This window comes from Streptomyces sp. NPDC050423 (assembly GCF_040655445.1).
GTDB lineage: Bacteria > Actinomycetota > Actinomycetes > Streptomycetales > Streptomycetaceae > Streptomyces.
Genome location: NZ_JBFAJY010000037.1, coordinates 1 through 84,808, shown reverse-complemented (window position 1 = coordinate 84,808; position 84,808 = coordinate 1). Strand labels below are relative to the sequence as shown.

77 protein-coding genes, 1 tRNA gene and 1 pseudogene are annotated in these 84,808 nt (G+C 71.1%); 41 read left to right on the top strand and 38 right to left on the bottom strand.

The genetic code is table 11. From position 1 onward, the window contains the following. Window positions 1-136: 136 nt before the first annotated feature. The 4 genes from ppk2 to AB0I52_RS25160 are packed head-to-tail and all read right to left on the bottom strand — an operon-like array spanning window position 137 to window position 3,470. The gene (ppk2, locus tag AB0I52_RS25175; protein ID WP_363076146.1) at window positions 137-1,099 is read right to left on the bottom strand and encodes a polyphosphate kinase 2; all 963 of its coding nucleotides are present in this window, start codon (window positions 1,097-1,099) and stop codon (window positions 137-139) included. Next, window positions 1,065-2,036 (bottom strand): DMT family transporter, encoded by a 972-nt coding sequence (locus AB0I52_RS25170; RefSeq protein WP_363076144.1) that lies wholly within the window; start codon window positions 2,034-2,036, stop codon window positions 1,065-1,067. Before AB0I52_RS25170 ends, ppk2 begins: the two co-directional genes overlap by 35 nt. Window positions 2,037-2,069: 33 nt before the next feature. Beyond that, on the bottom strand, window positions 2,070-2,780 hold the full coding sequence (locus AB0I52_RS25165) for a winged helix-turn-helix domain-containing protein (RefSeq protein ID WP_363076142.1): 711 nt from the start codon (window positions 2,778-2,780) through the stop codon (window positions 2,070-2,072). A gap of 15 nt (window positions 2,781-2,795) precedes the next feature. Next, the gene (locus AB0I52_RS25160) at window positions 2,796-3,470 is read right to left on the bottom strand and encodes a TetR/AcrR family transcriptional regulator C-terminal domain-containing protein (protein ID WP_363076140.1); all 675 of its coding nucleotides are present in this window, start codon (window positions 3,468-3,470) and stop codon (window positions 2,796-2,798) included. A 63-nt stretch (window positions 3,471-3,533) separates the two neighbouring features. Between AB0I52_RS25160 and AB0I52_RS25155 the strand changes: the two genes are divergently transcribed. From AB0I52_RS25155 to AB0I52_RS25145, 3 genes are all read left to right on the top strand, one after another. Continuing rightward, window positions 3,534-4,685: an acyl-CoA dehydrogenase family protein gene (locus AB0I52_RS25155; RefSeq protein WP_363076138.1), complete on the top strand. Its 1,152-nt coding sequence runs from the start codon at window positions 3,534-3,536 to the stop codon at window positions 4,683-4,685. A 97-nt stretch (window positions 4,686-4,782) separates the two neighbouring features. Further along, complete coding sequence (locus tag AB0I52_RS25150) at window positions 4,783-5,073, top strand: YiaA/YiaB family inner membrane protein (protein WP_362956435.1); 291 nt, start codon at window positions 4,783-4,785, stop codon at window positions 5,071-5,073. A gap of 83 nt (window positions 5,074-5,156) precedes the next feature. Next, entirely contained in the window at window positions 5,157-5,780 is a 624-nt protein-coding gene (locus AB0I52_RS25145) for a TetR/AcrR family transcriptional regulator (protein WP_363076136.1), read from the top strand. Window positions 5,781-5,802: 22 nt separating this feature from the next. Here the strand turns inward: AB0I52_RS25145 and AB0I52_RS25140 are convergent, their stop codons facing one another. Beyond that, the gene (locus tag AB0I52_RS25140; protein WP_362956430.1) at window positions 5,803-6,264 is read right to left on the bottom strand and encodes a MaoC family dehydratase; all 462 of its coding nucleotides are present in this window, start codon (window positions 6,262-6,264) and stop codon (window positions 5,803-5,805) included. Between the two features lie 144 nt (window positions 6,265-6,408). On the opposite strand from AB0I52_RS25140, the gene soxR reads away from it, so the two are divergent. Continuing rightward, window positions 6,409-6,891 (top strand): redox-sensitive transcriptional activator SoxR, encoded by a 483-nt coding sequence (soxR, locus tag AB0I52_RS25135; RefSeq protein ID WP_363076134.1) that lies wholly within the window; start codon window positions 6,409-6,411, stop codon window positions 6,889-6,891. Between the two features lie 78 nt (window positions 6,892-6,969). On the opposite strand, the gene AB0I52_RS25130 is transcribed toward soxR, so the two are convergent. Continuing rightward, complete coding sequence (locus AB0I52_RS25130) at window positions 6,970-7,581, bottom strand: hypothetical protein (RefSeq protein ID WP_363076132.1); 612 nt, start codon at window positions 7,579-7,581, stop codon at window positions 6,970-6,972. A 230-nt stretch (window positions 7,582-7,811) separates the two neighbouring features. Here AB0I52_RS25130 and AB0I52_RS25125 point away from each other — a divergent pair, with 230 nt between their 5' ends. Next, window positions 7,812-10,676: a penicillin acylase family protein gene (locus AB0I52_RS25125; RefSeq protein WP_363076130.1), complete on the top strand. Its 2,865-nt coding sequence runs from the start codon at window positions 7,812-7,814 to the stop codon at window positions 10,674-10,676. A gap of 264 nt (window positions 10,677-10,940) precedes the next feature. Here AB0I52_RS25125 and AB0I52_RS25120 read toward each other — a convergent pair whose 3' ends face one another. Then, a complete protein-coding gene (locus tag AB0I52_RS25120; protein ID WP_363076128.1) occupies window positions 10,941-12,227 on the bottom strand; it encodes a DUF1343 domain-containing protein in 1,287 nt (428 codons plus the stop codon). Window positions 12,228-12,411: 184 nt separating this feature from the next. On the opposite strand from AB0I52_RS25120, the gene AB0I52_RS25115 reads away from it, so the two are divergent. Genes AB0I52_RS25115 through AB0I52_RS25105 form a run of 3 tightly spaced genes read left to right on the top strand, consistent with a single transcriptional unit; the run spans window position 12,412 to window position 15,469 of the window. Next, entirely contained in the window at window positions 12,412-13,176 is a 765-nt protein-coding gene (locus AB0I52_RS25115) for an SDR family oxidoreductase (protein WP_362956417.1), read from the top strand. Beyond that, complete coding sequence (locus AB0I52_RS25110) at window positions 13,173-14,831, top strand: AMP-binding protein (protein WP_363076126.1); 1,659 nt, start codon at window positions 13,173-13,175, stop codon at window positions 14,829-14,831. Before AB0I52_RS25115 ends, AB0I52_RS25110 begins: the two co-directional genes overlap by 4 nt. A gap of 44 nt (window positions 14,832-14,875) precedes the next feature. Then, entirely contained in the window at window positions 14,876-15,469 is a 594-nt protein-coding gene (locus tag AB0I52_RS25105; protein WP_363076124.1) for a TetR/AcrR family transcriptional regulator, read from the top strand. Between the two features lie 78 nt (window positions 15,470-15,547). On the opposite strand, the gene AB0I52_RS25100 is transcribed toward AB0I52_RS25105, so the two are convergent. Beyond that, the gene (locus tag AB0I52_RS25100) at window positions 15,548-16,426 is read right to left on the bottom strand and encodes a LysR family transcriptional regulator (protein WP_363076122.1); all 879 of its coding nucleotides are present in this window, start codon (window positions 16,424-16,426) and stop codon (window positions 15,548-15,550) included. 74 nt (window positions 16,427-16,500) lie between these two features. Here AB0I52_RS25100 and AB0I52_RS25095 point away from each other — a divergent pair, with 74 nt between their 5' ends. Next, complete coding sequence (locus AB0I52_RS25095) at window positions 16,501-16,665, top strand: hypothetical protein (protein WP_363076120.1); 165 nt, start codon at window positions 16,501-16,503, stop codon at window positions 16,663-16,665. A 48-nt stretch (window positions 16,666-16,713) separates the two neighbouring features. Here AB0I52_RS25095 and AB0I52_RS25090 read toward each other — a convergent pair whose 3' ends face one another. Further along, entirely contained in the window at window positions 16,714-17,928 is a 1,215-nt protein-coding gene (locus AB0I52_RS25090) for an acyl-CoA dehydrogenase family protein (RefSeq protein WP_363076118.1), read from the bottom strand. 7 nt (window positions 17,929-17,935) lie between these two features. Beyond that, window positions 17,936-18,964: a phosphotransferase family protein gene (locus tag AB0I52_RS25085; RefSeq protein WP_363076116.1), complete on the bottom strand. Its 1,029-nt coding sequence runs from the start codon at window positions 18,962-18,964 to the stop codon at window positions 17,936-17,938. Window positions 18,965-19,119: 155 nt separating this feature from the next. Here AB0I52_RS25085 and AB0I52_RS25080 point away from each other — a divergent pair, with 155 nt between their 5' ends. Both AB0I52_RS25080 and AB0I52_RS25075 read left to right on the top strand, forming a co-directional pair. Then, window positions 19,120-20,409 (top strand): glucarate dehydratase family protein, encoded by a 1,290-nt coding sequence (locus tag AB0I52_RS25080; RefSeq protein WP_363076114.1) that lies wholly within the window; start codon window positions 19,120-19,122, stop codon window positions 20,407-20,409. 74 nt (window positions 20,410-20,483) lie between these two features. Continuing rightward, window positions 20,484-21,419: an NADP-dependent oxidoreductase gene (locus AB0I52_RS25075; protein WP_363076112.1), complete on the top strand. Its 936-nt coding sequence runs from the start codon at window positions 20,484-20,486 to the stop codon at window positions 21,417-21,419. Window positions 21,420-21,471: 52 nt separating this feature from the next. Here AB0I52_RS25075 and AB0I52_RS25070 read toward each other — a convergent pair whose 3' ends face one another. The 6 genes from AB0I52_RS25070 to AB0I52_RS25045 form a co-directional block, all read right to left on the bottom strand. Next, complete coding sequence (locus AB0I52_RS25070) at window positions 21,472-21,783, bottom strand: DUF202 domain-containing protein (protein WP_363076110.1); 312 nt, start codon at window positions 21,781-21,783, stop codon at window positions 21,472-21,474. Continuing rightward, a complete protein-coding gene (locus AB0I52_RS25065) occupies window positions 21,780-22,175 on the bottom strand; it encodes a DUF202 domain-containing protein (protein WP_363076108.1) in 396 nt (131 codons plus the stop codon). The genes AB0I52_RS25070 and AB0I52_RS25065 overlap by 4 nt, the downstream gene beginning before the upstream one ends. A gap of 43 nt (window positions 22,176-22,218) precedes the next feature. Beyond that, window positions 22,219-22,731, bottom strand: a complete 513-nt coding sequence (locus AB0I52_RS25060; protein ID WP_363076106.1) for an NUDIX domain-containing protein — start codon at window positions 22,729-22,731, stop codon at window positions 22,219-22,221. A 33-nt stretch (window positions 22,732-22,764) separates the two neighbouring features. Continuing rightward, a complete protein-coding gene (locus tag AB0I52_RS25055; RefSeq protein ID WP_363076104.1) occupies window positions 22,765-23,538 on the bottom strand; it encodes a glucose 1-dehydrogenase in 774 nt (257 codons plus the stop codon). A 28-nt stretch (window positions 23,539-23,566) separates the two neighbouring features. Continuing rightward, window positions 23,567-24,196, bottom strand: coding sequence for a TetR family transcriptional regulator (locus AB0I52_RS25050; protein WP_363076102.1), 630 nt, complete (start codon window positions 24,194-24,196; stop codon window positions 23,567-23,569). 90 nt (window positions 24,197-24,286) lie between these two features. After that, window positions 24,287-25,180 (bottom strand): DMT family transporter, encoded by an 894-nt coding sequence (locus AB0I52_RS25045; RefSeq protein ID WP_363076100.1) that lies wholly within the window; start codon window positions 25,178-25,180, stop codon window positions 24,287-24,289. 220 nt (window positions 25,181-25,400) lie between these two features. On the opposite strand from AB0I52_RS25045, the gene AB0I52_RS25040 reads away from it, so the two are divergent. After that, window positions 25,401-27,056: an FAD-binding dehydrogenase gene (locus AB0I52_RS25040; RefSeq protein WP_363076098.1), complete on the top strand. Its 1,656-nt coding sequence runs from the start codon at window positions 25,401-25,403 to the stop codon at window positions 27,054-27,056. Window positions 27,057-27,149: 93 nt separating this feature from the next. Further along, window positions 27,150-28,388 carry an aromatic acid exporter family protein gene (locus tag AB0I52_RS25035; RefSeq protein ID WP_363076096.1) on the top strand — a complete coding sequence of 413 codons (1,239 nt, stop codon included), beginning with the start codon at window positions 27,150-27,152 and terminating at the stop codon, window positions 28,386-28,388. A 48-nt stretch (window positions 28,389-28,436) separates the two neighbouring features. Here the strand turns inward: AB0I52_RS25035 and AB0I52_RS25030 are convergent, their stop codons facing one another. After that, a complete protein-coding gene (locus AB0I52_RS25030; RefSeq protein WP_363076094.1) occupies window positions 28,437-28,868 on the bottom strand; it encodes an ASCH domain-containing protein in 432 nt (143 codons plus the stop codon). A gap of 110 nt (window positions 28,869-28,978) precedes the next feature. On the opposite strand from AB0I52_RS25030, the gene AB0I52_RS25025 reads away from it, so the two are divergent. Both AB0I52_RS25025 and AB0I52_RS25020 read left to right on the top strand, forming a co-directional pair. Then, complete coding sequence (locus AB0I52_RS25025; protein WP_363076092.1) at window positions 28,979-29,743, top strand: molybdopterin-dependent oxidoreductase; 765 nt, start codon at window positions 28,979-28,981, stop codon at window positions 29,741-29,743. Then, window positions 29,685-30,374, top strand: coding sequence for a cytochrome b/b6 domain-containing protein (locus AB0I52_RS25020; protein WP_363076090.1), 690 nt, complete (start codon window positions 29,685-29,687; stop codon window positions 30,372-30,374). The genes AB0I52_RS25025 and AB0I52_RS25020 overlap by 59 nt, the downstream gene beginning before the upstream one ends. Window positions 30,375-30,380: 6 nt before the next feature. On the opposite strand, the gene AB0I52_RS25015 is transcribed toward AB0I52_RS25020, so the two are convergent. Next, window positions 30,381-31,778 carry a gluconate:H+ symporter gene (locus AB0I52_RS25015; protein WP_363076088.1) on the bottom strand — a complete coding sequence of 466 codons (1,398 nt, stop codon included), beginning with the start codon at window positions 31,776-31,778 and terminating at the stop codon, window positions 30,381-30,383. Between the two features lie 11 nt (window positions 31,779-31,789). Further along, on the bottom strand, window positions 31,790-32,299 hold the full coding sequence (locus AB0I52_RS25010) for a gluconokinase (RefSeq protein WP_363076086.1): 510 nt from the start codon (window positions 32,297-32,299) through the stop codon (window positions 31,790-31,792). Window positions 32,300-32,442: 143 nt separating this feature from the next. Between AB0I52_RS25010 and AB0I52_RS25005 the strand changes: the two genes are divergently transcribed. Next, window positions 32,443-33,144, top strand: coding sequence for an FCD domain-containing protein (locus tag AB0I52_RS25005; RefSeq protein ID WP_363076084.1), 702 nt, complete (start codon window positions 32,443-32,445; stop codon window positions 33,142-33,144). A 52-nt stretch (window positions 33,145-33,196) separates the two neighbouring features. On the opposite strand, the gene phsA is transcribed toward AB0I52_RS25005, so the two are convergent. After that, the gene (gene phsA, locus AB0I52_RS25000; RefSeq protein WP_363076150.1) at window positions 33,197-35,023 is read right to left on the bottom strand and encodes an O-aminophenol oxidase PhsA; all 1,827 of its coding nucleotides are present in this window, start codon (window positions 35,021-35,023) and stop codon (window positions 33,197-33,199) included. 328 nt (window positions 35,024-35,351) lie between these two features. Here phsA and AB0I52_RS24995 point away from each other — a divergent pair, with 328 nt between their 5' ends. Next, window positions 35,352-36,437: an S-(hydroxymethyl)mycothiol dehydrogenase gene (locus tag AB0I52_RS24995; protein WP_363076082.1), complete on the top strand. Its 1,086-nt coding sequence runs from the start codon at window positions 35,352-35,354 to the stop codon at window positions 36,435-36,437. Beyond that, window positions 36,437-37,066: an MBL fold metallo-hydrolase gene (locus AB0I52_RS24990; RefSeq protein ID WP_363076080.1), complete on the top strand. Its 630-nt coding sequence runs from the start codon at window positions 36,437-36,439 to the stop codon at window positions 37,064-37,066. Before AB0I52_RS24995 ends, AB0I52_RS24990 begins: the two co-directional genes overlap by 1 nt. A gap of 21 nt (window positions 37,067-37,087) precedes the next feature. Here the strand turns inward: AB0I52_RS24990 and AB0I52_RS24985 are convergent, their stop codons facing one another. The 3 genes from AB0I52_RS24985 to AB0I52_RS24975 form a co-directional block, all read right to left on the bottom strand. Continuing rightward, on the bottom strand, window positions 37,088-38,023 hold the full coding sequence (locus AB0I52_RS24985) for a pseudouridine synthase (RefSeq protein WP_363076078.1): 936 nt from the start codon (window positions 38,021-38,023) through the stop codon (window positions 37,088-37,090). A 94-nt stretch (window positions 38,024-38,117) separates the two neighbouring features. After that, entirely contained in the window at window positions 38,118-39,359 is a 1,242-nt protein-coding gene (locus AB0I52_RS24980) for a hypothetical protein (RefSeq protein ID WP_363076076.1), read from the bottom strand. Next, the gene (locus tag AB0I52_RS24975) at window positions 39,356-40,423 is read right to left on the bottom strand and encodes a hypothetical protein (protein WP_363076074.1); all 1,068 of its coding nucleotides are present in this window, start codon (window positions 40,421-40,423) and stop codon (window positions 39,356-39,358) included. Before AB0I52_RS24975 ends, AB0I52_RS24980 begins: the two co-directional genes overlap by 4 nt. 417 nt (window positions 40,424-40,840) lie before the next feature. On the opposite strand from AB0I52_RS24975, the gene AB0I52_RS24970 reads away from it, so the two are divergent. After that, complete coding sequence (locus AB0I52_RS24970) at window positions 40,841-41,575, top strand: dienelactone hydrolase family protein (protein WP_363076072.1); 735 nt, start codon at window positions 40,841-40,843, stop codon at window positions 41,573-41,575. 39 nt (window positions 41,576-41,614) lie between these two features. Here the strand turns inward: AB0I52_RS24970 and AB0I52_RS24965 are convergent, their stop codons facing one another. Then, window positions 41,615-42,307 carry a TetR/AcrR family transcriptional regulator C-terminal domain-containing protein gene (locus tag AB0I52_RS24965; protein ID WP_363076070.1) on the bottom strand — a complete coding sequence of 231 codons (693 nt, stop codon included), beginning with the start codon at window positions 42,305-42,307 and terminating at the stop codon, window positions 41,615-41,617. A gap of 54 nt (window positions 42,308-42,361) precedes the next feature. Here AB0I52_RS24965 and AB0I52_RS24960 point away from each other — a divergent pair, with 54 nt between their 5' ends. Continuing rightward, window positions 42,362-43,486 (top strand): NAD(P)/FAD-dependent oxidoreductase, encoded by a 1,125-nt coding sequence (locus AB0I52_RS24960; protein ID WP_363076068.1) that lies wholly within the window; start codon window positions 42,362-42,364, stop codon window positions 43,484-43,486. Window positions 43,487-43,553: 67 nt separating this feature from the next. Here AB0I52_RS24960 and AB0I52_RS24955 read toward each other — a convergent pair. Further along, window positions 43,554-43,641: transfer RNA gene (locus AB0I52_RS24955), tRNA-Leu, on the bottom strand. A gap of 183 nt (window positions 43,642-43,824) precedes the next feature. Between AB0I52_RS24955 and AB0I52_RS24950 the strand changes: the two genes are divergently transcribed. The 3 genes from AB0I52_RS24950 to AB0I52_RS24940 all read left to right on the top strand — a co-directional run bounded on the left by AB0I52_RS24950 (window position 43,825) and on the right by AB0I52_RS24940 (window position 46,468). Further along, on the top strand, window positions 43,825-45,159 hold the full coding sequence (locus tag AB0I52_RS24950) for a M20/M25/M40 family metallo-hydrolase (protein WP_363076066.1): 1,335 nt from the start codon (window positions 43,825-43,827) through the stop codon (window positions 45,157-45,159). A 142-nt stretch (window positions 45,160-45,301) separates the two neighbouring features. After that, window positions 45,302-45,535 carry a chaplin ChpH gene (gene chpH, locus AB0I52_RS24945; protein WP_136328227.1) on the top strand — a complete coding sequence of 78 codons (234 nt, stop codon included), beginning with the start codon at window positions 45,302-45,304 and terminating at the stop codon, window positions 45,533-45,535. Between the two features lie 138 nt (window positions 45,536-45,673). Then, window positions 45,674-46,468 carry a chaplin gene (locus tag AB0I52_RS24940; protein WP_363076064.1) on the top strand — a complete coding sequence of 265 codons (795 nt, stop codon included), beginning with the start codon at window positions 45,674-45,676 and terminating at the stop codon, window positions 46,466-46,468. Window positions 46,469-46,535: 67 nt separating this feature from the next. Here AB0I52_RS24940 and AB0I52_RS24935 read toward each other — a convergent pair whose 3' ends face one another. Next, a complete protein-coding gene (locus tag AB0I52_RS24935; protein WP_250970632.1) occupies window positions 46,536-46,724 on the bottom strand; it encodes a DUF5703 family protein in 189 nt (62 codons plus the stop codon). A gap of 47 nt (window positions 46,725-46,771) precedes the next feature. Between AB0I52_RS24935 and AB0I52_RS24930 the strand changes: the two genes are divergently transcribed. Continuing rightward, window positions 46,772-47,431 (top strand): hypothetical protein, encoded by a 660-nt coding sequence (locus AB0I52_RS24930; RefSeq protein WP_363076062.1) that lies wholly within the window; start codon window positions 46,772-46,774, stop codon window positions 47,429-47,431. 101 nt (window positions 47,432-47,532) lie between these two features. Here the strand turns inward: AB0I52_RS24930 and AB0I52_RS24925 are convergent, their stop codons facing one another. Beyond that, on the bottom strand, window positions 47,533-49,779 hold the full coding sequence (locus tag AB0I52_RS24925; RefSeq protein WP_363076060.1) for an ATP-dependent RecD-like DNA helicase: 2,247 nt from the start codon (window positions 49,777-49,779) through the stop codon (window positions 47,533-47,535). Then, the gene (locus AB0I52_RS24920) at window positions 49,776-50,759 is read right to left on the bottom strand and encodes an aldo/keto reductase (protein WP_363076058.1); all 984 of its coding nucleotides are present in this window, start codon (window positions 50,757-50,759) and stop codon (window positions 49,776-49,778) included. The genes AB0I52_RS24925 and AB0I52_RS24920 overlap by 4 nt, the downstream gene beginning before the upstream one ends. Window positions 50,760-50,900: 141 nt before the next feature. Here AB0I52_RS24920 and AB0I52_RS24915 point away from each other — a divergent pair, with 141 nt between their 5' ends. Both AB0I52_RS24915 and AB0I52_RS24910 read left to right on the top strand, forming a co-directional pair. Next, window positions 50,901-51,950 carry an LLM class F420-dependent oxidoreductase gene (locus AB0I52_RS24915; protein WP_363076056.1) on the top strand — a complete coding sequence of 350 codons (1,050 nt, stop codon included), beginning with the start codon at window positions 50,901-50,903 and terminating at the stop codon, window positions 51,948-51,950. Between the two features lie 267 nt (window positions 51,951-52,217). Next, window positions 52,218-53,006 (top strand): ferritin-like domain-containing protein, encoded by a 789-nt coding sequence (locus AB0I52_RS24910; protein WP_363076054.1) that lies wholly within the window; start codon window positions 52,218-52,220, stop codon window positions 53,004-53,006. A gap of 37 nt (window positions 53,007-53,043) precedes the next feature. On the opposite strand, the gene corA is transcribed toward AB0I52_RS24910, so the two are convergent. Further along, window positions 53,044-54,039 carry a magnesium/cobalt transporter CorA gene (gene corA, locus AB0I52_RS24905; RefSeq protein WP_363076052.1) on the bottom strand — a complete coding sequence of 332 codons (996 nt, stop codon included), beginning with the start codon at window positions 54,037-54,039 and terminating at the stop codon, window positions 53,044-53,046. A 59-nt stretch (window positions 54,040-54,098) separates the two neighbouring features. On the opposite strand from corA, the gene AB0I52_RS24900 reads away from it, so the two are divergent. From AB0I52_RS24900 to AB0I52_RS24880, 5 genes are all read left to right on the top strand, one after another. Further along, window positions 54,099-54,809, top strand: coding sequence for a histidine phosphatase family protein (locus tag AB0I52_RS24900; RefSeq protein WP_363076050.1), 711 nt, complete (start codon window positions 54,099-54,101; stop codon window positions 54,807-54,809). A gap of 105 nt (window positions 54,810-54,914) precedes the next feature. Then, window positions 54,915-55,505, top strand: coding sequence for a DUF3090 domain-containing protein (locus tag AB0I52_RS24895; RefSeq protein ID WP_123528141.1), 591 nt, complete (start codon window positions 54,915-54,917; stop codon window positions 55,503-55,505). Further along, a complete protein-coding gene (locus AB0I52_RS24890; RefSeq protein ID WP_363076048.1) occupies window positions 55,469-56,308 on the top strand; it encodes an SCO1664 family protein in 840 nt (279 codons plus the stop codon). Before AB0I52_RS24895 ends, AB0I52_RS24890 begins: the two co-directional genes overlap by 37 nt. 166 nt (window positions 56,309-56,474) lie before the next feature. Beyond that, window positions 56,475-57,704 carry a cysteine--1-D-myo-inosityl 2-amino-2-deoxy-alpha-D-glucopyranoside ligase gene (gene mshC, locus AB0I52_RS24885; protein ID WP_363076046.1) on the top strand — a complete coding sequence of 410 codons (1,230 nt, stop codon included), beginning with the start codon at window positions 56,475-56,477 and terminating at the stop codon, window positions 57,702-57,704. 109 nt (window positions 57,705-57,813) lie between these two features. Next, the gene (locus tag AB0I52_RS24880; protein WP_363076044.1) at window positions 57,814-60,858 is read left to right on the top strand and encodes an NPCBM/NEW2 domain-containing protein; all 3,045 of its coding nucleotides are present in this window, start codon (window positions 57,814-57,816) and stop codon (window positions 60,856-60,858) included. A 60-nt stretch (window positions 60,859-60,918) separates the two neighbouring features. On the opposite strand, the gene AB0I52_RS24875 is transcribed toward AB0I52_RS24880, so the two are convergent. Beyond that, entirely contained in the window at window positions 60,919-62,064 is a 1,146-nt protein-coding gene (locus AB0I52_RS24875; protein WP_363076042.1) for a PAC2 family protein, read from the bottom strand. 257 nt (window positions 62,065-62,321) lie between these two features. Between AB0I52_RS24875 and AB0I52_RS24870 the strand changes: the two genes are divergently transcribed. The 5 genes from AB0I52_RS24870 (at window position 62,322) to AB0I52_RS24850 (ending at window position 68,165) form a co-directional block, all read left to right on the top strand. Then, a complete protein-coding gene (locus AB0I52_RS24870) occupies window positions 62,322-63,659 on the top strand; it encodes an L-fuconate dehydratase (RefSeq protein WP_363076040.1) in 1,338 nt (445 codons plus the stop codon). Then, a complete protein-coding gene (locus AB0I52_RS24865) occupies window positions 63,656-64,435 on the top strand; it encodes an SDR family oxidoreductase (protein ID WP_363076038.1) in 780 nt (259 codons plus the stop codon). The genes AB0I52_RS24870 and AB0I52_RS24865 overlap by 4 nt, the downstream gene beginning before the upstream one ends. Before the next feature lie 117 nt (window positions 64,436-64,552). After that, window positions 64,553-65,593 (top strand): sugar ABC transporter substrate-binding protein, encoded by a 1,041-nt coding sequence (locus AB0I52_RS24860; RefSeq protein WP_363076036.1) that lies wholly within the window; start codon window positions 64,553-64,555, stop codon window positions 65,591-65,593. A gap of 2 nt (window positions 65,594-65,595) precedes the next feature. Continuing rightward, entirely contained in the window at window positions 65,596-67,116 is a 1,521-nt protein-coding gene (locus AB0I52_RS24855; RefSeq protein ID WP_363076034.1) for a sugar ABC transporter ATP-binding protein, read from the top strand. Further along, window positions 67,113-68,165: an ABC transporter permease gene (locus tag AB0I52_RS24850; protein WP_363076032.1), complete on the top strand. Its 1,053-nt coding sequence runs from the start codon at window positions 67,113-67,115 to the stop codon at window positions 68,163-68,165. The genes AB0I52_RS24855 and AB0I52_RS24850 overlap by 4 nt, the downstream gene beginning before the upstream one ends. A gap of 100 nt (window positions 68,166-68,265) precedes the next feature. Here AB0I52_RS24850 and AB0I52_RS24845 read toward each other — a convergent pair whose 3' ends face one another. The 5 genes from AB0I52_RS24845 to AB0I52_RS24825 all read right to left on the bottom strand — a co-directional run bounded on the left by AB0I52_RS24845 (window position 68,266) and on the right by AB0I52_RS24825 (window position 74,213). After that, window positions 68,266-68,937: a FadR/GntR family transcriptional regulator gene (locus tag AB0I52_RS24845; protein ID WP_363076030.1), complete on the bottom strand. Its 672-nt coding sequence runs from the start codon at window positions 68,935-68,937 to the stop codon at window positions 68,266-68,268. 208 nt (window positions 68,938-69,145) lie between these two features. Next, a complete protein-coding gene (locus AB0I52_RS24840) occupies window positions 69,146-70,759 on the bottom strand; it encodes a glycerol-3-phosphate dehydrogenase/oxidase (protein ID WP_363076028.1) in 1,614 nt (537 codons plus the stop codon). A gap of 5 nt (window positions 70,760-70,764) precedes the next feature. Beyond that, window positions 70,765-72,315 (bottom strand): glycerol kinase GlpK, encoded by a 1,551-nt coding sequence (gene glpK / locus AB0I52_RS24835; protein WP_363076026.1) that lies wholly within the window; start codon window positions 72,313-72,315, stop codon window positions 70,765-70,767. Between the two features lie 58 nt (window positions 72,316-72,373). After that, window positions 72,374-73,165, bottom strand: a complete 792-nt coding sequence (locus tag AB0I52_RS24830) for an MIP/aquaporin family protein (protein WP_363076024.1) — start codon at window positions 73,163-73,165, stop codon at window positions 72,374-72,376. A gap of 283 nt (window positions 73,166-73,448) precedes the next feature. Further along, on the bottom strand, window positions 73,449-74,213 hold the full coding sequence (locus tag AB0I52_RS24825; protein WP_363076022.1) for an IclR family transcriptional regulator: 765 nt from the start codon (window positions 74,211-74,213) through the stop codon (window positions 73,449-73,451). A 240-nt stretch (window positions 74,214-74,453) separates the two neighbouring features. Between AB0I52_RS24825 and metH the strand changes: the two genes are divergently transcribed. The 3 genes from metH to AB0I52_RS24810 all read left to right on the top strand — a co-directional run bounded on the left by metH (window position 74,454) and on the right by AB0I52_RS24810 (window position 80,764). After that, window positions 74,454-77,966 carry a methionine synthase gene (gene metH / locus AB0I52_RS24820; RefSeq protein WP_363076020.1) on the top strand — a complete coding sequence of 1,171 codons (3,513 nt, stop codon included), beginning with the start codon at window positions 74,454-74,456 and terminating at the stop codon, window positions 77,964-77,966. A gap of 120 nt (window positions 77,967-78,086) precedes the next feature. After that, window positions 78,087-78,788: an HAD family phosphatase gene (locus AB0I52_RS24815; protein ID WP_363076018.1), complete on the top strand. Its 702-nt coding sequence runs from the start codon at window positions 78,087-78,089 to the stop codon at window positions 78,786-78,788. 377 nt (window positions 78,789-79,165) lie between these two features. Next, a complete protein-coding gene (locus AB0I52_RS24810) occupies window positions 79,166-80,764 on the top strand; it encodes an ABC transporter substrate-binding protein (protein WP_363076016.1) in 1,599 nt (532 codons plus the stop codon). Between the two features lie 67 nt (window positions 80,765-80,831). On the opposite strand, the gene AB0I52_RS24805 is transcribed toward AB0I52_RS24810, so the two are convergent. Both AB0I52_RS24805 and AB0I52_RS24800 read right to left on the bottom strand, forming a co-directional pair. After that, window positions 80,832-81,503 carry a response regulator transcription factor gene (locus tag AB0I52_RS24805; RefSeq protein WP_363030406.1) on the bottom strand — a complete coding sequence of 224 codons (672 nt, stop codon included), beginning with the start codon at window positions 81,501-81,503 and terminating at the stop codon, window positions 80,832-80,834. Window positions 81,504-81,512: 9 nt separating this feature from the next. Continuing rightward, window positions 81,513-82,358 carry a PD-(D/E)XK nuclease family protein gene (locus AB0I52_RS24800; protein ID WP_363076014.1) on the bottom strand — a complete coding sequence of 282 codons (846 nt, stop codon included), beginning with the start codon at window positions 82,356-82,358 and terminating at the stop codon, window positions 81,513-81,515. Window positions 82,359-82,529: 171 nt separating this feature from the next. Here AB0I52_RS24800 and AB0I52_RS24795 point away from each other — a divergent pair, with 171 nt between their 5' ends. Continuing rightward, the gene (locus AB0I52_RS24795) at window positions 82,530-83,780 is read left to right on the top strand and encodes a site-2 protease family protein (RefSeq protein WP_363076148.1); all 1,251 of its coding nucleotides are present in this window, start codon (window positions 82,530-82,532) and stop codon (window positions 83,778-83,780) included. A 60-nt stretch (window positions 83,781-83,840) separates the two neighbouring features. Further along, entirely contained in the window at window positions 83,841-84,728 is an 888-nt protein-coding gene (locus tag AB0I52_RS24790; RefSeq protein ID WP_363076012.1) for a tRNA (adenine-N1)-methyltransferase, read from the top strand. Here AB0I52_RS24790 and AB0I52_RS24785 read toward each other — a convergent pair. After that, window positions 84,721-84,808 (bottom strand): annotated as a pseudogene (locus AB0I52_RS24785) (NAD-binding protein); the annotation flags it as partial. The gene AB0I52_RS24790 and the pseudogene AB0I52_RS24785 sit on opposite strands and share 8 nt — an antisense overlap.

The following is an 84,808-nucleotide window of genomic DNA, read 5'->3' as shown; positions in this document are numbered from 1 at the left end:
GGGCCCGGCGGTGTCCGGTGCGTGTGATCGCAAGGCGGAGGGTCGCCCCGATACTGGTTGTACCGGGGCGACCCCGACAACGCGGCGAGCGTGCGTGCCGGACACCGCCGGGCAGGCGGGACTTTCGAAACACGGCCTAGAGCACTGGCCGGCGGCTGTCGCGCGACCGGCCCGTGGGCAGCGGCCGGGCCGACGTCTCGCCCTTCTCGAACAGCTGGGAGGCCGGGCCCACGATCAGCGGGTCCGGCTCCCCGGCCACCGACGCGTCCTTGTCCGGGTAGTCGAAGCGGTGCAGCACGTGCCGGATCGCCTCCAGCCGGGCCCGCTTCTTGTCGTTGCTCTTCACCACGGTCCAGGGCGCGTCCGCCGTGTCCGTGTGGAAGAGCATCAGCTCCTTCGCCTCCGTGTACGCGTCCCACTTGTCGAGCGAGGCGAGGTCCACCGGGCTCAGCTTCCACTGCCGCACCGGATCGGTCTGCCGGGCCAGGAACCGGCTGCGCTGCTCGTTGCGCGAGACGGAGAACCAGAACTTCACCAGATGGATGCCGTCGCGCGCGAGCATCCGCTCGAACCCCGGGGCCTGGTGCATGAATTCGAGGTACTCCGGGGTCGAGCAGAACCCCATCACCCGCTCCACACCGGCCCGGTTGTACCAGGACCGGTCGAAGAGCACGATCTCCCCGGCCGCCGGGAGAGGGGCCACGTACCGCTGGAAGTACCACTGGGAGCGTTCGCGTTCGGAGGGCTTCCCCAGCGCCACCACCCGCGCGCCGCGCGGATTGAGGTGCTCGGTGAACCGCTTGATCGTGCCGCCCTTGCCCGCGGCGTCGCGCCCCTCGAAGACGATGACGAGGCGCTCGTCGTGCTCCTTGACCCAGTGCTGGAGCTTGAGCAGTTCGATCTGGAGGGCCCGCTTGGACTTGTCGTACGCCTTGCGGCCGAGCTTCTCGTCGTACGGGTAGTCCTCCCGCCAGGCGTCGTGGGAGGGGCCCCCGGGGGTCACCAGGGCCGGGCCGCCGCCGGTGGCCGCCACCGGTTTCCTCTTCTTCGCCTTCGTCCCCTTGCTACGTCCGGTCCGCAGCTCGGCGCTCCGCGTCATGACGGGGTCCCTCCATCGGCCGGACCGGATTCCTCCGTGTCGGACCAGTCTGCGGACGCATCCGGGACACCGCCACCCCGGCGAGGCAGAGCAGCCCGCCGCCGATCGTGAGCGGTGCGGGCACCTCGTCCAGCAGTAGCCACGCCATCAGCACGACGAGCGCGGGCACCGCGTAGGTGGTGGCGCCCATCCGCCCGGCGGTGGTGCGGGCCAGCGCGTAGGCCCAGGTGGTGAACGCCAGCGCGGTCGGGAAGAGGCCGAGATAGACCATGTTCAGCGTCGCGGACAGCGGCGCGTCGGCGGCGTCCGAGAGCAGCGCACCGGAGAACGGCAGGCACGCCACCGTGCCGACCAGGCAGCCGAACGTGGTGATCTGGAGCGCCGATCCATGCCCCAGCGCGGGCTTCTGGCCGACCACCCCGGCCGCGTACGCCACCGCGGCCAGCAGGCAGAGCCCCACGCCCAGGACCGAGGAGCTCCCCTTCCCCGACATGGAGAGCCCCACGACCACGGCGCCCGCGAAGGACACGGCCATGCCCAGCACCAGCCGGCGGGGCAGTCCCTCACCGAGCAGCCGGGCGCCGAGCAGCGCGATCAGGAGGGGCCCGATGTTCACGACCATGGCGGCCGTCCCCGCGTCCACCTGCTGCTCACCCCAGTTGAGCACCACCATGTACAGGCCGAACCACAGCAGCCCCGAGGTGATGATCCCCGGCCAGGCCGCCCGTGGGGGAAGGCCCTCGCGCCGTACGAGCAGGAGCGCGCCCAGGGCCAGGGAGCCGGTCAGCAGCCGTCCGAGGGCCAGTGCGCCGGGGGAGTAGGCCTCGCCCGCGCTGCGGATGGAGACGAAGGCGGAGGCCCACAGGACCACGGTGGTGCAGGCGGCGGCGGGGGGCCGCCAGTCGGAGCGTGGGGCGGGGGCGGGGATAGTCGTCATGGGCCTGACGGTAAGGCCGCGACGCTTCGGCGCCTACCGAATGGTGGCCGGCTCGATGCCCAGCCGCGCGGCCAGGGCCCGTTCCCCGTCCGGGGTGGCCCGCACCGCCCGTCCCGACCCGATCCGTACGCACCAGCCGGCCTCCAGCACGTGGCGGCACAGGGCGGCGCCCGCGGCCCCCGCCAGATGCGGCCTGCGCTCGGTCCAGTCCAGGCAGCTCCGTACGAGCGGACGCCGGGACCCGGTCTCCAGGGCGATGCCCAGCGCGCCGAACCAGTCGAGCCCCGCGTCGGTGAGCGCGAAGCCGGTGTCCTGCCGCAGCAGCCCCCGTACGGTCATGGCATCGGTGATCGCGAGGCCGATGCGGCCGGCGAGATGGTCGTAGCAGGTGCGGCCGCGGGCCATCGCGCTGTCGGCGCCGGCCGCGCCCAGGGTGCGCGGTGGGGCGGCGGTGCCGGGGGCCTCCCGGCCCGCCAGCTCCTCGACGAGGTGCGCGACCTGTTCGCCGGCGAGCCGCAGATAGCGGTGCCGGCCCTGCCGCTCCTCGGCCAGCAGCCCGCCCGCGACGAGCCTGCCCAGGTGCTCGCTCGCGGTCGAAGGGGCCACCGAGGCGTGCCGGGCCAGCTCACCCGCGGTCCAGGCCCGGCCGTCGAGCAGGGCCAGGCAGAAGGTGGCGCGGGTCTCGTCGGCGAGGAGGCCGGCCAGGGCGGCGAGCCGGGGTGCGGCCGGGTCGGGGTATGCCATGTGTTCCAGGATGCGTCAGGAACGCTTCGGCGCGGGCCGAACGGTCCCGGCCGCCGCGGGCGGCGCGTACTGGAGGCCGAGGCCGTCGATCAGCGCCCGCAGGCCCGTCTCGAACGCCCCCTCGTCGACCTGCTGGCGGCGCTCGGCCAGCAGGTGGGCCTGGCCGAGGTGCGGATAGTCGGCGGGGTCGTACGCGGTCTCGTCGTCCACGAAGCCCCGGGCGAAGGAGCCGAGTGCCGAGCCGGTGATGAAGTAGCGCATCAGCGCGCCGATGTACGTGGCCTGGGCGGGCGGCCAGCCCGCGCGGACCATGGCGCCGAACACCGCGTCCGCGACCCGCAGGCCCGCCGGGCGGCGGCCGGGGCCCTGGGCCAGCACCGGGACGATGTGCGGGTGCTCGGTGAGCGCCGCACGGTAGGAGACTGCCCAGTCGTGCAGGGCGGCCCGCCAGTCACGGCTGTCGGACTCGTCGAACATCGACAGATCGACCTGTGCGGAGACCGCGTCGGCGACCGCGTCCAGGATCTCGTCCTTGTTACGGAAGTGGTTGTAGAGCGACGGCCCGCTCACCCCGAGCTCGGCCGCCAGCCGGCGGGTCGAGACGGCGTCGAGCCCCTCGGCGTCCACGAGGGCACCCGCTGTCGCGACGATGCGGTCTCTGCTGAGGAGGGGCTTGCGCGGGCGGGCCATGCGGCACATAGTAGGGCCAGGTCATAAAACTAGCAGTGCTAATTAAAACTGGAGGGCCGACCGATGAACCTGGAGCTCAGCGAGGAGCAGGAAGCCGTCCGGCAGCTCGCCAAGGACTTCGTCGCCCGTGACGTCGCCCCGCACGTCGTCGAGTGGGACCGGGCCGAGAACGTCGACAAGTCGATCGTGAAGAAGCTGGGCTCGCTCGGCTTCCTCGGGCTGACCGTCCCCGAGGAGTACGGCGGCTCGGGCGGCGACCACCTCGCGTACTGCCTGGTGACCGAGGAGCTCGGCCGCGGCGACTCCTCGGTCCGCGGCATCGTCTCGGTCTCCCTGGGCCTGGTCGCGAAGACCATCGCCGCCCGGGGTGACGAGGAGCAGAAGCGCCGGTGGCTGCCGCGGCTGACCTCGGGCGACGCGGTGGGCTGCTTCGGCCTCACAGAACCGGGCACCGGCTCGGACGCCGGGAGTCTGACGACCAGGGCCGTGCGGGACGGCGGGGACTACGTCATCAACGGCTCCAAGATGTTCATCACCAACGGCACCTGGGCCGATGTGGTGCTGCTCTTCGCCCGCACCAACGACACCCCCGGCCACAAGGGCGTATCCGCCTTCCTGGTTCCCACCGACACGCCCGGCCTCACCCGTCGCACCATCCACGGCAAGCTCGGACTGCGCGGCCAGGCGACCGCCGAGGTGGTGCTGGAGGACGTCCGCGTCCCCGCCGCCACGCTCCTGGGCCCCGAGGGCAAGGGCTTCTCGATCGCCATGTCCGCCCTGGCCAAGGGCCGGATGTCGGTGGCGGCCGGCTGTGTCGGCATCGCCCAGGCGGCCCTGGACGCGGCCGTCGGGTACGCGGGTGAGCGCGAACAGTTCGGCAAGTCCATCGCCGGTTACCAGCTCGTCCAGGAGCTCATCAGTGACATCGCCGTGGACGTCGACGCCGCCCGGCTGCTCACCTGGCGGGTGGCCGACCTGATCGACCGAGGCGAGGACTTCGCCACCGCCGCGTCCAAGGCCAAGCTCTTCGCCTCCGAGGCCGCCGTCCGCGCCGCAAGCAACGCGCTCCAGGTCTTCGGCGGCTACGGCTACATCGACGAGTACCCGGTCGGCAAACTGCTCCGCGACGCCCGTGTGATGACGCTCTACGAGGGCACCAGCCAGATCCAGAAGCTGATCATCGGCCGGGCGCTGACCGGGGTCTCCGCGTTCTGAGACGCCCCGCCGCCGCGCGCCTCGAACGGGCGTCTGAGTACCGGGCTGAGTACGCGGACGGATGTCGTGTGCGCCGTGCCGCCGGATGCTGGGCGGCATGAGTGAGACGACATCGGTCAAGCAGCAGGGCACCGCCGCCTTCTACGGACAGGCCGTCGCATCCTTCGGGGTGGCGATGAGTGCGGTGGCTCTCGGGATCTACTTCCTCGACGCGGACGCCTGGGTGCGCGGGTTCCTCGCCATCGGCGTCCTCTACCTGGTCACGTCCTGCTTCACCCTGGCCAAGGTCATCAGGGACCGGCAGGAGGCGGGCCAGCTGGTCAGCCGGGTCGACCAGGCCAGGCTGGAGAAGATCCTCGCCGAGCACGACCCCTTCCAGAAGCTCTGACGATCTCAGCCACCGGACCCCTAAGCGCTTGCTCAGGATCGGGGTATGGTGTTCGTCCTGCTGACTGAGAGGGGCCACTGACGATGAGCACGGCGCAGGAGACCGACGGCGAGAACACGCCGTGGGCCGAAGTGACGCCCGAGGCCGCCCGGCGGCTCCTCGTCGCCGCCGTCGACGCCTTCGCCGAGCGCGGGTACCACGCGACCACCACCCGGGACATCGCGGGCCGCGCCGGAATGAGCCCCGCCGCGCTCTACATCCACTACAAGACGAAGGAAGAGCTGCTCCACCGGATCAGCAGGATCGGCCACGACCGCGCCCTGTCCGTCCTGGAGGCGGCGGCCGACGGTGAGGGCACGGCGGCCGAGCGGCTCGCCCGCGCCGTACGGTCCTTCGTCCAGTGGCATGCCGAACGGCACACCACCGCACGCGTGGTCCAGTACGAACTCGACGCCCTCGGCGCGGAACACCGCACCGAGATCATCGAACTCCGCCGCAGGAGCGACGCGGTGGTGCGCCGGATCATCGGCGAGGGCGTGGCGGCGGGGGAGTTCGACGTCCCCGACGTGCCGGGCACCACGCTCGCCGTGCTCTCGCTCTGCATCGACGTGGCGCGGTGGTTCAACGCCCAGGGCAGCCGGACGCCGGACGAGGTCGGCGAGCTGTACGCCGGCCTCGTGCTGCGCATGGTCGGGGCCGGACGGTGACGCAGTCGCCCCCCGGCGGCGTTCAGAAGTAGTAGCGCGACACCGACTCGGCCACACAGGCGGGCTTGTCGCCGCCCTCGCGCTCCACGGTGACGACCGCGGTGACCTGTACGCCGCCGCCCGCCTCCTCGACGCTCTTCAGGACGGCCGTCGCCCGCAGTCGCGATCCCACGGGCACCGTGGAGGGGAAGCGGACCTTGTTGGTCCCGTAGTTGATGCCCATCTTCATGCCCTCGACCCGCATGACCTGCGGCACGAGCGCCGGCAGCAGCGAGAGCGTCAGGTAGCCGTGCGCGATCGTCGTGCCGAACGGCCCGGTCGCGGCGCGCTCCGGGTCCACATGGATCCACTGGTGGTCGCCGGTGGCGTCCGCGAAGAGGTCGATCCTCTTCTGCTCGATCTCCAGCCAGTCGCTGTGTCCCAACTGCTCGCCCACTCCGTCACGCAGCTCCTGCGCGGAGGTGAAGATCCTCGGCTCTGCCATGTTCCTGGTCCCTGCCTTCCCGCTCCCGGCCAATCCGTCCCAGGCCGTGCCCAAGTCCTGTCTAAGCGCTTGCTCAGCATGGTTCGCGGGTGCGTTCCTGTCAACGACGGACCGGCCGGGAACCGGACACGTAGGGTTGGAGGGGTGCCCCAGATCCCACAGACGCTGCATGAACTCACGGTCGGCCAGCTCTCCGCGCGCAGCGGCGCCGCGGTTTCGGCCCTGCACTTCTACGAGGCCAAGGGCCTGATCGGCAGCCGCCGCACCAGTGGCAACCAGCGCCGCTACACCAGGGACGCGCTGCGCCGGGTCGCCTTCGTCCGTGCGGCGCAGCGGGTCGGCATCCCGCTCGCCACCATCCGGGACGCGCTGGCCGAGCTCCCGGAGGAGCGCACCCCCAACCGCGACGACTGGGCGCGACTCTCCGAGGCGTGGCGCTCCGAGCTGGACGACCGGATCGAACAGCTGGCGCGGCTGCGCGACCATCTCGCCGACTGCATCGGCTGCGGCTGCCTGTCGTTGGAGACCTGTGTGCTCTCCAACCCGGACGACATCTCCGGTGAGCGGATCAGCGGTTCGCGCCTGATGCCGGGCAAGGTCACGAAGCGGGCCCCGGGAGGCTGCTGAGGGGGCCGGCCGGGGTGTGGGTGATGCCCGTCCGGCAGTCGCGTGCCGCGTCGGACGCCGGGCGGGCCGCTCCGTCCCTCAGGCCACCGACGCCAGGTCGTCGATCCGGGTGCGCCGGGCCTTCGCCAGTGCCGCCCGGGTGAGTACGGGCCGCGGCACCGCGATCCCGCACCCGGTGCAGACCGGGCCGGACCACGGCTCGCTGTCCAGGTCCTGCCGCCAGGCGATCCGGGCCTGCGCGCACACCGGGCAGCCGGTGCCCGGCTCCGACTCCAGGGCGGAGATCAGCCGCGCCAGCACCTCCGCGAGCGGTGCCGCCGGGTGGACGGCCGGGTCGTCGCACCGCGCGACCCCGTTACCGCCCCAGGTGCGCCGGTGCCAGTCGTCGAACGCGCCCGGCCGGCGCAGTCCGTCGTGCTTCTCCCGCCGGCGGCGCTCGGCGAACCCCGCCTCGTAGCCCAGCCAGACCGCGCGGGCCGTCTCCAGCTCCTCCAGCGCGCGCATGAGGCGCACCGGATCGGGGGCCCGGTCCTCGGGCCCGATTCCGTGCCGGGCGCACAGGTGGTGCCAGGTCGCCCGGTGCCCGTAAGGGGCGAAGCGCTCCAGGCACTTGCGCAGCGAGTACCGCCGCAGTGCCAGGTCGCTCCGCGGATCGCGGACCTGTCTCGCAAGACTCCGGAAACCGGCCATTGCTCCGCCACCTCCGTCGCTCGTACTCCGTCGCCCGAACATCGGCGTCACTGAATAGACGTACGACTGCCCGGATCGGCTCCATCCAAGGGCGCGGCCGTCCATTGGGTGAGATGACCGATCGTCATGCGAGCGCATGTGGCGATTCGGAAAAGGTGACCGATGTTCACCTTACCGACGGGTCATACCGCCGGTAACCTCCGGCGCATCGGCCTCTCCGAGGAGCATGCATGTCCCCACGCACCGGCACTTCCGCCCGCACCGGCAAGTTCCGAGCCGCCACGATCGCGGCCGTTCTCGCACTCGGTGCCTCTCTGCTGGCCACCGCGCCCCACGCGGGCGCCGCCGAGCCCGATCCCGTACCCGTCACCGACTACTGCCAGGGGCAGTGCGACGACATCCTGCCGCCGGGCGAGAACGGCAACGCCACCCTCGTCGACATCCTCGGCAACAAGGCGTTCGGCACCCATCCCGCGCACAGCGACGACCAGCTCGACCGCTACGACGGGCTTGTCGCCGGGCACACCGGCCTCACCGACCAGAAGCTGACCGACTTCTTCAACGACGCCTCGTTCGGCGTCCCGAAGGACCAGGTCGAGTCCGTCACCTCGCCCCGCGACGACGTCACCATCACCCGCGACAAGGTGTCCGGCGTCCCGCACATCAAGGGCACCACCCGCTACGGCACCGAGTTCGGCGCCGGATTCGCGGCCGGGCAGGACCGGCTCTGGCTGATGGACCTCTTCCGCCACATCGGGCGCGGGCAGCTGACCTCGTTCGCCGGCGGCGCGCTCGCCAACCAGGGCCTGGAGCAGCAGTTCTGGCCGCAGGCCCCGTACACCGAGGCCGATCTCCAGGCCCAGGTCGAGTACATCAGGACCCACGAGGGCCCCCGCGGCGAACAGGCCATGGCGGACGCCCAGGCCTATGTGGACGGCATCAACTCCTACCGTGACAAGTCGAAGAAGGGCCGCTACTTCCCCGGCGAGTACGTCCTCACCGGCAAGATCGACGCCATCACCAACGTCGGTGAGATCCAGCCGTTCGAGCTGACCGACCTGATCTCGATCGCCTCCGTGGTCGGCGGCCAGTTCGGCGGCGGCGGTGGCGGCGAGGTACAGGCGGCACTCTCGCTGCTCTCCGCCCAGCAGAAGTACGGAGTCGCCGAAGGCACCAAGGTCTGGGAGTCGTTCCGGCAGCGCAACGACCCCGAGGCCGTGCTGACCGTCCACGACGGCACCTCCTTCCCGTACGCGAACAAGCCCGACAAGGCCGTCGGGACGGCGCTGCCCGACCCGGGCTCCGTCACCGCCGAGCCGGTCATCTACGACCGCACCGGCTCCGCGGGCACCAACGAGAAGGCCCCGGTGAAGGCCCCGGCCGGGCTCAAGAAGGCCCAGGGCATCTACGACGACGGGGTCATCCCGGAGGGCTCGCTCCCCGGCTCCGGCTCCGGCGCCCAGAAGCGCGGCATGTCCAACGCCCTGCTGGTCTCCGGCAAGAGCACCGCGAGCGGAAACCCGATCGCCGTGTTCGGCCCGCAGACCGGCTACTTCGCCCCGCAGCTGATGATGCTCCAGGAGATCCAGGGCCCCGGCATCAGCGCCCGCGGGGTCTCCTTCGCCGGTGTCGGCATGTACATCCAGATGGGCCGAGGCCAGGACTACGCGTGGAGCGCCACCTCGGCCGGGCAGGACATCACTGACACCTACACCGTCGAACTGTGCGAGCCCGACGGCTCCGCGCCCACCAAGAACTCCACGCACTACCTCGACCACGGCGACTGCACCGCCATGGAGAAGCTGGAGCGCACCAACTCCTGGAACCCGACCGTCGCCGACTCCACGGCGAAGGGCTCCTACCGGATGCGGGTGTGGCGCACCGGCTACGGCGTCGTCACCCACCGCGCCACCGTGGACGGCAAGCCGGTCGCGTACACCTCGCTGCGCACCACCTACCGGCACGAGGCCGACTCGATCATCGGCTTCCAGATGCTCAACGACCCCTCGTACGTCACCGACGCCGCCTCCTTCCAGCAGGCGGCGAGCAACATCGACTACGCGTTCAACTGGTTCTACGCCGACTCGCGCACGGCCGCCTACTACAACAGCGGCATGAACCCGGTGCGCGCCCCGGGCGTCGACCCGGCGCTGCCCATCAAGGCCGAGAAGGCGTACGAGTGGAAGGGATACGACCCGGCGGCCAACACCGCCGAGTACACCCCGTTCGCCGAGCACCCGCACTCCAGCGGCCAGGACTACTACGTGTCCTGGAACAACAAGCAGGCCGAGGGGTACGCCTCCGCGGGCTTCGGGCTCAGCGCGGTGCACCGGGCCGACCTGCTCGACGGGCGGGTGTCGAAGCTGGTGGAGGAGGGCGGCGTGACCCGCGCCTCCCTCACCCGGGCGATGGCCGACGCCGCACTCACCGATCTGCGCGGCGAGCAGCTGCTGCCCGAGCTGCTGAAGGTGATCCGCTCCCAGCCGGTCACCGACCCGGAGCTGAACGCGGTGGTCCAGCAGCTGGACTCCTGGCGGGCGGCGGGCGCCCAGCGCAAGGAGAGCAGCCCGGGTTCGCACGCGTACACCTACGCCGACGCGGTACGGATCATGGACGCGTGGTGGCCGAAGCTGATCGACGCGGAGTTCGGGCCGGGGCTCGGCGACGACCTGTACGGCGCGCTGACCGCCAACCTCGCCACCGACGAGTCCCCGGCGGCCAGCCACGGGCCGAGCGGCGCGCACAGCGGTTCGGCCTTCCAGTACGGCTGGTGGGGCTTCGCCGACAAGGACCTGCGCCAGGTGCTGGGGCAGCCGGTCAAGGGACCGCTGGCCAGGACCTACTGCGGCAACGGCGATCTGAGCAGCTGCCGTGCGGCGCTGCTGTCCTCGCTGAAGCAGGCGGCGGCGGTTCCGGCGGCCGAGGTCTACCCGGCCGACGACAACTGCAAGGCCGGTGAGCAGTGGTGCACCGACTCGATCATCCACCGGGCACTGGGCGGGATCGCGCAGAAGGCGATCCACTGGCAGAACCGCCCCACGTACCAGCAGGTCGTGGAGTTCCCGGCGCACCGCCAGGGCGGGTTTCGGAAGTAGCGCCGTCCGTCCGAAGGGCGGGCCCGGCGGTGTCCGGTGCGTGCGATCGCAAGGCGGAGGGTCGCCCCGATACTGGTTGTATCGGGGTGATCCCGACAACGCGGCGAGCGTGCGTGCCGGACACCGCCGGGCAGGCGGGACTTTCGAAACACGCCCTCGAGCCTTCCAGGGCCCGTCCGGCGGGCAATTCCAGCCCGTCCGGCGATTGAGGACAAAACCGCCCGTCGGGCGGGCCCGCACTCCGCGGGCCCGCCCGGCACCACCTCACCGGTACTGCAGATACCGCTTCCGCACCGCACGGAACGCCGCGAGATCCTTCGCCCACGCCCCCACGACCTCATCCGTGTCCGCACCCGCGTCGATCATCGTGCGGACCCGGGTGTTGCCGGTGAGCTTGTCGATCCAGTTGTCCGGCCGCCAGGCGAACCCGCTCCAGGTCTGCTTCGCCGTGACCAGGAGCGCGATCCCGGTGCGCACCGGGTCGAAGGCATCCCGGTCCTGGACGTGCACCTGCACCCCGCCCACCGTCCTGCCCTCGAACTTCGAGAACGTCGGCGCGAAGTACGCCTCACGGAAGGCCACCCCGGGCAGGCCGAGCGCGTTCGCGGCGGCCGCCCACGTGTGGTCGATCCCCTCCGCGCCGAGCAGCTCGAACGGCCGCGTCGTGCCGCGCCCCTCGGAGAGGTTGGTGCCCTCGAACAGGCAGGTGCCCGAGTAGACCAGCGCGGTGTCGGGCGTCGGCATGTTGGGGCTCGGCGGCACCCACGGCAGCCCGCTGGCGTCGAAGAAGTCCGAGCGCGACCACCCCGACATCTTCACGATCTCCAGCTCGGCCGGACGGTCCGCCAGGAACTCCCCGTTGAACAGCAGGGCGAGTTCGGTGACCGTCATGCCGTGGGCCTGGGCGATCTCCCGGCGGCCCACGAAGGTACCGAAGGCCGGATCGAGGACCGGCCCGAGAGCCGCCCGCCCGGACACCGGGTTCGGCCGGTCCAGGACGACGAACCTCTTGCCCGCGAGGGCCGCCGCCTCCATGCAGTCGTAGAGCGTCCAGATGTACGTGTAGAAGCGGGCGCCCGCGTCCTGGATGTCGAACACGATCGTGTCGACGCCGGACGCCGTGAAGACGTCGGCCAGCGGCTGCCCGCTCTTGAGGTACGTGCCGTAGACCGGGAGGCCGGTCGCCGGGTCGTCGTACCGGCCCTCGGAGCCGCCCGCCTGCGCGGTGCCGCGGAAGCCGTGCTCCGGGCCGAAGACGGCGGTCAGGTTCACCCGTCGGTCCGCGTGCATCACATCGACGATGTGGCGGACGTCGGAGGTGACGCCGGTCGGGTTGGTGACGACGCCGACCCGTCGGCCCTTCAGCAGCGCGTAGCCGTCCGCCGCGAGCCGGTCGAAGCCCGTGAGGAGCCCGCGGTGCCCGCCGCCCCCGTGCCCGTGTCCGTTTCCGTGCGGCGTACCGGCGGCCGCGGGTCCGGCCGACGCGGCCGTCGCCGCGAGGGCTCCGACGGCACCGCCGGCGGCCAGCAAACCACGTCTGGTCAGGCTCATTCGGCTACCTCCATGATCGCGACATCTGTCATGGTCACGCACGCTAGCGCGCACACGGGCCGCAGGGAACGAGCAGGACGGGACGGATGTGACGGGAGTGACGCATGAGTCGCGTCAGACCCTTCCCCGACGACATACCGACTGGTTAGTCTGCTGAGGCAGTCGGCTGAGAGAGGCGGGACCGATGAGTACGGTGCAGGGCGCGGGCGTAGTGGTCACGGGAGCCGGGGGCGGCATCGGCGCCGCGCTGGCCCGCAGATTCGCCGCCGAGGGCGCACGGGTCGTGGTCAACGACCTCGACGAGGCCAGGATCACGGCGCTCGCCGAGGAGATCGGCGCCGTCGCCGTGGCCGGTGACGCCTCACGGATCGTCGACGCCGCCCGGGACGCCCTGGACGGCACGGTGGACGTCTACTGCGCCAACGCGGGCCTGGCCTCGCCCGGCGACGTCTTCGCCGACGAGGAGGTCTGGGCCGCCGCCTGGGACGTCAACGTGATGGCCCACGTCCGCGCGGCCAGGGCGCTGCTCCCGGACTGGCTGGAGCGCGGCAGCGGCAGGTTCGTCTCCACCGCCTCGGCCGCCGGACTGCTCACGATGATCGGCGCGGCGCCGTACAGCGTCACCAAGCACGGCGTGGTCGCCTTCGCGGAATGGCTCGCCCTCACCTACGGCCACCGCGGTGTCAAGGTCCACGCGATCTGTCCGCAGGGCGTCCGTACGGACATGCTGACCGCCGCCGGATCCGCCGGGGAGCTCGTGCTCGCCCCCAGCGCCATCGAGCCGGAGGACGTCGCCGACGCGCTCTTCGCGGCCATGGCCGATGACCGCTTCCTCGTCCTGCCGCACCCGGAGGTCGCCGGGTACTACCGGGCCCGTGCCAAGGACACCGACCAGTGGCTCGGCAGCATGAACCACCTCCAGCGCAAGTGGGAGGCGACCGGCGCATGACCGAGTCGATCTACGCGGCGAAGCCCTGGCTCCCGCTGCTCAGCGAGGCCCAGCGGGCCCCCGTCCACCCGGCCGAGACCCTGGTGCACGCCTTCCGGGACTCCGCGGGCCGCGCCCCCGGACACCCCGCGCTCGCCTACTTCGACGGGCGCCTCACCTACCGCGAGACCGACGAGCTCTCCGACTCCGTGGCCGGCCACCTCGCCGCCCGGGGGCTGGAGCGGGGCGACCGGGTCGCGATCATGCTGCAGAACTCGCCGCAGTTCGTGCTCGCGCTGCTGGGCGCCTGGAAGGCCGGGGCGACCGTCGTCCCCCTCAACCCGATGTACAAGGCCGGCGAGGTCGGCCATGTGCTGAAGGACGCCGAGGTCACCGCGCTGATCTGCTCGGACCGGGCCTGGGAGGCCTACCTGCGGGACACCGCGGCAGCCGCCCCGGCCGTCCGGATCGCCGTCACGGCCTGCGAGCTGGACTTCCAGACGGAGAACGACGAGCGGGTGCTGAACTTCGGCCGGCTGCCCGCCGCCGACGACGCCGACGATCTGGTGGCCGTCGCCCGGCAGGGCCTCGCCGCCCCCGCAGGCCGCGAGCTCACCGCCGCCGACGTGGCGCTGATCAGCTACACCTCCGGGACCAGCGGCACCCCCAAGGGCGCCATGAACTCCCACGGCAACATCATGGTCAACGCCGAGCGCCAGCGCACCGGCCACCCCGTCGCGGAGGGCTCCGCCTACTTCGCCCTCGCCCCGCTCTTCCACATCACCGGCATGGTGTGCCAGCTGGCCGCCTGCCTCACCAACGCCGGCACCCTCGTCCTCGCGTACCGCTTCCACCCGGGCGTGGTCCTCGACGCCTTCACCGAGCACCGCCCCGCCTACACCGTCGGCCCCTCGACCGCCTTCATGGCGCTCGCCGCCACCCCCGGTGTCACGCCCGAGCACTTCGCCTCGTTCCGGGTCATCTCCTCCGGCGGCGCACCGCTGCCGCCCGCACTCGTCGAGAGGTTCCGGACCGGCTTCGGCCCGTACATCCGCAACGGCTACGGCCTCACCGAGTGCACCGCGCCCTGCGCCTCCGTACCGCCCGAGCGCGAGGCGCCGGTGGACCCGGTCTCCGGCACCCTCTCGGTCGGCGTGCCCGGCCCGGACACGGTCGTGCGGATCATCGACGAGAACGGCGCGGACGTCCCCTTCGGCGAGCAGGGCGAGATCGCGGTGCGCGGCCCCCAGGTGGTCTCCGGCTACTGGCGGCTGCCCGAGGCCACCGCCGCCGCCTTCCCGGACGGCGAACTGCGCACCGGCGACGTCGGCTTCATGGACCGCGAGGGCTGGCTCTACGTCGTCGACCGCAAGAAGGACATGATCAACGCCTCCGGCTTCAAGGTCTGGCCGCGCGAGGTCGAGGACGTCCTGTACACCCATCCCGCCGTCCGCGAGGCGGCCGTCGTGGGCGTCCCCGACGCCTACCGGGGCGAAACGGTCCGGGCCTACGTCAGCCTGCGGCCCGGCTCCTCGGCGGAACCCGGCGAATTGGGTGCGTACTGCAAGGAACGGCTCGCCGCGTACAAGTACCCGCGCGAAGTCGAGATCCTGGCCGAACTCCCCAAGACGGCGAGTGGGAAGATCCTGAGGCGGGAACTGCGTTCACCCCGCTAGAACCAGAACCGGTTCACGCACCGCACGGAAGGAAGGTGGCGGCTATGGCCAAGGCGACGGACGGGAGCGGTATCCCCGTTCCCCAGCGGCTGCTCGCCGCCGCCACCCGGCTCTTCGCCGAGCAGGGGTACGACCGCACCTCGGTCCAGGAGATCGTCGAGGCGGCCGGTGTCACCAAGGGCGCGCTCTACCACTACTTCGGCTCCAAGGAGGACCTCCTCCAGGAGGTCTACGCCCGGGTCCTGCGGCTCCAGCAGGAGCGCCTCGACGCCTTCGCGGACGCCGACGCGCCCGTCGAGCAGCGGCTGCGTGACGCCGCCGCCGACGTGGTCGTCACCACCATCGAGAACCTCGACGACGCCTCGATCTTCTTCCGCTCGATGCACCATCTGAGCCCCGAGAAGAACAAGCAGGTACGGATGGAGCGGCGCCGCTACCACGAGCGCTTCCGGGCCCTGGTGGAAGAGGGACAGCGCAGCGGGGTGTTCTCCACGGCCACCCCGGCGGACCTGATCGTCGACTACCACTTCGGCTCGGTCCACCACCTGTCCACCTGGTACCGGCCGGACGGCCCGCTCACCCAGCAGCAGGTCGCCGACCACCTCGCCGACCTGCTGCTGCGCGCCCTGCGCCCGTAGGCCGGGCCGGGAAGCGGCCGGGACGCGCGCCGCTGAGGGGGCCCTGCACAGCAGGCGCGCCCCGGCCGCTGTTCCCCTTCAGGCCTCGTCGCCGGCCAGCCGGTCCAGCAGCGCCCGCGCCGCCGGGTTGCGCGGCCGGGGTGCCCGGCCCACCAGCACCACCGTCCGGCCCGGCTCGGGCTGCCGGATACTCACGCACGGCAGTCCGGCGTCCTCACCGATCCGGCGCGGCACGATCGCCACGCCGATGCCCGCCCGTACGAGGTCGACGAGCAGCCGGATCTGCGTGACGTCGCAGGTGATCCGGCGCTCCAGACCGCAGTGCGCGGCGAGCCGCCGCACCGCCGTCTCCAGACCGGTCCCGGCCCGGAAGTCCACGAACGGCTCGTCGGCGAGGTCCTTGACCAGGGTGCGCCCGGCCGTCGCCAGCCGGTGGCCGGGAGCGGTGATCAGCACCAGGTCCTCCTGCCAGGAGGCGAACGCCACGACGCCGGCCGGGAGTTCGGCGGCGTCCGGCGCCAGATAGGCGAGGTCCAGCTCACCGGCGAGCACCCCCGCCAGCAGCTCCGGGGTCGTCGCCTCACGCAAGGAGATCTGCACCCCGGGCCGGAGCCGGTGGAAGGCGGTCAGCTCGGCGGCGAGGTCCACACAGGTCAGCGTCTGGATCGTGCCGATCCGCACCCGCCCCGTGGCCAGGCCCGAAACGGCGGCCACCGCGTCGCGGGCGGCGTCCGTCCCCGCGAGCACCGTCCGGGCCGACGGCAGCAGCGCCCGCCCCGCCTCGGTCAGCACCACCCGGCGGCCCGTCCGGTCGAACAGCGCGGCGCCCAGCTCCCGTTCGAGATTGCGGACGGACGTGCTCAGCGCGGACTGCACGATCAGTTCGGCGCGGGCGGCCGCGGTGAAGCTGCCGTGCGTGATCACCGCCATGAAGTGGCGGAGCTGACGTATCTCCATCCATCTACCGTATCGATCGCAGCCAGCCGATCCATCTGTTGGACCGACCGTGGGAACGGGGTGAAGCTGGATACATGGCGCACATCCAGGCTTCGTCCCGTGTCCCCGCCCTGTGGACCGTGGCCTACGGGCCGCACCGGCCGCGCGGCGTCCGTCTCCTCGCGCGGTGCCTGCTGCGGGTGCGGGCCTTCGCCCGCGACCTGGCGCTCGCCGACCACGTACCGTACGGCGGCTACTGAGGGATACCGGGCGGGCCCGTACCGGGGTCGGGCCCGCCCGTACGGTCCCTACAGGTACTTCTTGATCTCGCGCCGCGCCAGCGACCGCTGGTGCACCTCGTCCGGGCCGTCCGCCAGGCGCAGCGTCCGTGCCGCGGCCCACAGTTCGGCCAGCGGGAAGTCCTGGCTGACGCCGCCCGCACCGTGCAGCTGGACCGCCTGGTCGAGGATGGAGACCACCGCACGCGGGGTGGCGATCTTGATGGACTGGATCTCGGTGTGCGCACCGCGGTTGCCCACCGTGTCCATCAGCCAGGCCGTCTTCAGCACCAGCAGCCGCAGCTGCTCCACCGTGACCCGGGCGTCCGCGATCCAGTTCTGCACCACGCCCTGCTGGGCGAGCGGCTTGCCGAAGGCGTCGCGGGACACCGCGCGCCGGCACATCAGCTCGATGGCGCGCTCGGCCATGCCGATCAGCCGCATGCAGTGGTGGATGCGGCCCGGTCCCAGCCGCGCCTGGGCGATGGCGAAACCGCCGCCCTCCTCGCCGACCAGGTTCGTCGCGGGCACCCGCACGTCGTCGAAGACCACCTCGGCGTGACCGCCGTGGGAGTGGTCGTCGTAGCCGTACACCTTCATGGCGCGCTTCACGGTCAGGCCCGGGGTGTCGCGCGGGACGAGGATCTGCGACTGCTGGCGGCGGATGTCGTCGCCGTCCGGGTCGGTCTTGCCCATCACGATGAAGATCCTGCAGGCCGGGTTCATCGCCCCGGAGATGTACCACTTGCGGCCGTTGATGACGTAGTCATCGCCGTCCCGGGTGATCCGGGTCTCGATGTTGGTCGCGTCCGACGAGGCGACCTCCGGCTCCGTCATCGCGAACGCGGACCGGATCTCACCGGCGAGCAGCGGCTCCAGCCACTGCTTCTTCTGCTCGTCGGTGCCGAACTGGGCGAGCACCTCCATGTTCCCGGTGTCCGGCGCCGCGCAGTTCAGCGCGGTCGGCGCCAACTGCGGGGAGCGGCCCAGGATCTCGGCCAGCGGGGCGTACTGGAGATTGGTCAGCCCGGCGCCGTACTCGGCGTCCGGCAGGAAGAGGTTCCACAGCCCCTGCCCGCGCGCCTCGGCCTTCAGGTCCTCCACGATCCGCGGGGTGTCCCACGGCGACGCGAGTTGCTCCCGCTGCTCCTGTGCGGTCTGCTCGGCCGGGTGGACGTGCTCGTCCATGAAGGCGAGCAGCCTGGCGCGCAGCTCTTCGGTACGGGCGTCGAATGCGAAGTCCATGGGGTGATCAGCCTTCCTGGAGGGTGGTGAGGCCGTGCGCGATGAAGACGGGGACGAGATCGCCGATGCGGTCGAAGCCGCCGCCGACGGTCTGGCCCAGCGTGTAGCGGTAGTGGATGCCCTCCAGGATCACGGCGAGCTTGAACCAGGCGAACGCCGTGTACCAGGAGATGGCGGAGGTGTCCCGGCCGGAGCGTTCGGCGTAGCGCCCGATGAGTTCGGCGGGGGAGGGGTGGCCGGCCGCGCCGCTGGTGGTGGAGACCGGTGACTCGGGCAGGCCGAGGTCGGAGCTGTACATCACCAGCAGGCCGAGGTCGGTCAGCGGGTCACCGAGCGTCGACATCTCCCAGTCGAGCACGGCCTTGATCCGGTCGTCGGATCCGAGCAGGACGTTGTCCAGGCGGTAGTCGCCGTGCACCACCGTCGCGGCCGGGGAGGCGGGCCGTTCGCGGCCGAGCGCCGCGTGCAGCTCGTCGATGCCGGGCAGTTCGCGGTTGCGGGAGGCGTCCAGCTGCTTGCCCCAGCGGCGCAGCTGCCGGTCGAGGAAGCCGTCGGGGCGTCCGAAGTCGCCGAGCCCGACGGCCGCCGGGTCCACGGCGTGCAGCTCGACGAGGGTGTCCACCAGGCCGAGCACGGCCCTGCGGGTGCGCTCGGCGCCGAGCGGGGCGAGCTGCTCGGCCGTGCGGTACGGGGTGCCCTCGACGTACTCCATGACGTAGAACGGCGAGCCGACGACGGAGTCGTCCTCGCAGAGCAGCAGCGGTTCGGGGACCGGGACGGCCGTCGGGTGCAGTGCGCTGATCACCCGGTGCTCGCGCTTCATGTCGTGTGCGGTGGCCAGCACATGACCCAGCGGCGGTCGGCGGACGACCCAGCGGCCGGTGCCGTCCGTGTCCGTGACGACGTAGGTCAGGTTCGAACGGCCGCCCTCGATGAGCCTGGCGTCGAGCGGTCCGTTCACCAGACCCGGCCGTTCGCGGTCGAGATGTCCGCGCAACCGGTCGAGGTCGAGACCTGGCGGGTGGACTGGGCTCATCGTGCGCACCTCCGGGGTGAATGAACGGTCGGTGTTCATGATGCCGACCAGTCGGTATGTCGTCCAGTGCGCTCCCGGAACCGTATGGGTCCAGTCCGGTCCGAACGGCGGCCGAACCTCTGGCGTTCAGTCGTATCTCTGAATAGAGTTCACGTATGAATACAGCATTGTTGATCGACGAAGTCCGGCTGACCCCGATCCTCATTGCCGACCCGCCGCTCCTCAACACCCAGGGCGTCCACCAGCCCTACACCCCCCGCCTCGTCGTGGAGGTCGTCACACGCGGCGGAGTGACCGGCGTCGGGGAGACGTACGGCGACGGCAAGTACCTCGAACTGGCGGAGCCGCTCGCCACCGCCCTGGCCGGACGCCCGGTCAGCGATCTGAACGGCCTCTTCGCCCTCGCCGACGAGGTGTGCGCGGACTCACGCGCCGCCGACGAGCGGGTCGACGCGGGCGGGCTGCGCGGCGTCCAGACCGCGGACAAACTGCGGCTCTCGGTGGTGTCCGGCTTCGAGGTCGCCTGCCTGGACGCGCTGGGCAAGTCCCTCGGCCTGCCCGTGCACGCACTGCTCGGCGGCAAGGTGCGCGACACCGTCGAGTACAGCGCCTACCTCTTCTACCGCTGGGCGGAGCACCCCGAGGGCGGCGAGCGGGACGACTGGGGAGCGGCGGTCGACCCGGCCGGGGTCGTCGCCCAGGCGCGGCGGTTCGCCCGCGACTACGGCTTCTCCTCCTTCAAGCTGAAGGGCGGCGTCTTCCCGCCCGACGAGGAGATCGCCGCGGTCCGCGCGCTGGCCGAGGCGTTCCCGGGCCGGCCGCTGCGCCTCGACCCCAACGGCGCCTGGTCCGTCGAGACCTCGCTGTACGTCGCCGAGCAGCTCAAGGACGTACTCGAATACCTGGAGGACCCGGCGAGCGGCACGGAGCTGATGGCCGCCGTCGCCGCCGGCACCGGCGTACCGCTGGCCACCAACATGTGCGTCACCACGCTCGCCGAGGTCCCGGAGGCCTTCGCCCGGGACGCCGTCCAGGTCATCCTCTCCGACCACCACTACTGGGGCGGACTGCACCGCACCCGCGAACTGGCCGGGATCTGCCGCACCTTCGGCGTCGGGCTCTCCATGCACTCCAACACCCACCTCGGCATCAGCCTCGCCGCCATGACGCATGTCGCGGCCACCGTCCCCAACCTCGACTACGCCTGCGACAGCCACTACCCCTGGCAGACCGAGGACGTGATCACCACCCGCCATGTCTTCGCGGACGGCCGGCTGACCGTCTCCGACGCGCCGGGCCTCGGAGTCGAGCTCGACCGGGAGCGCCTGGCCGAACTGCACCGCCGCTGGCTCGACGACGACGGCACGATGCGCGAGCGCGACGACGCCGCCGCGATGCGCAAGGCCGAGCCGGAGTGGCGGACGCCGTCGATCCCGCGCTGGTGAGAGCCCGGCGCCGGACGGGCGGGGCCGCCGCGGCATGACTTGCGCCCCTCCCGTCCCGCGCTGATGGTCGAAGGATGAAGGCGATCAGCTACAGCGCGTACGGCGGGGCCGAGGTCATGGAGTACGGCGAGCGGCCCGATCCCAAGGTGGGCCCCGACACCGTCCTGGTGAAGGTGCGGGCCGCGGCGGTCAACCCGGTCGACCGCAAGGCCCGCGAGGGCCTGCTCGACGGGTCCCTGGAGGCCGTGTTCCCGGTGATCCCCGGCTGGGACGTGTCCGGGGTGGTGGTGCAGCCCGGAGTCGCGGTCGAGGAGTTCGCGGTCGGCGACGAGGTCATCGGGTACGTGCGGGAGGACTTCCTCAGCCGCGGCACGTTCGCGGAGTACGTCGCCGCCCCGGTGCGCACCCTCGCCCGCAAGCCGCTGAGCCTGAGCTTCGAAGAGGCCGCGGGACTGCCGCTCGCCGGCCTCACCGCGTACCAGGTGCTCCACCGGTCGCTGCGGATCCGCAGCGGTGACACCGTCCTCGTCCACGCGGCGGCGGGCGGTGTCGGCTCGCTGGCCGTCCAGCTCGCCCGCCACGCGGGCTGCCGGGTCATCGGGACCGCGAGCGCGCACAACCACGACCATCTGCGCCAGCTCGGCGCGGAACCGGTGGAGTACGGGGACGGGCTCGCCGACCGGCTGCGGGCCCTGGCCCCGGACGGGATCGACGCGGCTTTCGACACCGTGGGAGGGGAGGCCCTGCGGGTGTCCGCCGAGACGCTCGCACCGGACGGGCGGCTGACCTCGATCACGGACGCCGAGGTCTTCTCGTACGGCGGCAAGTACGCCTTCGTACGGCCCGACGCCAAGGATCTGGCGCACCTGGCGGAGCTGGCCGAGCGGGGCATCGTCACGGTCCACGTCGACCGGGTCTTCCCGCTGGCACAGGCCGCCGAGGCCCACCGGCTCAACGAGCAGGGGCGCACCCGCGGCAAGATCGTCGTCACCGTGGACTGGGACGGCTGACGGGACCGGCCGCCGGGCCCCGAACGGCCCCGGAGAAGCCTCGGGCAAACCCTCAGAAGAGCATGGCCACCGCGAACACGGCCAGCGCGACCGTGCACGCCGTCGCCGTCAGGGCCTCGCGCGCCCCGAGCTGCCGCGGACGGGCGGTGCCCATGCCCTGCACCCGGCGGTTCGCCACCCGCAGGAAGCCCAGCCAGGCGAGCACGCTCAGCGACAGGGCGACGGGCCCGGCCGGGCCCGTACCGCCGTGCAGCGCCTGCTTGCCCGCCAGCAGCGCCACCACCGTGCAGGAGAGTGTGGTGCGGCGCCAGGCCAGCCTGGTCCGCTCCGGCTGCAGGCCGGGATCGCGCTCCGAGGCGCTCACCGCCCCTCCCAGCGGAAGAGGACCACCACCACCATCGCGACGGCGACGACGGCGACCGCGAGACTCAGCAGCGTCGGGAACCGGGAGACCGGCAGATCCTCGCCCCGCCGCATGGCCCGCTCGCAGCGCACCCAGTGATTGACCGCCCGCAGGGCACACAGCACACCGGCCGCGAGCAGGGCCAGCGCGAGACCGGCCCGGACCCCCCAGGAGAGCCCCGGCAGGAACTGATCGACCGCGAATCCGCCGCCGATCAGCGCGAGAGCCGTCCGGATCCAGGCGAGAAAGGTCCGCTCGTTGGCGAGCGAGAAGCGGTAGTCGGGGGTGTCGCCCTCGTCGCGGATCCGCTGCGGCGCGAACCACAGCCGCAGGCTCTGTACGAATTCGTTCACGTCCGGACCTTATCCGCCACTTCGGTGCACGGTGCGGGCCGGTTCAGGATGCTTCGCGGAACGCCCGCAGCCGCCGGTAGCCCTCAAGGCCGTCCGGCACCCACGGCCAGTCGCCGAGCCGCCGGATCAGCTCCTCGTCGGTGAGGAAGGTGTGCCAGGCGACCTCCTCCACCTGTGGCTTCACCGGCAGCTCGCACCGCACCTGGTACACGTACGACCACCAGCTGTGCCCGTCGCTCTCGTAGAGGAACTTGAAGAGCGGCTCGGGGCGGGGGAGCCCCGTGACACCGAGCTCCTCCTCGGCCTCCCGCAGGGCCGCCTCGTCGTACGTCTCGCCCGCGCCGACCACCCCGCCGACGAACATGTCGTAGTGGGAGGGGAAGACCAGCTTGGTGGCGGTCCTGCGGTGCACGAAGATCCGGCCGTCGGCGTCCCTGGCCTCGATGAACGCACAGCGGTGGCGCAGGCCGCGCGCGGTCGCCTCGCCGCGGGTGGCCTGCCCGACCACCTCGTCGTTCTCGTCGACGATGTCCAGGATCTCGTCAGAGGGTGTCATGCACCTCATCCAACAGCAGACCGGCGCGGAGGATCACTGCCCCATGACGTACTTGACGGTCGGTCCCGTGGTCCAGCCGCCGTCCACGGCGAGTTCGGCGCCGGTGATGTAGGAGGAGGCGTCCGAGAGCAGGAAGACGACGGCCTCGGCGATCTCGCCGGCCTCCCCGACCCGGCCCATCGGGGTGTTGGGGTAGTTGCCGTCACCCTGCTGGATGCCGACCGAGGCGGTCATCGGCGTGTAGACCATGCCGGGGTGCACCGAGTTCACCCGCACCTTCGCCGTGCCGAGCTCCACGGCCCCGACCTTCGTCAGCCCCCGCACGCCCCACTTCGACGCGCCGTAGCTGGAGGTCAGGGCCAGGCCCATCAGCCCGGCGGCCGAGGAGATGTTGACGATCGAGCCGCCGCCGTTCTCCTTCATCAGCGGGATCACCGTCTTCATGCCGATGAAGACGGCCGTCAGATTGATGTCGATGACCTTGCGGAAGTGCTCGACCGTCTCGGTCTCCAACGGCTGTCCGGTGGAGACGCCGGCGTTGTTGACCAGGCCGTCGATCCGTCCGAACTCGGCGACGGCGAATTCGGCGACGCGCTGCCAGTCGCTCTCGGAGGTCACGTCGTGGTGGTGGAAGCGGGCCTTCGGGCCGAGCCCTGCGGCGGTGGCCGCGCCCTCCTCGTCCAGGACGTCGGTGATCACGACGTTCGCCCCGCCGGCCACGGCGAGGCGCGCGGCCTCTGCACCGAGGCCGCGGGCGGCGCCGGTGATGACGACGGTCCGGTCACTGAGGTTGTTCTTGTCGGTCATGACATGTCCTTCATGTGGTGCGGGTGGTTCACGCGCCGTGCGGCGCGGGGGCGTGCAGGAACGCGGTGGTGGTCCCGACGAGATCGGCGAGGAAGAGCTCCTGGCCGGTCAGCGGCTCCGTGCCGTCGAGCCCCTGACGGGCGCGGTCGGCGAGCGCCGCGCCGATCAGGGTGAGCGCCAGATCGAGGCGCTCCAGACGGACGGGCTCCGGAGTTGCGTCCAGGCGGTCCCCGATCCGGCCGATCAGCCGGCCGTAGGCGGTGCCGTCCAGGGCGGGGTGCAGCGGACCGGTCCGCAGACCCGTCTCGTGGCTCAGCTGCGCCGAGATCCGCAGACAGCGCCGGCCCCGGTCGTCGGCGAGCAGGCTCGCCTCCGCCGCCACCAGCGCGGTGAGCAGCTCCCGTACACCGCAGTCCGCGGCGAGCGCGTCGAGCAGCGGCGCCACCACCTGTTCGGTACGGGCCTGGCGGCCGGCCATCACGGCGTCGAGCAGGCCGGCGCGGGAGCCGAAGTGGTACTGGACCGCCGACGGATTGCTCTGCCCCGCCAGCCGGACGATGTCCCGCAGCTGGGCGCCCTCCGTACCCTGCGAGGCGAAGATCTCCTCGGCCGCGCGGATCAGCTTGTCCCTGGTCTCTTGTCCTGACGTTCTCGCCATGGCGCCACTGTAATGCTGACCATTATTAATTGCCAGGCCGGGAGCGGTCGGCCGCCTGTGAGAAAAGGGACAGGCGCCCGTACGGGCGCCTCAGCGCGGCTGAAGGGTCTTGGCGCGCCGTCCGCCCACCGGACCCTCCGGCATCGCCGGATGCAGCCCCAGCAGCACGATCCCGACCACGATCGCCGCGAGCCCGGCCGCCTGCCAGGCCAGCGCGCCGGTGTCGGTGCGCACCTGGTCGCCGAGGAACCCGATGCCGCAGGCGATCCCGGCCAGCGGCTGGGCCGCGGTCAGTGCGGGCAGCGACATCCGCAGCGGGCCCGTCTCGAACGCGCTCTGCACCAGGAGCAGCCCCGTCACCCCCAGCACCAGCACCCCGTACGGCTGCCAGCTCGTCACCAGGGCCGCCCAGCCGTCGTCCCCGATCCGCTGGCCGCTGACCCGGGTCAGGGCGTCCTGTAGTCCGTACAGCAGCCCGGCGGCCACCGCCAGGAGCGCCGGGGCCGCCGTCGCCCGCGAGCGCGCGGCGTACATGGTGAGCGCCAGGGCGATGCCCGCCACCACGCCGATGACCAGCCAGTGCCGCAGCGGGCTCGACACCGCCGTGCCGCCCTCGGGCTCGCCCGCCAGCAGGAACGCCGCGACCCCGCACGCCAGCAGCCAGAGCCCGGCCCAGCCCTGCCGGCCCAGCCGCTGGCCGGTGCGGTGGCGGGACAGGGTCATCGCGAAGAGCAGATTGGTGGCGAGGAGCGGCTCGACGACGGAGACCTCGCCCTTGCCCAGGGCCAGCGCGCCCAGCACCATGCCGCAGACCATCAGGCCGATACCGGCCAGCCAGCTGCGTACCCGCATCAGGTCCAGCAGCAGCCGGAACGACAGATAGTCGCTCTTCGGGGCGTGGCTGGCGGCGGCCTGTTGCAGCACGAAGCCGAACCCCAGACAGCAGGCCGCGCTCACGGCGAGTACGAGAACCAGCACCGACACGCTTCTCTACCCCAAGTCAGGCCGGAAGAGAGTGAATTGTTTCGACGATAGCGCCTGGACGCCACCGGTGCGGCCGGAGTGCCGCCGACCGGGCGGTTGACGCCGGGGCGGCCGGTACCGAAGATCTGACGCACCAGTAACTTCGCGAGGTACCGCACGGGTGATGTGTGCGGTCCTTCCGCCGGACCGGGTCCGGACCGCCGCGACAAGGATGGAACCCATGGCGTACGACGCTGATGTGATCGTGATCGGGGCAGGACTCGCCGGGCTGGTCGCCACAGCCGAGCTGGTCGACGCGGGCCGCTCGGTGATCCTGCTCGACCAGGAGCCCGAGCAGTCGCTCGGCGGCCAGGCGCACTGGTCCTTCGGCGGCCTCTTCCTGGTCGACTCGCCCGAACAGCGCCGGATGCGGATCAAGGACAGCCACGAGCTGGCCCTCCAGGACTGGCTGGGCACGGCGGGCTTCGACCGCGAGGAGGACCACTGGCCGGCGAAGTGGGCCGAGGCGTACGTCGACTTCGCCGCCGGTGAGAAGCGCTCCTGGCTGCACGCGCGGGGCGTGCGGTTCTTCCCCGTCGTCGGCTGGGCCGAGCGCGGCGGGTACGACGCGAACGGCCACGGCAACTCCGTCCCCCGCTTCCACATCACCTGGGGCACCGGACCCGGTGTCGTCGCCCCGTTCGAGCGCCGGGTGCGCGAGGGCGTCGCCAAGGGCCTCGTCACCTTCCGCTTCCGCCACCGGGTCACCGGTCTCGGCCGCACCGGGGGCGCCGTCGACACCGTGAGCGGCGAGATCCTGGAGCCGAGCGGCGCGGCCCGCGGGACCGCGAGCAGCCGCGAGACGGCCGGCACCTTCGAGCTGAGGGCCCAGGCGGTGATCGTCACCTCCGGCGGCATCGGCGGCAACCACGACCTCGTGCGCGAGCAGTGGCCGGAGCGGCTCGGCACCCCGCCCGCCAAGATGCTCTCCGGCGTCCCGGCCCACGTGGACGGGCTGATGCTCGGCATCACCGAGGAGGCGGGCGCCCACCACATCAACCGGGACCGGATGTGGCACTACACCGAGGGCATCGAGAACTGGAACCCGATCTGGGCCAAGCACGGCATCCGCATCCTGCCAGGACCGTCCTCGCTCTGGCTGGACGCCCGCGGCAAGCGGCTGCCCGTCCCGCTCTTCCCCGGCTTCGACACGCTCGGCACCCTCGAACACATCATGCGCAGCGGCCACGGCTACACCTGGTTCGTGCTGGACCAGAAGATCATCGGCAAGGAGTTCGCGCTCTCCGGCTCCGAGCAGAACCCCGACCTGACCGGCAAGTCCGTCCGCGGCGTGATCGGCCGGGCACGCGCGGACGTACCGGCTCCCGTGAAGGCGTTCATGGACAACGGGGCGGACTTCGTCGTCGAGAACGACCTCGGCGCGCTGGTCCGCGGCATGAACGCGCTCACCGGTGACTCACTCATCGACGAGGCCGAACTGCGCCGCGAGATCACCGCCCGCGACCGCGAGATCGCCAACCCCTTCACCAAGGACCTCCAGATCACCGCGATCCGGGGCGCCCGCACCTACCTGGGCGACAAGCTGATCCGTACGGCCGCTCCGCACCGCATCCTCGACCCCAAGGCCGGGCCGCTGATCGCCGTACGGCTGAACATCCTGACCCGCAAGTCGCTCGGCGGCCTGGAGACGGATCTGTCCTCCCGGGTGCTCACCGCGGACGGCACTCCGCTGGCCGGGGTGTACGCGGCCGGCGAGGCAGCCGGTTTCGGCGGCGGCGGGGTGCACGGCTACCGCTCGCTGGAGGGCACGTTCCTCGGCGGCTGCATCTTCTCCGGCCGGGCGGCGGGCCGGGCCGCGGCAGAGGCGGTCGCGTAGCTGTATGGATCATCGGCGGTGATCGCGCGTCCGTCCGGTGGGGTTCGGCACCCGAAACCGTACGGGAGCACCGGATGCGGGCAGAGGAAGGAGATGCCAGGAGTAGCCGAGCCCGTGATCAACCTCGTCCGGCGCACCACCGAATCCGTGCGGGTCCAGACCCTGCGTTCCACGGGTGCCGCGGTGATCGCCTATGTCGTGGCGACCTCGACGCTGTCCCAGCCCGCCCCCCTGACCGCTCCGCTCACCGCGCTGCTCGTCGTCCAGGTCACTCTGTACGCCACGCTCACCACGGGGATCCGGCGGGTGAACGCCGTGGTCGTCGGGGTGCTCATCGCGAGCGGGTTCAGTTCCCTGGTCGGGCTGACCTGGTGGAGCCTCGGGCTGACGATCTTCACCTCACTGATCATCGGCCGGCTGGTCCGGGTGAACGAGTTCGTCCCCGAGGTGGCGATCAGCGCCATGCTGGTGCTCGGCGTCGCGCAGGTCGCCGACACCGCCTGGGAGCGCGTGTTCGAAACGTTGATCGGTGCGGGTGTGGGGCTGCTGTTCAACCTGCTGTTCGCCCCGCCCGTGTGGGTGCAGTCGGCGGGGGCGTCCATCGACGGCCTTGCCCGCGAGATGGGGGAGATGCTCCGTGACCTGGGCGGTGACCTGGGCGGCCGGGTCACCGTCGAGCAGGCGGCCGAGCGGCTGCACCGGGCCCGCCGCATCGACCACGACATCGTGGCCGTGGACGCCTCGCTGCGGCAGGCCGAGGAGAGCCTCATGCTCAATCCCCGGGTCCGGCAGGGACTGCTCTACCGCGTCGTGCTGCGCACCGGTCTGGACACCCTGGAGATCTGCGCCGTGGTTCTCCGGGTGCTGGCCAGGACGCTGACCGACCTGGCCAAGGACCGGGTCGACGAACCCCTCTTCCCCGCCGATGTGGCCTTCGGGCTCACGGACCTGTTCGGGCAGCTGGCGGACGCCGTCGAGAGCTTCTCGATGCTGATCACCACTCCGGTCGCCGCGAGCGCGGAAGGTGCCGAGGCGCGGTTGGCCGAAGCGCTCACGGTCAGCCGCGCCACCCGGGACCGGGTGGCGGACGTGCTGCTGGCGGCGGTCCAGGACCACCCCAGGAAGTGGCAGCTGCACGGAGCTCTGCTCGCCGAGGTCGACCGCGTTCTGGACGAGCTCGACATCGAGAAACGCACGGAGCGCCTCGGCAAGGAGCTCGACCGCCGCTCGGGAGAGATGCACGAGCGCCATCCCCGCCTGCTCGCGCTCAGGCGGCGGCTGGACCTCGTCAGGCGCGCGAACCAGGCGCAGGCCGCTGCGGGCGGAAGGTGAGGACCGCCGGCCCCGCCGCGCTGTCCGCCTGCCGCCCCGTCCTCCCGCTCAGGCCGGGTCGATCAGCTCCACGACCCGGAAGCGTTCGGCGACGACCAGGGTGTCGTCGTCGACCGTGAACTCCGGGTCGCCGAGCGCCTCCCGCATCTCGTCGCTGTGCCAGAACCGCTCGTGGCCGGCCCGCCACCGCGCCACCGACGTGTCGCCCTCGCCCTCGTCGAGCACATGCTGGAGATCGACGTCCCCGAGGCGCAGGATCCGGACCTCCGTCACCTCCAGGACCGCGATCTCCCGGCCGTCCGAGTCGATCAGCGCGGACCGCTCGCCCACCGGCGGCGGCTCCTCCTTCTCCGCCTCGTACTCCACGAGCAGTCCGGTCGTCGACACCTTCCGCCCGTCGAGCACCGCGGCGACCAGCTGGTCGCGCAGCGGTCCCGGGAAGACCAGGAGGAAGGGCTTGAGCGCTTCACGGTTCGGCATGGCGCAAGTGTGGCATCCGCGGTCCGCCGGTGACCGGGAGAATCTGACGGGCCGGTGACGGACCGCCGCCGCCCCTGGCTTCCGGCGCCCCGGAGTGCTCGAATCGAGGAGTGAACAGTCCCCCTCCCGGCGCCGGCCCCGAACCGGCGGTACCCGGCCCCGATCCGGACGCGGTCGGCGCCCCCGTCGGCCGCCGCCTGGTCCTGACGATGCTCGGCCTCGGCGCCGCCGGGCTCCTCGCCGCCCCGGTCCTGCAACGGACCATGGAATCGGGTCTGGGCGCGCTCGCCGACAAGGACCCCACCGGGCTGACCGGGCTGCTGCCCAACGGCGGCGGCTTCCGGTACTACTCCGTGGCCTCGTCCGTACCGCCGAAGGGCGCGGCCGACTACCGGCTGACCGTCGACGGGCTGGTCGACCGCCCGGCCACGTACACCCTGGACGCGCTGAAGGCGCTGCCGCAGACCCGGATGGTCCGCGACGTGCAGTGCGTGACCGGATGGCGGGTGCCCGAGACCCCCTTCGAGGGCGTACGGCTCTCGGCGCTGCTGGACGCGGCGGGTGTCCGGCCGGGGGCGAAGGCGGTCCGCTTCACCTGCTTCGACGGCACCTACAGCGAGAGCCTCACCCTCGCCCAGGCCCGCCGCGCCGACGTGCTGGTCGCGCTGCGGATGCAGGACCGACCGGTGCCCCACTCCCACGGCGGCCCGGTCCGGCTCTACGTGGCCCCGATGTACTTCTACAAGTCGGCGAAATGGCTCTCCGGGATCACCGTCACGGACTCCGTACGCCCCGGTTACTGGGAGGAGCTCGGATATGACGTCGACGCCTGGGTCGGCCGGTCCAACGGCCGTGACGACGCCCCCACGACCTGAGGCGGCCGGCCGGGTACGGCGGTTCGGCCGGCCGGTGCGATGGGTGCACCGCGGCACGGCGGCACTGATGCTGCTCTGCGTGGCCACGGCCGCCTGCCTGTACGTGCCGCAGTTCGCCGAACTCGTCGGGCGCCGCCATCTGGTGGTTACCGTGCACGAGTGGTCCGGGCTGCTGATCCCCGTACCGCTGCTGGCGGGGCTGTTCTCGCGGGCCGTGCGGGGCGACGTCTCGCGGCTCAACCGTTTCGGACCGCACGACCGGACGTGGCTGCGGGCCGTGCGCCACCGCGACCACCACCCCGGCTCCCGGCCGGCCGGGAAGTTCAACGCCGGGCAGAAGCTCTACGCGGCCTGGATCGCCGGTGCGGTGCTGGTGATGGCCGGCACCGGGCTGCTGATGTGGTTCACCGGGCTGGCCCCGCTGATGTGGCGAACCGGCGCCACGTTCGTCCACGACTGGCTGGCGCTGGCGATCGGTATCGTCCTGGGCGGTCACATCGCGATGGCGTACGCCGACCCGGAGGCACGCCGAGGCATGCGCACCGGGTCGGTCGAGCGACGGTGGGCCCGTCGCGAGCACTCGCTGTGGCGGATCCCCGCGGACCCGGAGGAGCCGCCGGAGGACCGGTGAATACACCTAGAGGATCAGCGACAGCAGCAGGACGAAGGCCAGCGAGACCACCGAGATGATGGTCTCCATCACCGACCAGGTCTTCAACGTCTGGCCGACGTCCATCCCGAAGTACTCCTTCACCAGCCAGAACCCGGCGTCGTTGACATGGCTGAAGAAGAGCGAGCCCGCGCCGACGGCGAGGACCAGCAGCGCGGCGTGCGAGGTCGACATGCCGGCCGCCAGCGGGGCGACCAGTCCGGCGGCGGAGATGGTGGCCACGGTCGCCGAGCCGGTCGCGAGCCGGATCGCCACGGCGATCAGCCAGCCGAGCAGCAGGGCGGGTATCGACCAGTTCTCGGAGAACTCCAGGATCATCCGGCCGACACCGGCGTCGATGAGGGTCTGCTTGAAACCGCCGCCCGCGCCCACGATCAGCAGCACGCCCGCGATGGGGGCGAGGGACTTCTCGACGGTGGTGGAGAGCCGGCCCTTGGTGAATCCGGCCGCCCGGCCCAGCGTGAACATGCCGACGACGACGGCGGCGAGGAGCGCGATCAGCGGGGAGCCGATCACATCGGTGACCCGCTGGACACCCTGCTCGGGGTCGTCCACCACGATGTCGACAAGTGCCTTGATCAGCATGAGGACCACGGGCAGCAGAATGGTGGCCAGCGTCGCGCCGAAGCCGGGCCGGCGGTCCAGGTCCTCGGACGGGCGCTGCGGGATCATCTTCTCCGGCGCCTCGATGTCCACCCAGCGGGCGGCGTAGCGGGAGAAGACCGGACCGGCGATGATCACCGTCGGGATCGCGACCAGCACTCCGAGGGCCAGCGTGACGCCCAGGTTGGCGTTGAGCGCGTCGATCGCGACCAGCGGGCCGGGGTGCGGCGGAATGAGCCCGTGCATCACGGAGAGACCGGCCAGCGCCGGGATACCGATCCGCATCAGGGAGTAGTTGCCGCGCTTGGCGACCAGCAGCACCACCGGGATCATCAGCACGATCCCGACCTCGAAGAACAGCGGCAGGCCGATGATCGAGGCGATCAGGACCATCGCCCAGGGCATGACCCGTCCGCTCGCCCGCGCGAGGATGGTGTCGACGATCTGGTCCGCGCCGCCGGAGTCCGCGAGGAGCTTGCCCAGGATCGCGCCGAGCGCGATCAGGACACCGACGCCCGCGACGGTCGAGCCGAGGCCCGCGGTGAAGCTCGCGATCGTCTTCGCCGGCGCCGCGCCGGCGAACGAACCGAGCGCCAGCGAACCGATGGTCAGCGCGAGGAACGCGTGCATCTTGAACCTGGTGATGAGCAGAACGATGACGGCGATGCCCGCAAGCACGGCGATGCCCAACTGCGCGTTGCCGGCCGAGGTGATCGGTTCGACGGCGTCCGCTGCCAGCGTCTCGACGCTGAGACTGGTCACGGTGATGATCCTTAACTGTCCAGCCGGCGCAGTGCCGCGACGGCTCGCTGGGTGATCTCTTCGGGGGTGCCGGACACATCCACGGCGACGCCGGCCTCGTCGCCCTCAAGGGGCTGGAGGGTGGCGAACTGGGAGTCGAGGAGCGCGGTCGGCATGAAGTGGCCCTTGCGGTCCGCCATCCGTTCCTCGATCAGGGACCGCTCGCCGGTCAGATGGAGGAACAGGGCACCGGGGGCCTCGCCGCGCAGCCGGTCGCGGTAGATCCGCTTCAGTGCGGAGCTGCTGACCACGCCGCCGAGCCCCGCCCGGCCGTGCGCCCACTGCCCGATCGCGTCGAGCCAGGGCCACCGGTCGGCATCCTCCAGCGGGGTGCCCGCCGACATCTTGGCGATGTTCGCGGGGGGATGGAAGTCGTCGCCCTCGGCGTACGGAACGCCCAGTGCGGCGGCGAGCAGGGGACCGATCGTGGTCTTGCCGGTCCCTGCTACGCCCATCACCACGACGACGTGGGGGGTGCTCATTACGGTGCCTCGCTGTTCTCTTCGATGTCTTCCTCGACATCGGTCCGTCGCGCTACTGAAACCTATACGTACGACTTATTCAAGATGCTGTGATGTAAACGTCGTACTTAATTTTCCCGTGGGGCTCCCCGTACTCTTGGCTCATGACCACACAGAGCCAGGGGCTGCATACACATGTGCTGGACACCCTGGGTCTGGAGATCGCAGCGGGTGAGCACCTGCCCGGCCAGGTGCTGCGTACCGATGAGCTGGCCCAGCGGTTCGACGTCTCGCGCACGGTCGTGCGGGAAGTGATCCGCGTCCTGGAGTCCATGCACCTGGTCGAGTCCCGGCGCCGGGTCGGCGTGACCGTGCGGCCGGCCGAGGAGTGGAACGTCTACGATCCGCAGGTCATCCGGTGGCGGCTGGCCGGCACCGACCGCCCGCGCCAACTGCGCTCACTGACGGTCCTGCGCTCGGCGATCGAGCCCGTCGCCGCCTCGCTCGCCGCCCGCCACGCCACCCCGGACCAGTGCGCTCAGCTCACCGAACGGGCCCTCGGCATGGTCGCCACCTCGCGCGGCCAGCAGCTGGAGGGGTACCTCGAACACGACATCGCCTTCCACCGGATCGTGCTCAACGCCTCCGGCAACGAGATGTTCGCGCGCCTCGGTGACGTGGTCGCCGAAGTCCTGGCGGGACGCACCCACCACCAGGTGATGTTCGAGGACCCCGACCCGGCGGCCGTCACGCTCCATGTCCGGCTCGCCGAAGCCGTGCGCGAGGGCGACGCGGCGGAGGCGGAGCGGCTGACGAAGGAGATCGCGGTGGGCGCCCTGCACGAACTCGACGTGCTCGCCCCCTGATCCGTGTCCCCCGCGAGGTCGCCCCGCGGGGGACACGGACGGTCCGGCAGGATCAGCCGGTGTGCCCCTCATGGCCGCCGTGACCGCCGCCGTGGTCGAACTTCATGGCCTGCGGCGGCATCACGACGAACGGCCGCATCATGCCCATGTCCTCGTGCTCCAGCAGATGACAGTGGTACATGAACCGTCCGTACGCCCCGTCGAACAGGCCGAGCACCTTCACCAGCTGCCCCTGAGGGACCAGGAAGACGTCCTTCCATCCCCGCTCGTTCGGCGGCGTCGGGACCGCGGTGCCGTGGTCGAACTCCACTGGGGAGCGGGTCCCGCCGACCGCCGGGTCGAATCCGTCCAGGATGTACGCCTCCCGGCCCATCACCTGGAAGTCCGTCAGATGGATGTGCATCGGATGCGTCGGCACCCCCAGGTTGAGGAAGGACCACTGCTCGTACGTGCTCTCGCCGACGGTGAAGCCGAGGCCGTCGTTGAAGGTGCGCGCGGTCCTGCGGTACGTGCGCACGGCGCCGTCCTCGCCCCGCACCTGGATCACCCCGTCCGACGGCACCGTCACCCCGGCGGTGTCCTCGACCTCCGTCATCTCCCAGATCTCCGGGTGGCCGCCGCCCCCGACCGTGCCGGGCGCGGTCAGTACGACGAGCCGGTGCCCGTGCTCCACCTGGCCGTGCTCGTACCGCCGGAAGGAACCGGACAGCACCTCGGGCAGTTCGAAGCCGTCCCGGCGCCCCGTCTCCCGTACCCGGAACTCCATCACCTGCGGGAACGGCACGTCCGCCGCCGGGTCCGGCACCCCGGGGGCGAGCTTCCCCTTGTTGACCAGGCGGACCCGGCGGCCCGCCAGCGACGAGAAGTCGATCAGCAGGTCCATCCGCTCGGCCGGGCCGATCCTCAGCGTCGGCAGCGCCTCGTCGAAGTCGACCGGCACCGGCCGCGGCAGCAGCCCGCCGTCGCTGCCGATCTGCCGGATGACGCCCGGGACCGGGTTGTTCTCGTCGTCGACCAGCACGAGATCGTAGATCCGGGCGTTGGAGGCGTTGACGAGCCGGAAGCGGTACCAGGCGTCGTCCACGTCCAGGTACGGCCAGATGCGGCCGTTGACCGTGGTGTACGGACCCAGGAACGGCAGCGAGACGGGCTTCCCGGTCTCCGGGTCGGCCTCGACGACCGTGGTCGTCTTGTGCAGCAGCCGCCCGTTGAGCCGGCCGTCCTCGTCGGTGTCCAGATTGCGGTCCGTGAGGACCAGCGGCAGTTCCCGGTCACCCGACGGCAGGCCGAGCGCGTCCTCCTCGTCGTCCCGGATCAGGTAGGTGCCGACGAGCCCGGCGTACACGTTCCACCGGGTGATGTTCATGGCGTGGTCGTGGTACCACCACTGCGCCGCCTGATGATCGTTCGGGTACTCCGAAAGCTGCGCGTCGCCGTGGCCGACCGCGTTGTCCGCCCAGCCGTCGTTACCGCCGCCGGTCTGCGCGCCGTGCAGATGTGTCACCGTCCAGGCGGGCAGTGCCGCGACGTCCGCGTCCGGCTCGACGCCGTCACGTCCGGGCCGGTTGTGCGGCGCCGGCTCACCCGGCTTCACCGGGCCCACCTCCACGGCGGTGACCGGGTACTCGCTCCCCTTCGGGATGCGGTTGGTCCAGGCGATCCTGATCCGCTGCCCGCGCCGCACCTCGATCGTCGGGCCCGGCACCGTGCCGTTGTAGCCCCACATCAGGGTCGGCGGCAGCTGTGCGTGCAGCCGCACCCAGGCCGGGGTGAGCGCGATCTCCGTCTCCGTGAGCACGTTCCCGCTGTGCGGACGCAGCACCGGCGGTACGGTCAACGCGTCCGTGTAGGGGACGAGTCCGCCGACCCGCGCCCCGATGTCCTCGTGTTCCCCGCTGATCTTCTCCGTGTGTACGCCAGTGCGTACGGCAGTCTCGGTCAAGGTACTTCCCCCGTGATCCGTCAGCTCTCGGAACCCGGGCCCCTGCCCCCGCAGGTACCGGCTCCGGGTTGCCTCTGCACCGGAAGGACGTCCCGGAACCGGGGCACAGTTCAGCGCTTCGTACCATCTGTCCGAAACCGGTGCGTTCGCGCCGGGGAAGGGCGCCCGGTTCGCGCCAACGCGGCGCGCCGCCGTGACACGCTCGCACCGCGTACGGTTGACCGTGATCGATCTCAGTGAAAGTCGATAAAGGGAGACCACGGGAATGGCGCAGCAGGTACAAGGGGTCATCGCACCGGGAAAGAACGAGCCGGTACGGGTCGAGACGATTGTGATCCCGGACCCCGGCCCCGGTGAGGCCGTGGTGAAGATCCAGGCGTGCGGTGTGTGCCACACCGATCTGCACTACAAGCAGGGCGCCATCAACGACGAGTTCCCCTTCCTCCTCGGCCACGAGGCCGCGGGTGTCGTGGAGTCCGTCGGCGAGGGCGTCACCGACGTGGCGCCGGGCGACTTCGTCGTCCTCAACTGGCGTGCGGTGTGCGGACAGTGCCGCGCCTGTCTGCGCGGACGCCCCTGGTACTGCTTCGACACCCACAACGCCAAGCAGAAGATGACCCTGCTGGACGGCACGGAGCTGTCGCCCGCGCTCGGCATCGGCGCCTTCGCCGAGAAGACCCTGGTCGCCTCCGGCCAGTGCACCAAGGTCGACCCCGAGGTCGCCCCGGCCGTCGCCGGACTCCTCGGCTGCGGCGTGATGGCGGGCATCGGTGCCGCCATCAACACCGGCCAGGTCGGCCGCGGCGACTCGGTCGCCGTCATCGGCTGCGGTGGTGTCGGTGACGCGGCGATCGCCGGCGCCCGGCTGGCCGGAGCGGCGAGGATCATCGCCGTGGACATCGACGACCGCAAGCTGGAGACGGCGAAGAAGATGGGTGCCACGCACACCGTCAACTCCCGCACCCAGGACCCGGTCGAGGCCATCCGCTCGCTCACCGGCGGCAACGGCGCCGATGTCGTCATCGAGGCAGTGGGCCGCCCGGAGACGTACAAGCAGGCCTTCTACGCCCGCGACCTCGCCGGCACCGTCGTCCTGGTCGGCGTCCCCAGCCCGGAGATGCAGATCGAACTCCCGCTCCTGGACGTCTTCGGCCGCGGCGGCTCGCTCAAGTCCTCCTGGTACGGCGACTGCCTGCCCTCGCGCGACTTCCCGATGCTCATCGACCTGCACCAGCAGGGCCGGATCGACCTCGGCGCGTTCGTCACCGAGACCATCGGAATCGGAGACGTCGAGCAGGCCTTCGCCCGGATGCACGACGGCGACGTCCTGCGCTCGGTGGTGGTCTTCTGATGACCGCCCGCATCGACCACCTCGTCACCTCCGGCACCTTCGCCCTCGACGGCGGCGAATGGGACGTCGACAACAACGTCTGGATCGTCGGGGACGACACCGAGGCGGTCGTCATCGACGCCGCCCACGACGCCGCCGCCATCGAGGCGGCGCTCGGCGGCCGCACGCTGCGCGCCATCATCTGCACCCACGCGCACAACGACCACATCGACGCGGCACCCGCGCTCGCCGACGCCACCGGCGCACCGATCCTGCTGCACCCCGACGACCTGCCGCTGTGGGAGCAGACCCACCCGGACCGGGCCCCCGACGGCGAACTGGCCGACGGCCAGGAGCTGAGCATCGCCGGGACCAGCCTCACCGTCCTGCACACCCCCGGCCACGCGCCAGGCGCCGTCTGCCTGTACGCCCCCGAGCTGTCCACCGTCTTCACCGGTGACACGCTCTTCCAGGGCGGGCCCGGCGCCACCGGCCGGTCGTTCTCCCACTTCCCGACGATCGTCGCCTCGATCAGGGACCGGCTGCTCGCCCTGGACCCGGCCACCGACGTCCGCACCGGGCACGGCGACTCCACGACCATCGGCGCGGAGGCCCCGCATCTGGACGAATGGATCGCCCGCGGCCACTGATGCCGGCACGGGCGGCGGAGTTCACCCCTCCGGCCACGCGGAGAGCCGCAGCCCGCTCTCGAAGCGGCGCGGCCCTCCCGTGACCGGATCGGTGAACTCCAGCACCCGTGCCAGCAGCTGGAGCGGGTGCGACCAGTCGTCGGGCGCACCCTCCGCCTCGACCACCGGGTAGACCGGGTCATGGACGAGCGGCAGCCCCAGGCTGTTCATATGGACCCGCAGCTGATGCGTCCGCCCGGTGGCGGGCAGCAGCCGGTACCGCCCGAGCCCCTCCCGGTGCTCCGGCAGCTCGATCCGGCTCTCGCTGTTCGGCTCGCCCGGCTCCTCACGGGCGGCGATCACCCCGCGCTCCTTCACGATACGGCTGCGCACGGTGCGCGGGAGGACCAGCCGGGGGTCGTACGGCGCCACCGCCTCGTACTCCTTGCGCACCAGGCGGTCCCGGAACAGCGTCTGGTACGCGCCCCGCTCCTCGGGCCGGACGACGAACAGCACCAGTCCCGCCGTCAGCCGGTCCAGCCGGTGCGCCGGTTGCAGCAGGGGAGCGCCGAGCTCGCGGCGGAGCCGGGCCACCGCCGTCTGCGTGATGTGCCGGCCGCGCGGCGTCGTCGCCAGGAAGTGCGGCTTGTCCGCGACGACCAGGTGCTCGTCGCGGTACACGACACCGACCGGGAACGGCACCGGCTCCTCCGGCGCGAAGTCCCGGTGGAACCAGAGGTACCGGCCCGCCCCGTACGGCTCCCGGCCCGTGACCGCGCCCCGGACCGAGACGAACAGGCCACCCGCGAGCATGGCGTCGACCCGGTCCGCCCCGATCGCCTCGCCGAACCGCGCCAGCAGGTGATCACGGACCGTGGGCCACTGCCCGTCGGGGTCCTCCGGGAGCCGCACCCGGACCGGATCGATCCCGTCACGCTGCGGCAGGGGCGACGGGGGAGGCTTCGCGCGGCCCCTCACCGGGGCCCGCCCGCTGTTCCGCCCGGCCCCGGGGTGCTGGTTCTCATGGTGCGGGAATCCTTCCACAGGAACGGCGCCCGGAGCGCCGGACCCGTCAGGCGCGCGGGAGCGTCACCTTCTCGGCGCCGCAGCCGATGCGCCCGGCCTCCGCCGTGACATAGCCGGGCAGCAGATCACCGGTGAGCGCGAAGTCGCCCTTGCCCGTCTGCCTCAGCTGCTCCACCACGAACACCACGGGACCGGTCTGACAGGACGCCCGGTACACCGCCCGGTTCCCGGCCAGCTTCCCGTAGCCCGTGGTGCCCTTGACGGGAGCGCCGGACCGCAGCGCGTCCCAGGAGTAGATCTCGGCCAGCGCCGGGTCCACCACCGTCGTCATCCGCAGCACGGGGTCGCGGTAGCTGCCACCGACCTCGCAGACCCGGGCCGGACCGTCGCCGCCGCCGACACGGGTGCGCGACAGTTCCTTGCGGTACGCCGCCGGCAGGGCGAGCCCCTTGGTGCCGCAGAGGGCCGACGCGTCGGCGTCCTGCCAGGTCACGACGGCCGGCAGGGACCGCGGTGACCGGTAGCTGCCCGAGCAGCCGAAGGACCGGATGACCCCGTTGGCCGCCTCCACCAGGGTGTCGGTGAGAGCGACACGGTCCTCCCGCGCGAGTTCCGTCGAGATCTCCAGGCCCGCCCGGCCCATGCCGACGTCCACCACGGTGGGTCCGGAGAACTCGCCGCGCCCCGTGCAGCCCTGCGGCAGCGCCAGCCAGCCGCGCGTCGAGGACACCATGCCGGGGAGCCCCTCGCCCAGCGACACCATGCCGGCCGCGAGGAACTCCTCGGGCCACTGCCTTCCGTCGCTCCCTCTCAGGCCGTCCAGCTGGTGCACGTTGACGGTCAGCTGACGGATGGCCCGGTCATTCTTGAAACTGGTGATGCGGCACTGCCCGTACGACAGCCCGTCACCCTGACGGCTCTTCTGCAGCGACTGCTCGTCGACCTCGATCCTGCGGTCGCCGAAGAGCTCCGACACGGTGCCGCCGCCGAGCGAGTCCCAGCAGGGAGCGGGCCCGAGCAGCGGGAGGGTGTCGGTGCGCCAGGCGACCGCACCGGCGCCGAGCAGCGCGCCGACCAGACCGGCGGCGGTGGCGGCACGGGCCGTACGGCTCCGCAGCAGACGGCGCACGAAGGAGGGGCGGCCGTCCGCCGGGACGGCGGGCTCCTCCCGGTCCGTGCCGCCGCCCTCGGGGGCGCTGGTTCCGGTTCCGTCGGGGCCCGTGCCCTCGGGAACGGTGGGTCCGGTTCCCTCGGGTCCGGTGCCTTCGGGGTGCTTGTCCTCGCTCACGCGTCCTCACCGTCCCCGCACCCGATGCGCTGGCCCACGGACTCCGCGAAGCGGTCGAACACCCGCCGGTCGTCGGGTCTGCCCCGGCCCTTCAGGCCGGTCTCCACGTTTCCGTAGAACACCGTCGGACGACCCCCGCAGGTCCTGCGCAGCAGGCCGTGGTCGGCGCCGGCGGGAAGGCCGTCGAACAGCGCGACCATGCGCGGTCGGCGCGCCATCACGTACTGCGCCGACGGCTCGTCGGGCGCTCGCGCGGTCTGCCACACCACCGAACACGTCTGGAGCCGGTCGGTGACCGTGCCCACCTGCTGCTGGTAGCGCGAACCCTCGCCGAAGTCGAAGGTCATGCCGGGTATCCGGCACAGCGGACTCTCCGCCCGCTCGTCGTCCTCGGCCACCGTCACCAGGGGCGACGTCGCGTGCAGCGGCTTGCCCGGTGCGCAACCCGCCTTCTTCATCGTGGTGTTGGCGGCGTCGAGCAGCATCCGGCCGACAGCGGCGGTGTTGCCGATCGCGAACGGCATGGCCACCTTGCCGAGATGGCCGTCGCCCGAGCTCTCGCTCCGGATCGTCACGGCCGACGGCCTGCCGTCCGCGTCGCACTCCCGGGGCAGCACGAGCATGGCCCGGTCAACGGCGACCAGTCCGTCGAGTCCGTCCGGGAGCGGCGAGGCCGAGCCGTGGAAGTACTGGGCTATCCAGGCCCGGCGCTCCTTGGCGCCGGCGGGGACAGGCCCGTACTCCAGCGTGATCCGCTCCTTGAAGGTGAGCGGCTGGTCCGAGTCGTCGTCCTCGACCTCGGAGGTCACCGCCAGTGTGCAGGTGCCGTGCGGCCGGCCGGCCGAGGGCGGCGCGGACTCGGTGGCCCGCCGCGCCGAGCCGGACTTGCCGAGCGCCTCGTCACCGAGGAACGACGCGCCGCTGTTCTGCTCCCACGCGCCCCAGCAGTAGGTGTCGAGGAACGGCCGACTATCGGTCGCCCACAGGCCGATGCCGGACACGAGCACCGCCCCGGCGACCACTCCGGCAAGGACCGCCGCCCGCCGTTTACCCCCGCTGACCATGACATTTACCCCTAGTGAACCGCGACGGACACAGCAGAGCGCCGATGCTACGGCGTCACCTGCCGTGGCAGGAAAGAGGGTTGGAGCCAACCGGACCGAAAGGGATTCAGCACCCCAGGGTCCCGACACCTCGGCCGTTCGCCACCCCGAGGCGTCCAACCCCGGCGGCGGGTACGACGCGTCCACAAGGGTGGAGTTGCGTGCTGGTGTCGCCCCGGACCGGTGGGCTACGCTGCGCGGCGATGACTACCGGGACGGCCTTGCGCCACACACGGATTGGCGACCCGGCGCTCCACTGAGCGCTGTACGGGCCGGTATCGGCCCGCTGTCCGATCGAGGATCCGGCGCTGCCGCGCGGGCACCGCCTCCCGTCGTGTTGACCACAGATCGATACGTCAACCACGACAGGAGAGACCCATGCCCACCAAGATGCTGCGGATTCCCACCGCGGACGGTCAGGCCGACGCCTTCGCCGCCTTCCCCGACCGCGGCGAGCGGCACCCAGGGGTGCTGATGTACGCGGACGGCTTCGGCATCCGGCCCGCGCTGCGGGAGATGGCTCGCGAACTGGCCGGACACGGGTACTACGTACTCGTCCCCCATCTCTTCCACCGGCACGGCCCGGCGCCGGTGATCGAACTTCCCGAGCACATCGGAGAAGAGGCCCGGCACCGGGTCATGGCCCAGGTGATGCCCCTGATCCAGGCGCACACCGCTGAACGCGTCCTGAGCGACGCCGACGCCTACCTCCGGTTCCTCACCACCCGGCCCGAGGTCGCTGCCGGTCCGGTCGCGGTGACCGGATACTGCATCGGCGGTCTCCTGGCGATGCGCACCGCTGCCGCCCACCCGGGCCGGGTGGCCGCCGTCGCCGGATTCCACGCCCCCGTGGGCGCCGACGGGCCCGGCCTCTTCTCCGGGCTCACCGCCGAGGTGTACCTCGGTCACGCCGAGGGCGACATGACGCCCGAGGCGCTCCTCGACCTCAACCGGTCCCTGGACGCCGCGGGTGTCAGCCACACCTCCGAGATCTACCCCGGCACCGTCCACGGCTTCACCATGTCCGACACCGACGCGTTCAGCGCCTCCGGGCTGAAGCGGCACTGGGACAGCCTGCTGCCCCTCCTGGACCGCACTCTGGCCGGAGGCTGAGGTGGCGGCCGGGATCCGGCCGCTGCCGTGAGCTGAGCGTCATGCCGGCGGCCGGGTGAGTCTGGCGGCCACGGCGTCGAGGACCCAGTCCAGGCCGGTCGTGAAGGATGCCTCGGCGTCCACGTCGGTGCCGTCGTACACGGCCCTGGACAGCGCCGGGAAGCGGCCCGTGGCCAGCATTGCCGTCAGATGCGGGCCTCGGGCGCGCTGCCAGTCGTGCTTGGTCAGGCCCGTGGCGCGCTCGGCCCGCAGGTTCGCGATCTCTCGCCTGATCGCGCCGGTGAAGTAGGCGCTGACGGTCTCCACGGCGCGCATGACGGTGTCGATGTCGGCGAGGCCGTCGAGGGCGGACAGCGTGGCCTCGCCCACGGCGAGGCCGTTCGGCCCCAGGGCCGGGCGGCCGCCGAGGAGGTCGGCCAGCCATTCGTGACGGAGAGCGGCCTGCCTGGTGCGGTGGGCGAGGACGCGCAGCGCCTCCCGCCAGTCATCGGGCCGCTCCTCGGGGAGGATCTCCGCCTGGACCTCGTCCATCATGAGGTCGAACAGCTCCTCCTTGGTGGAGATGTAGCCGTACAGCCGCATCGGGCCGGCGTTCAGCCGGGCGGCGACCTTGCGCACCGACACAGCCTCCAGTCCGCCCTCGTCGGCCAGCGCGACGGCGGCGGCGACGATCCGCTCCCGGTCGAGCGGCACGGGGCGAATCGGCGGTTCCGGCCGGTCCCACACAGTCATGCGTCACATCGTACGCTTGCGATGCACCGTATCGAGAAAATACAGTGTATCGACATGAGACATCGCATCGCCGTGGTCGGGAGCGGTCCCGCCGGCCTTACCTTCGCCCGTGTCCTGCACCGCCATGGTCACCCCGTCGCCCTCCTCGAACGTGATCCCGCCCCCGACGCCCGCCCCCCGGGCGGCACGCTGGACCTGCAGGAAGGGCTGGGGCAGCTCGCGCTGGACAAGGCGGGGCTGCTGACGGAGTTCCAGGAGCTGTCCCGCCCCGAGGGGCAGGCCATGCGCATCCTGGACACGGACGGGACCGTCCTGCGGGACTGGCGACCCCGTCCGGAGGACCGGGCCAATCCCGAGATCGACCGCGGCCAACTCCGTGACCTGCTGCTCGGCCCCCTCGACGTCCGGTGGGGGCGGGGCGTGACGCGGGTGGTGCCGGGGACCCGGGACGGCGCACTCGTCCACTTCGCGGACGGGCGGCAGGAGGCGTTCGACCTCGTGGTCGGCGCGGACGGCGCCTGGTCCCGGATCCGCCCGGCCGTCTCGCCTGTGACGCCGCACTACACCGGCGTCACCCTGGTCGAGACCTCCCTGGACGACATCGACACCTGCCACCCCGATCTCGCCCGGCTGGTCGGCGACGGTTCCGTGGCCGTGTACGGCGTGAACCGGGCCCTCGTCGCCCAGCGCAACAGCGGCGGCCACGTCAAGGTGTACGCCCAGTTCCGCGCGCCGCTGGACTGGCACGCGAACCGGGACGTGGACCTGGCCGACGCCGAGGCCGTGCGGTCGAGTCTGCTGGCCCTGTTCGACGGCTGGGCCGATCCCGTCCTCGACCTCATCCGCCACGGCGCCGCCTTCGCCCACCGCCCCCTCCACGTCCTGCCCGTGTCCCACACCTGGACCCACGTCCGCGGGGTGACGCTGCTGGGCGACGCCGCCCACCTGATGCCCCCTCTGGGGGCGGGTGCGAACCTCGCGATGCTGGAAGGCGCCGAACTCGCCGAGTCCATCGCCACCGGCACCAGAGACCTGGACGAGGCGGTCCGCGCCTTCGAGGAACAGATGTGGGCACGGGCCGGCAGGTGGGCGAGGATGACGGCGGCCGGTCTGGAACGCCTCGTGAGCCCGGACCCCGCCGAAGCCCTGGCCCTCTTCGACCAGGTCCAGCCGTCCTGACCGCCGGGCGCGAGAGCACGCCGCCGCCCGAGAAACAGAAAAGCCCCACACGGAGTGGGGTCTCTGCTGGTGTCCGAGGGGGGACTTGAACCCCCACGCCCGATAAAGGGCACTAGCACCTCAAGCTAGCGCGTCTGCCATTCCGCCACCCGGACCAGGTGTCTGTCTCGCGGGCGCTGCCCGTTCCGACGTGGAAAACCATAGCAAACATTGAGAGGTGCTCGATCACGCCCGGGTCTGTGTGAAGGGCGCATGACGAGAGGTGGGGGGCCTTGGGTGTGCGGGCCGGGCGCGGGAGGATGAGGGGGAGCACCACAGCGACAGTGGAAGGAACCAGCGTGAGCGAGACCAGAGCGGCCCGGACCGGCTCGGGCGAGAGCGCCGAGAACGAGGTCGTGGACCTCTGTCGTGATCTGATCCGGATCGACACCAGTAACTACGGGGACCATTCGGGGCCCGGCGAGCGGCTGGCCGCCGAGTACGTGGCCGAGAAGCTCGCCGAGGTCGGGCTGGAGCCGCAGATCTTCGAGTCCCACAAGGGCCGCGCCTCCACGGTGGCGCGGATCGAGGGCGAGGACTCCTCCAAGCCGGCCCTGCTGATCCACGGCCACACCGACGTCGTCCCGGCGAACGCCGACGACTGGACGCACCACCCCTTCTCGGGCGAGATCGCGGACGGCTGCGTGTGGGGCCGCGGCGCGGTCGACATGAAGGACATGGACGCGATGACCCTCGCGGTCGTGCGCGAGCGGATGCGCAGCGGCCGCAAGCCCCCGCGGGACATCGTGCTGGCCTTCCTCGCGGACGAGGAGGCGGGCGGCACCTACGGGGCCCGCTATCTCGTCGACAAGCACCCCGACCTCTTCGAGGGCGTCACCGAGGCGATCGGTGAGGTCGGCGGCTTCTCGTTCACCGTCAACGAGAACCTGCGGCTCTACCTCGTGGAGACTGCCCAGAAGGGCATGCACTGGATGCGGCTGACCGTGGACGGCACGGCCGGCCACGGTTCCATGACCAACGACGACAACGCGATCACCGAGCTGTGCGAGGCGGTCGGGCGGCTCGGGCGGCACAACTGGCCGGTGCGGGTGACCAAGACGGTGCGGTCCTTCCTGGACGAGCTGTCCGACGCGCTGGGCACGCCGCTGGACCCCGAGGACATGGACGCCACGCTGGCCAAGCTGGGCGGCATCGCCAAGATGGTCGGCGCCACCCTGCGCAACTCCGCCGCCCCCACCATGCTGGGCGCGGGTTACAAGGTGAACGTGATCCCCGGGCAGGCCACCGCGCATGTCGACGGCCGCTTCCTGCCGGGGTACGAGCAGGAGTTCCTGGCGGACCTCGACCGGATCCTCGGCCCGCGCGTCAAGCGCGAGGACGTGCACGGCGACAAGGCACTGGAGACCGATTTCGACGGTTCACTGGTGGACGCGATGCAGATCGCGCTCAAGGCGGAGGACCCGATCGCCCGCGCGGTCCCGTACATGCTCTCGGGCGGTACGGATGCCAAGTCCTTCGACGACCTGGGCATCCGCTGCTTCGGATTCGCCCCGCTGAAGCTCCCCCCGGAGCTCGATTTCGCGGGCATGTTCCACGGCGTGGACGAGCGGGTGCCGGTCGAAGGCCTGAAGTTCGGCGTCCGGGTTCTCGACCGTTTCATCGACAACAGCTGACCTCGCACCGAGTTAATCGACAGCGTGTGCGTACAGACCGGAATGAGTGAAAGGGGCTTCCTGCTCGTAGCCCGATTGCTTTCTCCTCGTTACAGGTGATGCGGTCCGCGGCTGGGACCGCATTTGCCAACTAGGAGGAATAATGATCAAGAAGATCGTCGCCGCTGCGGCTGTCACCGGTGGTCTGGTGCTCGCGGGTGCCGGCATGGCCGTCGCCGACTCCGGCGCCCAGGGTGCCGCTATCGGCAGCCCCGGCGTGCTCTCGGGCAACGTCGTCCAGGTTCCGGTTCACGTCCCCGTGAACGTGTGTGGCAACACCATCTCCGTGATCGGGCTGCTGAACCCCACCTTCGGCAACACCTGCGTCAACGCCTGACGTTGTGCGTCAACCCGCAAGGGTTTGAGCCCGGTCGGCCCCGTAGCGCGCGCCATGTGCTCCGGGGCCGTCGGGTCCTTTGCCTCCGCACGGTCAAGTCCGGGGGTATTCCGGAAGGCAGAAGGCAGGAAACAACCTATGCGACAGGTCACGCGTAAAGGCCTGATCACCATGGCGGCTGCGGGCGGCGTACTCGCGCTCAGTGGCGGTTACGCGCACGCCGACGCGGGAGCGTCCGGCGTCGCATCGAATTCCCCGGGGGTGCTTTCAGGGAATTCGGTACAGATCCCGGTCGACGTACCGGTGAACGTCTGTGGTAACTCCGTGAGCGTCGTCGGACTGCTCAACCCGGCCATGGGAAACACGTGCAAAAACGGTTCGGGGGGTGCGGCCGCGGGCCGGACCGGATCGACCGCGGGTACGTCGGGCGCCCACGCGCCGGACAGCCGGACCTCCGGCAGCCGCGCGTCGGACGACCGCGGCCAGGGGGCCCGGACGGGCACCGGCAAGCACCGGGCCGTCCGCAGCGACAACGGGGGCGGGGCGACGGCGGAGGGGTACGCACAGGGCTCACCCGGTCTGCTCTCGGGCAACCAGGTCCAGGTCCCCATCGACATCCCCGTGAACGCCTGTGGGAACAGCATCGACATCGTCGGGCTGCTGAACCCCAGCTTCGGCAACACGTGCGAGAACGAGAGCACGCCGCAGGTCGACGTTCCGGCCCCTCCGGTCACCCCGGTCACCCATGAGGCGCCCCCGGCACCCGGACCGCGCACCGTCCCGAACGTGCCGGAGCCGCAGAGCATGCCCCCGGGCACCCCGCAGCTCGCACACACCGGATCGGGCGGGCTCGACCTGCTGATCCCGGCGAGCGCGGGTCTGCTGCTGGCAGGCGCGGGCACGGTGCTCTACCGCCGCGGCAAGGCCGCCTAGGAGAACGGGCACCAGGCACAGTAACGGCGAAGGGAGCGGGCCCCGCGGCAGCGGGGCCCGCTCCGTTTCACCAGGTGGCCCGCAGCTGGCGGATGATCCGGCGACGCAGCCGAACCCGGCGGCTGCCGTCGCGACGCAGCGACAGCCGGTCCAACTCCCAGTGCCCGTACTCCGCATGGTCGGTCAGCAGGCGGGTCGTCTCCTTCCGGGACACCCCGCGCGGCACGTACACGTCGACAAATTCGTATTCCGGCATCGCATCTATTGTGCGGGCAGAGCCCCTGTACGGATAGCGTCTGCCCTATGTCTGATGCTGCGAAGCCATCCGCTGCCGAGGTACGCGCCGCCGCCGATGCGGTCAAGGCCGCGCTCGACCGTCACCTCGACGCGGTCGAACGCCGTTCCGGGGACGACGACCCCGCTGTCTACGACGCGTTCAACGCACTGGCCGCTGCGGCGGAGGTCTATGACGAACTCCTCTACGACCGCCATGACGAGGTCACCCCCTTCGAGATTCCGGGCGCGGAGGACTCCCTGCCGCCCTACAGCGGTCCCGAGGAGCCGAACGCACTCAGTGTGCTGATCCGCCGCGACTACGCGGTGGCGGAGCCGCAGCGGCTGCTCGCCCAGGCGCAGCGACTCGCGGACCTGGACCCGGACGACCGCGGCAGCGAGAGCGCGGCCGTGGTCGGCAGCAGCGTCCACGCGGCGCTGGGGGTGCTGTTCGGGGAGTACGAGGCGGACGAGATCGCGTCCCGGCACACGGAATTCGGCCTTGAGGAGGGCGACTCCACCCTCTGGGTCGCGGCGGCGGACGAACTGCCGGAGCCGGGGGAGTGGCTGGGCGCACCCTTCGACGACGCGGACCCGCAGCTGGTGATCTGCCGGTTCGACGTCAGTGCCGTCTTCGACGAGGACGAGCTGGACGGGGAGCCGGACGGTCCGGCGAGGGACAGCTCCTGACCGGTCCGGCCGTGCCCGTCCGGCCGTGACCGTCCCGCGGTGACCGGTGCCGTGCCGCAGGGCCGGGCGGATGCGCGACGCATTCGCCCGGCCCTGCGGTCTCACCCGTCCGACGCCTCCAGCAGCGTGCGCAGCCGGGTGGTGCGGTCCTGCGCGGGGGACTGGGCGACCGCGCGCGGCAGGGCCTGATCCACCCCGTGCACCACCGACAGATGCCGCTCACCCCGGCTGAAGGCGGTGTAGACCCAGGGGCGGCTGAGCCCCTGCGCCGCGTCACCGGGCAGCACGACGACCACCGCGGGCCACCGCATCCCGGCCGCCTGATGGGCGCTGAGTGCCCAGGCGTGGCGCACGGACGCCTCCACCCGCTCCTGCGGCACGACGACCGCGCTCCCCGCACAGTCCAGGTGCAGGCCCTCGGCATCGGCCGAGACGACTACGCCCGGCACGGTCCTGCCGGGAGCGGGGACATGGGCGATCCGGTCGCCCGGGTCGAATCCGCCGAACTGTCCGGGGCCGGGGTTGAGCCGCTGCTTGAGCGCCTCGTTCAGCGCCCGGGTGCCGGCGGATCCGCCGTGGCCGACGGTGATCACCTGGGTGTCGGACGACGGCACGCCGATGGCGCGCGGCACCGAGTCGGCGACCAGCTGCACCGTGCGGTGCACCGCCTCGCCCGCGTCACGCACGGGCACGATCACCACTTCCCGGCCCGGCGCCGCCACCTGGTTCAGCTCCCCGACGCCGATGCCGGAGACCAGCTCACCGATCGGACCGGGGTCCGGCGTACGGGAGACGATCTGCGGGCACGCGCGGGCGGCCAGCACATCGGCGAACACCCGCCCCGCACCCGCCGACCCCAGCACGCCCGGATCGCCGCTGAGCACCAGACGGGTCCCGTCGGCGAGGGCCTCCACCAGCATCGCGCCGGTCTCGACGTCGAGCTGCGGGGCGTCCAGCACGACGAGCAGGTCGACGGCCACGGCGCCTTCCTCGTCCCGTCCGGGGCCCTCGGATCCGGAGAGCAGCCCGGCCAGTGTGACGGCCGCCGACGGGTCACCGACCGCCTCGGCCAGCCGCTGCCGGCCGTCCACGCTGTGGGTGGCGCCCAGCGCCCGCAGACCGAGGCCGCTCGCCGCCGCGATCAGTGCGGCGGGCTCGGCCTTGGCCGCCTCGCCGCCGGTGTGCGCGACGAGCCCGTGGGCCGCGGCCGTACGGATCAGCTCGGCGGCCGATGGGGAGGGCGCCGACGAGGCGGCGTCCGACCAGTCGGCGTCCTTCTCGCAGGCGTTCACCAGCCGGGCCAGCCCATCCGCGAGGCTCTCCTCGGCGAGCGCGTACCGGTCGAGTCCGAGGAGCACCTGCACCGGCTCCCGCCCGTCCCCGGCCTCCGAGCCCTCGCCGGTGTCCTTGGCCTCCGCCGGTTCCTCGGACTCCTCGGTCTCCTCGTCCTCCGGGCCGTCCTGGAAGACCAGGACGACGCCCTCGGCGACCGCGTGCAGCACGGCCCCTTCGGGGTCGGCCACCGCCCGCCCGGCGAGCGCGGCCCTTACCTCCGTGGCGTCCAGCGCGGTGTGGCCCTGCAGCGCGGCGCGCTCCAGCAGCCAGCCGACCAGGGCCGCGGTACGCCGCTCGTCGTCGGGGCCGCACGCGTCGCCCAGGAGCGCCCGTGCGAAGCCGTCCGCCTGCTCGGGACCGACGCCGGGGAGGGAGAGCAACTGCCAGGGGTCCTCGCGCAGGGCGTCGGCCGCCTGTGCGCCGAGCGTTCCGGCGGCGGGGGCGGCCAGGCTCTCGGGAGCCCCGCCGGCGGCCAGCACGGCCGCCACGGCGGCGACCGCCTCGGGAGCGGCGCCCAGGGGGGCGCGGACGGACTCGGGAGCCCGTTCCCGGACCGGGGGCGGGGCGGGGACGGTCCGGCGGGGTGCGGTGGGAGCGGGGGAGTCGAAGAACGCGGCTCCCGGCTTCTCGCCGCTCTCCACGGCGCGTACGGCGGCCAGCAGATCGGCGGCCGGCCCGCTCAGTTTCGTACCGGCGGGGATGGGGCCGTCCTTCTCGGCCTTGCGCTTCTCGATCCGCTCCAGCAGCTCGCGCTGGGCGGCCAGCTCCGCCTCGGCCTCGGAGACGGCCGGGGCAGCGGCCGTGTCGCCGCCGGCGCTCCCGCCGGTCCCCGCGGCGGGGTCCGTGCCGGCCTCCGCCTCGTCATCGGTCGCGTCGTCGCTCGCTTCGGCGGTCGCCTCGTCGGTCCCGGCGGCCGACTCCTCGGCCGGGGAGTCCGTGGAGGCGTCCGCGACAACGCTGTCGTCGTCGGTGGCCGAGGGGCCGGGGGATTCCCCCCGGGGAAGCGCAGTCACAGCGTGCTCCAGTCCTGGTCGGGATAGCGGTGCACGGGCGCCGACACATCGTCGAGCGCGCGGCAGATCTCGTCAGGAAGACTAAGCGCCTCCACTGACAATGCCTCCGCGAGCTGCCGCGCGTTGCGCGCGCCGACGATCGGGGCCACCACTCCAGGCCGGTCCCGCACCCAGGCGAGCGCCACCTTTAGCGGCGTCGTGGCCAGCCCGTCGGCCGCGGTCGCCACGGCGTCCACGATGCGGCTCGCCGGGTCGTCGAGGTACGGCTCGACGAACGGGGCCAGCAGTTCGGAGGCGCCGCGCGAGTCCGCCGGGGTGCCGGTGCGGTACTTGGCGGTCAGCACGCCCCGGCCCAGCGGCGACGACGGCAGCAGCCCGACACCGAGGTCGAGCGCCGCCGGCAACACCTCGCGCTCCACGCCCCGTTGCAGCAGCGAGTACTCCATCTGCGTACTGGCCAGCCGGGTCCGCACGCCGGGCGAGGCCAGCTGCCAGGTGGCGGCCTTGGCCAGTTGCCAGCCGCAGAAGTTGGACACCCCCGCGTACCGGGCGCGCCCGCTGGACACCGCCAGGTCGAGTGCCTGGAGCGTCTCGTCCAGCGGCGTCACCGGGTCGAAGGCGTGCACCTGCCACAGGTCCACGTAGTCGGTGCCGAGCCGGGACAGCGAGGCGTCGAGGGCGGCCAGCAGATGCCCGCGCGAACCGTTGAACCTGCGGTGGGGGTCGGGCACGCTGCCGGCCTTGGTGGCGATGACCAGATCGCGCCGCGGCACCAGGCTGTCGACGAGGTGCCCGAGCAGGTACTCGGACTCGCCGTCGCCGTACACGTCCGCGGTGTCGACCAGGGTGCCGCCCACCTCCCAGAAGGCCTTCAGCTGCTCGGCAGCGTCGTGCTCGTCGGTGTCCCGGCCCCAGGTGAGGGTGCCGAGCCCGATCCGGGACACTCGAAGGCCGGTGCGGCCGAGATGCCTCTGCTCCATGGGCGCTGAGATTACTGGCCAGGGGTCCACTCGTCGCAGGGCTGTGGACAACCGGGGCCCGGGTCACCCCCTGCCGGAACGTGTTCCCGCGCGCTAGAGTCCGGATCACAGGGACGTTACTGATCAGTAAGGAGAGCGGCTATGAGGCTCGGCATCAATCTCGGTTACTGGGGCGCGGGTATGGACGGGGACAACCTCGCCGTCGCGCAGGAGGCCGACCGGCTCGGCTACGACGTCTGCTGGGCGGCCGAGGCGTACGGCTCGGACGCCCCGACCGTGCTGACCTGGGTGGCCGCGCAGACCGAGTCCATCGACGTCGGCTCCGCGATCATGCAGATCCCGGCCCGTCAGCCCGCCATGGCGGCGATGACCGCTGCCACCCTCGACTCGCTCTCCGGCGGCCGGTTCCGGCTCGGCCTCGGGGTGTCCGGACCGCAGGTCTCCGAGGGCTGGTACGGCGTCAAGTTCGACAAGCCGCTGGCCCGCACCCGGGAGTACGTCGAGATCGTCCGCAAGGCGATGACCCGCGAGCGGCTGTCGTACGAGGGGCAGCACTGGACGCTCCCGCTGCCGGACGGGCCGGGCAAGCCGATCAAGCTGACCGTGCACCCGCAGCGCGAGCACATCCCGCTGTACATCGCCGCGATCGGCCCGAAGAACATGGAGCAGACCGGCGAGATCGCGGACGGGGCGCTGCTGATCTTCCCCTCCGCGGACCACCTGGAGGACACCGCGCTGAAGCATCTGCGGGCGGGCCGGGAGAAGGCCGGCAAGACCATGGAGGGCTTCGACGTCTGCCCGACCCTGCCGCTCGCCGTCGGCGACGACGTCAACGGCCTCGCCGACATGTTCCGGCCGTACACCGCGCTGTACGTCGGCGGTATGGGCAGCCGCAAGCAGAACTTCTACAACCAGCTCGCCCAGCGCATGGGGTACGAGAAGGAAGCCGCCGAGGTCCAGGACAAGTACCTCTCCGGCGACAAGAGCGGTGCGGCCGCCGCCGTACCGCGCCAGCTGATCGACCAGACCACGCTGCTGGGACCGGTGGAGCGGATCTCCGACCGGATGCAGGCCTACGCGGCCGCGGGGGTCACGACCCTGACCCTGGCCCCGGCCGGCTTCACGCTCGACGAGCGGATCGCCGCGCTGCGCGCCGGTACGGACGCGCTGGAGCGGTCCGGGCTCGCCTGAGGCCTGTTCCGAACACGCTGGGGCCCCGTTCCGGAAGCCGGGCTGCACTACGGCCGTGGTGGGGGCTCGGGGGCCTCCCCGCCACGGCCGTCACGCGGAACAACGCGACCGGGGCGGTTGGGTTACGGGGCATGTGCGGAAACGGTTCACCAGCGGTGTATCCGCACCGCGTGCACGTTCGGCCCAGTCCGGGGGCCTTCCTGTTGCCCGTCGGGGCCGGGAGCATTTGACTGTCGCTCGGCGGATGCCGGCACGGAGGTGGCAGTGATGCTCTCGGCAAAGAACCTGTTCCAGGAGATCCTCGACGACGACGAGTCGTTCCGGCTGTTCTGCTCCATCGCCGCCGGTGGCGAGTCCCAGGGAGGCTGGGAGAACGGCCGCATCGCGGCCCTCGCACCCGTCAGCCAGCGCGCACTGGCCCCCAAGATCGCCCGGCACGGCGCCGACGAGGACAAGCACGGCCGGATCTTCAACGCCCTGCTGAGGAAGCGCGGCCTGGCGCCCGTCGAGGTCCCGCACGAGACCGACTACACGATGCTGCTGGAGAAGTACGGCATCGGCCTCGCCCATGAGCAGCTGGTGCGGGAGGAGCCGCTCGCCGAGCGCGACATCATCACCTACCTCGCGCACAGCCGGGTGACCGAACAGCGCGCCTCCGAGCAGATGCGGCTGCTGCGGAGGTACTTCGCCGACCACCCCGACCTGGGCCGCGCGGTGCGGATGATCTCGGACGACGAGGACAACCACCTGGCGTACTGCCACGAGGAACTGCTGCGCTTCGCCCGGTCGGGACACGGCCGTACGATCCAGAGCATCCTGCGCGAGTGCGCACTCGCCGAGATCCGGGTCTACCGCGACGTCAGCCTCGCGGTGATGGACCACATGGGCCGCATCCTGGGCTGGCCGAGGGCCAAGGCCGCGCTGCTGGCGGCGGGGATCCACGCCGTCTACGCGTACGAGCGCCTCGTGGGCTGGCGGCGCATGGTGAGCCTGGCGCCGCCCGAGCGGCGGGACGCGCTGGGCGGTCCGGCCGCGCCGGCACCCGAGTACGGCTGAGAGGCTGTCGGAGCGGCTCCGGGCCCGCCGGGCCCCGTCAGAGCCAGCCGCGCCGCTTGAACTGCCGGTACAGGCCCAGGACCACGCCCGCCATCAGCAGGATCACCGCCGGATAGGCCCACGCCCACTTCAGCTCCGGCATGTGCGTGAAGTTCATGCCGTAGATCCCCGCGACCATGGTCGGCACCGCCGCCATCGCCGCCCAGGCCGAGATCTTGCGCATGTCGTCGTTCTGCCGCACTCCCATCTGGGCGAGATGCGCGGACAGGATGTCGGAAAGCAGCCGGTCGAGACCCTCCACCTGCTCGTTGGCGCGCGTCAGATGGTCCTGGACGTCGCGGAAGAAGGGCTGCGACCGGTCGTGGACGAAGGGCACCCCCGCGCCCGCCAGCCGGGCCATCGGGGCGGCCAGCGGGCCCGTCGCCCTGCGGAACTCCAGCACCTGGCGCTTGAACGTGTAGATGCGGGCCGCGGTGTTCTTGGAGTCACCGGTGGAGGTCGGGGCGAAGACCTCCGTCTCCAGCTCCTCCAGGTCGACCTGGAGCTCGCCCGCGACATCGATGTAGTGGTCCACGATCGCGTCGCTGATCGCGTACAGCACGGCGGTGGGCCCGTGCTTCAGCACATCGGCCTCGGACTCCAGCCGGCGGCGCACGGCGGCCAGCGGCGCAGCCTCGCCGTGCCGGACCGTCACCACGAACGAGTCGCCTATGAACACCATCAGTTCGTCCGTGCTGACCGTGTCGCTCTCGTGGTCGTACACGACCGGCTTTATCACCGCGAACAGCGAGTCGTCGTACACCTCCAGCTTCGGCCGCTGGTGCGCGGCCAGGGCGTCCTCCACCGCCAGTGGATGCAGCCCGAACTCGCTGCTGACCAGTTTGAACTCCTTCTCCGTCGGCTCGTGCAGGCCGATCCACAAGAAGGCGTCACCGGTGGCCCGAGCCTCTTCGAGAGCATCGGAGAAGTCGGCCGGGCCGTCGGTGCGGCGTCCGTCCCGGTAGATGGCGCAGTCCACGATCACGGCGCGCATTCTGCCCTGCTCCGGTCCCCGGCGCACCTTTGCCGGAGCGTCGGCCTACGCTGGCCGGTATGCCCACCCTGATCCTCGTACGCCACGGACGCTCCACCGCCAACACGGCCGGGGTGCTCGCGGGCCGGACCCCCGGCGTCGCGCTCGACGAGCGCGGCGCCGAGCAGGCCGCGGCGCTCCCCGGCCGGCTGGCCGCCGTGCCCCTCGCCGCGGCCGTCAGCAGCCCCCTGCAGCGCTGCCGCGAGACGCTGCGGCCGCTGCTCGCCGCCCGGCCGGACCTGCCGCTGCACACCGAGGAGCGGATCAGCGAGTGCGACTACGGCGACTGGGCCGGCCGCAAGCTCGCGGAGCTCGCCGACGAGCCGCTGATGACGGTCGTGCAGCAGCACCCGTCGGCGGCGGCGTTCCCCGGCGGCGAGTCCATGAGGGCGATGCAGGCTCGCGCCGTCGACGCGGTCCGGGAGTGGAACGCGAGGATCGAGGCGGAGCACGGCGAGAACGCCGTCTACGTGATGTGCTCGCACGGCGACATCATCAAGTCCCTTGTCGCCGACGCGCTCGGCATGCATCTGGACCTCTTCCAGCGGGTCCACGCCGACCCGTGCTCGGTCACCGCGATCCGTTACACCAGGCTGCGGCCCTTCCTGCTGAGGCTCGGTGACACGGGCGATCTCGCCCCGCTGGCCCCGCGCGAACCGGCCCCCGACGAGGGCGGGGCGGCGGGCGGAGAGGCGGATGCCGCGGTCGGGGGCGGCGCTGGGGCGCCGTGATCGCTCCGCGCAGTAGGGTGGACGCGCCGTAGGCGCCTCTCCGGGAGGACTCTCCCGCGCCCCGGCCGAGCCCTCATCCGCGTCAAATCACAAGGGAGACAGGACGTGTCCCGTCAGGTGTTCCTCTACGACCCCCCGGACCGTTTCGTGGCCGGTACGGTCGGGCTGCCTGGACGTCGTACGTTCTTCCTGCAGGCATCCTCAGGTGGACGTGTCACCAGCGTTGCCCTGGAGAAGACCCAAGTCGCCGCGCTCGCCGAGCGGGTGGACGAACTGCTCGACGAGGTGGTCCGCCGCACCGGGGGGAATTCCCCGGTGCCCGCGGTGGCCCCGATGGACGTCACCGACACCGCTCCGCTCGACGTCCCCGTCGAGGAGGAGTTCCGGGTCGGCACGATGGCACTCGCCTGGGACGGCGAGGAACAGCGCATGATCGTCGAGGCACAGGCCCTCGTCGAGCTGGACGCGGAATCCGTCGAGGATCTCGCGGAGGCCGAGGAGCGGCTGCTCCAGGACGAGGAGAACGGCCCGCCGATGCTCCGGGTCCGGCTCAGCGGAGCGCAGGCCCGCGCCTTCGCCAAACGAGCCCTGGACGTCGTGAACGCCGGCCGCCCGCCGTGCCCGCTGTGCAGTCTCCCGCTCGATCCGGAAGGACACGTATGCCCCCGCCAGAACGGATACCGCCGCGGGGCCTGACCGACGCCGAGCGGGTGACCCTGCTCGGCAAGGGCGAGCTCACCGTTCTCGGACAGGTCCGGGGGGCCTCCAACGCGGTGCTGTACTGCTCGGTCGCGTACGAGGGCGAGCAGGCGCACTGCGTCTACAAGCCGGTGGCCGGCGAACAGCCCCTGTGGGACTTCCCCGACGGCACGCTCGCCCAGCGCGAGGTGGCCGCCTACGAGGTCTCCGAGGCGACCGGCTGGGGTCTGGTGCCGCCGACCGTGCTGCGGGACGGGCCCTACGGCGAGGGCATGTGCCAGCTGTGGATCGAGGCCGCGCCGCAGGACGAGGGCGAACCGGGGCTGCTCGCGCTCATCGAGGACGAGGAGCCGGGCGAGGGCTGGAAGGCCGTGGCCCTCGCCGAGGTCGGCGAGGGGAGGACGGCGCTGCTGGTCCACGCGGACGATCCACGGCTGCGCCGGCTCGCCGTGCTCGACGCGGTGATCAACAACGGCGACCGGAAGGGCGGACACCTGCTGCCCGCGCCCGACGGCCGGCTGTACGGCATCGATCACGGCGTCACCTTCAACGCCGAGGACAAGCTGCGCACCCTCCTGTGGGGCTGGGCCGGCGAGCCGCTGCCGGCGGAGGCCGTGGAGGTGCTGGACCGGCTGGCCGGGGAGCTGGAGGCGGGGGCCGCACTGGTCACCCGGCTGGGCGAACTGATCACCGCGGCCGAGATCGAGGCACTGCGGGCCCGCGTGGCGCGGCTGCGGGCCACAGGGCTCCACCGGGAGCCGAGCGGTGGGTGGCCGGCCATTCCGTGGCCGCCGGTATAGGCCGGAGCCCGGCGGGCGGCCCCTTGGGCGACCGTCCCTCCCGGACCGTCCCGGGTACGCGGCCGGGGAGCGACGCACCTTTCGGGGCGGGGCGCAAGAGTGCCTCTTCGGACAGGTTGCCCCCTCCGGTTCGTATCCGGAAGCCGCGTCCGGTTACGCTCATTGCATGCATGCCTGGCCCGCTTCTGAGGTCCCCGCCCTGCCTGGCAAGGGCCGCGACCTTCGGATCCACGACACCGCGACCGGCGGACGGATCACCCTTGACCCCGGTCCCGTCGCCCGCATCTATGTCTGCGGCATCACGCCGTACGACGCGACCCATATGGGTCATGCGGCGACCTACAACGCGTTCGACCTCGTTCAGCGCGTGTGGCTCGACACCAAGCGGCAGGTTCACTATGTCCAGAACGTGACCGACGTGGACGATCCGCTGCTGGAGCGGGCCGTGCGCGACGGTGAGGACTGGACCGAGCTCGCCGAGCGCGAGACGGCCCTGTTCCGTGAGGACATGACTGCCCTGCGCATGCTCCCGCCGCAGCACTACATCGGAGCCGTCGAGGCGATACCCGGCATCGTGCCGCTCGTCGAACGACTCCGGGACGCGGGCGCCGCCTACGACCTCGACGGCGATGTGTACTTCTCCGTCGACACCGACCCGCGCTTCGGCCAGGTCTCCAACCTGGACGCCGAGGCGATGCGGCTGCTCTCGGCCGAGCGCGGCGGCGACCCGGATCGCCCCGGCAAGAAGAACCCCCTCGACCCGATGCTCTGGATGGCCGCCCGCGAGGGCGAGCCGAGCTGGGACGGCGCCTCGCTCGGTGCCGGCCGGCCCGGCTGGCACATCGAGTGCGTGGCCATCGCCCTGGACCATCTCGGCATGGGCTTCGACGTCCAGGGAGGCGGCTCCGACCTCGCCTTCCCGCACCACGAGATGGGCGCCTCGCACGCCCAGGTGCTGACCGGCGAGCACCCGTTCGCCCAGGCGTACGTGCACGCCGGAATGGTCGGCCTGGACGGCGAGAAGATGTCGAAGTCCAAGGGGAACCTGGTCTTCGTCTCGGTGCTCCGCCGCGAAGGCGTGGACCCGGCGGCGATCCGTCTCGCCCTGCTCTCGCACCACTACCGGTCCGACTGGGAGTGGACCGACCAGGTGCTCGCCGACGCGGTGGACCGTCTCGCGCGCTGGCGCGCCGCCGTCTCGCGGCCCGACGGGCTCAGCGCCGACGCCCTGGTCGAGGAGGTCCGCGAGGCCCTCGCCGACGACCTGGACACCCCGACGGCCCTGGCCGCGGTGGACCGCTGGGCCGAGCGGCAGACCGCCGGGGGCGGCACGGACGAGGGGGCGCCGGGACTCGTCTCGCGCACCGTCGACGCGCTGCTCGGTGTCGCGCTGTAACTGCCCGCGGTATTACATCCGTTCACCGGCCCCGAACTTCTTGATGAAGTTCGGGGCCGGTTCCGTTTTGTCCATGGTCAAATGCTCGATGCTGCGCTAAAAGCGCTCTATGCAATCATCAACGCGCATCAGAGCGGCAGTAGTTGCAGCGCTGCTGGGGCTGTTCGCCGTCCTCTCGGGACCGGGCGGCGCACAGGCGGATCCGGCCGCCCCCGCCGGGTCGACGGTCGGCGATCTCACCGGCTTCTCGGCCGACGGATCCGTCTACCACCTGCGGGCGGGCGCCGCCGAGGCCCGCGTCAGCTTCGTGTCCGAGGAGACCTTCCGTATCGAGCTCACCCCGGACGGCACGTTCTCCGACCCGGCCGGCGACGCCATCGTCCTGCCCCAGGGAGCCCCGCCCCGCACCCGGTGGAAGGAGCGGAGCGACCGCTACGACCTCTCCACCGGGGACATCACGCTGCGTGTCTACAAGGCGCCCCTGCGATTCGCCCTGTACCGGGCCGACGGCAGCCGGGTCTGGTCCGAGGCCAAGGGGATCGGCTGGGACGGCGAGAAGACCACCCAGACCCTCGCACGCGGCGGCGACGAGCAGTTCTACGGCGCCGGTATGCAGAACGGCAGCGGCAACACCTCGCACCGGGGCCGGACCGTCGAGGTCGGCGTCGACTACAACTGGGACGACGGCGGGCACCCCAATTCGGTGCCCTTCTACCTCTCGTCGGCCGGCTACGGCGTGTTCCGCAACACCTTCGCGCCCAACACCTACGCCTTCACGGACCCGGTGACCACCAGCGCGCAGGAACAGCGCTTCGACGCCTACTACTTCGCGGGTGACGCCAAGGACGTCATAGGCCAGTACACGAAGCTCACCGGCAAGCCGTTCCTGCCGCCGGTGTACGGCATGGAGACAGGCGACTCCGACTGCTACCTCCACAACGCCAACCGCGGCGAGCGCCGCACCAAGGACTCGCTGAAGGTCGCCGACGGATACGTCGAGAACGACATGCCGAACGGCTGGATGCTCGTCAACGACGGCTACGGCTGCGGCTACGAGGACCTCGCGGAGACCGCCAAGGGCCTCCAGGACCGCGACATGCAGCTCGGACTGTGGACCGAGGACGGCATCGACAAGCTCGGTGACCAGGTCAAGGCCGGCCAGCGCGTCGCCAAGCTGGACGTGGCCTGGGTCGGGGACGGCTACAAGTTCGCCCTGGACGGCTGCAAGGACGCGTACCGGGGCATCGAGGACAACAGCGACGCCCGCGGCTTCACCTACGCCCCCGAGAGCTGGTCGGGCGCGCAGCGCTGCGGTGTCCAGTGGTCCGGCGACCAGTACGGCACCTGGGACTACATCCGCTGGCAGATCCCGACCTACGCGGGTGCCACGATGTCCGGCCTCGCCTACACCACGGGCGACGTCGACGGCATCTTCGGCGGCAGCGCCAAGACGTACACCCGTGACCTCCAGTGGAAGATGTTCCTGGGGACCACCATGACCATGGACGGCTGGGCGGCCAGCGACAAGCAGCCCTTCCGTTACGGGGAGCCGTACACCTCCGTCAACCGCGACTACCTGAAGCTCAAGGAGTCGCTGCTGCCCTACCAGTACTCCTACGCGCACGAGGCGACGAAGACCGGCGTCGGCATGGTCCGCCCGCTGGTGCTGGAGTACCCGGACGACCCGAAGGCCGCGACGGACGCGGCGAAGTACGAGTTCATGTCCGGCGAGGACTTCCTCGTCGCCCCCGTCTACCAGGACAGCACCGAGCGCGACGGCATCTATCTGCCGAAGGGCACCTGGACCGACTACTGGACCGGGCGGACCTACCGGGGCCCGACCACCGTCAACGACTACAGTGCCCCGCTCGACACCCTGCCGCTGTTCGTCAGGGGCGGCGCCAGTGTGCCGATGTGGCCCGGCATCCGCTCGTACAAGGACCGCACCGCCGGCTCCCCGCTGGCCTGGGACGTCTACCCGCAGGGCAAGTCCTCGTTCACCCTGTACGAGGACGACGGCGTGACCCGGGAGCACCGCGACGGCGCCTACGCCACCCAGACCGCCGATGTCCGCGCACCGGCGAAGGGCGCGGGTGACGTCACCGTCAACATCGGTGAGAGCAAGGGGAAGTTCACCGGGAAGCAGAGCAGCCGCCCGTACGAGTTCAGTGTGCACACCGGCTCGGAGCCGAGCGCGGTGAAGCTCACCGGCAAGCTGCCCCGGCTCGGCTCGGCCGCCGCGTACGCCTCGGCGAAGCAGGGCTGGTGGTACGACCGCGACGACCGCGGTGGTGTGGTGAAGATCAAGACGGCACCGCTGTCCACGGGAAGGAAGTTCTCCGTGAAGCTGGAGAACACCAGCGCCGTCGGCGGACGGAACGCCGTCGCGACGGCTACCGTCTCCGCGCCGCAGGGCCAGGAGATCGGCGCGGGCGCCCCGGCCACCGTCGCCGTCGACGTCACCGCGGGCAAGGCCGACGTCACGGACGCGGCCGTCGCCCTGGACGTCCCCAAGGGCTGGAAGACCACCCCGGCCCCCGTCGTGCACCGGATCCCGGCGGGCACCACCCGGCGGGTCGAGGTGTCGGTCACCCCGGCGAAGGACGCGACCGTGGGGGAGGCGCGGATCACCGCGCGCGCCCGCTACCGCTCGGCGGGAGAATCCCGTACGGCGGTCCGGCGGATCGCCACCGGGGTGATGCCGGCGCCGCCCACCGGTGAGGTGTGGGCGAGCGATCTGGAGTGGCTGAGTTCGGTCAACGGCTACGGTCCGGCGGAACGCGACCGCAGCAACGGTGAATCGGGCGCGGCCGACGGCGGCCCGCTCACGCTGGCCGGGAAGGTGTACGAGAAGGGGATCGGCACCCATGCCGACTCCGACATCGAGGTCTATCTCGGCGGACAGTGCTCGAAGTTCACCGCGGACGCGGGGATCGACGACGAGATCGACGGATACGGCGAGGTGGCGTTCTCCGTCGAGGCCGACGGCAAGGTGCTCTGGACCTCGCCGAAGGTGACCGGGGCGTCGGCGGCCGTACCGGTCGACGTGCCGCTCGACGGCGCGCGCCACGTGCGTCTGAAGGTCACGGACACCAACGGGTCCAAGACCGGCGACCACGGCGACTGGGGCGCCGCGCGCTTCACCTGCTCCTGAGTGTCCGCGAAGCGAGGGAGCCGGACGGGTGTCCACCCGCCCGGCTCCCGGCTGTCCGGCTCAGTCCTCCGACGAATTCCCCGACGGACTTCCCGGCGAGTCCTCCGGTGGATCCTGCGGGGCATCCTCCGGGGTACTTTCCGGGACGCCCTCCGGCCGTTCGCCCGGCGTGGAGCCCTGCGTGGGGCCCGTGGCGGGGCCCGGCGCGGGTCCGGTCGCGGACCCGCTCCCGGATCCGCTCACCGGCCCCGGTCCGGTCTCCGGCCGGGTCGGCTTCGGCGGCCTGGTCCGGCCGCTCGACGTGTCCCGCAGATACGAGCCGTCGCCGCTCTCGGTGGCGTGTCCGCCCGGACCGGAGACCGGGCCGGGGTCCCGGCGCCGCAGATAGCGCTCGAACTCCCGGGCGATGGCCTCGCCGCTCGCCTCGGGGAGCTCCGCCGTGTCCCGGGCCTCCTCCAGCGTCTGCACGTACTCAGCCACCTCGCTGTCCTCGGCGGCCAGTTGGTCGACCCCGAGCTGCCAGGCCCGCGCGTCCTCGGCCAGTTCGCCCAGCGGGATGCGCAGCCCGATGAGATCCTCCAGGCGGTTCAGCAGTGCCAGGGTGGCCTTCGGGTTGGGCGGCTGCGACACGTAGTGCGGCACCGCCGCCCACAGGCTCACGGCGGGCACACCCGCGTGGGTGCACGCCTCCTGGAGGATGCCGACGATGCCGGTCGGCCCCTCGTACCTGGTCTCCTCCAGGTCCATGGTCCGCGCCAGGTCCGGATCGGACGTGACGCCGCTGACCGGTACCGGACGGGTGTGCGGGGTGTCGCCGAGCAGCGCGCCGAGCACCACCACCATCTCGACGCCCAGCTCATGGGCGAAGCCCAGGATCTCGTTGCAGAACGAGCGCCAGCGCATCGACGGCTCGATGCCCCGGACCAGGACGAGATCGCGGGGCTTGTCCCCGCCGATGCGGACCACGGAGAGCCGGGTCGTCGGCCAGGTGATCTTGCGTACCCCGCCGTCCAGCCACACCGTCGGGCGGTTGACCTGGAAGTCGTAGTAGTCCTCGGCGTCCAGCGCCGCGAACACCTCGCCCTTCCACTCCCGGTCCAGGTGTGCGACCGCCGTGGAAGCGGCGTCACCTGCGTCGTTCCACCCCTCGAACGCGGCCACCATGACCGGGTCGATCAGCTCGGGAACGCCCTCGAGCTCGATCACCCAGGCCTCCTTCCGAAGTTCCCTTGCGTACGGAACAACCTTACGGCTTCCGGCCGCCCTCGCCGCAGCCCCTGCGCACGGCCGGGTGAACCCGGGCCACGAAGGTGCATCACCGGCCGAATCAGGGCATCAGGCCTGTCATACATCCGAGCTGTGTGGGGGCAATTTCGCCTCAACCCTGGACGTTGGGGCCTTCGGGGCGCTATACATCGGATGACCAGAGCAGAGGTCCGATGTTATTTCCCCTGGGGGCGCGCATGAGTCAGACCGTCACGGACTTCGAGGTTCACGACATCCGTTTTCCGACCTCGGAACAACTGGACGGCTCGGACGCCATGAACCCCGATCCCGACTACTCGGCTGCCTATGTCGTACTGCGTACCGACGCCGCGGACAACGATGGTGGCGGTATCGAGGGACATGGCTTCTGTTTCACCATCGGGCGCGGCAACGAGGTGATGGCGGCCGCCATCCAGGCGCTGCGGCCCTATGTGGTGGGGCGTCCCGTGCCGCGCACCGCGGCCGATCTCGGTGCGCTGTACCGGGACCTCACCCACGATTCCCAACTGCGCTGGCTGGGGCCCGAGAAGGGCGTGATGCACATGGCGGCCGGCGCGGTCGTCAACGCCGCCTGGGACCTGGCGGCGAAGCGGGCGGACAGACCCGTCTGGCAGTTCCTGGCCGAGATGACGCCCGAGGAGCTCGTCTCCCTCGTCGACTTCCGCTACCTCAGCGACGCCCTCACCCCCGAGGAGGCGCTCGCGATCCTGCGCGCCGCCGAACCGGGCCGGGCCGAGCGGGCCGAGCGGCTGCGCGCCGAGGGATACCCCGCCTACACCACCTCGCCCGGCTGGCTCGGCTACTCCGACGACAAGCTGGTCAGACTGGCGAAGGAGGCCGTCGCCGACGGCTTCACCCAGATCAAGCTGAAGGTCGGCGGCGACCTTCAGGACGACGTCCGCAGGCTCGGGCTCGCCCGTGAGGCCGTCGGCACCGGCGTACGCATCGCGGTCGACGCAAACCAGCGGTGGGACGTCGCCGACGCGGTGGAGTGGATGACCGCGCTCGCGCCGTACGACCCGCACTGGATCGAGGAGCCGACCAGCCCCGACGACATCCTCGGCCACGCCGCCGTGCGCGCCGGGCAGCCGGTCAAGGTCGCCACCGGCGAACACGTCGCCAACCGGGTCGTCTTCAAGCAGCTGCTCCAGGCCGGTGCGGTCGACTTCGTCCAGATCGACGCCGCGCGGGTCGCGGGTGTCAACGAGAACCTGGCGATCCTGCTGCTCGCCGCCAAGTACGGCGTTCCGGTCTGCCCGCACGCGGGCGGCGTCGGCCTGTGCGAGCTGGTGCAGCACCTCTCGATGTTCGACTATGTGGCGGTCTCCGGCACCTGGGAGGACCGGGTGATCGAATACGTCGATCACCTGCACGAACACTTCGTCGACCCCACCGTGATCGACTCCGGCCGCTACCGGACGCCTTCGTCCCCGGGCTTCTCCGCCCGGATGCTTCCCGAGTCGATCGCCGCACACCGCTATCCGCAGGGCCCCGTATGGCAGGCCCGCCGCACCACTGAGGAGGACGGCCGATGACCGGCACACGCGACTTCGAGGGTATGAACGCCCTGGTGACGGGCGGTGCGTCCGGGATCGGGGCCGCCGTCGCGACCATGCTCCTGGAGCGCGGGGCCCGGGTGGCGGTCCTCGACCGGGACACCGCGGGCGCCCCCGAGGGCACCCTCGCCGTCGAGGCGGACGTCACCGACGACGCGGCCGTGCGCGAGGCCGTCGACCGGGCGGCAGCCGAACTGGGCTCCCTGCACACGCTCGTGTCGAACGCGGGCATCGGTTCCATCGGCTCCGTCGAGGACAACGACGACGACGAGTGGACCCGGGTCCTGGACATCAACGTCCTCGGCATGGTCCGCACCGCCCGGCACGCCCTGCCGCACCTGCGCCGCGCCGCCGCCGAGCGCCCCGGCGCCGTTTCGATCACCCAGACCTGTTCGATCGCCGCGACCGCCGGGCTGCCGCAGCGCGCCCTGTACAGCGCGAGCAAGGGCGCGGTCCTCTCGCTGACCCTCGCGATGGCCGCCGACCACGTCCGCGAGGGCGTCCGCGTCAACTGCGTCAACCCCGGCACCGCGGACACCCCGTGGATCGGCCGGCTGCTCGGCCGGGCCGGCGACCCGGCCGCCGAACGCGAGGCGCTCAAGGCCCGGCAGCCGCTGGGCCGGCTGGTCTCCGCCGACGAGGTGGCCGCCGCGATCGTCTACCTCGCCAGCCCCGCCGCGGCCTCCGTGACGGGCACCGCACTGGCCGTCGACGGCGGAATGCAGGGCCTGCGCCTGCGCCCCGCCGAGAGCTGACCGGGTGTGCGGCCCGAGCCGAACACCTGGGCCGCACACCTCGTACCACCTGCACCACGCACCCCAGCAATGCCATCAGATCTCCGAGCCGGTACTCCACAAAGGAACGGGACACCAATGAGAGTGCGTACGACGAGTGCGGCGGCCTGCGCCGTACTGCTGGCCGTCACTGCCCTCGCGGGCTGCAACCGCGAATCATCGGACGACGGTGCGGGTGGCGGGAAGGTCGGTATCGACCTGCCGCGCAGCGACAGCGACTTCTGGAACTCCTACCAGAACTACGTTCAGAAGGGGATCAAGGGCGGCGAGGTCAAGGCGTTGCCGCTGACCAACTCGCAGAACGACATCGGCAAGCTGGTCGCCAACGTCCAGACCTTCACCGACCAGGGTGCCAAGGCCGTGGTGATGGCTCCTCAGGACACCGGCGCGGTGGCCGAGTCGCTCAACACCCTGAACGAGAAGAAGATCCCGGTCATCAGCGTGGACACCCGCCCGGACAAGGGCAACATCTACATGGTGGTGCGCGCCGACAACAAGGCGTACGGCACCAACGCCTGCAAGTACCTCGGCGAGCAGCTGAAGGGCAAGGGCAAGGTCGTCGAGTTCCAGGGCGACCTGTCCTCGATCAACGGCCGCGACCGGTCCCAGGCCTTCAAGGCCTGCATGGACAAGGACTTCCCGGACATCAAGGTGTTCGAGCTCGCCACCGAATGGAAGGGCGACGTCGCCTCCGCGAAGCTCCAGTCGACGCTGGCCGCCCACCCCGACATCAACGGCATCTACATGCAGGCCGGCGGTGTCTTCCTGCAGCCGACCCTCGCGCTCCTGGAGCAGAAGAAGCTGCTGAAGCCGGCCGGTTCGCCGGGCCACATCACCATCATCTCCAACGACGGCATCCCGGAGGAGTTCGACGCCATCAAGGCCGGGAAGATCGACGCGACGATCTCCCAGCCCGCCGACCTGTACGCGAAGTACGCGCTGTACTACGCGAAGGCGGCGCTGGACGGGAAGACCTTCAAGGAGGGCCCGACCGACCACGACTCCAACATCATCAAGATCCCCAACGGCTTCGAGGACCAGCTCCCCGCGCCGCTGGTGACCAAGGACAACGTCGACGACCCGAAGCTGTGGGCCAATCAGCTGGAGAAGAAGAGCTAGCTATGGACCAGGCACCACCACCTGCCGTACAGGCGGAAGGCGTCGTCAAACGCTTCGGACCGACCGTCGCGCTCGACGGGGTGCAGCTCACCGTGCAACCCGGTGAGTCGCACGCCCTCGTCGGCCGCAACGGCGCGGGCAAGTCGACCCTGGTCAGTGTGCTGACCGGACTCCACAGGGCGGACGCGGGCACGGTCACCTTCGGCGGGGAGCCCGCGCCCGCCTTCGGGGACACCACGGCATGGCAGTCGAAGGTCGCCTGCGTCTACCAGAAGTCCATGGTCGTCCCCGATCTGACCGTCGCCGAGAACCTCTTCCTCAACCGGTTCGACGACAACGCGCGCTGGATCAGCTGGGGGAGGCTGCGCAAGCGCGCGGAGCAGCTCCTCGCCGACTACGGCGTGCAGGTCGACCCGAACACCCGGGCGCGCGATCTCGCCGTCGAGCAGCGGCAGTTCGTCGAGATCGCCCGCGCGCTGTCCTTCGGCGCCCGGCTGATCATCCTCGACGAGCCGACCGCCCAGCTCGACGCCCGGGGCATCGGGCGGCTCTTCGACAAGCTCCGGGAACTGCAGAGCCAGGGAGTGGCATTCCTCTTCATCTCCCACCACCTTCAGGAGGTGTACGAGCTCTGCACGGCGGTCACCGTCTACCGCGACGCCCGCCACGTCCTGACCGCCCCGGTGGCGGACGTGGCGAAGACGGATCTGGTGGCGGCCATGACGGGCGAGAAGTCCGGCGGCGCCGTCGCCTGGCACGCGGCCGGCACCGCCACGCCGCCCGACGCGTCGGCGGAGCCCGTCCTGCGCACCGAGGGGCTCACCCTGGAGGGCAGGTTCGAGCCGCTGGACCTCCAGGTGCGGCCCGGCGAGGTGCTCGGCCTGGCCGGCTCCGCGGCCAGCGGCAACACCGCGCTGGGCGAGGTCCTGGCGGGCATGCGCAAGGCGGGCAGCGGCACGGTCCGGGTGCACGGCGAGGCCGTGCGCCCGGGGAGCGTGCCGCACGCGCTGGCCGCCGGGATCGGCTACATCCCGGAGGACCGGCACGACCAGGGCCTCGTCCTGCAGCGCAGCGTCGCCGAGAACGCCACCCTCACGGTCACCGACCAGCTCGGACCGTGGGGGACCGTACTGCCCTCCCGTACGCGGGAGTTCGCCCGGGGCATGATCGACTCGCTGGACATCAAGACCCAGGGCTCCGAACAGCCCGTCTCCGGGCTCTCCGGCGGCAACCAGCAGAAGGTGGTGGTCGCCCGCGCGCTGGCCCGCAAGCCCAGCGTGCTGGTGGCGGTGCGGCCCACCGCGGGGGTGGACGTCAAGTCCAAGGACTCGCTCCTCGGGGTCGTCCGGCGGGTCGCCGACGAGGGCAATGCCGCGGTCGTCGTCTCGGACGAGCTGGACGACCTGCGGGTCTGCGACCGGGTGCTCGCTCTGTTCCACGGGCGAGTGGTCGCCACGTTCGCAAGCGGGTGGACCGACGGGGAACTCGTCGCCGCCATGGAAGGTGTGGGGGAAAGGGAATGACCGGCACGATACGGCCGTCCACGGCCGACGACATCAACGGGGGACCGAAGGGCGGACTCGGCGACAACAGCCCGCTGAGCCGGCTCAAGCTGATCCGGTGGAGCGACTTCTCCCTGGTGCCGGTGATCCTGGTGCTGATGGTGATCGGCTTCATCGTCTCGCCGGTCTTCCTCACCTCGGACAACCTGATCAGCGTCGTCCAGCAGTCCTCCGAGCTCAGCCTGCTGGTCCTGGGCCAGGCGCTGATCCTGATCTGCGGGCGGATGGACCTGTCGCTGGAGTCGACGATCGGTATCGCGCCCGTCGTCGCCATGTGGCTGGTGCTGCCCGGCGACGACGGCCGCTTCGCCGGCCTGGGAGTGCTCCCCACCTGGATGGCGATTCCGCTCTGCCTGCTGGTGGGCCTCGTCATCGGCGCGATCAACGGCTTCCTGATGCTGAAGCTGCGGGTCAACGGCTTCATCGCCACGCTCGGCATGCTGACCATGCTGCGTGGACTCCACATCGGCATCACCGAGGGCAAGTCCATCACCGATGTCCCGGAGTCCTTCCGCTACCTGGGCAAGAGCCAGTGGTTCGGCGTTCCGGCCGCGGTCTGGATCTGCCTGGTGCTCTTCGCGATCGGCGGCGCGGCGCTGGCCTGGCTCCGGCACGGACGCTCGCTGTACGCGATCGGCGGCAACCCGGAAGCGGCGCGCGCCGCGGGTATCCGGGTCGACCGGGTCACCTGGATCGTGCTCGCCATCGGCGGTCTGCTGGCGGCCTTCGCGGGCATCCTCTACACCGGCCACTACGGCGCGGTCGCCGCGACGCAGGGCAACGGCTGGATCTTCCAGGTGTTCGCCGCGGCGGTGATCGGCGGCATCAGCCTCAAGGGCGGGCGCGGCACCCTGTTCGGTGCGCTGACCGGCGTACTGACGCTTCAGCTGGTGGTCAACGTGATGACCCTCGGCGGCGTCCCGGCCCTCTGGAACCAGTTCCTCAACGGCGCGATCATCATCGTCGCACTGGTCATCTCCCGCTTCGCGAGCGGTGAGAAGCAGGACTGAGCGGTACAGGCTCAAAAGAACGCCGGCGGGGCTGAATTCTCTTCAGCCCCGCCGGCGTTTGGGGTGCGGGACGGAGCCCCGGTTCACCCCGCGCCCGTGGCTACAGCGTCGACCGCAGCCACTGCTCCACGCTGGCCACATGCACCGTCGCCCAGGACCGCGCGGCCTCCGCGTCGCGGTCCCGCAGCGCCGACACGATCGCCCGGTGCTCGTGCAGCGTGCGGCTCACCGCGTCCTCCTGGGTGAGACCGCGCCAGACCCGGGCCCGCGTCGTCGGCCCCGAAAGACCGTCGAGCAGCGAGCAGAGCACCGAGTTGCCGGACGACTGGACGATGCCGCGGTGGAACTCCAGATCGCAGGCCACCAGCTCCTCGACCGAGGGGCGGCTGCCCAGGGCGTCCAGCTGGGAGCTCAGCAGATCCAGCTGCTCCTCGGTGATCCGGCTCGCCGCCATCGCGGTCGCGGCCGGCTCCAGGATCCGGCGGACCGCCAGGAACTCCAGCACCGTGTCGTCGCGGTGGAAGTCCACCACGAAGCTCAGCGCCTCCAGCAGCAACTGCGGATCCAGACTGGTGACATACGTGCCGTCGCCCTGCCGCACGTCGAGAATCCGCATCAGCGACAGGGCGCGCACCGCCTCCCGCAGCGAGTTGCGGGACAGGCCGAGCTCCGCGGCGAGTTCGCTCTCCTTGGGGAGACGATCGCCGGGCCGTAGCGCACCCGAGACGATCATTCCCTTGATCTTCTCGATGGCCTCGTCAGTGACAGCCATGGGCGACCTCCAGACATCCGATGTATCGCCCCATTATGCGTCCCTGGAGGCGGCCGGTGCGCCCTTCGGGGCAACCTGTGCGACGACGGTCCCACGAGTCGGGGCGTTTCGACCGGTTCCGTACGGCGGAGTCCGAAAGCGTCCGCGGTCGCCGGTACGTACGGGAGGGGGCGGCGTCCATGGATGGACACCGCCCCCTCCCGGCGCGTCAGCTCCTGCGGTCGCCGAGCACCGACTCGACGCCGGCCCGGATCTCGTCCGTGGCCAGACCCCGGATCGTCAGCGTCGTCCGGCGCCGCAGCACGTCGTCCGCCGTCTCGGCCCACTCGTGGTCGCGGGCGTAGGCGACCTGTGCCCAGATCTCCGGCGCGTCCGGGTGGATGCGCTCGGCGAGCGCCGGGTTCTCGTTGGCCAGCCGGGCGATGTCGAAGGACAGCGAGCCGTAGTGCGTGGCCAGGTGCCGTGCCGTGTCGGCGGACATCCGCGGTCCGGGAGTGCCCCCGTCGACCAGCAGCCGGTGTGCGACCGCGTTCGGGTTGGCGATACCCGGCAGCGGGAGCTTCTTCGGCAGCCGGGCCATCGGCTCCATGTCCTCGGCCAGTGGGTGACCGGGGAGCGCGGCCAGCTTGTTCATCACCGTGCGGCCGATGTGGCGGAACGTCGTCCACTTGCCGCCCGCCACCGACAGCATCCCGCCGCGGCCCTCCGTCACGACCGTCTCGCGCTTCGCCTTGGAGGTGCCGCCGGGACCGCCGGGCAGCACCCGCAGACCTGCGAAGGAGTACGTGATCAGATCGCGCGACAGCTGCTGGTCCCGGACCGAGAACGCCGCCTCGTCCAGGATCTGCGCGGTGTCCTTCTCGGTGACCGCGACATCCGCCGGATCGCCCTCGTACTCCTCGTCCGTCGTGCCGAGCAGCAGCATGTCCTCCCACGGCAGGGCGAACGTGATCCGGTACTTGTCGATCGGGGTGGCGAGCGCCGCCTTCCACGGGCTGGTGCGCTTGAGCACGAGGTGCGCGCCCTTGGAGAGACGTATCGAGGGCGCCGCGTCCGGGTTCTCCATCTTCCGCAGGTGGTCGACCCACGGCCCGGTGGCGTTGAGCACCAGCCGGGCGTTGATCCCGAACTCCGTGCCGTCCACGGAATCCCGCAGCTCGGCACCGGTCACCCGGCCCCTGGTGAAGCGGAGCCCGGTCACGGCGGCGTGGTTGAGCACGGCGGCGCCCGCCTCGACGGCCGCACGGACCGTCATCAGCGCCATCCGCGCGTCGTTCATCTGGTCGTCGCCGTAGACCGCGACGGCCTTCAGGTTGTCGGTACGCAGCTCCGGCACATCGCGCTGCGCCTTCGCCGGGCTGATCACGTGGCCCACGCCGTCACCGAAGGCGGAGAGCGCCGAGTACGCGAACACGCCCGCGCCGAGCTTGGCCGCGCCGTGCGGCCCGCCCTTGTAGACCGGCAGGTAGAAGGTGAGCGGGTTGGCGAGGTGCGGTGCGACCTGACGGGACACCGCACGCCGCTCGAAGTGGTTCTCCGCCACCAGCTTCACCGCGCCGGTCTGCAGGTAGCGCAGACCGCCGTGGAGCAGCTTGGAGGAGGCGGAGGAGGTGGCGCCGGCGAAGTCGCCGGCGTCCACCAGGGCCACCCGCAGCCCGGACTGCGCGGCGTGCCAGGCGGTGGAGATGCCCAGGATGCCGCCGCCGATCACCAGGAGGTCGTACGTCGCCTTGGAAAGCTGCTCCCGGGTCTCGGCGCGGCTCGGAAGGGAGCCGGAGGCCGGATGCGTCCCGAGGGCGGGGACGCTCTGCAGGGTGGTCATGTTCTCTACTCCTCGGCAGTGCTGTCGTCGAGCCAGCCCATGGAGCGTTCCACAGCCTTGAGCCAGCTCTTGTACTCGCGGTCGCGGGTGTCCGCGTCCATGCGGGGGGTCCACTCGGCGGCCCGGCGCCAGTTGGCGCGCAGCGCGTCGGTGTCCGGCCAGAAGCCGACGGCCAGGCCGGCGGCGTAGGCGGCGCCGAGGCAGGTGGTCTCGGCGACCATGGGCCGCACCACGGGTGCGTCCAGGAAGTCGGCGAGCGTCTGCATCAGCAGGTTGTTGGAGGTCATGCCGCCGTCGACCTTGAGCGCGGTCAGCTCGACGCCGGAGTCCTTGGTCATGGCGTCGCTGATCTCGCGGGTCTGCCAGGCGGTGGCCTCCAGCACGGCACGGGCGATGTGCGCCTTGGTGACGTAGCGGGTGAGACCGGCGATGACGCCGCGGGCGTCGGGGCGCCAGTACGGGGCGAACAGGCCGGAGAAGGCGGGCACGAAGTACGCGCCGCCGTTGTCCTCGACCGACGAGGCCAGGGTCTCGATCTCGGCCGCGGACTGGATCAGGCCCATCTGGTCGCGCATCCACTGCACCAGCGAACCGGTGACGGCGATCGACCCCTCCAGGGCGTAGACCGGCTTCTGCTCGCCGATCTGGTAGCCGACCGTGGTCAGCAGCCCGTTGTAGGAGTTGACGGGCGTCTCGCCGGTGTTCAGCAGCATGAAGGTGCCGGTGCCGTACGTGGACTTGGCCTCGCCCTCGGCGAAACACGTCTGGCCGAACAGCGCGGCCTGCTGGTCACCGAGCGCGGAGGCGACCGGGACCCCGTCGAGCACGCCGCCCTTGGCATGGCCGTAGACCTCGGCCGAGGACCGGATCTCGGGGAGCACCGCGGCCGGGATGCCGATGGACGCGAGGATCTTGTCGTCCCACGCCATGTTGTGCAGGTTCATCAGGAGCGTGCGCGAGGCGTTGGTGACGTCGGTGACGTGCACGCCGCCCTCGGTGCCGCCGGTCAGGTTCCAGATGATCCAGGAGTCCATGGTGCCGAAGAGGATGTCGCCGCGCTCGGCGCGCTCGCGCAGACCCTCGACGTTGTCGAGCAGCCAGCGGACCTTGGGCCCGGCGAAGTACGAGGCGAGCGGCAGCCCGGTCTCGCGGCGGAAGCGGTCCTGGCCCACGTTGCGGCCGAGCTCCTTGCAGAGCGCGTCGGTGCGGGTGTCCTGCCAGACGAGGGCGTTGTGGACGGGCTCACCGGTGTGCTTGTCCCACATCAGCGTGGTCTCGCGCTGGTTGGTGATGCCGATCGCCTTCACGTCGGCGGCGGTGATGCCGGCCTTGACGATGGCGCCCGCCACGACCTCCTGGACGTTCTCCCAGATCTCGGTCGCGTTGTGCTCGACCCAGCCCGGTTTCGGGAAGATCTGCTCGTGCTCCTTCTGGTCGACGGAGACGATCCGGCCGTCCTTGTCGAAGACGATGCAACGGCTGGAGGTGGTGCCCTGGTCGATGGCCGCGATGAACGGCCCGGTGCCGTGGGTGCCGGTGGTGGGTGTGTCGGTCACGGTGTGCTCTCCCGGAAGGTCTGTGAGGTCTTGGGGTTACGGCGCGGGGCTCTGCGGCTCAGGCGAACGCGAGGTTGTAGAGCCCGCCCGCGAGCGCGCCGCCGATGAGGGGGCCGACGACCGGGATCCAGGCGTAGCCCCAGTCGGAGCCGCCCTTGTTCGGCAGCGGAAGCAGCGCGTGCACGATACGCGGGCCGAGGTCGCGAACCGGGTTGATCGCGTATCCCGTCGGGCCGCCGAGCGAGAGGCCGATGGCGACGACGACCAGGGCGGTGATCAGCGCGCCGAGCGTGCCGAGGCCGTTGCCGTTGTCGTTGAGGCCCTGGGTGAGGATCGCCAGGACGAGTACGACCGTGGCGATGACCTCGGTGACGACGTTCTGCACGACGTTGCGGATCTCCGGGCCCGTCGAGAAGATGCCGAGCACCGGTCCGGCCTTGGGGGCCGCCGCCCGGTCGACCATGCCCTCTTCACCCGTATGGGCCTTCAGGATCTCCGGATCCGTCAGATGCGCCCGGAACTGCCCGTAATAGGTCAGCCAGACCAGCACCGCGCCGATCATCGCGCCGAGGAGCTCGGAGGCGAGGTAGAGCGGTACGTCGCTCCACTTGGTGCCGCCCTCGATCGCCAGACCGATGGTGACGGCCGGGTTGAGATGCGCGCCGGACACACCGCCCGCCAGGTAAGCGCCGGTCAGGACCGCGAAACCCCACCCGAAGGTGATCGCGAGCCAGCCGGCGTTCTGTGCCTTCGAGTGCTTGAGAGTGACGGCGGCACAGACACCGGCGCCGAGCAGGATGAGCACGGCGGTACCTATGGTCTCGCCGATGAAGATGTCGGAGCTGGACACCCGCGACTCCTTTGTCCTTCGTCCAGGAAGCCGAACCCCGGGTCCCTCCGGTGGTCCGCGCCCTCAGGTGAGGGCGTTACCGGCCCTTCGCACTGTCACACCCTAACGCTTGTTTCCGTCAGGTGTTCGACAATGCCGACCGGTGAACGGCAGTGTTTCGCTCAGGTGAATGGGGCGTCAAGGGGTCTGTGGCCTACAACTCGATTGAGCCGCTCATCGCCGATGACTGCGTTGATTCCGTCCGGGGCCCGGACCGTCTGCCCGGCGGGCACCCGGCCGGCTCTCAGAAGCGCCTGGCGCCCAGATCCCGGGAGACCGCGCGGGCGCAGTCCCGTACCGCCGCGACGAGGTCGGGCCGCAGCTCGCCGCCCGCGCAGACCCGCTCCACCGCACCGGTCACGGCCACGGCGCCGACCGGCATCCGGCGCCGGTCGTGGATCGGGGCGGCCACCGCGGCGACGCCCTCCCAGGTCTCCTCCATGTCGTCCGCCCAGCCGCGCGCGCGGATCAGGTCGAGCATCGACTCGAACTCCTCCGGATCGGTGACGGTGCGGGGCGTGAAGGACTGCCGCTCGGACTCCATGGCCTCCGTGTGCGCCACCGGGTCGTGGGCCGCCAGCACCTTGCCCAGGGCCGTGGAGTGCAGCGGCTGCATGGCCCCGACCTCCAGGACCTGCCGGCTGTCGTCGGGCCGGAAGACGTGATGGACGATGAGGACGCCCTGCTGGTGCAGGACGCCCAGATGGGCGCTCTCACCGCTGGAACGGGCCAGGTCGTCCGTCCAGACCAGCGCGCGGGCCCGCAGCTCGTGGACGTCCAGATAGCTGTTGCCCAGGCGCAGCAGCTCGGCGCCGACCTGATAGCGGCCGGAGGCGGCGTCCTGCTCGACGAAGCCCTCGTGCTGGAGCGTGCGCAGGATGCCGTGCGCGGTGCCCTTGGCCAGACCCAGCGAGGAGGCGATGTCGGAGAGTCCCAGTCGCCGCTCGCCGCCCGCCAGCAGCCGCAGCATCGCGGCCGCCCGCTCCAGCGACTGGATGTTCTTGGCCATCGCGCCGTACTCCTCCACTGTGGTTCGACAATGCTGAACAGTATCGGTCCATGCCGACCCATGCTCCATCGCAGGGGAATTCTGCGGCACCCCGCCCGGCCCGGACAGCCCCCTGAAAAACATGCAGTCCGATTCGTGGGACAGAGTGACGGTCAGGGGCGCCGCCCGGCTACCCTGGCCGGGTGCGCCTTCCGCCGAAGCCGCAAAGCCGACAGCCGTCGCATCCCAGGGAGTACATCCATGGCCTCGTCGCCTACCCCTTCCGCTGACAGCCGGACCCGATCCGCAGCCCTCCGTGAAGCGCTCGCCACTCGTGTGGTGGTGGCTGATGGTGCGATGGGCACCATGCTTCAGGCGCAGGACCCGACTCTTGAGGATTTCGAGAACCTTGAGGGCTGCAATGAGGTCTTGAACCTGACCCGCCCGGACATCGTGCGTCGCGTGCATGAGGAGTACTTCGCGGTCGGTGTGGACTGCGTGGAGACGAACACTTTCGGTGCCAACTCGGCGGCGCTCGGTGAGTACGACATTCCTGAGCGGGTCCACGAGCTGTCGGAGTCCGGTGCGCGGATCGCCCGTGAGGTGGCGGACGAGTTCACGGTGTCGACCGGGCAGCAGCGTTGGGTGCTGGGTTCCATGGGGCCCGGGACGAAGCTGCCGACGCTCGGTCACGCCCCGTATGTGAAGCTTCGCGACGGATTCCAGCAGAACGCCGAGGGGCTGATCGCGGGTGGCGCGGACGCGCTGATCGTGGAGACGACGCAGGACCTCCTGCAGACGAAGGCCGGCATCCTGGGCGCGCGGCGTGCGCTGGAGGCCCTGGGCAGCGACCTGCCGCTGCTGGTCTCGCTGGCGTTCGAGACGACCGGGACGATGCTCCTCGGCTCGGAGATCGGCGCCGCGCTGACGGCCCTGGAGCCGCTCGGCGTCGACATGATCGGCCTGAACTGCTCGACCGGACCGGCCGAGATGAGCGAGCACCTGCGCTATCTCGCACGGCATTCCCGCATCCCGCTGCTCTGTATGCCCAATGCGGGCCTGCCGGTCCTGACCAAGGACGGCGCGCACTTCCCGCTCGGTCCCGAGGGGTTGGCGGACGCCCAGGAGACGTTCGTCCGGGAGTACGGGCTGTCGCTGGTGGGCGGCTGCTGCGGTACGACTCCGGAGCATCTGCGCCAGGTCGTCGACCGGGTCCGGGGCTCCGCCCTCACGACCCGAGACCCACGCCCCGAGCCGGGCGCCGCGTCGCTTTACCAGACGGTGCCGTTCCGCCAGGACACCTCGTACCTCGCGATCGGTGAGCGGACCAATGCCAACGGGTCCAGGAAGTTCCGCGAGGCCATGCTGGAAGCCCGCTGGGACGACTGCGTGGAGATGGCGCGTGACCAGATCCGTGAGGGCGCGCACATGCTCGACCTCTGCGTCGACTACGTGGGCCGCGACGGGGTCGCCGACATGGAGGAGCTGGCCGGCCGCTTCGCCACCGCCTCGACCCTGCCGATCGTGCTGGACTCCACCGAGCTGCCCGTGCTGCGGGCCGGGCTGGAGAAGCTCGGCGGGCGCGCGGTCCTCAACTCGGTGAACTACGAGGACGGTGACGGGCCCGAGTCGCGGTTCGTGCAGGTCACCCGGCTGGCCGCCGAGCACGGTGCCGCGTTGATCGCGCTGACCATCGACGAGGAGGGCCAGGCCCGCACCGTCGAGCACAAGGTTGCTATCGCGGAGCGTCTCATCGAGGACATGACCGGCAACTGGGGCATCCAGGAGTCGGACATCCTCATCGACTGCCTGACCTTCACCATCTGCACCGGCCAGGAGGAGTCGCGGGGCGACGGCATCGCGACGATCGGGGCGATCCGCGAGCTGAAGAAGCGCCACCCCGACGTCCAGACCACGCTCGGACTGTCGAACATCTCCTTCGGCCTCAACCCGGCCGCCCGGGTCGTGCTCAACTCCGTCTTCCTCGACGAGTGCGTGAAGGCGGGTCTCGACTCCGCCATCGTGCACGCGTCGAAGATCCTGCCGATCGCCCGGCTGGAGGAGGAGCAGGCGAAGGTCGCGCTCGATCTGATCTACGACCGCCGCTCCGAGGGCTACGACCCGCTGCAGAAGCTCATGGCGCTCTTCGACGGCGTCAACATGAAGTCGATGAAGGCGGGCAGGGCCGAGGAACTCCTCGCGCTGCCGCTCGACGAGCGCCTCCAGCGCCGCATCATCGACGGCGAGAAGAACGGCCTGGAGGCCGACCTCGACGAGGCGCTCCGGAGCCGCCCGGCCCTCGACATCGTCAACGACACCCTGCTGGAGGGCATGAAGGTCGTCGGTGAACTGTTCGGCTCGGGCCAGATGCAGCTGCCGTTCGTGCTCCAGTCCGCCGAGGTCATGAAGACAGCGGTGGCCCACCTGGAACCGCACATGGAGAAGTCGGACGCCGAGGGCAAGGGCACCATCGTCCTGGCCACCGTCCGCGGCGACGTCCACGACATCGGCAAGAACCTCGTCGACATCATCCTGTCCAACAACGGGTTCAACGTCGTCAACATCGGCATCAAGCAGCCCGTCTCCGCGATCCTGGACGCCGCCGAGGAGCACCGGGCCGACGTCATCGGGATGTCCGGCCTCCTGGTCAAGTCCACCGTGATCATGAAGGAGAACCTCCAGGAACTCAACCAGCGCAAGCTGGCCGCCGACTACCCCGTAATCCTCGGCGGCGCCGCCCTCACCCGCGCCTACGTGGAGCAGGACCTGCACGAAATCTACGAAGGCGAGGTCCGCTACGCCCGCGACGCCTTCGAGGGACTACGCCTGATGGACGCGCTCATCGCGGTCAAGCGCGGCGTCCCGGGCGCCACCCTGCCCGAGCTCAAGCAGCGCCGCGTGCCCAAGCGCGAGACCGCCGCACCCGAGCCCGAGGAGCCGGAGACGGGCGTCCGCTCCGACGTGGCCGTCGACAACCCGGTCCCCGCCCCGCCGTTCTGGGGCACCCGGGTCGTCAAGGGCATCCAGCTCAAGGAGTACGCCTCCTGGCTCGACGAGGGCGCCCTCTTCAAGGGTCAGTGGGGCCTCAAGCAGTCCCGCGCCGGCGGCGGACCGACGTACGAGGAACTGGCCGAGACCGAGGGCCGCCCGCACCTGCGCGGCTGGCTCGACAAGCTGCACACCGAGAACCTGCTGGAAGCCGCCGTCGTCTACGGCTACTTCCCCTGCGTCTCCAAGGGCGACGACCTGATCCTGCTGCACGAGGACGGCTCGGAGCGCACCCGCTTCACCTTCCCGCGCCAGCGCCGCGGCCGCCGCCTGTGCCTCGCGGACTTCTTCCGCCCGGAGGAGTCCGGCGAGACGGACGTGATCGGCCTCCAGATCGTCACCGTCGGCTCCAGGATCGGCGGCGAGACCGCCAAGCTCTTCGAGGCCAACGCCTACCGGGACTACCTGGAGCTGCACGGGCTCTCCGTCCAGCTGGCCGAGGCGCTCGCCGAGTACTGGCACGCCCGGGTCCGCTCGGAGCTGGGCTTCGCCGGCGAGGACCCGGCCGAGGTCGAGGACATGTTCGCGCTGAAGTACCGGGGCGCGCGCTTCTCCCTCGGCTACGGCGCCTGCCCGGACCTGGAGGACCGGGCGAAGATCGCCGACCTGCTCCAGCCCGAGCGGATCGGCGTGCACCTGTCCGAGGAGTTCCAGCTCCACCCGGAGCAGTCCACGGACGCCATCGTCATCCACCACCCCGAGGCCAAGTACTTCAACGCGCGGTAAGACGCCGTTCGACGCGTGGTAGCGGGACGAGTCGTACACTGGTCGGTCCAGTGCAGGCCGGTCGCCCTCCCTCCGGGGAAGGGTGGCCGGCCTTCTCGCCCCTCATGAAAGGTGTGCCGGATGACCAGTACGATTCCCGCGTCCTTGACCCGTACGGCCGAGGGCGCGGCCCTGCAGGCCGTGTTTCTCGACATGGACGGCACTCTGGTCGACACCGAGGGCTTCTGGTGGGACGTCGAGACGGAAGTCTTCGCGGACCTCGGGCACCGGCTGGACGAGGCGTGGCGGGAGGTGGTCGTCGGCGGACCGATGACCCGCAGCGCCGGGTACCTGATCGAATCCACCGGCGCCGACATCACGCTCCCCGAGCTGACCGAGCTGCTCAACGACCGCTTCGAGAAGCGCATCGGCCTCGGTGTGCCGCTGATGCCGGGCGCGGCCCGCCTGCTCGCCGAGCTGGGCAGGCACGAGATCCCCACCGCCCTGGTCTCGGCCTCGCACCGGCGGATCATCGACCGGGTGCTGGACTCCGTGGGCCACCACCACTTCGCGCTGACCGTCGCGGGCGACGAGGTCACCCGGACGAAACCGCACCCGGAGCCGTATCTCGCCGCCGCGAGCGGCTTCGGCGCCGACCCGAGGCTCTGCGCGGTCATCGAGGACACCGCGACCGGGGTGGCCGCGGCGGAGGCGGCCGGGTGCCGGGTGGTCGCCGTGCCGTCGGTGTCACCGATCGCACCCGCTGACGGCCGGGTCGTCGTGAGTTCTCTCGAAGAAGTCGACCTCGCATTTCTCAGAGGGCTGGTCACCGGAATGCGTTGAGTCGCATACCGGAGAGTACTTCTGTGAATGAATGGAAAAACTCTCGGCGTCGGAGCGTGCCTTTCCTGTCGTGCTGGCGTGTGCGCAAGTCGGTTTCACGCCAATACTCGAATGTGTTCGCCGAGTCGTTCGTCGAGTGACCTTCATCACCCTTTTGATCGTCTGTGTGTTCGGGGGATTCACTCGGCTGCCCTTTTTGGTGCACCCATGTGTCCCGGTTCATGAATCCCTGTACGAATCATTCTCGTACCCGGGAATTGGCTCGTCATGCGTTTTCGTCACCATCCGATTACGCGCCGGGAAGCACTGGTCCGGCATTGCCGACGGGGCCTACTAATGTCGTTTTCTCCACGACCGGGTGAGGGAGAACGTTCAGGATGAATCGCAAGACTCTGGTGCTGCCGGCCGTCGTCGGCCTGCTCGCGCCCGTGCTCGCCGCCTGCGGCGCGTCGGACGGTGGGAGCGTTGGCGGCGGCGCCATCGTTGTCGGCACCACGGACCAGTTCGTCGGCTCGAAGGACGCCCCCGCACCGCTCGACCCCGCCATCGGCTACGAGGCGGGCGTCTGGAACGTACTGCGGCAGACCGTGCAGACACTGATGCACGTCCCGCGCGGCGGCGGCCAGCCGGTGCCCGAGGCCGCCGAGAGCTGCGCCTTCACGGACACGAAGAACGAGAGCTACCGCTGCAAGCTGCGCGACGGCCTGGAATTCGCCGACGGCAGCGCGGTCACCGCCGAGGACGTCAAGTACTCCATCGACCGCGTCATCCGTATCAAGTCCATCAATGGGCCCGTCGCCCTGCTCGACAACATCGACACCGTCGAGACCAAGGGTGACCGTGAGGTCGTATTCCACCTCCGGACCTCGGACGCGACCTTCCCCTACAAGCTCGCCACCCCGCCCGCCGGAATAGTCCAGTCGGACAGATACCCGGCGACCTCCCCGCGCGAAGGATTCCAGGTGGACGGCTCCGGTCCGTACACGATGAGGCCGGAAGTGAAGAACGATCAGGTCGTAAAAGTCGTCTTCACGAAGAATCCCCGTTACAAAGGGGATCTCAAGGTGCACAACGACAGGGTCGAACTGGATCTCTTCCCCGACGCCACCGCCATGGGCAGGGCACTCGACGAGAAGAAGATCGACATGATGACCCGCACCATGTCGCCGAAGCAGTTGCAGAAGATGCTGGAGCACCCCAAGGACGGCATCAAGCTGACCGAGATGCCCGGCCTCGCCATCAGCTACCTCGGATTCGACACCGACGACCCCGCCGTGCGGAACAAGGCGGTCCGCCAGGCCATCGCCCAGGTCATCGACCGCGGCCGGATCGCGAGCGAGGCGTACGGCGCCACGGCCGAACCCCTGTACTCGCTGATCCCGTCCAGTATCGCCGGGCACACCAACTCGTTCTTCAACAAGTACGGCGAGCCCAGCACGGCCAAGGCCACCAAGATCCTCAAGGACGCCGGGATCCACACTCCGGTGAAGTTCACGCTGCACTACACGACCGACCACTACGGCGACGCCACCGCGACCGAGTTCCGGACACTGCGCAAGCAGCTCAACGACACCGGACTGTTCGACGTGACCGTCCAGGGCACCCCCTGGGCGAAGTACCGTGCGGCCGAACTGCGGGGCGAGTACGCCGTCTACGGCATGGGCTGGTTTCCCGACTTCCCGGACCCGGACAACTACACGGCGCCCTTCCTCGGCAGGAACAACTTCCTCAACTCGCCCTACAAGTCGGTCGCCGCCCAGGAGACGCTCATCCCGAAGTCCCGCCGCGAGGCCGACCGCAGTGCCGCCGCCAGGACCTTCGAGGAGCTCCAGGACATCGTCGCCGAGGACGTCCCGGTCCTCCCGGTCTGGCAGGGCAAGCAGTACGTCGCCTCCCGCGACGGCCTCACCGGTGTGCAGTGGGCGGTCAACTCCTCCGCCGACCTCCAGCTCTGGGAGCTGGGGCCTGTCCCGTAGTCCCTGGCAGGCGCCAGGAACCACGGGACAGCCCTTGGGCCGCGGTACGAGCTGAGCCCCGGCAGGGTCACTGGGCGCCGGGGCGCACCAGTCCGCTCTCATAGGCGTAGACGGCCGCCTGCACCCGGTCGCGCAGCCCCAGCTTCGTCAGGACGTGCCCCACATGCGTCTTGACCGTCGTCTCGCTGACGAACAGATCGGCGGCGATCTCCGCATTCGACAGACCACGCGCCACCAGCTTCAGAACCTCCACCTCGCGGTCCGTCAGTGTGTTCAGCGTGTCCGGCACCGGCTCCTCGCCGGACGGCAGATGATCCGCGTACTTGTCCAGCAGCCGGCGCGTGATACTCGGAGCGAGCATCGCCTCGCCGCCCGCGACCACCCGGATCGCCTGCACCAGCTCATTGGCGGGGGCGTCCTTCAGCAGGAAGCCGCTCGCACCGGCACGCAGCGCCTCCACCACGTACTCGTCGAGATCGAACGTGGTGAGCACCAGCACCTTCGCCGGACCGTCCCGGCCCGGACCGGTGATCTGACGCGTCGCCTCGACACCGTCCATCCGCGGCATCCGGATGTCCATCAGCACCACATCGGGCTGCAGCGCCCGCACCTGATCGAGAGCCTGGAGACCGTCACCGGCCTCGCCCACCACCGCGAGATCACCCTCCGCCTCCAGAATCATCCGGAAGCCGGTGCGCAGCAGCGGTTGGTCATCGACCAGCAGGACGCGGATTGCCACAGAATCTCCTCAAGGTCCTTCAAGGGCCACAGGCCGGCCGGCCTCAGCACGGACCGGGTCCATTCTGCCCTGGACGTCCTGCCCCGGCTCCGCCGGGCGTACCGACAGCGGATAGACCGGGGGAGTGCCACCGAATTCGGGACAGAGCGCCTGATGGTCGCACCAGCCGCACAACTTCGTCGGCCGCGGCCGCCACTCACCGGTCTCCGTGGCCAGCGAGATCGCCTCCCACAGGGCCAGAAGCTTGCGCTCCACCCGCTCCAGGTCCGCCACCACCGGGTCGTACGTCATCACGTCCCCGCTGCCGAGATAGACCAGCTGGAGCCTGCGCGGCACCACACCCTTCAGCCGCCAGATGACCAGCGCGTAGAACTTCATCTGGAACAGGGCGCCCTCCGCGTACTCCGGACGCGGCGCCTTCCCCGTCTTGTAGTCGACGATCCGGACATCGCCCGTCGGTGTCACGTCGATCCGGTCGATCACCCCGCGCAGCCGCAGCCCCGACTCCAGCTCCGTCTCGACGAACAGCTCCCGCTCGGCCGGCTCCAGCCGCGTCGGATCCTCCAGCGAGAACCAGCGCTCCACGAGCCGCTCCGCCTCCGACAGCCAGCGCGAGAGCCGCTCGCCCTGCGGATCCTCGGCGAACAGCTCCGACAGCTCCGGCTTCGACTCCAGCAGCCGGTCCCACTGCGCCGGGATCAGCGCCGTGGCCCGGCCGGGGGTCCGCTCCGTCGCCGGATTGTCGAAGAGCCGCTCCAGCACCGCATGGACCAGCGTCCCCCGGGTAGCCGCCTCACTGGGCTTCTGCGGCAGCTTGTCGATGACCCGGAAGCGGTACAGCAGGGGACACTGCATGAAGTCACTCGCCCGCGACGGGGAAAGGGACGAGGGCGGCTGAGGCGGCCGCGGCACTGAGGTCATGACGAAGACCCTACGACCCGCCACTGACAACAACCGGCATACCATCGACCACAGACCCCCGAACACTGCATGATCGTGCCGGACGGCACCGACCGAAGGGACCTCGTGGACGAGAGCGGCAACAGCGGGCGGCCGCAGCCCGGCGCCGGGGGAACTGACCCCGGCACCGGCCCCGGCAAGGGCAAACCGGGGCGCCGCGAAGAGCCCGGAGGCGGCATCCTCATGGGCCGCCCCTTCGGGGTGCCGGTCTACGTCGCACCGAGCTGGTTCCTCGTCGCGGCCCTGATCACCTGGGTCTTCGGCGGCCAGCTCGACCGGGTCCTGCCCGGCCTGGGCGCGGCACGCTACCTCGTCGCGCTCTTCTTCGCCATCGCCTTCTACGCCTCCGTGCTCGTCCACGAACTCGCACACACCGTGGTCGCGCTGCACTACAAGCTCCCGGTGCGCCGCATCCAGCTCCAGTTCTTCGGCGGCGTCTCCGAGATCGAGAAGGAATCCGAGACCCCCGGCCGCGAATTCGTCCTCGCCTTCGTCGGCCCGCTGCTCTCCCTCGTCCTGGCCGGCGTCTTCTACATCCCGCTGAACTTCGTCGAGCGCGGCACCGTCCCCGGCGTCCTCCTCGGCGGGCTGATGATCTCCAACCTCATCGTCGCCGTCTTCAACCTGCTGCCCGGCCTCCCGCTCGACGGCGGCCGGATGCTCCGCGCCGTCGTCTGGAAGATCACCGGCCGCCCGATGAGCGGCACCGTCGCCGCCGCCTGGGTCGGCCGCGCCCTGGCCGTCATCACCCTCGTCGGCCTTCCCCTCCTCACCCGGACCGGGTCGTTCGGGAACAAGACCGACCACCTCGGCGGCATGGACACCGTCATCGACGCCCTGCTCGCCGCGGTCCTCGCCGCCATCATCTGGACCGGAGCCGGCAACAGCCTGCGCATGGCCCGGCTGCGTGAGCACCTCCCCGACCTGCGCGCCCGCGCCCTCACTCGGCGCGCCGTACCGGTCGAGGCGGCCACCCCGCTCTCCGAGGCGCTGCGCCGGGCCAACGAGGCGGGCGCCCGCGCCCTCGTCGTCGTCGACGGAAACGGCGACCCCAAGGCCGTCGTCCGCGAGGCCGCCATCGTCTCCGTCCCCGAACACCGCCGCCCCTGGGTCGCCGTCAGCGGCCTCGCCCAGGACCTCACCGACGGCATGAAGGTCCCCGCCGAGCTGGCCGGCGAAGCCCTCCTGGACCGGCTCAAGGCCAGCCCCGCCACCGAGTACCTCGTCGTCGAGGACACCGGCGAGATCTACGGGGTGCTGTCCACGGCCGACGTCGAGCGGGCGTTCGTCGCCGCCATGGCCAGGCCCGCCGCCTGAGCCCCGGGCCCTGTCCCGGCAGGCGGTCGGAGCGCACGGAAACACCGGTACGCTGGTCACATGTCTGAACCGACCGGTGCCGCCCGCCGACGTGGGCCCTTCAAAGTCGGGGACCAGGTCCAGCTCACCGATCCCAAGGGACGCCACTACACCTTCACGCTCGAAGCCGGAAAGAACTTCCACACCCACAAGGGTTCTTTCTCGCACGACGAGCTGATCGGTGCTCCCGAGGGCAGTGTTGTCCGTACCACGGGGAACGTCGTCTATCTCGCGCTGCGTCCCCTGCTCCCCGACTACGTCCTGTCCATGCCCCGCGGCGCCGCCGTGGTCTACCCCAAGGACGCGGGGCAGATCCTGGCCTTCGGCGACATCTTCCCCGGCGCCCGTGTCGTGGAGGCCGGCGTGGGATCCGGCGCCCTCTCCACCTTCCTGCTCCGCGCCATCGGCGAGCAGGGCATGCTGCACTCCTACGAGCGCCGCGAGGACTTCGCCGAGATCGCCCGGCAGAACGTCGAGCGCTACTTCGGCAGCCCGCACCCGGCCTGGGAACTCACCGTCGGTGACCTCCAGGACAACCTGACGGACACCGACGTCGACCGCGTCGTCCTGGACATGCTCGCGCCCTGGGAGTGCCTGGACGCCGTCTCCAAGGCGCTCGTCCCGGGCGGCATCCTCTGCGCGTACGTGGCGACCACCACCCAGCTCTCCCGGACGGTCGAGTCCATCCGGGAGATCGGCTGCTTCGCGGAACCGCAGCCCTGGGAGTCGATGATCCGCAACTGGCACGTCGAGGGTCTCGCCGTCCGCCCGGACCACCGGATGATCGGCCACACCGGCTTCCTCGTCACCGCCCGCCGGCTGGCCGACGGGGTCCAGGCCCCGCCGCGCCGCCGCCGCCCCTCCAAGGGGGCCTACGGCGACGACTACGACGGTCCGGGCCGACGGTGACCTCGCAGCCCGCGGCGCGGGCCGCGGTGGCGAACTCGGCGCCGATCCAGCCCGCGCCGACGACCACCACGGTGTGCCGC

Coding starts and splice junctions, on each gene's coding strand:
- ppk2 (WP_363076146.1), bottom strand. CDS start 1,099: ATGACGCGGAGCGCCGAGCTGCGGACCGGACGTAGCAAGGGGACGAAG.
- AB0I52_RS25170 (WP_363076144.1), bottom strand. CDS start 2,036: ATGACGACTATCCCCGCCCCCGCCCCACGCTCCGACTGGCGGCCCCCC.
- AB0I52_RS25165 (WP_363076142.1), bottom strand. CDS start 2,780: ATGGCATACCCCGACCCGGCCGCACCCCGGCTCGCCGCCCTGGCCGGC.
- AB0I52_RS25160 (WP_363076140.1), bottom strand. CDS start 3,470: ATGGCCCGCCCGCGCAAGCCCCTCCTCAGCAGAGACCGCATCGTCGCG.
- AB0I52_RS25155 (WP_363076138.1), top strand. CDS start 3,534: ATGAACCTGGAGCTCAGCGAGGAGCAGGAAGCCGTCCGGCAGCTCGCC.
- AB0I52_RS25150 (WP_362956435.1), top strand. CDS start 4,783: ATGAGTGAGACGACATCGGTCAAGCAGCAGGGCACCGCCGCCTTCTAC.
- AB0I52_RS25145 (WP_363076136.1), top strand. CDS start 5,157: ATGAGCACGGCGCAGGAGACCGACGGCGAGAACACGCCGTGGGCCGAA.
- AB0I52_RS25140 (WP_362956430.1), bottom strand. CDS start 6,264: ATGGCAGAGCCGAGGATCTTCACCTCCGCGCAGGAGCTGCGTGACGGA.
- AB0I52_RS25130 (WP_363076132.1), bottom strand. CDS start 7,581: ATGGCCGGTTTCCGGAGTCTTGCGAGACAGGTCCGCGATCCGCGGAGC.
- AB0I52_RS25125 (WP_363076130.1), top strand. CDS start 7,812: ATGTCCCCACGCACCGGCACTTCCGCCCGCACCGGCAAGTTCCGAGCC.
- AB0I52_RS25120 (WP_363076128.1), bottom strand. CDS start 12,227: ATGAGCCTGACCAGACGTGGTTTGCTGGCCGCCGGCGGTGCCGTCGGA.
- AB0I52_RS25115 (WP_362956417.1), top strand. CDS start 12,412: ATGAGTACGGTGCAGGGCGCGGGCGTAGTGGTCACGGGAGCCGGGGGC.
- AB0I52_RS25110 (WP_363076126.1), top strand. CDS start 13,173: ATGACCGAGTCGATCTACGCGGCGAAGCCCTGGCTCCCGCTGCTCAGC.
- AB0I52_RS25105 (WP_363076124.1), top strand. CDS start 14,876: ATGGCCAAGGCGACGGACGGGAGCGGTATCCCCGTTCCCCAGCGGCTG.
- AB0I52_RS25100 (WP_363076122.1), bottom strand. CDS start 16,426: ATGGAGATACGTCAGCTCCGCCACTTCATGGCGGTGATCACGCACGGC.
- AB0I52_RS25095 (WP_363076120.1), top strand. CDS start 16,501: ATGGCGCACATCCAGGCTTCGTCCCGTGTCCCCGCCCTGTGGACCGTG.
- AB0I52_RS25090 (WP_363076118.1), bottom strand. CDS start 17,928: ATGGACTTCGCATTCGACGCCCGTACCGAAGAGCTGCGCGCCAGGCTG.
- AB0I52_RS25085 (WP_363076116.1), bottom strand. CDS start 18,964: ATGAGCCCAGTCCACCCGCCAGGTCTCGACCTCGACCGGTTGCGCGGA.
- AB0I52_RS25080 (WP_363076114.1), top strand. CDS start 19,120: ATGAATACAGCATTGTTGATCGACGAAGTCCGGCTGACCCCGATCCTC.
- AB0I52_RS25075 (WP_363076112.1), top strand. CDS start 20,484: ATGAAGGCGATCAGCTACAGCGCGTACGGCGGGGCCGAGGTCATGGAG.
- AB0I52_RS25060 (WP_363076106.1), bottom strand. CDS start 22,731: ATGACACCCTCTGACGAGATCCTGGACATCGTCGACGAGAACGACGAG.
- AB0I52_RS25055 (WP_363076104.1), bottom strand. CDS start 23,538: ATGACCGACAAGAACAACCTCAGTGACCGGACCGTCGTCATCACCGGC.
- AB0I52_RS25050 (WP_363076102.1), bottom strand. CDS start 24,196: ATGGCGAGAACGTCAGGACAAGAGACCAGGGACAAGCTGATCCGCGCG.
- AB0I52_RS25040 (WP_363076098.1), top strand. CDS start 25,401: ATGGCGTACGACGCTGATGTGATCGTGATCGGGGCAGGACTCGCCGGG.
- AB0I52_RS25035 (WP_363076096.1), top strand. CDS start 27,150: ATGCCAGGAGTAGCCGAGCCCGTGATCAACCTCGTCCGGCGCACCACC.
- AB0I52_RS25030 (WP_363076094.1), bottom strand. CDS start 28,868: ATGCCGAACCGTGAAGCGCTCAAGCCCTTCCTCCTGGTCTTCCCGGGA.
- AB0I52_RS25020 (WP_363076090.1), top strand. CDS start 29,685: ATGACGTCGACGCCTGGGTCGGCCGGTCCAACGGCCGTGACGACGCCC.
- AB0I52_RS25010 (WP_363076086.1), bottom strand. CDS start 32,299: ATGAGCACCCCCCACGTCGTCGTGGTGATGGGCGTAGCAGGGACCGGC.
- AB0I52_RS25005 (WP_363076084.1), top strand. CDS start 32,443: ATGACCACACAGAGCCAGGGGCTGCATACACATGTGCTGGACACCCTG.
- AB0I52_RS24995 (WP_363076082.1), top strand. CDS start 35,352: ATGGCGCAGCAGGTACAAGGGGTCATCGCACCGGGAAAGAACGAGCCG.
- AB0I52_RS24990 (WP_363076080.1), top strand. CDS start 36,437: ATGACCGCCCGCATCGACCACCTCGTCACCTCCGGCACCTTCGCCCTC.
- AB0I52_RS24975 (WP_363076074.1), bottom strand. CDS start 40,423: ATGGTCAGCGGGGGTAAACGGCGGGCGGCGGTCCTTGCCGGAGTGGTC.
- AB0I52_RS24970 (WP_363076072.1), top strand. CDS start 40,841: ATGCCCACCAAGATGCTGCGGATTCCCACCGCGGACGGTCAGGCCGAC.
- AB0I52_RS24965 (WP_363076070.1), bottom strand. CDS start 42,307: ATGACTGTGTGGGACCGGCCGGAACCGCCGATTCGCCCCGTGCCGCTC.
- AB0I52_RS24960 (WP_363076068.1), top strand. CDS start 42,362: ATGAGACATCGCATCGCCGTGGTCGGGAGCGGTCCCGCCGGCCTTACC.
- chpH (WP_136328227.1), top strand. CDS start 45,302: ATGATCAAGAAGATCGTCGCCGCTGCGGCTGTCACCGGTGGTCTGGTG.
- AB0I52_RS24940 (WP_363076064.1), top strand. CDS start 45,674: ATGCGACAGGTCACGCGTAAAGGCCTGATCACCATGGCGGCTGCGGGC.
- AB0I52_RS24935 (WP_250970632.1), bottom strand. CDS start 46,724: ATGCCGGAATACGAATTTGTCGACGTGTACGTGCCGCGCGGGGTGTCC.
- AB0I52_RS24930 (WP_363076062.1), top strand. CDS start 46,772: ATGTCTGATGCTGCGAAGCCATCCGCTGCCGAGGTACGCGCCGCCGCC.
- AB0I52_RS24920 (WP_363076058.1), bottom strand. CDS start 50,759: ATGGAGCAGAGGCATCTCGGCCGCACCGGCCTTCGAGTGTCCCGGATC.
- AB0I52_RS24915 (WP_363076056.1), top strand. CDS start 50,901: ATGAGGCTCGGCATCAATCTCGGTTACTGGGGCGCGGGTATGGACGGG.
- AB0I52_RS24910 (WP_363076054.1), top strand. CDS start 52,218: ATGCTCTCGGCAAAGAACCTGTTCCAGGAGATCCTCGACGACGACGAG.
- corA (WP_363076052.1), bottom strand. CDS start 54,039: ATGCGCGCCGTGATCGTGGACTGCGCCATCTACCGGGACGGACGCCGC.
- AB0I52_RS24900 (WP_363076050.1), top strand. CDS start 54,099: ATGCCCACCCTGATCCTCGTACGCCACGGACGCTCCACCGCCAACACG.
- AB0I52_RS24890 (WP_363076048.1), top strand. CDS start 55,469: ATGCCCCCGCCAGAACGGATACCGCCGCGGGGCCTGACCGACGCCGAG.
- mshC (WP_363076046.1), top strand. CDS start 56,475: ATGCATGCCTGGCCCGCTTCTGAGGTCCCCGCCCTGCCTGGCAAGGGC.
- AB0I52_RS24880 (WP_363076044.1), top strand. CDS start 57,814: ATGCAATCATCAACGCGCATCAGAGCGGCAGTAGTTGCAGCGCTGCTG.
- AB0I52_RS24870 (WP_363076040.1), top strand. CDS start 62,322: ATGAGTCAGACCGTCACGGACTTCGAGGTTCACGACATCCGTTTTCCG.
- AB0I52_RS24865 (WP_363076038.1), top strand. CDS start 63,656: ATGACCGGCACACGCGACTTCGAGGGTATGAACGCCCTGGTGACGGGC.
- AB0I52_RS24860 (WP_363076036.1), top strand. CDS start 64,553: ATGAGAGTGCGTACGACGAGTGCGGCGGCCTGCGCCGTACTGCTGGCC.
- AB0I52_RS24855 (WP_363076034.1), top strand. CDS start 65,596: ATGGACCAGGCACCACCACCTGCCGTACAGGCGGAAGGCGTCGTCAAA.
- AB0I52_RS24850 (WP_363076032.1), top strand. CDS start 67,113: ATGACCGGCACGATACGGCCGTCCACGGCCGACGACATCAACGGGGGA.
- AB0I52_RS24845 (WP_363076030.1), bottom strand. CDS start 68,937: ATGGCTGTCACTGACGAGGCCATCGAGAAGATCAAGGGAATGATCGTC.
- AB0I52_RS24840 (WP_363076028.1), bottom strand. CDS start 70,759: ATGACCACCCTGCAGAGCGTCCCCGCCCTCGGGACGCATCCGGCCTCC.
- AB0I52_RS24825 (WP_363076022.1), bottom strand. CDS start 74,213: ATGGCCAAGAACATCCAGTCGCTGGAGCGGGCGGCCGCGATGCTGCGG.
- metH (WP_363076020.1), top strand. CDS start 74,454: ATGGCCTCGTCGCCTACCCCTTCCGCTGACAGCCGGACCCGATCCGCA.
- AB0I52_RS24815 (WP_363076018.1), top strand. CDS start 78,087: ATGACCAGTACGATTCCCGCGTCCTTGACCCGTACGGCCGAGGGCGCG.
- AB0I52_RS24810 (WP_363076016.1), top strand. CDS start 79,166: ATGAATCGCAAGACTCTGGTGCTGCCGGCCGTCGTCGGCCTGCTCGCG.
- AB0I52_RS24800 (WP_363076014.1), bottom strand. CDS start 82,358: ATGCAGTGTCCCCTGCTGTACCGCTTCCGGGTCATCGACAAGCTGCCG.
- AB0I52_RS24790 (WP_363076012.1), top strand. CDS start 83,841: ATGTCTGAACCGACCGGTGCCGCCCGCCGACGTGGGCCCTTCAAAGTC.